The sequence below is a fragment of the Paracoccus onubensis genome (assembly GCF_003591515.1).
In the GTDB taxonomy this organism is placed as follows: domain Bacteria; phylum Pseudomonadota; class Alphaproteobacteria; order Rhodobacterales; family Rhodobacteraceae; genus Paracoccus; species Paracoccus onubensis.
In genome coordinates this window covers 57672-173014 of the sequence record NZ_QZCG01000008.1, presented here as the reverse complement: position 1 = coordinate 173014, position 115343 = coordinate 57672, and the positions used below count along the sequence as shown (strand labels likewise).

Below are 115343 nucleotides of genomic sequence, written 5' to 3'. Positions count from 1 at the left end.
CCAATCTGGATGCTGGCAATATCGGTTATAAAATCGCCCAGAGACTGGGAGGAGCGATCGCCATCGGACCCGTTCTGCAAGGGCTGGCGCAGCCTGCAAACGACTTGTCGCGCGGTTGTTCCGCCGAAGACGTATTTCATATGATCGCGTTGACTGCCCTTCAGGCGGCCAGCCATTCCACGACCCAGCCGCAACCTGTCCGCCAAGGAGCAGCCCTGCCATGACCCAGCCCCAGCTCGACACGTCGCCCAAGGTTTCGGACGAGGTTCGCAAGACGACCTGTTACATGTGCGCCTGCCGCTGCGGCATCAATGTCCACATGAAGGACGGCCGCGTTGCCTATATCGAGGGCAATCGGGACCATCCGGTGAACCGGGGCGTCCTGTGCGCGAAGGGCTCGGCGGGCATCATGCAGGTCAATGCCCCCTCGCGGTTGCGCGCGCCACTGCGCCGGGTCGGGCCGCGCGGATCGGGCGAGTTCGAGGAAATATCATGGGAGGAAGCTCTTGGCATCGCCGGCGACTGGCTAAGCCGGATTCGCGGAACCGATCCTTCGAAACTCGCCTTCTTTACCGGGCGGGATCAATCCCAGTCCTTCACCAGCTTCTGGGCCCAGGCATTCGGGACGCCGAACTATGCCGCGCATGGCGGTTTCTGTTCGGTCAACATGGCGACGGCGGGGATCTATACGATGGGCGGCGCGTTCTGGGAGTTCGGCCAGCCCGACTGGGAGCGAACCCGGCTGTTCATGCTGTTCGGCGTGGCCGAGGACCATGACAGCAATCCGATCAAGATGGGCATCGGCAGGCTGAAGGCGCGCGGCGCGCGGGTGATCGGCGTCAACCCGATCCGGTCGGGCTATAATGCGGTGGCCGACGAATGGCTGGGTATTACGCCGGGCACCGACGGGCTGTTCATCCTGTCGCTGATCCATTGCCTGATGTCGGCGGGCAGGATCGATCTCAACTATCTGGCCCGCTACACCGATGCGCCGCTGCTGGTCGATGACGAAACCGGTCTGTTCCTGCGCGACAGTGATGGCAAGACACTGGTCATCGACCGCGCGACCGGCGAGCTTGCGCCCTTTGACCGCAAGGCCGTGCGCCCCGATCCAAATGCCCGCCATCCCGGTCACCAGACCGTGCTGCAACTGATGGCGAAACGTTATCTGTGCCAGGAATATGCGCCCGAAGCCGTGGCCGATCGCTGCGGCATCCCGGCCCAGCGCATCCGCGCCATCGCGGATGAGATAGCCCGCGTGGCGTTTGAAGAGGAAATCACCCTGGATCGTGCCTGGACCGATTTTCGCGGCGAAAGGCACGAAACCATGACAGGACGCCCCGTCGCTTTCCATGCGATGCGCGGTATCTCGGCGCATTCCAACGGGTTCCAGACTTGCCGGGCGCTGCATGTGCTGCAGATCCTGCTGGGCTCGGTCGAGGTGCCGGGCGGCTTCCGTTTCAAGCCGCCTTACCCCAAGCCCGTCGAGGCGCATCCCGTGCCGCATTGCAAGACGCAGCCCGATTGCCCGCTGGACGGCCCGCATCTGGGTTTCGTAAGAGGTCCCGAGGATTTGGCCCTGACCGAGGACGGCACCCCTGCGCGGATCGATAAGGCGTTCACCTGGGAAAATCCGATGTCGGCGCATGGGCTGATGCATATGGTCATCTCGAACGCCCATGCGGGCGATCCCTATCCGATCGACACGCTGTTCCTGTATATGGCCAACATGTCGTGGAATTCCTCGATGAATACCCGTGGCGTCATCGAGATGCTGACCGATACGGATGAAAACGGCGATTACGTCATCCCGCGGATCATCTATTCCGATGCCTACAGTTCCGAAATGGTTGCCTATGCCGATCTGATCCTGCCGGACACGACCTATCTGGAACGATATGATTGCATCAGCCTGCTGGATCGCCCGATCTGCGAGGCCGAGGCTGCGGCGGATGCGATCCGCTGGCCGGTGGTCGAGCCGGATCGCGATGTGCGCGGCTTCCAGACCGTTCTGATCCAATTGGCGAATCTTATGGAATTGCCGGGATTCGTGGACGAGGGCAAAGCGCCGAAATGGCGCGACTATGCCGATTATATCGTGAATCATGAACGCAAGCCCGGCATCGGTCCGCTGTCCGGCTTTCGCGGCAATGGCGATCAGACCGGACGCGGAGCACCGAACCCGGACCAGTTGCAGCGCTATATCGAGAATGGCGGCTTCTTTGTGAACCATATCCCCGGGGAGGCCGGTTTCTACAAGCCGTGGAACATGGTCTATCAGGATTGGGCGGTGGGCATGGGCTTCTACGACAAGCCGCAGCCCTATCTGTTCAACCTGTATCTTGAAACGATGCGCAAATTCCAGCGTGCCGCCGAGGGACATGGCGAACGGCAGCCGCCGGATCATCTGCGTGGACAATTGCGCCGGATCATGGACCCGCTGCCGATCTGGTATCCGCCATTCGAAGAAGAACATGCCGATCCCGCGGATTATCCCCTGCATGCGTTGACGCAGCGCCCGATGGCGATGTATCACAGCTGGGGCAGCCAGAACGCATGGCTGCGCCAGATTCACGGTCATAACCCGCTTTATGTCCCGCGCGATGTCTGGGACCGGTATGGCTTTCAGGATGGCGACTGGGCGCGGGTCAGTTCGGTCCACGGCAGCATCACCGTGCCGGTCGCGCTGCATGGCGGGCTGAACGCGAAAACGGTCTGGACATGGAACGCGATTGGTAAACGCAAAGGGGCCTGGGCTCTGGACCCCGATGCCCCCGAAGCGACACGAGGCTTTTTGCTGAACCATCTTATCCATGAATTGCTGCCGCCGCGTGGCGATGGCCTTCGCTGGTCGAATTCCGACCCGATCACCGGTCAGGCGGCATGGTTCGATCTGCGCGTCAGCATCGAGAAAGTCGCGCCGCAGACTGAAACCGATCCGGCCTTCGCCGCGATTGGCTCGCCGGTGGGGCGGGGGCCGAAGAACCTGCAATGGAAGGTAAGCGAATGACGTCTTTGCCGCAAAGTACCGAACGCAAGATGGGACTGGTGATCGATCTGGATACCTGTGTCGGCTGCCATGCCTGCGTCGTCAGCTGCAAAGGCTGGAATACCGAGAATTACGGCGCGCCGCTATCCGACATGGATGCCTATGGCGCCGAGCCTTCGGGCAGTTTTCTCAACCGTGTCCACAGCTACGAGATCGAACCGGAGGACAACAGCCCCGCGCAGATCGTGCATTTTCCCAAATCCTGCCTGCATTGCGAAGACGCGCCCTGCGTTACCGTCTGCCCGACAGGCGCCAGCTACAAGCGGGCCGAGGACGGTATCGTACTGGTCAACGAGGATGCCTGTATCGGCTGCGGCCTTTGTGCCTGGGCATGCCCCTATGGCGCGCGTGAGATGGATAGCGCAGCAGGGGTGATGAAGAAATGTACTCTCTGCGTGGACCGTATCTATAACGAGAACCTGCCAGAGGAGGACCGGGTGCCCGCCTGCGTTCGCACCTGTCCTGCCGGCGCCCGTCATTTCGGCGATCTGGGCGACAGGGAAAGCGCCGTCAGTCAACTGGTCGCTGAACGGGGCGGCTTCGACCTGATGCCCGAGATGGGAACCCGCCCGGTAAACAAATATCTGCCGCCACGGCCCAAGGATCGGCTGAACGGCGTGCGCCCGAGAACCGCGACTTCGACATCCGAGCCCCTTGCCAGCCCTTCCGCCGGCGCGACGGATTCGCAAAGCTTCTTTGCCTGGCTTGACCGCGCGCTGGAGAAAATCTGATGCATCCGGCACCTTCCGTCATCATCTTCACCGTCCTTTCCGGAGCGGGCTTCGGCTATCTGGCGTTTCTTGGCCTTGGATTGTCATTGGACACCGGTTTTACGGCCTTCTGGCAATTCACTCTGGCATTCTCGATGACGGTAGGCGGGTTGATTTCATCGACATTTCATCTTGGCAATCCGCAGCGTGCCCTGCTGGCGTTTACCCAGTGGCGGACAAGTTGGCTCAGCCGTGAGGCATGGGCGGCGGTCGCCACCCTGCTGGTCGCAGGGTTTTATGCGATTGGCGTGATTTTCTTCGCTACCCGATTTGTGCTTCTGGGCTGGCTGGTCGCGGCGATGTGTATCGCGACGGTTTTCGTCACCTCGATGATCTATGCGCAGATGGCGACTGTTCCCCGGTGGAACACGGTTTTGACACCGATCTATTTCACCGCCGCCGCACTGACCGCCGGAGCAATTCTGTCAGGACAAGGCGCGGCGGCAATCCTGTTGCTGCTTGTTCTGACACTGATTCAGCTTGCCTGCTGGTTGCGCGGTGATCGCCGCTTCGCGGAGCGCGGTCACAGCATCGCATCGGCGACGGGTCTGGGCACGCCCGGAAGGATCCGGCTTTTCGAAGCCCCGCATAGCGGCAGCAATTATCTGCTGAAAGAGTTCGGCTTTCAGGTTGCCCGCCGCCACGCCATGAAGCTGAAGGTCATCTGTATCGTGGCCCTCGGCGTGATTCCGGTCCTGCTTATCTTCCTGGGAGGCGGTATCGTTTCACTGATCCTGGCCTTCGCATTCCATCTTGTCGGCATATGTGTATCGCGATGGCTGTTCTTCGCCGAAGCGGAACATGTGGTGCAGCTATATTACGGGAACGCTCCGGCGCCACTTGGCACCTGATAAGGCAATGAAAGGATTTGCCTTGTCGCCGCGTTCAGTGGCAGATTGCGCAATTGATGCGGTCAGTATATACTCCTGTTCCATACTTATGTGAGAAGAGGTCTTTCATGGGGCGCGTCAAAGTCAATCTGACGATCGATGAAGAACTCTCGCGGGCTGCGCGCGCATACGGGCTCAACATGTCGCGTTTGGCGGAATCCGCGATCGCCGCAGCCGTCAAAGAGGAACGCAATCGGCGGTGGCGCGAGGAAAATCGCGAAGCAATTCACGCATATAGTCATGAGGTCGAGCAGAATGGCGTGCCGCTGGCGCGTTACCGCAGCTTCTGATCGGGTTTTCAATGGCGCAGTTTGACGTTTTTCGCCTGTCTGATGATCTTCTTGTCGTCGATTTGCAGACCGATCTGATCGGGATCGAAGCCACCCGGATCGTCGCGCCGCTTCGGCAAGAGGGAGCCTATGCCGCCCTTACCGGATTAACGCCCGCTGTGGAGGTCGGCGGACGTAGATGGATCGTGAGGGTTCAGGAAATAGCAGCCGTGCCCGGGTCGGAATTGCGTGATTGCATCGGCAATCTCAATCATGTGCGTGATCCGCTCAACCGAGCTCTGGACATTCTGATTGACGGCGTTTGACATGATTATTCCGTCAGTCCAGCGCGTCACCCGGCACCGGAGAATGATCAACCGACAGCAACTTGTCCCATGGCGGATGGGAAAGATCGAATCGAAGGCGATTCTGTCGTAGAGTAACGCCGGTATTATTTTCACCGCAAAGTGCCATATTGACATGATGAAGGATAACAATCGTCCCCCGGCAGAGATGCCCGATCTCTTTCGCGAATGCTTTCGCATTTCGCGTGCCGAATTATGGGCCGATGGCATCGTGCATGCCGTGGGCATCGTGCTGGCGATTACGGCGGGTTCAGCTTTGCTGGCGCTTTCCGCCATGCGCGCGGCCCCTGCGGAATATGTGGCCGTCGTCTTTTACGTCGCGTCGCTGCTTACGGTGCTCTCGGTCTCTTGCGCCTATAATCTGTGGCCCGTCTCAACAGTCAAAGCTGTGTTGCGCCGCTTCGACCATGCCGCGATCTATCTTCTGATCGCGGGAACCTATACGCCTTTCCTCGCCCAGCTTGACGGTATGTCTGCGGCGGCCATGCTTGTGTTCGTCTGGGTGGCCGCGACGCTTGGCATTGCGGCGAAGCTGTTTCTGCCCGGCCGCTTCGACCGGCTGGCCATCCTCTTTTACCTTGCCATCGGCTGGAGCGGAGTCGTGATCGCCGGCGACCTTGCCGCAATCCTGCCAGCCAGCACCATATGGCTGACGATTGCGGGCGGTGTCGCCTATTCGATCGGGGTTCTTTTCTTCGTCTGGCGCAGCCTGCGATTCCAGTCGGCCATCTGGCACGGTTTCGTCGTCTCGGGTTCCGCGCTGCATCTGGCGGCGATGATGGATCTGCTGGTGATCAACCGGCCGTGACGTCTGATTCTATTCCATGCCGAGCTGGCGATAGACTCTTTTGACGTAGTCGCCGAACGTTGTGCTTGTCTTGATGTCGAGATGGCGGGGATGGGGCAGGTCGATACGGAAGAAATCGGCCATGCGCGCAGGTCCGGCGGTCAGCACGGCACAATGCGAGCCAAGGAAGATCGCTTCCTGGATACCATGCGTCACGAAAACGAATGTCTTGCGGCTTTCTTGCCAGATGCGCAGCATCTCGAGGTTCATTTTCTCGCGCGTGATCGCGTCAAGCGCGCCGAACGGCTCATCCATGAGCACCAGCTTCGGATCGTGAATCAGGGCGCGCGCGATTGCGGCACGCTGCTGCATGCCGCCCGAAAGTTCGAACGGATATTTGTCGCCAGCCTGGCCCAGACCAACCATCTGCAGGAGATCGCGCGCGCGTTCGCGCGCTGCTTTCATCGGCAGGCCGAGAATCTGGGCCGGCAAGATGACGTTATCCGAGATCGTACGCCATTTGAGCAGCAGCGGTTGCTGAAACACCATGCCGACATCGCGCCCCTCCACGAATGAGCCGTGACCGTCACCGATGCTCACCGTGCCGCCATCCGCGTCATGCAGCCCGGCCAGAATTTTCAGCACGGTCGTCTTGCCGCATCCCGATGGCCCGACGACCGAAAGCAAATCGCCCTCGTTGATGTCAAGCGTCACGTCCGAGATGGCAAGCGCCTCGGTTCTTCCGGTGCGGTAGACCTTGCGTACATTCTGCAGCCGGATCAGCGGCGAAGCGTCGGTTCGGGATGCGGTTTGCGCGGCAGTGTTCATGATAGCCATCTTTCACGGTTGGCCACGACGAAATCGTCGTCGGCGAGGTCGGGATGGGCGGCATAGATGCGGTCGATCTCGGCGGCCTGTCCGGGCGAAAGACCTTCTTCCGGATCGAGACACCAGATGCCGTCCAGAAGCCCTTGCCGGCGCAGCACTTCATGGCAGCCGGCGATACAGCCGTCGAAGGAATTGGCGACGTCGAAAAAGGCCGCGTTGCAGTCGGTCACGCGCGCGTCGAGTCCCATAAGCTCCGCCGGTATCGCCTCTCCGGCATCGATTGCCGCATGAATCCTGTCCAGCAATTCGACCGCCTTGCGCGTCCAGACCGACCAATGGCCAAGCAGGCCGCCGCGGAAGCGCAACCGCACCATATCGTTGCCGCGCGGAATATCGAAGGGCGTGGCGAGATCGGCAACGATGTGATCGTCATTGCCGGTATAAAGCGTGATGCGATCTTCCGCGCGGGCTTCCACGACCCCGCGTATCACGTCGAGCGTGCGATAGCGGTTGAACGGCGCCACCTTGATCGCGATCGCGTTGTCGATGGCGGCGAAGCGGGTCCAGAACGCAGCATCAAGATCGATGCCGCCGACCGCCGTCTGCATATAGAAGCCAATGATCGGCATTTCGCGGGCAATGGTTTCGCAATGGGCGATCAGCTCGTCACCCGAAGCGCCACGCATTGCGCCCATGCTGACAAGTACGGCATGATATCCGAGATCGCGGGCGATAACCGCCTCGTTGACGGCCTGCGCCGTCTTGCCCGCGACGCCGGCGATCATCACCAGCGGCCGATCCGTCCAGGCGGCCGCGTCGTTCGCCGCAGCTTTGAGAACCGGTTCGTAAAGTCCTGTTTCCCGAATGGCGAACTGCGTTGTATGCACGCCGACGGCAAGCCCGCCCGAACCCGCATCGACATAATAGCGCGACAATGCCCGCTGACGGACCGGGTCGAATTTGCGCTTCGCGTCGAGCGCCAGAGGATGCGCGGGGATCACCGCGCCCTTGCGCAGGATGGCAAGAATGTCTTGCGGCAGATTGGAATGATGAAGACCCATGTCAAAGACGTCCTATCCGAATTCCGGTCCGGCGATCACGGCGGTGTCGCGCGGGTTTCCGGGAGTTCCATGCGGGCCTTTCCTCATGCGGAGGAAAGGGCGTTGACGGGTGAACCCTCTGGCCTTCAGAAGTTCGGTCAGCTTTCTGCAACGCTCTGCGACATCGAGGAAAACCGGACCTTCGAGTACCGAGAGAACATGATCGACAAGCCCGGCGACGGCCGTGTCATCGGTTCCGACCACCGGGCCGATCTGCGTGGCGATCCGTCCGTCGCGTCCGAATGAGAAAGCGCCTTTCGTGCTTTGGCGCGCGGCAGGGCAACGGGTGGCCAGATCGCGGAGGAATGCGGTTCGATCGGCGCCGAAGGCAGCATTCGCAGCCTCGATCGCGGCAGCGTCGGTTTTGGCCGCATCGGCTGGCCGGAGATCATTTCCACGGTTCCCGGTACCGGCCCCCTGCCAGCGGGCAAAATCGCTGACCGGCTCGAAACCCAATCCCCGATAGATCGGCTCACCGGATGGGGTCGCATCAAGCCATGCGCTGCGGCCCTGACCTTCCAGTTCGGCAATGCAGGTTTTCAGAAGGGATGTCCCGAATCCGCGCCCGCGCCAGGCTTTGCGCGTCAGCACCATCCCGATCCATGCGAAATCGTCCCCGTAAGGCATGATTGCTGCCGTGGCGATCAGCACATCGCCGTCGAACAATCCGAATATCCGGCCCTGTTTCAGGAACAGCAGCCAATCCGCCGGAAGCTGGTTCCAGCCGGCTTCCGCAGACAATTCCATTGCTTGCTCGACGTGACCCTCCGACAGGATGACCGGAGCGAGCTGTTCAGTATGCGCCATCGCGCGCCTCGAAATGCGTCGGCTTGTTGTGGGACGGCATTGCGCGGGAAACCCAGTCGGCCGTCCAGTCCAGCATCCTGTCAAGCGACACCAGCGGGTAGCCGAAGAGGCCGTTGGACAGGCGCGCATTGGATAGCCAAGCCTGCGGTGTTTCCTGACCGGTGATGACGGCATCGCGGCCAAGCTTTTCCGCAAATCTTTCGGCAAGCCAGCGCACCGAGATCACTTCCGGGCCGGTGACGTTGATCGGGCTTGTCGGGACGGTCGCCTGTTTCAGGCAACGCAGCGCGATCGCATTGGCATCGCCCTGCCAGATCACGTTCACATGTCCCATGGAGACGTCGATCGGCAGGCCGTCGCGCACTTTCACCGCCACGTCGTGCAGCACGCCGTAGCGCAGGTCGATCGCGTAGTTCAGCCTGTATAGCCTGCCGGGTGTTCCATGGACGCCCGAGAAATATTCGAACATCCGTTCGCGTCCGATGCAGGATTGGGCATATTCGCCGGGCGGATCCAGTGGCGAGGTCTCGTCCGATCCCATGCTGTCCACCGGTGCGAACGCATAGACGCAGCCGGTCGAGAAGGCGACGATGCGCGACTGACTGAAGGTCTCGGCGACGAGCGCCGACATATGCGTGTTGGTCGCCCATGTCTGCGGCTGGCTGCCGCCGGAGCCGAATTTGCGGCCGGCCATGAAGACGACGTTCTGCACCTTCGGCAGCGCCCCAAGCGCGGTGCGGTCGAGCATGTCACAGGCGATCGTCTCGACTCCATGCCTGTCCAGTTCGGCGCGGGCTGCAGGGTCGCTGTAGCGTGCCACGGCAACGACGCGCTTGCCGGGCGCGGCATTGCGGGCCAGCCGCGCTAATGTCGGACCCATCTTGCCGCTTGCGCCGAGGATCATGACATCGCCGTCCAGAGCGGCCATGTCCTGGACCAGAGCGCGCGAAGGACGCGCCAGGAAATCGTCCAGTTGCTCCGGATCTTCAAAGCGATCGGGCAGGCGCGAGATATCCAGCAATTCGATATCGTTCAGGTTGGGATCAGCGTTCACGACATCCTCGCATCTTTGGGAACGATCAGGTATTCGAGCAGCAGCACCGCGAAATAAAGCGCGATGCCGATAAGCGTGATGAGCATGACAGCCATGAACATCGCCGGTGTATCGAGCGCGGCCTGCACCTGGATCATCAGATATCCAAGGCCGCGATCCGATGCGATGAACTCACCTACGACCGCGCCGGCAACGGCCAGGATCGCGGCGACCTTCATGCCCGAGATGATATAGGGCAACGCGCCGGGAAGCTGGATGTACTGGAACATCTGCCAGCGCGATCCGCGCAGCGATTTCACCAGATCGAGCAGGTCGGGCTCTACCTCGCGCAGACCGCGTACGGTGGTGAGCAGGATCGGGAAATAACAGAGCGAGAATGTGATCAGAATGTTGGTCGAGATGCCATAGCTGAACCACACGATCACCAGCGGCCCAAGCGCCACCTTGGGGATCATGTTAAGCGTCACCAGAAGCGGGAAAAGCACCATCAGCAGGATCCGCGACCACGAAAACAGCAATGCCGTCACGACGCCCAGAACCAGCGCGAGCAGATAGCCGCCGACGATCTCGAGGCCGGTGACCCAGCTATTGCCGATCCAGTCGTACTGGGCCGAGCCGAGCGTGGACAGAATCTCGCTGGGCGCCGGGAGGATGAAGCGCGGCACCTCGAACATCCGCACGACGATTTCCCAGAGCGCGAACGCCGTCAGATGCGCGATGACCGCGACGAGCCGCATCCGGTTGGCGCGACGCCGCTCCAGCCGGGCGATTTCTGCGGCGGGTGAAACCTCGGTTACTGAGACCATTCCAGTTCCCTTTTTTGCGCGGCATGCCAATTCGTAACGGCACATTAATTCGCAAAATCGCCGTAGTCAACCAACCGGTTGATTAATTATCATGGCCGCAACGCGGACACGATCAAAGAGACAACATGTTCGCGCCGGCGCGCGGCCTGAGCAGGGGACGCCATGTCGCGGTCGAAGATCACGGATAAGGTATTGCGATTGGCAAAGTAGAAGAACGAGAGCGCGGCGATTGAAAGATACAGGTTCACCGGTCCGAAACGATCATTGAAGACGCCGGCAGCTATGCCTCGCCCCAGCGTCTCTTCGACAAGTTCGACGATCGGAGAATGCATCTCTGCCACTTTGTCGGAAGCCTTCAGATGCCGGGCTTCCATTCTGTTCTCGTCGTTGACGAGCGCGACGAATTCGGGATGATCGGCAAGATAATCGAAGGAAAAGCCTACCAGAAGCCGCATCGCGTCCTCCGGCGGCAGATCGGACAGATGAAGTTCCTGTTCGCGTTCGCGGATCTGCCGGTACACTTCCTCCAGCGCCGCGCGATAGAGATCATCCTTGCTGCCGAAATAATGATAGACGAGTTGCTTGTTCACACCGGCTTGCTGCGCGATGCGGTCCACGCGCCCGCCTTCGAAGCCATGGCTGCTGAATTCGACAACGGCGGCATCCAGCAGTGCCTTCCATGTCGCGGCAGGGTCTCGGCGCTGTGGCTTCGCCTTCTTTGCGGGCCGTCCTGCAACGGGCGTTTCGTCCATCGCTGTCTCTCCATTATAACCAACCGGTTGATTGTTTGTTGAACAACTGTATCATCGGTGCCTATAGTTTGCCACTCGGCTCATTCCAAGAGAGATGGGATGGCCACCCGACACGCCATCGGAAGAAACGCTTACATTGCTGGAGACCCACATGACGTTTCGCAGAACCTTTTCACTGACGACGACACTTGCAACCTCGCTCTTTTCGTTCGGAGCTCAGGCTGCTGATATCAACATGGTGCTCAACTGGGTCCCCACAGCGGACCATTCGCCCTATTTCTATGCCAAGTCGCAGGGCTGGTATGAGGAGGCCGGCATCAACCTGACCATCGAGGCGGGCCGCGGGTCGGGCGCAGCTGCCCAGCGTGTCGGCGCGGGCATGTCCCAGATCGGCATTGCCGACATGGCGACCGTGCTGCTTTCCAAGGGGCAAGGCGCCGATGCCGTTGCGATCATGGCCGTCTATGCCAACTCTCCGCAGGGCTTCTACTGGCTCAAGAGCAAAGGTATCGAGGGTCCGGAAGATTTCCCCGACCATTCCATCGGCAATCCACCGGCAGACGCTTCCCGCATCATGTGGCCTCTCTTTGCCGAAACGGTGGGCATCGCCGAGGATTCGGTGAAGTTCGTCAATGTCTCGCCTCAGGCCAAGCTTACCTCGCTGAAGAGTGGCGCGATCGACATCACCAGCGATTTCTACAACGAGCATGATCTGAAGCTGCGCGAATTCGGCGATGATCTCGGTTTCGTCGCCTGGCGCGATATCGGCATCAATCCTTATGGTCTCTCGGTTGTCGTCAATGGTGATTTTCTTGAAGAAAACAAGGAAGTCGTCGCCCAGTTTGCCGCGATCACACAGCGGGCCTTCGCTGCTTGCGTGGAAGACATCGACCCTTGCCTCGAGGCCCTGATGGCCGAAGTGTCGGGACTGGATCACGACAATCAGGTCGATCAGTGGAACCGCATCAAGGAGTTGATGGCGGATGAAACCACGACGACCGTCGCACTGGGCGCATTCAATGACGAACGCATGAAAGTCGACTATCAAACGGTCGAAACCTATTTCGAGCTAGAGCAGCCCTTCGATGTCGGGACGGCCTATACGAACGAATTCCTTGACGAGTCGATCAAAATGCCCGCCGATTAAGCGCGTCCTGGAAATACCGCTGGAACCGCCCGGCGCGACTGCTCCGGGGCGGTTTTCTTTCGGGGATCGTGAAGGATCCCGGGGGCCGGCCAGCCACCAGATCAGAATTCAACCTGATCGCCGCCTTTCAAAGCGAGGATCTCGCGCGCTTCGTCCGGCGTTGCGATATCCAGTCCCAGACCCTCGATGATCTGCCGCGCCCGGGTCACCTGCTCGGCATTCGAGCGGGCGAGCTGTCCGGGCCCGTTCCATAGCGAATCCTCCAGCCCCACCCGGACATGCCCGCCCATCGCGGCAGCCATGGCGGCAACGGCCATCTGGTTCCTGCCCGCGCCAAGGACCGACCAGCGGTAATTGTCGCCGAAGAGCCGGTCGGCGGTGCGCTTCATATGCATGACATCGTCGGGATGCGCGCCGATGCCGCCCATCAGTCCAAAGACGGTCTGGATGAACAATGGCCCCTTGACCAGCCCGGCATCGAAGAAATGCTTGAGGTTGTACAGATGTGCGCTGTCATAGCATTCGAATTCGAAACGGGTGCCGTTCGCCCCCAATGTCGTCAGGATATGCTCGATATCGCCGAAGGTGTTGCGGAAGACGATGTCGCGATTGGCCAGGTAGTCGCGTTCCCATTGATGTTTCAGCTTGCCATCGAAGCGCGCCAGCATCGGGAACAGGCCGAAATTCATCGTGCCCATGTTCAGCGAGGCGACCTCGGGCTGCCATGTCGCGGCGGGCCGGATGCGTTCCTTGATGGACATGGTCGGTGCGCCGCCGGTGGTGATGTTGACCACGCAATCCGAGCGTTGCTTGATCACCCGCAGGAAGGGTTCGAAGGCTTCGGGGGTCTGGTCAGGGCGGCCGTCCTGCGGATCGCGGGCATGCAGGTGGATGATGGCCGCGCCCGCTTCGGCGGCGCCGATGGCCGCTTCGGCGATTTCGGCAGGCGTGACCGGAAGATATTCCGACATCGAGGGGGTGTGGATCGCGCCGGTCACGGCGCAGGTGATGATCGTCTTGCGGGGCTTGGCCATCAATTGTTCCTTTCGATACGGCTGCGTAGATGCCTGTCCAGCGCGGCCAGTTCCCGGTCGCGCCAATCCTGCCGGTCGCGGATATGGGTGCCGGGGAAGGCTTCGGCGACGATCCTGCCTGCATCCTCGGTGAATGCTTCGCCGCGCGCCGCGCCATCGGTCAGAGCGGCGAGCATCGGGCCATAGCGGCGCATGTAATCGGGCACGCCGTCCGGCGCGTTCAGTAGGATTGTTTCAAGTGGGCCCATGAATGCCCATCGGCGGCCCAGCCCGTGCCGCACTGTGTCATCCAGCCCTTTGACGCTGATCACGCCTTCAGAGACCAGCCGCAGCGATTCCGCCAGCAGCACGGCCTGTAAACGGTTCAGCACGAAGCCGCCGATCTCGTGGTTCAGCCGGGCGGGAACCTGTCCCACGTCACGAAACAGCGCTTCGGCCCGGTCCATTGCCTCGGGCATGGTTCGGGCAGAGGGGCAAAGTTCCACAACGGGAACCAGATGCGGTGGGTTCACGGGATGGGCGACCAGACAACGCGCGGCGCCTGCCAGCCCTTCGGACCAGGCTGAAGGCATCAAAGCCGAACTGGATGAGGCAAGGATGGCTCCGGGCGCGGCCAACCGGTCGATATCGGCGAAGAGGGCGCGTTTCACCTCCAGTTTTTCCGGACCGTTTTCCTGCACCCATTCGGCCCCGTCCAACGCTTCGGCCAAGGTCGGAACGGGGGTGACCTGATCGGCGACAGCCGGATCGGCCCCGGCATCATCGATCATCGCCGCGATATCGGCGGGCAGGCGTTCCAGCACATCGGGATCGGGGTCCCAGACCCGCACGGACAGCCCCGCGCGGGCGAAGACGATTGCCCATGATCTGCCAATCAGCCCGGCACCAACAATAGCGATTGCGGTCATCTTTTTTCCTTTATAGCCAAAGCACCTTGCGGCGCAGATCGAGATCTTCCGCCAATGCCCGCGAGGGTCCTTCGTGGAAGACCCGCCCCATTTCCAGCGCGACGGTGCGATCCGACAAGGCCAGCGCCAAATCCAGATTGTGGTCGACGATCACGATGGACAGATATTCGCGCAGCCGGTCAAAGCTGTGAAACAATTGCTCGACCACGGCGGGCGCCAGACCTTCGAATGGCTCGTCCAGCAACAATATCCTTGTATCGCCCGACAGCGCGCGGGCTACTGCCGCCATCTGCTGCTCTCCGCCTGAAAGGCGATCGGCCTCGGTCTCCATGCGTTCTCCCAGACGTGGAAAGAACTCCAGGATCTGCTCGTCGCTCCAATGGCTGCCCGCGCCGGTACGCCGCCTGATCCGCCCCAGCTCAAGGTTCTCGCGCACGGTCATTCCGGCGAACAGGCCGCGCCCCTGTGGAACGTAACCGATCCCCGCCCGCGCGATGGTGGCTGAATCCAGCCCGGCCAGCTCGCGTTCTTCCAGCCGGATCGAACCGGAACTGACCGGAGCGATGCCGATCATGGATTTCAGCAGGGTCGATTTCCCGGCACCATTGCGCCCCAGCAAAGCCAGGATCTCTCCCTTGCGGATATCGAAACTGGCATCATGGAGAATATGGCTTTTGCCGTAATGGACATTGACCTTGTCCAGCGTGCAAACCGCCGCGCCGACCTTGCCCGGATTGGCGCTTGCGGCAACGTCGGCGATGCCTGAGCCGATATAGATCTCGCGCACGGCATCCGAGGCGCGGGCTTCGGCGACGGTGCCGTCCAGCAGAACCCTGCCTTCATTCATCACCGTCACATGATCGGCAAGATTGAAGACCCGGTCGATATCATGTTCGACCAGCAACACCGGAATATCGGCCGAGACCTGTTTGATCAGATCACCGACCCGCTCGCGCTCCGCAACCGACAGGCCGGCCAGCGGCTCGTCCGCCAGCAGGACGCGCGGATGGTTGGCCAGCGCCAGCCCCAGATCCAGCAGCCGCTGACCGCCATATGAGAGCGAACTCGCCTTGGCCCGCTCCATCCCGGCGAGACCTACCCAGGTCAGGATCTGCCGGGCCTTGTCGTTGATCCGGTCGATACCCTCGGCGCGTAGCCATGGATTCATGCGCAGGGGATCCTCGGCCTGAATGGCCAGCCGGATATTTTCCTCGACGCTCAGATCGGGGAACAGGCTGGTGATCTGGAAGGACCGGCCCATACCCATTCCGGCAATCCGCCCGGCGGACAGGCCGGCGACCTGTTGTCCGGCCAGCGTGACATTGCCGCTATCGGGCGTCAGCATTCCGGTCATCAGGTTGAAGGCGGTGGTCTTGCCCGCGCCGTTCGGTCCGATAAGCGCGTGCAGGCTGCGGTCCTGCACATTGATACTGACGCCATCGACGGCCTTGAAAGCGCCAAAGGACTTGACGAGATCCTGCGCCTTCAGCACCGATCCGGCGGGATCGCCCTTGGCGCGCAGCATCCCGGGCAGGGGCAGCGCCTCGACCCGGCGTTCGGCCATGGCGGCGCTCAGATCGGGGCCGGGGAACAGCCGGGCCGAGACCTGTCGCCCGATGCCAATCAGACCGTCGCGGGCGAACAGAACAAAGCCCACGAAGACCAGCCCGAACCAGAACAGCCAGTTCTGGGTATAGATCGACAGATACTCGCGGAACATGATGTAGAACAGCGCCCCCAATGCCGGACCCAGAAAGCCCCGCATCCCGCCGATCACGGTCATGGCCAGCAATTCGCCCGAGAAGATGATCGACATCGGTTCAGCCGAGGTCAGCCGGTTCTTGTACAGCAGCAGCCCACCCGCCAGCGCGGTGACGCTGGCCGACAGAACGAAGGCCGCCAGCTTGTAGCGCAGCGTGCTGTAGCCCAAGGCGGTGGCGCGGGTCTCGTTTTCCCGGATCGCCTCCAGCACCCGTCCAAGCGGGGAATTCACAAAGCGCCACATTGCCCCGGCCACAAGCAGCGCGATGATTACGACGACGATATAGAAGTAAAGATTGTCGTTCAGGTCGACGCCCAGCAGAACCGGTCGCTCGACCCCGCCCAACCCGTTCTCGCCGCCGGTTACCGAGGTCCAGCGGAAGGCGACGGTAAAGCCAAGCGCGGACAGCGCCAGCGTCATCAGCGAGAAATAAACCCCCCGCCGCCGCAGCATCAGCCAGCCGAACATCAAGGCGACTACCGCCGTCAGCGTTACCGACAGAATCAATGGCAGGACGAAGGCATTTCCCGGCAAGGCGAGGGCGATCAGGGCCGCCGCATAGGCGCCGAAGCCGAACCAGGCGCCATGACCGAAAGACACGAGCCCGGTATAACCGGCCAGCAGGTTCAGCCCCATGCAGGCCAATGTGAAGATGACGACCTCGGTGGCCGAGGTGATGGTCAGACCGACCGTCTGCATCAACAGCGGCAGGACGACCGTGGCGGTCAGTGCGATTGCCAGGGGGTGAAGAAGCGGATGTCTTGCGGGCATGGGATCACTCGAAGCGCAGGATTCGTTCGCCCATCAGCCCGCGCGGACGCAGAAGGAGAACGAGGAACATCAGCAGGTAAATGGCGGCCAGCGACCATGACGGCAGATCGATACCGATGACAAAGCCCTTGACCACACCGACCAGGATCGCGGCCAGAACGACACCCCAGAACGATCCCAGTCCGCCGATCACCACCACCACGAAGGCCGCGGTCAGCACTTCGGTACCCATCGCGGGATGAACAGGAACGATCGGCGCCATCAGCATGCCCGCCAGCCCGGCCAGTCCAATGCCAATCCCCGCCACCACCGACAGATAGGGCCGCAACGAGATGCCCATGGCGCCAAGGATGTCCGGGTTCTGGATACCCGCCCGCACGATCCGGCCAAAGGCCGTCCGGTTCAGCAGCAACCACAGGGCGGCCACCGCCAGAACCGCCACCGTGATCAGGAAAATGCGGTAGCGCGAATAGATGAAATCTCCAATGAAAACCTGTCCGCGCAAAAGCTCGGGCATGTTGTAGGCAAGGGGCGCCGCTCCGAAACTCCACCGCAGGGCCTGTTCGATGATCATCGCCAGACCGAAAGTCAGCAGCAGCGAATAAAGCGGGTCGGCCCTGTAGAAGCGCGTGAACAGCAGCCTTTCGACGATCATGCCCAACCCGGCAACGATCAGCGGGACCAGAATGACCGCGCCGAAAAAGCCGGTATAGGGCGTTAAAGCGATGGCCAGATAGGCGCCGATGGCGAAAAAGGCCCCATGGGCGAGATTCACGATGCCGCCAAGGGAAAAGATCAGCGACAGACCGATGGCGATCAGAAGATAATAGAAGCCGTCCAGCAACCCGTTCAGAAGCTGGGACAAAAACAGGAACAGACTCATCCCGATGAAACTCCCTTGCGTGAGCCGGGGGCGCGGCGGCCGCACCCCCGCGGGTATCAGGCGGAAAAGCTGCAGCTGCCGCCGACCGCATCGGCGATCAGGGTCTCCAGCGGTTGATCCGGCGCAGGCAGAGGCTCCGATGTGGTGAAGATGTCCCACTCGTTTTCCGCTTCAGAGGCAGGCACGGCGGTGATGGCGTAGATTTCCTGCAGCAGCTGGTGGTTTTCCGGGTTGAAATAGCCTTCGCGCGTTTTCATCATGTCGAATTTCGCCTCCGGATCTTCGAAATATTCGATGATCGCGGCGGCGTCGGTTCCCTTGGTTTCGCGGATGGCCTGGGCCAGGATCTGGATTGCCATATAGTCGCCCCAGGCCTGATTTTCCGGCGGCATGCCAAATTTGTCGGTAAACGCCTTGGTGAAAGCCTGAGAACGTTCGGTGTCGATCTGGTGGTTCCAGACGCAGGGCCAGGTGCCGCGGAAATTCTGCACCCCAGCCGCCCATGCCATTGCCGTGTCGAAGCCGAAGCCGCCGACGGGAAAATCCAGCCCGAATTCGCCGTATTGCTTGAAAAAGCTGGTGATCTGCGTGCCGGCGAGGTTCAGGGCGACCAGATCGGGCTCGGCGGCGCGTATCTTCAGCATGAAAGACGAGAAATCGGTCGCGTCGGTCGGCACCAGATCCTCGCCGGCGATGCTGCCGCCATTGCGCTCCAGAAATGCCCTGGCTCCGGCCAGCAGGTCATGCCCGAATGCGTAATCGGCGGTCAGGACATACCATTTCTTGCCCTCGACCAGCCCGCTTTGCAGCAGATGCTGACCTTCGGCATTCACATACATGGCATTTTGCGTCTCGACATGGAACATGTGCCGCTTGCAATCGGCCCCGCGCAACGCATCGGAATTGGCTCCGGTATTCAGGAACAGCGTCTTGCCGCGTTCGACGGTCTGGGCGATGGTCAGTGCGGAAGCGGACGAGATCTCGCCGATGATGGCGGCGACCTTGTCGCGACCGATCATCCGTTCCGCCTTGGTCGAGGCCGTCTGCGGGTTGACCGAATCCTCCTTGATCAGTTGTAACTGGCGGCCATCGATGCCGCCCGCCGCGTTGATTTCCTCGGTCGCGAGTTCGGCAGCCATCACCGCATATTCGCCAAGCGGACCAAGGAAACCGGTATGTGGGGTCAGGTGGCCAAGGATGATGGGGCCATCCTGCGCCCGCAGGATTGAGGGCGCCGCCAGCGTTCCCAGGGCGGCGGCGCCTGTGGTGCGCAGGAACCCGCGGCGGTCGAAACTGGAACGGAGAGTCATCGAACATTCCTCCTCTGTTCGGTGTCGGATCACGCGGCCTCCCCACCGCTGCGATCTGAGATCACAGTTTTAGTTTATGAAACATTTGTCAACGATTCATTTGGATATCGCTTGCAGAATGAGATCACAGTCGTCAAACTGGTGATATGATCAGGATGAATAAATGATCCCGGATTCTCCCCCCGTTACGCGCCCCGAGCGCCCCGGTTCGCTTGCCCGGCAGGTGCATGACATTCTTTGCGAGATGTTGCTGTCGGGGCAATTGCGGCCCGATGACCGCATGTCGATGCGCGACCTGGCCGACCGGCTGGGCGTGTCGGTCATGCCGGTGCGGGAAGCGGTCAGCCGGCTGGTCGCCAGCGGCGCATTGGAGGTCAGGCCGAACCGTGCCGTGGCGGTGCCAGTGCTGACGCGGGCCGGATTTCAGGACCTGACCGAGGTCCGGATTCATAACGAGACATATGCGGTACGGCTTGCCGCCGAACGTATGCCGGTGCGCGCGATGGATGACATGCGAAACCTTGACCGGCGTTTTCGCGAATCGCTGGTCAATCCCGACGGGCGCGAAGCGGTGCGGGCCAACAAGGCGCTGCATTTCCATATCTACGAAGCCGCCGGGTCTCCGGTGCTGTACGAGGTGATCTCGACCATGTGGCTCAAGGCCGGGCCGGTGATCAATCTCGATCTGGGGAATGCCTCGCGCCGCAATCGCAATGCCGCATCGGTGCGCAATCATGCGGATCTCGTCGCGGCAATCGAGCGGCGGGACGGCGGGGCGGCGGCCACGGCGCTGGCCGCCGATATCCGTTCGGCCGCCGAATTCATCCTGTCGCGCGACGCCTTGCGCGGCTGAAACGGGAGGGGAAAGGATGGACTTGCAGCTGGCAGGACATCGCGTGATCGTCACCGCGGGCGCTAACGGCATAGGACGCGCCATTGTCGAGGCGTTTCTGGCCGAGGGCGCCCGGGTCGCGACCTGCGATATCGATGAGGCCGGGCTGGAAAGCCTGCCATCCGGGGTCATCCGTCATCGCGTCGATGTCGGTGACACGAAGGGGCTGGGCGATTTCATCGATACGGCGATTGCCGGTCTGGGCGGGCTCGATTGTCTGGTGAACAATGCGGGAATTGCCGGGCCGACCGCGCGTATCGAGGATATCGACCTGGCGGCGTGGGAACAATGCATGAATATCTGCCTGACCAGCCAGTTCGCGGCCTGCGCCCGCGCCGTGCCGTATCTGCGGAAAAGCGATAATCCTTCGATCGCGAATCTGTCTTCGGCTGCGGGACGGATGGGGTTTTGCCTGCGCACGCCCTATTCGGCGGCGAAATGGGGGGTGATCGGGCTGACGAAATCGCTGGCCATGGAACTTGGCCCCGACGATATTCGCGTCAACGCCATCCTGCCGGGACTGGTCAGCGGCGACCGGCAGCGCCGGGTGCTGGAGGCCAAGGCGCAGTCCCGGGGGTGCAGCGTCGCCGAGATCGAAGCGGAGGCTTTTTCCTTCGCCTCTATCCGGCATTATGTCACACCGCAGCAGATTGCCGACCAGATCCTGTACCTGGCCAGCGACAGGGGGGGCACGATCTCGGGGCAGGCGATCTCGATCTGCGGTGATCTGAAGATGCTGGCCTAGAGCCTGTCGCACTGAATCGGAAACGCCGGGTATTTGCGTCCCGCGATGGCCGGGGGCGCTGCCCCGTCGCCGGCAGGTCTCTTGAACCAGTGGCGCGACCCGCCGGCAACCCCCGAGGTATTTGGACAAAGAAGAAGCAGAGGGAGGGCGCGCGAATCCGGGGCCCGTGCGGATACCCGGAGAGCTTCGGTGATTCTTTGGTGGCGGCGGTCGATCCGGTGATATGCCCGAACCATCAAGGACGTTCAGGCGCGATAAGGATATCCGGCGCATGGCTGCGGGATCATCCACGCTAAAAAGAAGGGATCGCCGGCAAGATGGCGGCGATCCCTGCATCAGTTCATTTCCGAACTTGGAAACGCTTTTTTACCAGAACAGAAACCTACTCGAGGCCCGGAGCCGGTTCTTCCGTCGCGGGCGCAGCGGCAGGATCAGTGGTCACGGCATCGCCGCCTTCACCTTCTTCCTTGCAGGCGCCAAGTGCCGTGGTGGCAGCAAGTGCGGCGACAACAACAAATGCGCGCAGGGGCTTCGGGTTAATAGACATTCCGCTGTATCTCCATTGCAACTTCGTTTCGCTTCCCACGATGGCGCGTATGCGCTTAGCTGGTGATGCATCGCAGGCTGCCTGTCATGATCTAATCCATTCGCGCCGGAGCGACCAGACCTTCACTGAATTAGCAAGCGAAAACAAGCCATTTACGTGAAGTCCGCTTGGCGAATTCCCGCTGTTGTCATAAGAGGACAAAAAATCCGGCGCGGTTCCGGGCTCGGTCATGCACTGACAGTCAAGTCGGTCCATCCAGACGAGGTTGATCGGCCCGCTATGCTTTTGATGCTGGATTATTGCCTGGAAATTTCGCAGGATTCACCGAGGTGCAAGAATATTCAGGGATAGTTTCTGATGCCGGGTTTTTCCGCTGATCTGCCTGTCTTTGTTGATCCTGACAATCAGGGCAATGCATGGATGGCGATGAGAAGCGCGGACGGCGCGATCCGGTATATGTCGGATCAGTGGGGGGGCCGCGTTTTCGGGTTCGAGAAGAGGGATGGCATCACGCTTGCGCAATCGCCCGATCCCGCGATTGCGATTGTCGCGTTCGGGGGAGGGGGTATCGGCGTTTCACGCCCGCTGAAAGAGGAATACCGCTATCATATCGTCGACGAGAATCTGAAGCGCCCCGGGGATGGCCGTGCGGCAACGGCACAGGCGGCGGCGTTCCTGGCGCTGGCGGACAAATGCCATCTGGCACTTTATACGGTTGTCCCGGTCACCGTTCCGGTTTCGTCGACGGTAGAGCAGGATGCCATGCCGGGCGCGGCGGGGCGGAAACGGATCGTCGAGAAGCTGGCCCGGGCGAAACAGGCCCTGGCTGCCTGGGACAAGGCGCTTTTTGCCGACAGGATCACTTTGTCGCTGCTTGAAGGCGCGCCCCGGACCAGCGAGCGGGCCGCCGATTTCCATTACGCCGCGGTCGCGCGGGAATTGCGCGAAGAGGTGGCGAAGGCGACCGGGCAGACGCCTTATCCGATCGTGATCGTCAGCCAGTCCGCCGGCAGTTTGAGCGATGGCACAAGCGAGGTGATTCTTGCCGAGGGCCGGCTGGACTGGCATCACTGGGGGCTTGGCTTCGTGGTCGCGACCCCGCGCTATCCGTTCCGGCACGGCGTGAACATGCCGGCGACGCTGACGCCGGGCTCGGCCCTCATGGTCAGCGAGCTCGAATCGCTTGCGGCCTCGGAACGTCTGGCCGGCCGTGACTGGTTTTGTCCATCGCTCGAGCAGGCCGAGATCGATGGCGATATTCTGCGCGCCCGTTTCACGACGATGTCGGATCTGGTCATCCGCAATCCGAAAAGCCACGGTTTTGCCGTGGACGGCATTGAAAACGGCGCGAGGATGACAGCGGCCGAGGCTCAGAAGAATCACGTTCTCCTCCATTTCGACAAGGCTCCGCAGGGGGATCTTACGCTCCGCTATGCCTGGGGCGAGACCCGGACGAAGATCGACGGTTTTCCCGCAAATCGCGGCTCGGTCACCGATTCATGGAGTGCGGAGAGCCTGCTTCTGCCGGATACGACACTTTACAGATATGCGCGCTCGGGCCGGGCTGCCGTCCGGCAGGAGCGTTGGCGGGCAGGGGAGACGTGATGCGCCACAATATCCTGATGATCGCGGCGGACGACCTGTGCCATGTCGGGCGGATGCTGTCCGTTCTCATCAAGGATTTCCACCTTCCGAACCTGCGGCGGCTGGCCGGGAGCGGCACCGATTTCGATCGCGCCTATTGCGTGGTACCGCTCTGCGAGCCTGCGCGCGCCGCGGTGATGTCGGGCCTGTCGCCTGCCGAAACAAGTTCCTTCGATCTGACGGTCGGGTGGCGGCAGATCATCCGTCCGGAGAATCTCTGGACCTATCGGTTGCGGCGTTCGGGCTATTACATGGGAACCATCGGCAAGGTGTTCCATGGATACAGGCCGCAACCCGGATTCGTTTACGAGGCGCTTTACGATACGCCGCCATTCCAGATCGGGCGGTGGCAGCCAAGCGGCATGGCAACCGAGCATGGCGGACATTATGGCCGGGGTTGGGATAATGACACCGACTGGTATGATCATGCCGTCGCATCGCAGACCATAGATCATATCCGGAATTTTGATCAGGACCGGCCCTGGTACTGGGAGGCGGGTTTCTTTCGCCCGCATGTGCCGTTCTGGGCGCCGAACCGATGTTTCGACGCGATCGATCTGGACCGGGTGATCCTGCCGCAGGACTGGCATGGGGGCTTCGAGAAGACCCTGTTCGCCAACAGTTTCGTCACCGCAGACCAGTTTTCGTCCGAGGATCCCGCAGACTGGTCCGAGGAAGAGGTTCTGCATACCCGCAGGACGATCCGGAACTATGCCGCCGGCGCCCTGTTCATGGATGAGCAGCTTGGGCGGATTCTGGATGCGCTGGAGGAGTCGCGATTTCGGGACAATACCGTCGTCGCCTTCTATTCGGATCACGGCTATCATCTTGGCGATCATAACGCCTGGCACAAATTCTCGCTTTATGAACAGGCGGCATGTGCGCCTTTCATCATCAGGGTGCCGGACCAGACGCCGCGGGTTGTCGACTCGCCCGTCAGCCATATCGATCTGGGCGCGACGCTTCTGGATGTCGCGGGGATCCCGAAACCTGTCGGCCATCGGGGCGAAAGCCTGATGCCCTGGATCAGGGGGGAAACCCCGGAAGAACGCGCGATCCCGACCTTCTGGTACGGTTCCGTCTCCTGCGCCATCGGCATGAAGCGGGTGACCCTTTATCAGGACGGCTCCGGCGAGATGTTCGATATCGCGGGGGATCCCTGGGCAAAGAAGAATATCGCCGAAGAAAGCCCGGAATTTCCCGAGCTTCGGGACCGGGTTCTGAAAACCTGTGCGGAGTGGCAGTTTCTTCTTGTCGATGATCGCGGCGAAATGGATGGGCAGGGGCAGTTCACCTCCTTCATGGGCAGTTCCCCGACCGTGCCGCGGATCAGCACGTCATTCGCCACCTTGGGCGATGTGGTGCCTGCCAAGGGCCGTTCGCCGGGCTATCAGCGAATGTATGGCGCGCCCGAGGAAAGGGGCGGCACGGTGAAGCTTCCCGCGCATGTGAACGATTTCCATACCATGGGGCGAATGTCGGCGACGATGAAGCTGATCGGTAACGATCTAGGAAACACCATCCGGATCGAAGAGGCGCATCATCATCATTTCGTGGCCGAACTTGGCGATGGCGATAACAGGATCATGCCGCCGGGAAATATCCGGGTGACGGCCCGCGGCGGCACCGGGAATGACACGCTGCGCGCCGGGATGCGCGGCGGCAACAAGCTGTTCGGGGGTGCGGGCGACGATCTGCTGATTGGGGGTGCCGGTTCGTCCTATCTGAATGGCGGCGCCGGGAACGATCTGATTCAGGGCGGCGCGGGCAACGACACCCTGGTCTCGGGGCCGGGAGACGACACGCTGCGGGGCAATGCCGGGGACAATCTGCTGATCCTCGATGCCGGCAAGACCCTGGCAAGCGGCGGGCCCGGACGGAATACCTTCAGGGTGTACCGAACCGGTGAGCGCAACGTGATCACCGATTTCAAGGAGGGCGATATTCTCGACCTTTCGGACTGGGCCGGGATACAGCCGGTGCATTTGGAACAGGTGGCCGAACGTGTCCGTATTACGGCCGGCTGTGAAAAGCTGATTTGCGACAAGACGACGCTTGCGGTCATCAAAGGCGGGTTGAGAGGTGTGGAGCATGCATGAACTCCCCTATCCCCGGACCGGGGAGGCCAGCGACCTGGGCTGCGACTGTTCGTTCCGCGACGGCGAGGATCAGGATAACTTCCTGTTTCCCGAATGGTTGACGGCCGATTGCCCGATCCACAACCCTGTGGCCGTCCAGAAATGGCGGCAGAGAAAGAAGAAGGAATGACGTATCTCTGAAGTTCGAACCGTCCTCGCGCATATCCCTGGGCGTATCCGAGCGCTTAGTTTTTCCTGTTCATAGTTACAGCCATTTCCTGATTTGGAGCCTTCGGAAAACCGTAGCGGTTCATGGGTGGCAGCTGGTCTTCAGAAACGAGGAGGTCAGTATATGCCGAAACCCAGAGACCATGATGCGGACTTCAGGATACGAGATGGTTCGGTAAATCTATATGACAGGAAAACAGGAGAGGGTGAAATGGCTGATGCAAGGAATTTATGGCTGCATATCGGGTCGGAGAAGACAGGTTCTTCATCACTCCAGACCTATCTGCTCAGGAATCGCGCGGTATTTGAGAAGAAGGGGCTGCGATATGTGACCCCTGCACCGAAGATGCAGGAAGCCAATCGCCTCGCCGTCACCCTTGGAAACGGCAGAACAAGAGAGGCAGCCAATATCTGCGCCGAGATTTTCAAAACCGCGCAGTTCGAAGATATGCGCGATGTCGTTGTCTCCAGCGAGATGTTGTTCAGAATTCCGGCGGCGGCGAAATTGTCGTCCATCATAAGGGAGCATATCAACGAAGCCGATATCAGTCTGAAAATCGTCTGTTATATCAGGCGGCAGGACAGGTATCTGGAATCGTTATATGCTCAGCGCGCCAAGACCGGGAGTTTCGTCGGAGGTCTTGAGGACTACGTCGCAATACAAAAAGCTGCGAGAGGCGTGAATTACAATGACATCATCCAAAGCTGGAAAGACGCATTCCCTGAAGCCCGGATGATTGTGCGGCGGTATGAGAAGGATCATCTTGTTTCCGGGGATGTTGCGGCGGATTTCCTGTCCTTGATCGGCCATGAGAACCTTTATTCCGCGGAAGGACGATCATTCGGCAACAAGGCGCCTCATGCGGATGCGCTTGCCGTGATGAGCCAATTGGCCCGTTTCAAGAGTTACAGGGCCAGAGAAATCTATCGCCGGCTTCATAAGCTGGGCATTCCGGATACCGGAGCGACAAGGGTGATGCTGCCATATGATCTGCGCTGTCAGATCATGAATGATTGCGCGGATGGGAACGAGGCAATACGGAAGGAATATTTCGGGGATTCGGCCGATTTGTTCGACATGTCTGATCTGAAGGTGCCGTATGAAACCGAACCAGCCATCACATTTACGGAAGAACAGCTGGAATTGCTGCAAAAGGTTTTCAGGGTGATCCATGAACTGCAGTTGAATGCCCTTCGTAACCGGTGACTCCGGGAAGGTGGTGTCGCCTTTTCACTTTTTCCCGGGGCTTTGTCATTCGGTCCGGGCATTACTGCAGCACGCCTGTCAGGCATGGGTTCATTCGCAGTATCGACATGATCAATATCACTTGCGACATATATGGGATCGTGAGATTTTGACCGCCTGTTCCAGAGGATATTGCCCAGCATGACACAGTCCAACGCATCATTGAAAACGCTGACCCTGATCTTTGCCGGATTGTATCTGCTGATTTCGGTCGCGGTATTTTTGCTGCTCGTGGCTTTGGAGATGTTCTTTCAGTTCAGCTTCGACAGCAGCGCAATGGGTGTTGTCATTCCCACATTATCGGCGATGCAGGTCGGCACGATGTATTTCAACCGGACCGGCCAGCGTCCCCAGCGCGGTTTCGCATGGAAGGCAGGTTTCAGTTTTGCATTGACTTCGACCCTGCTGGGCGTTGCGGTGTTCATCGCGGTTTATCTGTTGGGATTATTCCCCGAATTGGACGAGATGCTGCGCGAACCTGCTTCGGTTGCAATCCTTGCCGGGATTCTGGTCGTCGTTTCCTTGCTTCTTTCGGTTTTATGCAGATTCAGTTTCGGATTCGGTGCCCGGCAGGCGCAGAAAGTGAAAGAAAAAATGCAGGCGCGCGGTTAGCCGGTTCCACCCGCCGCCCATAGCGGTAGCCCGGAAAGTCCGCCGCGCCAATCCGGCGTTATGTCATGGTCCCGAAACCGAACAGGTCGCAGGCGCCGGAATTGGCGTGATGCATGGTGATGCATGGTTTCGGATAACCACAATAGACTCATGCCCCTTTTTTGTCCGAAGGTCCGGCTCTGATGGGAGACGCGACGGAACAATGCGAATATCGGCTCACCGCGGGTGTCGAGGGATTGTGGCTATCATGAAAACCTCGATTGCAGCGGTGCCGCTGGATTCGGGAATTTCGGCCATCCGGAAACGCACAGGGTTTGCCGGTTCGGACCGGGGGCTATGAAGGGCCGAACAAGGGAAGAGGCCAGACCGGCCCGGCTGGATGTCGTGCTCTGATCGGACAGAGTAGATCGTATGAGTAGGGAAAGGCGCAGAAATGAAGCTTGAGGAAGAAATGCACCAGCAGGGTGAATACGACGACGGTGCAGGTAGCGAACGGTCGGCGCGGTTAACCTGGATTCTGCGCCTGATGGGACTGGTTGCGGCGGGAGCTGTGTGGTTGCTGCTGGGTGGTTCGGACGATCTGCCGGCCGATGCCCGCATCGTCGCCGCGATCGGCACGTTGATGGCGATCTGGTGGATGACCGAGGCCATCCCCCTGTCGGCAACTGCGCTGCTGCCCATCGTTCTGATTCCGGCTTTGACCGAGCGCACGGTCGGCGAGGCCACCGCTCCCTATGCAAGCTCCATCGTTTTTCTGTTCCTCGGCGGTTTCCTGATCGCCATCGCAATGGAAAAATGGAACCTGCACCGTCGCGTGGCATTGCTGACCCTGCGCAGAGTGGGGGTGCAGCCGCGGCAGATCGTGCTGGGGATGATGCTGGCGACCGGCTTTCTGTCCATGTGGGTCTCGAACACCGCAACGACATTGATGATGCTGCCCATCGGGATGTCGGTCCTGTCGCTGATGACGGATCGCGGCAAGGCAGATCAGGAAGAAGGTGAATCGGCGCAGACGCCGCCGGCGGGCGCAGAGCTTACCCGCGTCATCGAGGATCGCAATATTGCGTCATTCGGTGTCTGCCTGCTGCTGGCGATCGCCTGGTCTGCTTCCATGGGTGGATTGGGTACGCTGCTTGGCAGCCCGCCTAATGCCATCGTCGCAGGCTATGCCTCGGACGAGCTTGGCCGCCAGATCGGATTTCTGGAATGGATGCTTCTGGGCGTACCGCTGGCTTTCGGGTTCATCTTCATCGCCTGGATATTCATGACACGCTTTCTCTATCGTTTCGATCTGCCCGAGATCCCGGGTGGCCGGAAGATGATCGACGATCAGATCGCCGCGTTGGGCCCACTTAGCCAGGGAGAGCGCATGGTGATGCTTGTCTTCATTTCCGCGGCCTTCCTGTGGGTGGCGCCGGGCCTTCTGAGCAGCATCCCGGCGATCGATGCGGCGCTGCCCTGGCTTGGCAGTCTGGACGATACGGCGATTGCCGTTGCGGCGGGGCTGGTGATGTTCCTTCTGCCCGGCAAGGGAAGGACTCAGATGGTCTTGAACTGGAAAGATGCCGAAAACGGTCTGCCCTGGGGAGTGCTGTTGCTGTTCGGTGGGGGGCTGAGCCTTGCCTCGGCGGTGGCGGCCTCCGGGCTGGATAGCTGGTTCGGTGCCCAGGTGCAGGGGCTTGGTGCGCTTCCCAATCTGCTTCTGGTCGCGGCAGTCGTCACGATTATCCTGTTCCTGACCGAGATTACTTCGAATACCGCGACTGCGGCGACCTTCATCCCGATTCTTGGTGGTGTCGCGCTTGGGATCGGGGCTGATGCGATGAGTTTGCTGATCCCGGCAGCCTTTGCCGCGACATGCGCCTTCATGCTGCCTGTCGGCACCCCGCCCAATGCTATCGTCTTCGGTACCGGCAGAGTGACGATAGCCCAGATGGCCCGAGGCGGAGTGGTGCTGAACATAATCGGCATATTGCTGATTACCGGCACCTGCTACCTTATCGGCGGTTTCGCCATGGGGCTGACGTTCTGATGTAGCTTTCGGGGCATTCGGCCCTGTTGACCGGTAAGAATCCGCGGATCCGCCGAAAGATATCAGCACCTGACCCAGGGATTGCCTGCGATCCGGATTTCCCCTGCCGCGCCCATGAATATTTCAAGGGCGCGGCAAAAATGATTGGAATCCGGTTATAGCACTGACCGGAATGGCCAAAATCGGCCATGTTGCTGTCTTCTTTTCGCTGTTCCGGAAACTTGGGGTTGACAGGATTGCTTTCTGGCATCCATCATTCATAATACCAGGCAATGAACTGCGATGCTCCGGCATGGGCGGCGTGGTTCGATGACGACATGTCCGTCAGGAGGGGGAAACATGCTTGATAAGACCAATGTCCGGAAAACGCTGGAGGCGGTAAAGGCCGAGGGCCGTACGGCTCTGACCGCGCCTGAAGGCAAGCTGTTATGCGATGCCTATGGTATCTCGGTCCCCGATGAGGGGCTGGCGACAAGTGCTGACGACGCCGCCAGACTGGCCTCTGATATGGGGTTCCCGGTGGTGATGAAGATCGTCTCGCAGGACATCCTTCACAAGACAGATGCCGGAGGGGTGATCGTCGGCGTGGAAACGGCCGACGATGCGCGCAAGGCATACGACACGATCATCGCCAATGCGAAGAACTACAAACCCGATGCCGATATCAGTGGCGTTCAGGTTCAGCAGATGGTGCCGGCGGGGCAGGAGGTCATTATCGGCGCCGTGACCGATGGCAGCTTCGGCAAGCTGGTGGCCTTTGGCCTTGGCGGTGTGCTGGTCGAGGTCCTGAAGGATATCACCTTCCGGCTTGCGCCCGTCGATAATGCCGAGGCGCTGTCGATGCTTGACGGCATCCAGGCGTCCGAAATGCTCAAGGGCGTTCGCGGGGGCGACCCGGTCAGTCGCGAGGCGCTGGCCGATATGATCGTACGGGTTTCGCAATTGATCAGCGATCATCCGGAAATCTCGGAGCTTGACCTGAACCCGGTCTTTGCGACCAAAGATGGCGCAATTGCTGCGGATGTGCGCATCGTTCTTGATCATGACCAGCCCGAACCCCGTCACCGGCCCAGCCAGGACGAGATCGTGACCGCGATGAACAAGGTGATGCGCCCGCGTGCGGTGGCGGTCATCGGCGCGTCGAACGAACAGGGCAAGATCGGCAACTCGGTCATGCGCAATCTTATCGATGGGGGATATAACGGCGATATCTATCCGATTCACCCGAAGGCGGACGAGATCCTTGGCTACAAGGCTTATAAAAGCGTCAAGGATGTGCCGGGCGATATCGACACCGCTGTCTTTGCCATCCCGGCCAAATTCGTGGCAGGCGCATTGACCGAATGCGGCGAAAAGGGAATCCCCGGCGCGGTGCTGATCCCGTCAGGATTCGCCGAAGCAGGTGAGCCGGAGTTACAGGAAGAGATCGTCAAGATCGGCCGCAAATACAATATCCGCCTGATGGGGCCGAATATCTATGGGTTCTATTACACCCCGGACAATCTGTGCGCGACCTTCTGTACCGCTTACGATGTGAAGGGATCGGCGGCGCTGTCGTCGCAATCGGGCGGGATCGGTATGGCGATCATCGGCTTCTCTCGCTCGGCGAAGATGGGGGTGTCGGCGATCGTCGGATTGGGCAACAAGTCCGATATCGACGAGGACGACCTGCTGACCTTCTTCGAACAGGATGAGAACACCAAGATCATTGCCCAGCATTGCGAGGATCTGAAGGATGGACGGGCCTTTGCCGAAGTCGCCAAGCGCGTCTCGAAAACCAAGCCGGTGGTGGTGCTGAAGGCCGGGCGGACCTCGGCCGGTGCCAAGGCCGCATCCTCGCATACCGGGGCTTTGGCCGGGAATGACAAAATCTACGAGGATGTCTTCAAGCAATCCGGCGTGATTCGCGCCCGGTCGCTGAAGCAGCTTCTGGAATTCGCGCGGGGCATTCCGGTCATGCCGGTGCCGAAAGGCGAAAACGTGGTGATCATCACCGGCGCGGGCGGCTCCGGGGTGCTTCTGTCGGATGCCTGCGTCGACAATGACCTGAACCTGATGTCGATGCCGGACGATCTGGACGCGGCTTTCCGCAAGTTCATCCCGCCCTTCGGCGCGGCGGGCAATCCGGTGGACATCACCGGGGGCGAGCCGCCGGAAACCTATAAGAACACGGTCCGTCTGGGGCTGGAGGATGACCGCATCCATTCCCTGATCCTGGGTTACTGGCATACCATCGTCACGCCGCCCATGGTCTTCGCCAAGCTCATGGTCGAAGTGAAGGAAGAGATGGCCGCAAAGGGTATCGAAAAGCCGATGGTGGCTTCGCTTGCCGGTGATGTCGAGGTCGAGGAAGCGGCGGAATATCTCTATCAGCACGGCATTCCCGCCTATGCCTATTCCACCGAACTCCCGGTCGAAGTGCTGGGCGCCAAATATAAATGGGCTAGGGGCGCGGGCCTGCTTTGATCCTTTCGGGTGGTCCGGTTCCGGCTTTGCGCCGGAGCCGGGTCGTCCGGGGATTTAGGCTGTCCGAACAAGGAAAATCACAAGATGCATATACATGAATATCAGGCCAAGGATGTCCTGAGATCCTATGGCGTGCCGGTTCCCGACGGGTTCGCCGCGATGGATGCCGATGAGGCGAAGGCCGCGGCAGGGAAGCTGCCCGGGCCGGTTTTCGTCGTCAAGGCGCAGATCCATGCCGGCGGGCGCGGCAAGGGCAGTTTCAAGGAACTGGGTGCGGATGCCGGCGGTGGCGTGCGGTTGGCCCGGTCCGCCGATGAAGTGCGCGAACATGCGGCGCAGATGCTGAACAATACGCTGGTCACGGTGCAGACAGGCCCTGATGGCAAGCAGGTGAACCGGCTTTACGTCGAGGCAGGGTCACAGATCGACAAGGAATTCTACCTGTCCCTGCTGGTCGATCGCGCGACCGGCTTCACCTCATTCGTGGTGTCGACCGAGGGGGGGATGGATATCGAGGCGGTGGCGCATGAAACGCCCGAGAAGATCCTGACGCTTGGCGTCGATCCGGCGACGGGGTTCATGCCGCATCATGGCCGCGCTGTGGCAAAGGCATTGGGGCTGACCGGTGATCTTGCCAAACAGGCGGGAGCATTGGCCGGTAAACTTTACACGGCTTTCATGGCTCGTGATATGGAGATGCTGGAGATCAACCCGCTGGTGCTGACCGGCGACGGCGAGCTGCGCTGTCTGGATGCGAAGATCGGTTTCGATTCCAATGCGCTGCCCCGACATCCGGATATCGCGGAAATGCGTGACGAAACCGAAGAGGACGCCAAGGAAATCGAGGCCTCGCGCCATGACCTGTCCTATATCGCGCTTGATGGGGATATCGGCTGCATGGTCAACGGCGCCGGTCTGGCCATGGGAACGATGGATATCATCAAGTATCACGGCGGAGCGCCCGCCAATTTCCTTGATGTCGGCGGCGGCGCAACTGCGGAAAAGGTGGCGGCGGCGTTCAAGATCATCACTGCGGATCCGAATGTGAAAGGCATCCTTGTCAATATCTTCGGCGGCATCATGCGTTGCGATGTGATCGCCGAGGGGATCATCACGGCCGTGAAAGAGGTCGGGCTTTCCGTTCCGCTGGTGGTGCGCCTTGAAGGCACGAATGTCGCCGAGGGCAAGAAGATCATCGAAGAGTCGGGACTGAACGTCATTTCCGCCGACGATCTCGACGATGCCGCGCAAAAGATAGTCAAGGCGGTCGGAGGCTCCAACTGATGTCCATTCTCATCAACAAGGATACCCGGGTTCTGTGCCAGGGCATGACCGGCAAGACCGCCACGTTCCATACCAAAGCCGCTTTGGAATTCGGCACGAAAATGGTTGGCGGCGTGGCCCCGGGCAAGGGTGGATCGTCGCATCTGGACCTGCCGGTCTTCGACACGGTTCTGGAGGCGCGTCAGGCGACCGATGCCGATGCCTCGGTCATCTATGTCCCGCCGCTTTTCGCCGCCGACGCGATCTGCGAGGCGATTCAGGCGGAAATCCCGCTGATCGTCTGCATCACCGAAGGCATTCCCGTTCTGGACATGCAACGGGTCAACCGGGCGCTTTCCGGTTCGAAATCCCGGTTGATCGGGCCGAATTGTCCGGGGCTGATCACCACGGATGAATGCAAGATCGGCATCATGCCCGCCTCGATCTTCCGCAAGGGCTCGGTCGGGATTGTCTCGCGTTCGGGGACGCTGACCTATGAGGCGGTGTTCCAGACATCGCAGCAGGGGCTGGGCCAGACGACGGCGGTCGGGATCGGCGGGGATCCGATCAAGGGCACGGAATTCATCGACGTGCTTGAGCTGTTCCTGGCGGATCCGGCGACGGAATCCATTGTCATGATCGGTGAGATCGGCGGTCAGGCCGAAGAGGACGCCGCCCAGTTCCTTGCCGATGAGGCGCGACGAGGACGCTCCAAGCCGACAGTCGGTTTCATCGCCGGGCGCACTGCGCCGCCGGGACGGCGGATGGGACATGCCGGGGCGGTCATCTCGGGCGGCAAAGGCGGGGCCGAGGACAAGATCGCGGCCATGCGGGATGCGGGACTCCGGGTCTCGCCCACGCCCGCAAAGATCGGCGAGACATTGGTTGGACTGCTCAAGGGTCAACCGGAAGAGGCGCAGCCAACAGCTGCGGAATAGCGAACCCAATGCGGCTGGTTCCTCGTCCCGGATATTGGTCGCGATTGCAAGCTTGTCCCGGGCAGTCCCTTTGGATTTGCCCGGGGCCCGGACCCTTGCATTATCAAGTGAACTGTTCCAGTTGAGATATGATATTATAAATTCCACCCGTTGACTGCAGGAGATACTCGTGAGTTCCAAATCTCAGACGCGTTGGCCGGTTTCCGACAAGACAGGCCCGGACCTTGTACTGGAGCCTTTCGCTGCAGAGCCGAATTTCAAGACACGTATTTATGCGATGCTGAAACAGGCGATTACGGGGATGGATATCTACAGCGTGTCCGAGGACACCTGGCTTGACGAACGGCAACTGGCGGAGCGCCTGGGGGTCAGCCGAACCCCGATCCGCGAGGCATTGGCCATGCTTGAGCAGCAGGGATTTGTGAAATCCGTCCCGCGGCGGGGGATCATCGTTTTGCGCAAGACCAAGCGCGAAGTGATCGAAATGATCCATATATGGGCGGCTCTTGAAAGCATGGCTGCCCGGCTGATCACCTTGAATGCCAATAAATCCGAGATCGGGCGATTGCGGAAAATCTTCGAGAAATTCCACGACGGTCACGCGCCCGAGGATTATCCGAGCGAATATTCCGAGGCCAATCTGTTATTTCACCAGACATTGATCCAGATGACCGGTGCGCCCATTCTTCAGGAAATGATCGAGGATATCGTCCTGCATGTGCGCGGCATCCGCAAAATGACGATTGGCCGTCACGATCGCGCAAAGCAATCGATCAGTGACCATCTGGCAATCATCGATGCCCTGGAAAAGCGTGACACCGAGCTGGCAGAGAAGCTTTGCCGCGATCATACGCTTGGCCTGGCCGATTATATCGAGAAACATAGCGCAGGCCTGTTCGACTGACATAGCCATTCGCGGCAGGCCCTCCCGGCATATGCCGGTTGGGGATCGGGGTTTTTCGTCGATTTATTGGGTGAACGTATTCGAAAGCGTTCCAATCCCGTCGATCGTGACCGATATCGAGTTGCTCGCTTCCTTGATCGAGCCCACGCCCAGCGAGGTGCCACAGCAAATCAGATCGCCCGGAAGCAGGGTCATGTCCCGCGACAGCGCGCTTATGAGGCTTGCGGGCGGGAAGATCATATCCTCAAGCGGATAGTTCTGCCGTTCCATGCCGTTCAGTTCGGTGCGGACATGCAGGCTCATGGGGTCAAGATCGGTGGCGATCACCGGACCGAACGGGCCGAAACCGTCGAAACTCTTGGCGCGTGCCCATTGGGCAAAGGTCTTGTCGCGGCTGATGATCTCTGCCGCGGTGATGTCGTTGACGCAGGTATAGCCGAAAATTCCGTCTGCAGCCTGGGTCTCGGTTGCGTTTCTGAGGCGGCGGCCGATGACGATACCCCGCTCGCCCTCGTATACGACCTTGCCGTCGTAAGCTTGCGGGCGACAGATGACTGCCCCCGGTGCCGTGATGCTGGATATCGCCTTCAGAAGATAAAGCGGCTCTTCGGGTTCAGGCACGGCGAGCTTGGCGGCAAGTTGCCGGAAATTGTTCCACAGGGCGATCACCTTCGACGGGCGGCAAGGTGGCAGAAGCCGCACCGCATCAAGCGGGCGTCGAATATCTGTCGGCGTCGGATCATCGAACAGATCGCCATTATGGACGATGATCTGCTCATCTTCCAGAATGCCGATCCGTTCCTGCCCATCCTCCTCGAAACATATCCATTTGGTCATCGTCTTCTCCTGTATCTGAAAATACGGCTGGTTATGCGTGCCGGATCGCTTTCGCGATTTCGCGCGACGTTGTTTCTTGCCTGGGCGGGGATGTTGGCGATTGCGGCCTTGATCCGGAGCCGGGACCGGCTTCCCGTTCGGATCAGTTTGCCGGGAAAGTCGGGTAAATCCCCTTTACGCGTCCCATCTGTTGGGCCAGCGCCAATACGCTGTCGATCAGCGGCGTTTCGGCACCGGCAAGGCGTCCCATTTCCTGGACCGAGGTCAGCAGGGCGTCCAGTTCGATGGGCCTGCCACGAGAGACATCCTGCAGCATGGATGTACGATGCGCGCCCACCTTGGCCGCGCCATTGATACGGCGGTCCACATCCACGCGAAAACCGGCACCGAAATGTTCGGCGATGGCCTGCGCCTCCAACATCATTCCGCGCGCGAGCGTGCGGGTGCCCGGCTCGGTCGCGACGATGTCGAGTGTCGCGCCTGTCAGGGCAGAGATGGGATTGAAGCAGAGATTGCCCCACAGCTTAAGCCAGATATCGTCCCGAATATCATCGAAGATACGCGATTTCAGCCCGCCTGCATCCAATGCCGCGGCCAGATTTGCGACGCGTTGGCTTTCGCTGCGATCAGGTTCGCCCAAACCGAACTGATTGCCGTAGATATGTTGAATGACGCCGGGCTCGGTAATCTCGGCCGCGGGATAGACGGTGCAACCGATCACCCGCCTGGGAGTGATCGTATTCCACTGACGGTTGCCCGGATCGACGCTTTGCAGCCGCAGATCCGCATAGGCTGGATCGAGCCCGTGGAAATACCACCACGGCAGCCCATTCTGTGCGGTCACCACTGCTGTCTCGTCGTGCAACAGCGGAGTGATCGCTGTGGCGGTTTCCCATGCCTGATGCGCCTTGAGCGCGACAATCACGTAATCCTGCGGGCCGATTGCGGCAGGATCTTCGCTGGCAGTCATATGTTCGACGATCTCTTCGCCATCAGCCCGTACCGTGAGGCCTCGTTCCTGAATTGCCATGAGATGCGGTCCGCGGGCGATAAGCGAAACATCGGCGCCACCACGCTTCAGCATGACCGCCATGTAACCACCGATGGCACCAGCACCATAAACGCAGATTTTCATGATTTCTCTCCTGACAAGGAATGCGGGGGCAGGGAGTGCTTTGGAATAGTTGTGGTATATGTAATGCCAGAAAATTTACCAAGTCAACCTCTGCTGATTATGCTGAGATGATTCGATAGGGGAATGAAAAAGGACTGGATGTGCAGGAACAATGCGGTCAGAAATGATACATTCCGGAATTTGATGCCGTTGATCCCGCGAATTTTAAAGCTGAACGCGAACCTTGATCAAATTTGTTGCATGTATGACAAATTGGTAATACGTTATACCAGACGTGGTTACCATGAGGCAATTTGCCGCAGAACGACTTGCCTCGGGAAAAGTGCTCAACGAGTCGGCCCTGCAATCGAAGGAGTAACCAGTTGTAGGAAACATCAAACGGGGAGGGATGATGTGAATACTTTATCACAATTGGATACGGATGACCTGACGGATGATTTGGCTTGGGGAGAGCGGGCCGAACCATCCGGAGAGGACAACATCTTTAAGCTGGAAGCGCCAGATACCGGAGCAGGGGAGCCATCACGGAGGGCGATGGGATCTGGTATCGCGGCGAGAATGAACGAAATCGGGACTAGCCAGGTCATGCATGAACTCGGCGTTGATCGCGGTGAACATCAGATCATGAAAATGACGATTGCAAGGAGGAGAATGATGCCGGGGAAGCTGTCACAACATTGCTCGTATCATATAGCGATGCCGTGCAGGTCCTTCAGCATTCCGAAGGCGTTGCCGATGCGATAATGGGCGGCCCTTTGCCAATGCTGAGCATGTCAGCTTGGGATTCGGGCCACCCCCGGTGTGTCCGATCGCTTTCGAGCGGCCGCCTTTTTTTCAGACTTGTTGCGCTGCGCTGTCGCGAATGCGCTGTCGATCATCGGGGTAACGTTATGGATTCCGGGTCATGCCGGTTCCTGAAATATCCTGGCGAATACGCAGGGTCCACAGACCTCAGACGTATCCTGCCATCAGAGCCCATGCCATTTGGTTCAGATGATCCCGCTCAGCAATTTGCAGTCGTTGAATCAGGCGCATTCCCGGACCTTGGGGAAAAGGGCCTCAAGTCGCATCTGACGAGCACGCAGCCAGCAATATCGCGTGTCTCTTTTGCTCATGATCAGGCGAACCACTCAAAGCATCAGCATGCAGAGAAGTTTATAGGGACTCACCCTAGGGAGGAGAATTGTTGTGAATTACGATAACAAAGACTCGTCGTTCCCCGAGGCAGGCACAGCAGCGCCGGGCGCGGACGAACCAAGATACTGGAAAGCCGGGGGGCTTGATCCGCTACGGATCGCCAAACTCCCGGTCGCACCTCAGGCGATCCACATCGTCGGGCCGGCGATGATCCTCGTTGCGGTGGGCGTGGGTCTCGGCGAGACCTATATGTGGCCGCGGCTGGTGCTCATGTTCGGGCCGGAAATCCGATGGCTGTTCCTGCTCGGCGTTGTGGTGCAGACGGTCGTGATGATGGAAATGGCGCGCTGGGCCATGGCCACAGGCGAAAGTATCTTCATGGGTGCCGCCCGGATCTGGAAGCCCCTGATGTGGTTCTTCTTTGCATTGGCCATGGCCACCTATATCTGGCCCGGGCACATCTCGGCGGGTGCGCTGGCGTTCGAGAAGATTACGGGGATCAACTGGTTATGGTTCGCCTGTCTAGGCCTGCTCTCCATCGCCCTGATCTTCAGCTACGCGAAATACGTGTATGACCTGCTCGAAAAACTGATGGCGTTCCTGATCGGTTTTCTGGTCATCGGCTCTGCCATCATCGCGGGGATAATCGGGTCGTGGAACGATCTCTGGCTTACCCTGACCGGCATGGTGGCCTTTGGCTATATTCCCGATGAGATGATGACGGCGGCATGGTTCCCGATCATCGTCGGCTCGATCGCCTTTGCCGGACCATCCGGCATGCAGCAGATGTGGTACACGTTGTGGCTGCGTGACAAAGGAGCCGGTAACGGTGCCCATATCCCGAGAATCCGCGGTCTTGCGCATAGCGAGGAAGAGGAAACCTATCCCGTTGCCGGTTACATGGTCGACACTGATGACGCGGAAGAACTGGAAAAGTGGAACGGCTGGTATCGCTGGGTACGCTATGACGCGATCCTGATGTTCTTCGGCACGACCATGATCGTGACCATCATCTTCACGATTCTTGCCATGGCCGCATCACGGATAAGCCCTGAAGTGGTGGCACAGTTCGAGCAGGGCAACCAGGAGGCTGCGCTGAGCGCGATGGCCAACGCATTCTCGGAAGCGGGCGGCGCGTTCCTTGGCACCCTGTTCTTCATCTTCATCATATTGGTCGGCTACAAGGGGACGATGGGTATCGTCGACGCCTTTGCCCGCGGTCAGGCCGATATGACCTATTTCTTCGTCCCAGGGGCGCAGAAGTTCAAGATGGGCCACCTTTACTTCGGCTTCCTGTGGGGCGCGACGATCTTCGGGATCCTTATCCTGCTGTTCGGACCCGCCGATGGACCGACAGCGATCCTGGGCATGCTGGCATTCCTGTCGGCGTTCTCGATGGGCGGCTATTGTATCGTGCTTCTGCTGGTCAACAACCTGCTGTTGCCGAAAGCAATTCGTCCACATATGGCGTTCAACGTGATTATCGGGTTTGGTGCGCTTCTGTACTTCGGTGCGCTGTTTATCAGTCTGGTCGTCTTTGGCGCGCTGCCGGATTAAGGTGAAATGCAATGACTAATTCCGTCAAGCGAATGACCGAGCTTCTGCTACCCGGCTCTATGCTCGGTGTCATCGCGTCATTCGCAGTCGGCGGGGTAGCCCTCTATGGAGGGCTACCTATCGGCTACGTTGTGGTTTCGGTGCTGGCTCTCGGCATCCCACTGGCGCTGTTCGGGGCGGGCTACAGTTTACTGTTGGCCCAGGCCCGGATCCGGATCGGGGGCATTACCCCGGCCGTTGGTTACTGGCTGATCGGCTACACGGTCTCACGCACCATTTACGAGGTGGTGATCAATCTCTATCTCGGCAGCCCGTCCCTCCTTTCCGATGGCGTGCTTGCGTTCTTCGGGTTTCAGCTTCTTGTCAGCACGGGCTTCGCCGTAGGCTTCATGTGGCTTCATGAAAACATCGCCCCGATGTGGTGGGTGCATATCCGCGACCGCAACCCGATTGCTGCCGCATATGTGGCCGCATATACGCAACAGGCTGCGTACACGAAGCAGAGCAAGGAACAGGCGACGCGCTCCTGAGCAGAACTGAAAGGAAATTTATCCAATTGCAGAAAGGCGACAGAGGATCTAGGCAGTAGACCTGAATACAATCTTTCCGCTTTATGCGGGTTAAAATAACGGTGACCGGGCCCCTCTGGCGAATCAGGCGGCGATTCGTGATGTCGGGAACCACCACACCTCAGCCGCTGTTTTGAGGAGTGCCTATGTTTGGCATCGACCCGAGTTTTATCTCTTCCCTGCTACAAGTGATCATGATCGACCTGGTACTGGCCGGGGATAATGCGATTGTTATCGGCCTGGCTGCTGCCGGCCTCCCGCCCGAATTGCGCAAGCGGGCCATCATGATCGGCATATTAGCCGCGACGCTCATGCGTATCTTCTTTGCGCTTATTACGACCCAGCTTTTGTCACTTGGCGGTGGCCTGCTGATCGCCGGCGGCGTTCTGCTGCTTTGGGTTTGCTGGAAAATGTATCGCGAACTCAGCGTTTCCCACGAGGATGAGCATGGCGCGGCCGAGGCGCTGTCCGACAGTGACATGAACGCGGACGGCACCGTGGCCGGCGGAGCGCCACGCAAGACCCTACGTCAGGCAACCACCCAGATCATTATTGCCGATGTCTCGATGTCGCTCGATAATGTGCTCGCTGTGGCCGGGGCCGCGCAACACCACATTGAAGCACTGATCTTCGGTCTTGCCCTGTCGGTGGTCATGATGGGATTTGCCGCGACTTTCATCGCGCGTCTTCTTCATCGCTTTCGCTGGATCGGATGGGTCGGTCTTGTCCTCATCCTTTATGTCGCGGTCAAGATGCTCTACGAAGGCGCCGACCAGCTGATGGATCATACTCTACCGGCTATACCGCTCATCAAATCGGCAGCTGCCGCTGTTGTCGTTCACTAACAGAAAATCAGGTTGGCCGGTGACCGGCCAACCTGAGCTATTTGTAACATTTTCGGTAGGAAGCCGGACCGCAAGTCAAGGGTCCGGCGGGAAAGGAAACCCGAAGGCTCAGAAAGCCCGGGGAGAGCCGTGGAAGCGAAGAGGCCCGGTAGCGGTCTTGCGACCACTTCTTACCGCGGAACCAGCCCGCAAAGCGTTGAAAATAGCTGCGAAAAAGCCGCGGCGCTCTTGTTTGGCGGGGACGTAGCGTCTGGAATCTGCGTAGGTCATGATGCTCCACACTTTACTGGTCATGATGTTTGTGCCATGCATATAGGGGAGTGCCGCCCGGACGGGTAGGACCATCCGGCGCAACCCGGGTATGCGCACAAAGCAAAGCCAGCAGAACGGGCCTAATCAGTGCGAATACTCAGTATTTGCAGGGGCTAAGCGATCAACCTCAATCCCCGGCGCGCAAAAGGAAAAGGGCCTTGCGGCCCCTTTTTTGTTGCAGTGCGGCATCGGGATCGATGGCATGCGCCTGGATGTTCTTCTTCTACCAGTCTCCGAGAGTGTAGTGCCGCTCGCGCCCGGCATCGATCTTTGTCATATCGGGCGCCTGATCTTGCCCGGATGGGCCTGCCGCCGCCTCATGCGACATTCTTTCCAGCCCGACATGTTTCAGAAAATCCCCGGATTCGAACTGACATTCGCCATCAAGGAATTGCGCAAGAAGATCGCCGTTATCCCTGTCCATGAAGGATACCTTCGGAATTCGTTCTATGAAGGTTGCCAGAATGTCGTGGCTGTCCGCGATGTCCAGATAGACCTCTGCCGGAGATCGGGCATCGATATTGATCTGCTTGTAATCATTCATCCGGCGGATGCAGTCGGGATCGAGGATGGTGATTTCACCGTTCCAACCGAATGCGACTGTGCGGGGACGTTCTCCGAAAGCTACGCTATTGTCGAGAAATTCGAAATGCACCTTGGGGCTTTTCTTGCCGACCCAGGTCAGGAACAGTTCGGGCATGCCTGTATAGGCTTCGATATTGTGAAAAAGCAGATCATCGACGGCCTTGTAGCGGCCGGTTTCCCGACCTCGTTTCCATGCCCGCTCCACCGTTTCCGTCGGAGGCGTGATGATGAAGAATATGAATACGGTATGGCCGAAGCGGCTGAGCAACCGACCGTCGGTCTGCTGATTGGTCGACAGTTTGAAACTGTCGAAACGGAAACGGTCGATCAGCAAATGCGGCATATTCGAATTGGCCGCCTTTTCTTCCATGTAACTGTCAAGCTTCCTGTCGATGATTTCCAGCTCGTGCCCGGTCAGCATGGCGGCATATTTGAAATGCTCGCCCAGACTGTTGTAATCCAGCAGGAACTTGCGCCAGTAATCGGGGCTGACGAGGGCGAAATCCTTCCAATCTATGCCCAGCCGTTCCGCCAGCTGCAACTGTAGCGGCCGGATCGTGCTTTTGCCCGCAGCAGAGGCGCCCTTCACATTCATGACGAACGGGCGCTCCTGATAAGGCAGCAATCTGTATCCTTCCCTGTCCACCGCTTCCAGGAAAATGGGCTCTATCAGCGAACTGATCATGCGGCTGCCATATGAATTGCAGACCAGTCGCGAGGTCAGGGAGATCACAAGATCCTTGTCGGCCATCAGGCGGCCACGCTGGCCGACAATCCCGCCAACGGTAGCCAGCAACGCCCTGAGACATGCCTGTTCCAGCGGTTCATCTGTCGCGTCGACACGGCTTTGCCATTCCGAAAGCGCCGCAAGTTCTGGCAGAACTGAAGCCTTTGCCAAGGGCTGCTTTTTTCCGAAAAGCTTTCCCCAAAGCCCCGGTTTGTCGTTAACCGGGTTCGGGTCGCGCCGCTTGAATATATCCGCGTCAAGGCGATCTGCCAGGCTTTGTTCCACCCGGGTGCGGAGCTTGGTGAATTCGGCTTCGAGTTCCGGTAATCTTGGCTGGATCCAGTTGTCCAGGATCCGGCTTGCCATGCCCCGCAGGTTGATCCCCAATTCTTCGTAATTCGGCCCGTCGGGTACGAAAAGCTCTGTCGTTACCCGGATCAGGATGTCATGCATCGCCAATCGCTCGGCTTTGAATGCGATCATCTCTTCGGGTTTCAGCCCGCAGAAATCAGCGGCCTGTTTGGCATCGTGATATCCCGTTTCAGAATTTTCCGGGCGAAAAAGCGTGATCGCCGGCATAAGTTCCGAGGGAAGCTCCGAGTTTAAACCCGGGTTCCAGGCATCGAATCTGACATCGGGTTTTGACATTCTCTGCCGCCTTTTGTTGCGGGTTGTCGTGAGAAGTGCCTTGCCAAGGATACGGCATTCCTATGACAACAAGACGGGCCGCAACAGATGGCGGCCCGTCTTGAAGAGCAGGGCGATTGCCTATTCCGCTGCAAGCTTGGCAGGATCGCCAAGCGCCCCGCTTTGCTGCAATTCCTTAACCATGCTCTCGTCGAATTGCAGCACTTCGCGCAGGATGACGTCGGTATGCTCTCCCAGCAGAGGGGAACGGGTGACTTCGGTCGGGCTTCCCGACAGCTTGATCGGGTTGCCGACCGACAGGTAAGAGCCCCGCGTCGGGTGATCGACCTCGACGATCGTGCCGGTCGCCCGCAGTGACGCATCGGCCGCCAGTTCCTTCATCGACAGGATCGGCCCGCAAGGGATGTCGCGCGCGTTCAGGATCTCCATCACCTCGAACTTGTCGCGGGTCTGGGTCCAGTCCTCGATCCGGCCGAAGACCTGATTGAGACGCGGCAGACGGGCGTTCGGCGTCGCATAATCGGGATCGGTCTTCCATTCGGGCGCGCCGATCACGTCGCAGATCGCCTCCCAGACCGGGGCCTGGGTGATGAAGTAGATATAGGCGTTCGGATCGTTTTCCCAGCCTTTGCATTTCAGGATGCGGCCGGGCTGGCCGCCGCCGGAATCATTGCCTGCGCGCGGAACGGAATCGCCGAATTCGACCCCTTCGCCGAATTGGCTGTATTCCTTCAGCGGGCCATGCTCCAGACGCTGCTGGTCACGCAGCTTCACGCGGCAAAGGTTCAGAACGCCGTCCTGCATCGCCGCCGAGACCTTCTGGCCCTCGCCGGTGCGGGTCCGCTGGTACAGCGCCGTCACGATGCCAAGGCACAGATGCAGCCCGGTCCCGGAATCGCCGATCTGCGCGCCGGTTACCAGTGGCAGGCCGTCGCGGAAACCGGTGGTCGATGCCGCACCGCCCGTGCATTGCGCGACATTTTCATAGACCTTGCAATCCTGATATGGCCCGGGGCCGAAACCCTTGATCGAAGCCACGATCATGGCGGGATTGATTTCCTGAATCCGCTCCCAGGTGAAGCCCATGCGGTCAAGCGCGCCGGGCGCGAAATTCTCGACCATCACATCGCATTTCCGGATCAGCTCTTCGAGAACCTTCTTGCCGCTCTCGTTCTTGGTGTTGAGCGTGATCGAGCGTTTGTTGTGGTTGAGCATGGTAAAATACAGGCTGTCCGCATCGGGAATATCCCGCAACTGACCGCGGGTGATATCCCCCACGCCGGGACGTTCCACCTTGATCACGTCGGCGCCGAACCATGCAAGCAACTGCGTGCAGGTCGGGCCCGATTGAACATGGGTGAAATCGAGAATACGGACTCCTTCGAGAGCTTTCATTTCGTGCCTCCTGCCTTTTTTCCAACCGTGCTTTGTGGATTGAGATTGCCGATCCGGCCGCTTTCGGTTCCGGCCGCCGGGTCGATAACCGCGTTGATGAGAGTGGGTTTTCCCGAGTCCATTGCCTCTGATACCGCATTGTAAAGCGCGTCGGGTGTCGTCACGTTCACCCCGTTTCCGCCGAACGCTGTCATCATTTGATCATAGCGGGCATTATGGACGAAAACAGTGGTGGCGACATCCGAACCGCCCGTCGGATTGACATCGGTGCCGCGATAGATGCCGTTATTGTTGAAGATCACGACGCAGACCGGCAGATTGTAGCGGCAGATGGTCTCCACCTCCATACCACAGAAACCGAAGGCCGAGTCGCCCTCGATCGCAAGCACCGGCTTGCCGGTTTCGACGGCCGCCGCGATGGCCGATCCCATGCCGATGCCCATCACGCCCCAGGTGCCGACATCCAGCCTTTTGCGGGGCTGATACATGTCGATGATACCGCGGGCAAGGTCGAGCGTATTCGCGCCCTCATTCACAAGAATGGCGTCGGGCCGTTCCTTGATCACCGTGCGCAAGGCGCCAAGCGCACCGTGGAAATCCATCGGCGTGGAGTTCTTTTTCAGCCGCCCGGCCATTTTGGCGACATTTTCTTCCTTTTTGGCGTCGATCATGTCGGTCCAGTCACTGGGCGGCTTCTGCCAGTTCTCGCCCAACCCCTTGAGCAACGCGGATATGCAGGAGCCGATATCGCCCACGATTGGCGCGGCGATCTCGATATTCGAATCCATTTCCTTCGGCTCGATATCGATCTGGATGAATTTCTTCGAGCCCGGCTCGCCCCAGCTCTTGCCCTTGCCATGCGACAGCAGCCAATTGAGGCGTGCGCCGACCAGCATCACCACATCGGCATTCTTCAGCACGGTGGACCGCGCCGCGCCGGCGGATTGCGGGTGGGTATCGGGCAGCAGACCTTTGGCCATACTCATCTGCAGGAAGGGAATACCGCTTTCTTCAACGAAGCTGCGAATATCCTCATCCGCCTGGGCATAGGCTGCCCCCTTGCCGAAAATCACCAGCGGGCGCTTGGCTTGTTTCAGAACCTCCAGAGCACGTTCGACGGATGACGGCGCGGGCAATTGCGCGGGCGCGGCATCAATGACCTTGACCAGAGATTGCCGTCCGGCTTCCTTTTCGATGACCTGCGGGAACAGTTTCGCGGGCAGGTCAAGATAGACCCCGCCCGGACGCCCCGAAACGGCGGCACGGATTGCCCGCGCGATGCCGATGCCGATATCCTCGACATGCAGAACCCGGAAAGCGGCCTTGCACAGCGGTTTGGCGATGGCCAGCTGGTCCATCTCTTCATAATCGCCCTGCTGCAGGTCGACGACCTCGCGTTCTGAGGAACCTGAAATGAGGATCATCGGAAAGCAGTTCGTCGTCGCATTGGCCAGCGCGGTCAGACCGTTCAGGAATCCGGGCGCCGAGACTGTCAGGCAGATCCCGGGCTTTTTCGTCAGAAAGCCCGCCGCCGACGCCGCATAACCGGCGTGCTGTTCGTGCCGGAAAGAGATAACGCGCATGCCTTCCGCCTGCGCCATCCGCCCCAGATCCGTGATCGGAATGCCGGGTACACCATAGATCGTGGTAAGACCGTTAAGCTTGAGTGCATCGATGACAAGATGAAAACCATCCGTCAGTTCCGGCTCTGCATCGGCCCTGGACGGTTCGAGTTTTGTGACGACAGTCATGTGCTATTGCTCCTCCTGTTCAACGTGTCGTTTGTCTCTTGGCCGCAGGGCAGTTGCCGTCGTCAGGTTCTGATTCGACAAAGCCGCGGGGCTCCCCTCGACAAACTCTGGCATAATCAATGCCACCTTTCAACCGAAACCTCGCCTGAATCTCCCCCATTGGTATCAGCTGTTGACAAGAGGCATCGAAGGCAGTCGGCGCCCTTCCGGTAACTGCAGGATGTTCGTGCTGGAAGGATGCGGAAATTGCGTCAAGGCCGGGAGTTATCGCTTTCGGAAACGAAGCTGCATAACCCTGTCCGGTCCGTGGCAGGCATGGGCAATGCAAGGCATCGTCAATCCGAATGACGGCAGGCTTCCCAACCAGGGAAGATGACGGCGCCATCATCACCTAACACAAGGGCCGGGATATTTTGCCGTTATCTGGCCATCAGTGCAGATATGCACAAATGCAATTCAGATTTTATGAATGTGTTAAGTAGCGATACAGGTCAGTCCGTCGGGATGGTTGCCTCTCGGTCGACGCTTGTTAATACCCCGCAGCCATTCCATCCTTGCGGCTGTCGGACGCGCCTGTCAGCACTCCCGTTTCGCGGTCTATCCGGATCGCCTGAGACCCTCCGAGCGGTCCGTCCAGCACTGAAAGACGGTGGCCGCGCTCTTCCAGTTCCCGACAGACACGATCCGGCAATCCGGGCTCGATCTGCAACTCGCCGTCGAAGGCAAAGCTGCGCGGCTCTTCCATCGCAGACTGGATATCCAGCCCGCGATCCAGAACCGCCGACAGGAAACCCGCGTGACCGGCTGCCTGATAATGCCCGCCCATGACTCCGAATGGCATCGTCACCCGGCCGTTTTCCCGCAGCATTCCCGGAATGATCGTATGCATCGGGCGCTTGCCCGGCCCGATGGCATTCGGATGCGACGGGTCGAGACTGAAGGACAAGCCCCGGCTGTGGAACAATATACCGGTCTCAGGGTCGAGCCGTGTCGACCCGAATGCGTGAAAGATAGAATTGATAAAGGAAATCGCGTTGCCTTCCGCATCGACCACGCAAAGATAAATCGTATCCCTGTGCTCGGGCTCGGTCCACAGGGCCGGCTTACCCGCCCGCCTGGGATCTATGCGCGCCCGAAGCGTTTCGATCACCTCGTCCGATAGCAATTGCGCTGCCAGTCCTTCGCAATATGCCGGATCGGCGATCAATGCATCGCGGTGATGATAGGCAAGCTTGGTCGCCTCGGCGAGAAGATGGATGCGATCCGCTTGCGAAACCTGCGGTCCCATGTCGAAGCCTTCGAGGATCCGCAGGATCAGAAGCGCAGCCAGCCCCTGACCATTCGGTCCGCATTCCAGAATCTCGCAGCCGCGATAAGACGCCGAGATTGGGTCTTCCCATCGCGCGACCGACAGTGAATCATGAAAATCCTGATCGCTGTGCAGTCCGCCCAATCCCTGCAGATAGCGGCACATTTTCGCGGCGGTTTCGCCCGTATAGAACGCTGCGGCGCCCTTTGACGCAATCTCGCGCAGTCTTGCGCCAAGCAGAGGCTGGCGCAGTACCGTACCGGCCTGCGGGGCGCGACCATCGGGCAGGAACAGACGCGCGGCGTGATCGCCCGGTTGCAGGCTGTCGCCAACGGCCGCCCAGTCACGCGCCACCCGGGCGGTGATCGGAAATCCTTCCTCCGCATAGCGGATCGCCGGAGCGAACAGCCGGTCAAGCGGCAATGTCCCGTATTCGTCATGCAGCAGACACCATGCCGAGATCGCACCCGGGATGGTAATCGAATGCGGGCTTGTCTGGGTCAGTTCGGTGATCCCTTTTGCCCGCAGCGCCTCCGGAGAGGCCGCGGCTGGGGCCATGCCCGATCCGTTCAACGCCCGAACCCCGCCGCCTGCAGGTGCATACAGCACGAAGCAATCTCCGCCGATCCCGGTCATATGCGTATCCGTGACGCATTGGACCGCGCAGGCGCAAATCGCCGCATCGACCGCATTGCCCCCTTCGGACAGAACGGCAAGCCCTGCTGAGGTGGACAGGGGATGCGAGGTCGCGATCATCGCCCGGCTGGCATAGCTTGGCGGGCGTCGTCCGGAAAGAAAGTCGAAATGGGTCACAGGATTGCCTCGATCAGGAATGGGCCGGGTTCGATAACCGCGTCTGACAGGGTACGGTGCAACTCGGCTGCGCAATCGACCCGGCGGCCCGGTACGCCCATACCCGCAGCGAGTGATATGAAGTCAAGCTCGGGCCGCCGCAGATCCAGCAGGTTCAGGGCGTCGGGGCCGGGATTGGCGCCTACCTTGAACAGCTCGTGTTTCAGAAGGTCATAGCTTTTATTGGCGAAAATGATGGTGGTGACATTCAGGCCCTCGCGCGCCTGTGTCCACAATGCCTGCAGCGTATACATGGCCGAGCCATCGGCCTGCAGCGCGATCACCGGCCGATCGGGACAGGCGACCGCCGCCCCGGCAGAGAGAGGCGGGCCGATCCCGATCGCGCCACCGGTGATCGACAACCAGGAATGCGGAGGCGCCCCGGCCGACATGCTGTCGACCTGATTGGCACTGGTCAGGCTTTCATCGATGATGATCGCCCCTTCGGGCAGCGCCGAGGCAATGGCCGCCGACAGGGCGAGATCCTGTAACGGTCCGGCTTGCGGAATTTCGGCGCGGGGCGGGTCCGTCAGGCGCGCGGATTTTGCGCCGATACTGTCGGCCAATGCCTGTACCGCCGCTCTGCCGTCCTGATCGAATTCGGCAAGCTGGATGACTTCGCATGCCTCGGGCAGCAACAGGCTGGGCCGGTTGGGATAGGCGAAGAAAGCCACCGGGGGCTGCGCCTCGATCAGCACTGCGCGGCGAAACGGAGCAAGCTGTTCGATCGCCATGTCGATGGGATAGGGAATGCGCGGAATATTCGCCCGTCCTGCCCCGCGCTCGATCCGGCGGTTCGATCCCGGCGCCATCAGCTTCGCGCCGGTCTGTCTGGCGATCCCTGCCAGAAGCCGGGTGGAGGCGGGATCCTCCAGCACCGTTCCTCCGCACAGGATAAGTGCATCGGGACCAAGCGCGGACACGGCGCGGGCGATGACCTGCGGATCCAGCGCGCGCGGCCCGTGCGGCTGCATCGGCGGGGCGATCACCCCGCCCTCCTGCCAACCAATATCGGCCGGTGCGATCAGGGTAGCGATGCGGCCCGGATGGCCGGTTGCGACGGCCAGTCCTTCGATCGCGTCCCGTGCGATCGTATCCGCGGTCTGTGCCGTGCGGACCCAGTCGGAAAAGACGGAAGCCGTCGCCGGCACGTCAGCCGTCAGTGGTGCATCATAGCGCAGATGCCGCAAAGTATGGTTACCGACGATATTCAGCATCGGCGAACGCGCCTTTTTGGCGTTGTGCAGATTTGCTCCGGCATTCGCCAGACCCGGCGCCAGATGCAGCAACGTCACCGCCGGTTTGCCCGCCATCCTCGCATAGCCATCGGCCGCACCCGAGACGACCCCTTCGAAAAGCCCCAGCACGCAGCGCATCAGGCGCGTCCGGTCAAGCGCATCGACGAATTGCATCTCGGAGGTTCCGGGATTGGCGAAGCAAACCTCGACCCCTCCTGCGCTAAGGCTGCGCACCAAGCTTTCCGCGCCGTTCATGGCTGTCTGATCCTTCATTTCTGTCCTGCCCTTGCCTGTTCCAGAACCGCCAACCGGCGCATCAATGCCGGGCTGTCCGCCCTGGTGGGGACAACATTGTCACTGATCGCCGTCTCGGCAAAATGACAGGCCACGCGGGATTGACCAACTTGCCGCAATTCAGGCCGTATCGTACGGCAACGGTCGTCGGCAAGCACGCAGCGAGGATGGAAAGCGCAGCCCGAGGGCATGGCCAGGGCGCTTGGTGTGCCGCCCTTGGCGGAAGCCTTGTGCCGCAGCGCCGTCGGATCCGGACGCGGAGCCGAATCGATCAGCATGCGGGTATATGGATGGCGCGGAGACGTGAACAGGGCTTCGGTCGTCGCCTCCTCTACGATCCGCCCAAGATACATGACCGCGACCTTCCGGGCGATATGGCGCACGACGGCCAGATCGTGACTGATGAAAACATAGGCCATCCCAAGTTCGCGCTGCAAATCCTGCAACAGATTGACGATCTGCGCCTGAACCGAGACATCGAGTGCCGAGACCGGCTCGTCGCAGACGATCAGCATCGGGCGGGTGGCGAGTGCGCGTGCGATGCCGACCCGCTGCCGCTGCCCCCCCGAGAATTCATGCGGATAGCGCTCTGCGTGCCAGCGTGCCAGCCCGCACAGATCGATCAGCCGATCCGTCTCGGCGCGGACGGTGGCGGATGTCGCCAGCCCGTGCAGCAACAATGGTTCGGACAGCGTTTCGCGCACCGTCATGCGCGGGTTGAGCGAACCGAACGGATCCTGAAAGATGATCTGCATATGCTTTCGCGCTTCGCGCAGACCCTGATGGTTCAGTGCGGTGATATCCATGTCCTTCAACCAGACCTTGCCGCCACTGGGTTCGTGCAGACGCAGCAGCGCGCGCCCAAGCGTCGATTTTCCGCAGCCGGATTCGCCGACGATGGCCAGCGTCTCATCCGCATCAAGCTGGAAACTCACATCCGTCACCGCCTGCACCGTCCCGGCCTGCCTGCGCAAGGTGCCGCGCCGAACGGGAAAATGCTTGGTCAGCCCCTCGGTCCTCAGCAGTGCCGTCATGATTGTCCTCCTGTCGCAGAGACGCCTTCGATGGGTGCTTTCCAGCAGGCGATCTCATGCCCCGGGGCGATCTCTCGCAGGGCGGGGCGTTCATTGCGGCAGCGGTCGTCCGCCAGCGGGCATCTTGGCGCGAAGCGACACCCGACCACCCGTTCCCATGGCGGCGGAACCGAGCCGGGAATTGCCGTCAGCCGGCCCTGAATCGCATCCATTCGCGGAACCGCCGCCATCAGGCCAACCGTGTAGGGATGCTGCGGATCGGCAAAGATCGAGCTGACATCGCCACGTTCGACGACTGTCCCGGCATACATGACGACCACTGCCTGACAGGTCTCGGCCACGACGCCAAGATCATGGGTGATCAGCAGAACCGCCGTTCCGGTGCGCTCTTGTAGGTCGCGCAGCAGATCGAGGATCTGCGCCTGAATCGTCACGTCCAGCGCGGTCGTCGGCTCGTCGGCGATCAGCACGGTGGGATCATTGGCCAGCGCCAGAGCGATCATCACCCTTTGCCGCTGCCCGCCCGAAAGCTGATGCGGATAATCATCCACCCGCTTCTCGGGCGAGGGAAGGCGAACGGTCTCCAGCAGCTCTATCGCGCGCTCACGCGCCGCCTTGCCGGTAAGCCCGGAATGCCGCCTGAGGCTTTCGATGATCTGGCTGCCACAGGTATAAACGGGGTTCAGGCTCGTCATCGGCTCCTGAAAGATCATGCCCATGCGGCCGCCCCGTAGCTCGCGCATCTCGCGCTTCGAGAGTTTCAGCAGATCGCGGTTCTCGAAGATCACCTCGCCGCCCGCAATCTCTGCCGGCGGACTGGCCAACAACCGCATGATCGCCAGCGAGGTCACGCTTTTCCCGCAGCCCGATTCCCCGACAAGTCCCAGCGTCTGGCCCGCCATCAGATCGAAACCGACGCCGTTCACCACCCGCAGCTGATGCCCGTCCGAGTTGAACCGCACGTCGAGATCACGCAGCGACAGGACCGGGTCAGCCATCGGCAAGCTCGTAGGATAACGGTGATGCGGCCAGATGTGACCTGCCGGCATAGTCTTTTGACGTAAACGCCTTTTCCGCCCGGCGCTGGGCAGCTTCCAGCCGGTCCAGCGCGGCGGGAAGATCGAATGCCGCGACCTGACCATCCGCGACCACCTGACGGCCATCGATAAAGACATCGGTCACCGCCCGTTCCCCTGCCACGTAAATCAACGAGCGCAGTGGATCGCGGACAGGCCGCATGGCCGGGTGAGTCACATCGGCGATCAGCAGATCCGCCTTGGCTCCGGCCTCCAGCCGCCCGATATCCTCAAGCCCGATGATCGCGGCACCGCCGACCGTGGCCGCGTCAAAGACATCCGAGGTGCGCAGATCGAAGACATCGCCGCTCATCAGGCGGGAATTGATCAATGCATGGCGCATCTCTTCCAGCATGTTATGGGGATAGGTATCGGTGCCGATCCCCATCGGGATACCGGCGCGGCGATAGCGGCCAAAGCTGCGCAGGGCGATCCCGCGACGCTGGAAAACCGTGGGGCAATGGGCGACCGACGCGGCCGATCTTGCCAGCCGGTCCAGATCCTGCGCCTGAGGCCAATGCACCCAGGGATGATCGTTCAGAAAGATGCCGTGACCGATGATGGTCGTATCGTCCAGCACGCCGAGATCGTCCAGCCACTCGATCGGAGTCCTGCCGTGGCGTCTGGTGATCTCGTGAAACTCGACAACCGATTGCGCGGCGTGGATCTGCATCTTCAGACCGCGACGGACCGCCTCGGCATGGCTGTCGCGGATCAGTTCGGGCGTGCAGGTGTCGATCTGCGAAGGAGCGATCATGCCTGACAGGCGACCCGAGGGATCTGCCGCCGCCCTGTCGATGACCTCCATCGCCGCCGCCATTGCCGCTTCGCCGCCCGCCTTGTCCCATTCGTATTCGGTGACATGGCCGTCCCTGGTGAACCATCTGGCCGAGCGATACATCGGCGCCGCCACAGCCCGCAGACCCGAGCGCGACAGCAAATCAAGCCAGCCATCATAGGGCACCGACAGATCGACCAGCGTCGTCACCCCCGACAGCATCAGTTCGGACAGCGCGACCTCGGTGCAGGCAAGGCGTCCTTCGTCATCGGCACCGAACAGCGGCATGAATTCGTAAAGCGAGCTTTGATACAGCCCGGGACTTCCCAGCTCATCCAGGAAACCCTTGTTCAGCGGCTCGGAAAGCGGATGCGAATGGATATCCACCAGCCCCGGAGCGACAAGCCGCCCCGCGCCGGGGATTTCGCGCGTAGCCGGACCTTCATAGCGCCCGCCGACCTGCAAGATCCGGTCATCCGCAAAGGCGACATCCTGCCCGCGAAGGAAATTATGGCGGTTCGATTTCCCGTCCCAGCCGATAATCCAGTCCGCCTTCCGGATAACGGTGACTTCTGCACTGTCCATTCAAGCCTCCTGTTGTCAGAGGCGGGGCGCGCAGCAACGCCCCGCCGGATCCGTTATTCCCGGAACTTCAAGTCCAGCCCTTTGTAGAGACCCGCGCCATAGATGTTATGCGGCACGACCGTCTCCAGTTCCGCGGATTGCACGATGGTCATCGGCTCGTGATAAAGCGGCAGCCAGACAGCGGCGTCATGCACCTTGTTAAGCACCTTGGCATAGGCTTCGGCACGGGTATTGTCGTCGGTCGCGTGACGCCCTTCGGCCAGCCATTCATCGGTTTCCGGATCGTTCCAGTTCATCCGGTTCGGTGTCGGGATGTTCCCGGACAGGAAATAAAGGTTCAGGGCGTCCCCCGCCGAAATATAGGGATAGCTCATGCCGAACATGTCGAATTCCTGCGTGGAAATCTTGCCCCAGAAGACGGTGGCGTCGAAGGTCTGGATTTGCATCCCGATCCCGACTTTCAGCAGCTCGGCCTGTACGAATTCGGCAAGGCCCTGCCAGGTTGAACCACCCTGGATATAGGCAACCGGCGCCAGTCTTACGCCATCCTTTTCGCGAACCCCGTCCGATCCAGGCATCCAGCCCGCCTCGTCGAGGATCCTTTTCGCCTCTTCCGGATCATAGCGCAGCAGCTTGTCTTCCAGAGATTTGTCCCAGTCGAGGGCATTCTCGGAAATATAGCTGTAAGCGGGGGTCACCTCGTCGAACATGATATCGCGGGCCAGTGCCTCCTGATCGACGGCAAGATTGATCGCCTTGCGCACTGCCGGATCCTCGACCGACGGCTTGTCGATCTTGAAACCGATGAAATAGGTCCAGAATGCCGCGTCCGAGCGAACCATCTCAAGGGTCGGGGCCTGTTGCACCTGCTTCAGGGCGATGGCGGGAATATATTGCGTGATCTGGCTTTGATTGGTCATCAATGCCACCGTCCGGGTATTGCCTTCGGGCACGATCTGCCAGGTGATCGCGGCCATATGCGGAGCGCCCTTGTTCTCGTAGAATCCGGGGCCCCAGTTGTATTCCTCATGCCGGGTCATGGTCAGCCGGTCGCGTGGCAGCCATTCCTGCCAGCAGAAAGGGCCGGTCCCGTTGAACCCCGTTACCCCGAAATCGTCTCCAAGTTCCTCGACATTGTTCTTGTCGACCACCGTCGCAAAGCTTTGCGTCAGCTGATACAACAATTCGGAGAACGGCGCCTCCAACTCGTATTTGACGGTTTTGGGATCCGGGGCAGTGATGCTCTTGACCTCGCCCGCGCGCCAGGCCACCGGCGAATTCGTTTCCGGATCGATCCAGCGTTCGAACGAATAAACGACATCCTCGGCGGTCATTTCCCGACCGTCGCAGAACTTGATTCCGTCTTTCAGATGGAAAGTATAGGTGAGCCCGTCATCCGATACCTCCCAGTCTTTTGCCAGCCCGTCGGTGAGGGTGCTCATGTCGGGTTCAAGCGACACCAATGTATCGCCCAGCATGAACAGCACTTCCGAGGCGGATCGTGCGGTCGATTTATGCGGATCGTAATTGTTGCTGTCCACTTCGCGCACGATGTTGATCTCCTGCGCAGAGGCCGGCAGCGCCAACGCCAGCGCGATGGCTCCGTAAAGCAATGATTTCTTCATGATGGGCTTCCCTGTTGTTTATGTTTGAAGGCGAGGGTCCAGAACATCGCGCAATGCATCGCCGGTGATATTCGCGCATAGCACGATAACGAAGATCACAACCGAGGGGATCGTGGCGATATGCGGCGCGAACAGCAGCGTGTCGCGCCCCTGCGCCGCCATCATCCCCAGCTCCGAGGCAGGCGCCTGTGCCCCAAGCCCCAGAAAGCTCAGCGCCGCGCCGATCAGGATGATCTGCCCGAAACGCAGGCTGAGAAAGATCATGATCGAAGAGATCGAGTTGCGCAGCAGGTAACGCCGGAAAATCGCCAGATCCGACAGGCCGACGGCGCGTCCGGCCTCGATATATTCCTGTCCCATCACGCCGATGCCGATGGATCTGGCAATCCGCGCGCAATCCGGGATCGATGCGATACCAAGCGCGACGATAACCGGCAGGACCCCGGTCCCCGCCACTGCAACCAGCGCAAGCCCCAGCAGAATCGCGGGAAATGACAGCATCATGTCGTTGAGCCGCATGATCCACGGGTCGATCCGGCGATACATCGCGGACAACAAACCGAGAGCCGAACCGATGATGCCGCCGATCCCGACCGCCACGAGGCCGATCAGCAATGTCAGCCGTGTTCCGTAAAGGACGCGCGACAGGATATCGCGTCCCTGACTGTCGGTCCCCAGCAGATATTCCCATGTTCCGCGTTCTGTCCATGCGGGGGGCTGCATGACCGCCCGCGAATTCGCGCTGGGATCATGGGGTGCGATCCACGGTGCCAGGATCGCCGCCAGCACGATCGCGGCAAGCAACAGCATGGCGGGGGCCGCCGCACGATCGCGCAGCAATGCCCGCCACCACGCGCGGCGCGGGGCTGGCGCTTCGGGCAGGATCGTCTGGTCGCCGCCTTCTGTCCCGGTTGCGGTCATGTTTTCTGCGCCCTCGGATCAAGCTGGGTATAGAGAATGTCGACGATGAGGTTGACGAGGATGAACCCCACTGCCAGGGCAAGGATGGTGCCCTGCGTCAAAGGGAAATCCGATGACAGGATTGCGCCCACGGCAAGCCTGCCGATGCCGGGATAGGAAAAGATCGTTTCGGTCACGACCGCGCCGCCCAGAAGATAACCGATCTGCAAGCCGACCAGCGTGACGACGGGGATCAAGGCGTTGCGAAGCCCGTGGCGCAGGATGACCTGCCTTTCGGGCAGCCCCTTTGCACGGGCGGTGCGAACATGGTCCAGCCGCAGCACCTCGAGCACCGAAGAGCGGGTCATGCGCGACACCGGCCCGATAAAGATCAACCCAAGCGACAATGCGGGCAATGCGATATGGCGCAGCCCTTCCATCGTCCAAAGCGGCCCGCCCCGCCCGATAAACGGAAAGAGTGGAAATTTGACACCCAGGAACTGGATCAGGATCAGGCAGATGAAGAAGATCGGCAGAGATACGCCCGCAACCGAAATCGCCATGATGAAACGGTCGAAAAGCGAGCCGCGCCAGACCGCCGCCAGCGTTCCCATCGCGATACCAAGCGGGATCGACCAGAACAGACTGGCCACCATCAGCTCGATCGTCGGAACGATTGCCGCGGCAAGCTCGCTTGTGACGGATTTGTTCGAGATCAGCGAACGGCCCAGATCACCATGCGCGAGCCGCTCCATATATTTGCCGAATTGCACGATCACCGGTTGATCGAGCCCCATTTCCGCCCTGATCTGTTCGACCACCTCGGGTGGCGCGGTTGGCCCGGCCTGCACCCGCGCGGGATCGCCGGGGGCAAGCTGAACGAGGGCGAAACCAAGGAACAGCACGCCGAACAGAACCGGGATGGATACCAGTATCCGGTTGAGGATCGTTTCGATCATTGTCCTTCCCGCTCGTGAACGACCCGCCCGCCAAGGATCGTCATATCGCAGCGCGTTGCGGTGATCTGATCGGGATCGATCGTGAAGAGATCGCGCTCCCACACCGCGATATCGCCAAGCTGACCGGGTTCCAGCCGCCCCTTTATCGTCTCTTCATGCGAGGCATAGGCAGAGGCACCGGTATAGGCATGCAGCGCCTCTTCCATGCTCAGCCGGTGTTCGGGGCCCAGAACCGTGCCGTTCGAGGTCTTGCGCGTGACCATGTTGTAGATCACCGGCATCGGGTCGACCTCGGTCACCGGGCAATCGGTCGAAGCCGATGGGTTCAGCCCCGCCTCGATCCAGGTCCGCATCGGATGCGACGCCTCGACCCGCTCCTGTTCCGCCACGGTGCAGTAGAGATCGCCAAACCAATAGAGGAATGACGGCTGAGGCACCGGGATGATATGCATGTCGATCATCCGCTGCATCTGATCGGGGCGCAGCCATCCGCAATGTTCGATCCGATGACGGCGGTCGGCAACCGGCATATCGGCCAGAGCCGCCTCATAGGCCTCCAGCACCTGATCGATCGCGGCATCGCCGATGGCATGAATGGCCATCTGGTAGCCCGCCCGATGGGCCGCCACGACCATGCCGGTCAGCTCTGCCTGATCCGGGATGCAAAGCAGCCCCTTGTCCTCGGGATCGCCGCCAAGATAGGGCCAGGTCATCGCCGCGGTGCGCCCGCCCGCGCTGCCATCGGTAAAGATCTTGACCGGTCCGTGGCGGAACATCTCGTCACCCGTACCGGTGATCATGCCCGCTTCGGTCGCCTTTTCCAGAATCGAGCGCGTCTTGTCGCCCATGATGCAGCCATAGACGCGCAACGGCAGCCGTTCCTGCTGTTTCGCGGCCAGATAGGCCTCCATCTCGGGCCAGCCCTCACGGATGCCGATAGCGGCCTCCATGCAAGAGGTGATGCCGTAAGACAGCAGGTCCCTGCCGCCGCGTTCGATGGCGTCGATCAGCATCTCGACGGTAAGTTCGGGCAGCACGGCGGTGACCGCCCCGCGTCCGGTTTCAGCCAGCAGACCGGTCAGCCGGCCATTCTGCCGTTCGATCAGCCCGCCTTCCGGAGACGGCGTGTCGTCGGTAATGCCCGCCAGCTCAAGCGCCGCGCTGTTGGCGACGGCCAGATGCCCGCAGGTGCGCACGATATAGACCGGGTGATCGGGACAAGCCTCGTCCAGCTCTTCGCGGTAAGGATGGCGGCCGGTCTCCAGCTTGAAATGATCGTAACCGCGGCCGGTGATCCATTCCCCTTTCGGCGTGTCGGCCGCTTTGGTCCGCAGCGCATCAAGCAGGGCCGTCAGCGTAGGCGCGGATTTGGGACGCAAATCGACCTCGGCCATGGCCAGCCCATACATGTGCAGATGCAGATGCGCGTCGTTCAGCCCCGGAGTCGCCAATCGCCCGTTCAGATCGATAACGCGCGTATCCGGCCCGCCAAGCGCCATGATTTCGGCATCCGTGCCCGTCGCAAGAACCTTTCCTTGCCTGCAGGCCAGCGCCTCTGCGAATCCAAGTCCCAAGCCCTTCCAGATCCTGCCATTCATGAGCAGAAAATCAGCGTGATCACTCATGAGACGCACCGCTGGATCACCGTGGTTGCCGGGTTCATTCCGCCCTCCGATCCGATCATGTTATTTGTATGGGTCCATGATACGCGGGGGCGCCGCTGATCCGTCAACGAAAACCAGAGCCTTGCTGCGACGCAGCTAAAATATTAAGCAATAAACTTTTAATTTATTGAAATATATTATGTTATCCTGCAGCGATCCGATCGCTGTCTCATCCTTGTGCATGAGCTTATGAATTATTATTAAGATTTGATAATTTTTAAGAAGATTTCATGATGTCTTCAGCCCCAGCCGACCGGCTCCATTTCGGCGACGGTCGCGGCAAGATGTTCAAGCAGCAGGCTCATCATCTCATTCGGTTCGGCGGCTTCGGGTAACATGGCAATCGCGGCGACCCGCGTGACCGGCGCGAATTTGCGGGTGACGATGCCAAGGCCGGCGGACAGGGTTGCCGTATATGGATCGACCACCGCAACGCCCAGTCCAGCATTGACCATCGCACAGGCGGTCTGCGCCTGAGCCGTTTCAAGCCGCGGCTCATAGCGGATGCCCTGTTGGGCGAAAGCGCCGACGACCAGAGTGGACAGAACCGGCCCGATACCGATCACCGGATATTTAGCCAGATCCGAAGGCCCCAGCACGGCCCGCATGGTCAGCAGGTGGTCCCGTGGCAGGATGGCGACAAGTTCGGCTTCGCCCAATCGTCTGGTTTGGACACCCGGATTCTCCAGCTGACCCATCGCCAGCCCCAGATCCGCGAGGCCGAGTTCGACCGAATGCCTGACCCTTTCGGGCTCCTGAACGGTGACTTCGACATCCAGACCCTCGCAACCGGCGACGGCACGCAGCAATGCCGGCGGCAGCACGGCATGCCCCATCGGCGGACTCGCGAAGATCCGAATTCGCCCGCGTTTCCTGTGCTTGAGCGCATGCAGACGTTTCGAAAGATCATCAAGAACTCCGATCAGTGGCCGAAGATCATCATAGATCAGCCTTCCCTCGTCCGTTGGCTCCAACCGCCGCCCCCGGCGCTGGAAAAGCGTGACGCCAAGCTGGGCTTCAAAGCTTCGGATCGCATTCCAGACCGCGGATTGCGACAGTCCCAGATATTCGGCGGCCGCCGGCGTCGTCCCCCGCTCCATAACCGCAACGAATGACTCTACAAGACGCAGGTCCAGGTCGTTTCGTCGATCGATGCGCATGGTGCTTTTCCTGGCAAGGGCTGGGAGGCGGTGAAGCCTGCGCCGACTTCCTGTCTCGTCGGATCAGGATGCAGGGGCGGTCGGAACTGTCCGTCATCAGAGTTTTCCGGAACGCATAGGCTGTCTGGGAACGGGGGTTCTGTTTCGGATTCTGTTCGAGTTTAGGCTGCCGCCGATTGGTTCTGCAAGCGGTGTTTCCGGACGGTTCGGACGCGCATTTTCGAGATGACGTTTCAAGCCCTTGCCTGCTTAGAGCGTGTCGGTCCTGATCGGATTCGGGATTTCCATGGCGTTCTATCTGTGATTCCCTGCCGTCGAGGCAGATATGGGGGTCAGAGATGGGCAGACCGCATCCTATTGAGCTCCGGGACCGCGCCGTTGCACTCGTCGAGCAGGGAAACACGCATACCGAAACGGCCCGGCGGCTTTGCGTTTCGATCAAGTTCGTCAACGACATGGTGCGGCTCAAGCGCGAGACCGGGGCGCTTGCGCCGAAGCCGCAGGGCAATCCCGGGCGCGGCAAGCTGAGCGACGTCAAGGATTGGGTGCGCGACCGGATTGCGGCGCAGCCCGATCTGACGATCGACGAGTTGACGGCAGAGCTGGGCGCGGAACATGGGCTGACAGTGCATCGCTCCTCGGTCGGCCGGCTGCTGCTCAGGCTTGGGCTGTCACACAAAAAAAGACCTTCAGGCGCTTGAACAGAAGCGCCAGGATGTGGCCGACCTGCGCCGCATCTGGATCGCCAGGCGCCAGCCCTTCATGGCCAGGCATCTGGAAAGACTGGCCTTCATCGACGAAACCTCGGTGAAGACCAACATGGCCAAGACCACCGGTTGGGCGCCGCGCGGACAGCGCCTGGTCGATCACGCCCCATTCGGGCACTGGCGAACCCAGACCTTTATCGGTGCCCTGCGGCATGACCGGCTGGACGCGCCGTGGGTGATCTCCGGGGCGATGAACAGCGAGATGTTCCACCTCTATGTAGAAACCCAACTGGTGCCGACGCTGCGCGAGGGCGACGTCGTAATCCTCGACAACCTGTCCAGTCACAAAAGTCCCGGTGCTGCCCGCGCCATGCAGGACATCGGTGCGTGGTTCCTGTTCCTGCCGCCCTACAGCCCCGATCTGAACCCCATTGAAATGGCGTTCTCAAAACTCAAGGCGCTGATCAGGAAAGCGGCCGCTCGGACATATGATGAGCTTTGGCAGGCTGTCGGCCATGTGTGTGACCTCTTCACCGACGAAGAATGCTACAACTTCTTCAACGCCGCAGGATACAGAACCGATTAAACGCGACACGCTCTAAGCCCTTGTCTGCCCGATCTTTGCTCTGCCATAGGCATCGCCACGGCACCGGCGTCTGCGGGGCCGGTCATGGCAGGTTGGTCGGAAAGACGAATTGAAGCGGCAGAAATGTGGGTGCCGCGACCTTGTGCAGTTGATCAACCATGACTTCAAGCAAAGTCTGGCTTCGTTGTGTCAGTACGGCGCTCATGGTGCCCTCCGAAAGCATCCTTCTGGTTCCCGGGCTCAGGCCGTGGCCAATCAGCTGGACACGTCCCGTATTCGTGCGACGACGCAGTTCCGCCCCGATCCCCTCGGATGATCCTCCGACATTGTAGATACCGATCAGATCGGGCGATCTTTCCAGCAATTCGGCGGTAAGCCGGGCGTTGATCTGCGGATCGTCCTGCCCTTCGACCGTGCCGGCGAATTGCAGATGCGGCCAATCACGCTGGATCAGTTCCTGAAAGCCAAGCTCCCGCTCGACATGGGCGCGATAATGGCGGGTGGCGGCGACCACTGCCACCTTGCCGCCCCCGGGCGGCGCGGCGCGGGCCATCAGAAAGGCTGCTGTCCGTCCCGCGGCCAGATTGTCGATGCCGATATATGCCTGTCGCCGGCAGCCGGTGACGTCGCTGATCAGTGTCATCACCGTCTTGCCGGCATCGACCAGCGCATCGGCCTCATCGCGCACTACCGGATGGTCGACACCAAAGAACGCAATCGCATCAGCCTTGCGCCCCAGCCGGCGCAAACAACGGGCCATCTCGCCCGGCTCCATCGAATCCACCAGAAAACTCTGGATCCGGGCGCCACGATCCCGCGTCTGTGCCCAGATCCGCAATTCGGCATTGAGACCGCGAATATATGAGTTCGCACTGCCGGGAAGCACCACGATCAGGCGCTTCCTGTCCCTGCGGGCCAGTTTCGCCAGATCGGCCTCGGGCAGATAACGGCTTTCGGCGGCAGCCTTCAAAACGCGCTCAGCTGTAGCCGGGCGGACATTCGGCCGGCCGTGCAGAACACGATCAACCGTCGCTTCCGAAACACCCGCTGCGCGGGCAATATCGCGGATACCCGCTCGGGCTGGCTGTGAATAATCCATCAAAACCCATCAAAAAACTTCCGTTGTGGCGCATATGGCCATCGCCTAACTTGCGGGTCAATGCGCGGGACCAAGTTTTTCGGCGCAAACGGAACAGGGGGAGGATATAAAATGACCAATACGATCCGCATCTCACGGCGTGGCCTGATCATCGCCGGTGGCGCCGCCTTGGCTATGCCCATGCTGGGCAAGGGTGCCAATGCCGCGACAACCTTGCGTTACGGCCATATGCACACGCCCAACTCGATTGCCGGAGCTCAGGCGGAATGGTTCGCCGAGGCCGTGGCCGAAAAGACCGGCGGCGAGATCACCATCCAGATCTTTCCGAACTCGCAGCTTGGCAAATTGCAGGAACTGGCCGAAGCCGTCTCGACCGGCTCTATCGCCTTCTCGCACAATACCGCAGGTGCCATCGGTTCTCTCTACGCGCCGTTTGCCGCATTCGATACACCCTATCTCTATCGCGATGTGGATCACCTTCTGAAGGTGACCGATACTTCCGGCCCGCTCATGCAGGAACTCAATGAGGGGCTGGTGGCGGCTTCGGGGACCCGGGTTGTCTACGGGTTCTATTTCGGCACCCGGCAACTGACAACGAACCAGATGGTGCAGAACCCCGAGGATCTGGCAGGCCAGCGGGTGCGGGCGATCCCCTTCCCGATCTATATGGCGACGGTCGAGGGTCTGGGCGCCGTTCCGGTCCCCGTTGACTGGTCCGAGGTGCCGACCGCGCTGGCAACCGGTGTCGTCAACGGTCAGGAAAATCCGCTGAACGTCATCCTCACGGCAAATCTGGCCGATGTGCAGACGCATCTGGTGATGACCGGGCATACCTCTGCGGCGCAGATGGTGATGATGAATGATGGGGTCTGGCAAGGACTGCCCGATGCCCACAAACAGGCCATCACCGAGGCGGCAGCCGAGACGCGCGCTCGTGCCTCTGACGAGATGCAGGCTTCGGAAACATCCGACCTCGAAGCGCTGCAAGAAAAGGGAATGACTGTCGTGGACGAGGCCGCCGGGCTGGATCTTTCTGCTTTCCGCGACAAGGTGACCGCGCGGATTTCCCAGGAATTCGACAGTCAGTATGGCGAATTCTATACTCAGGTCGAGGCGATCTCCTGAGATGACCGATCCCGTTGCCCTTCCTGAACCGGTGCCCGCGCCGCGGGCTCTGGTGCGGATTTCCGATGCGCTTCTGGCGGTCGCGACCGGCCTGATGCTGCTGATCGTCGGACTGATCGTTTCCCAGATCGTGGCCCGCAACATCTGGAACATGGGTCTGCCCCGGGCCGAGGAAATCTCGCGGCTGGCGGGCGTGCTCTGCGTCTATCTGGCGGCGCCGGTTCTGGCACTGAGGGGTCAGCATGTCGCCGTCGACGTCTTTGTCGATCTGATGCCGCCCATGCCGCAAAGACTGTGTCTGATCCTGGCGGAGCTTTCGGTGATCGCCTTCTCCGCATTAAGTATCCTGGGCGGATATCTCTATCTGTTCCGTGCCTGGAAATTCCGGACGCCTGCGCTTGGGGTGCAGAATATCTGGTTCTATTCTCCGATCCTGCTCTGCCTCGGGCTTGTGATCGTAATGGCGGCCTGGCGGATCTGGTCGATCCTGACCAATGAAAGGGCCTTGGCGTGACCCTTACACTTCTGGTTATCTTCGCGATCCTTCTTGTGATCCGCGCGCCGATCTCGGTTGCGCTCGGCCTGTCTTCGGGCATTACCATCTTCTGGTATTCGCTGCCGCTTTCGGTGCTTCTGCAACGCGCCGTCAATTCAATCGACAGTTCGCCCCTGCTTGCCGTGCCGATGTTCATCCTTGCCGCCGGGCTGCTGACCGCCACCGGCGTCACGCGCTATATGTTTGATCTGGTGCGGATGGTGGTGGGACGGGTTCGCGGCGGCATGGCGCATGTGAATGTGCTGCTTTCGCTGGTTTTTGCCGGCATGTCGGGCGCTGCGCTGGCCGATATCGGGGCGATGGGCGCGATGCAGGTCCGTGAAATGCAGGCGCAGGGCTACAACCGCCGCTTTGCCGCGGGCATTTCGATCGCCGCGGCCACCATCGGTCCGATCTTTCCACCCTCGATCCCGCTCATCATTTTCGCCACCGCTGCCGAGGTGTCGGGCGTCAAACTGCTGCTGGCCGGGATCGTGCCCGCATTGCTGATTACCGCGATGCTGATGGGCTATATCGCATTGATCGCCAAGCGTCAGAACCTGCCGCGCGATGATGTCTCTCCGACGCTTCCCGCCTTCCTGAAACTGTCGCTGATTTCGCTTCCCGCGCTGCTGACACCGGTTCTGTTGATCGGCGGGCTCTTATCAGGGATGTTCGGCCCGACCGAAGCGGCCGGCATCACTGTCGCCTATGCGATCCTGATCGGCGTTCTGATCTATCGCACACTGACCTTGCGCGCGTTGATCGACACCACCCGCGAGACGGTTCTTGCCACAGCGAATATCCTGTTCGTGGTGGCTGCGGCGGCAGTCTTTGCCTGGGTGCTGACGATGGATCAGATCCCCGCCAAAGCCGGTGCATGGATGCTGGGGATTTCGGATAATCCGCTGGTGTTGCTGCTGATCCTGAATCTGGTCCTGCTGGTCGCCGGCATGTTCCTTGAAAGCATTGCCGCGATCCTGATCATTGCGCCCATCGTCACGCCCGCGCTTCTGCAAGCCGGGGCCCCGCCCGAGCAGATCGGCGTGGTCATGGTGCTGAACCTGATGATCGGTCTGCTGACGCCACCGGTCGGAATGAGCCTCTACATGATGTCCATCGCCGCCAAGATGCCCTTCGGCGAGGTCGTGCGCGGCGTGGCGCCGTTCTTCCTGCCGCTTTTCGTGGCCCTCGCGCTTGTCACCCTGTTTCCGGGCCTTAGCGCCTGGTTGCCCAATTACCTGATGGAGTAATTCATGAGCCGACTTATTGGCCCGATCCGCCAACTTGGCTTCGTCGTCCCGGATATCGAAGCGGCGATGAAGCATTGGTCCGAGGTAATGGGCATCGGCCCCTTCTTCTATAATCCGCGGGTGCCGATCGAGGATTACGTTTTCGAAGGCACAAGCTACGAGCCGCATAATTCGGTCGCGCTGGCAAATTCCGGCTACATTCAGGTTGAGCTGATCCAGTGCCGCAACGCGGTCCCGTCATGCTACAAGGAATTCACAGACGCGGGGAATTGGGGTCTGCAACACACCGCGTATTGGACGGAAAACTACGACCGCGATCTGGCATCGATGGAGACCGAGGGCTTCCGCGTGAAGATGTCCGGCAAGGTTGGCGAAAACGGACGTTTCGCCTATTTCGACCGCGAGACGCATCCCGGCACTTGTGTGGAACTGTCAGAGGTCAAAGGCCCCAAGGGGCGCATGTTCGATCTGATCCGCGCCGCCTCTGAAGGCTGGGACGGGCAAGACCGCATCCGTCCTTTCCCCGACCTTTCGAAGATCTGACCAGATGATCCGTGCGACCTATCACGTCGAAACGCCCTGTCCGATTGCCGAAGTCGCGGCGATGATGGCGGGGGAACAAAGCGCGGGCACCTTTGTCCGCGTTGAAGGCGAAACCGACGATCTGCGCGCCCGCTTTGGTGCAACCGTGGTTACCACCGAAGAAATCGGGCAGTCGGAAGTGCCTACGTTGCGCTCGGCCTGGGCAGAGCGCAAGGGGCTGACCGGGCCGCGTGGCATCTTCCGCGTGGTGATCGACTATCCCGAGGACAATGTGGGAGTAAATCTTCCCACGCTGGCCTCGGTCGTGGCCGGTAATCTCTATGATCTGGGCGAGGTGACCGGGCTGAAGCTGATGGATGTCGAGGTGACGCCCGAATATCGCGCGCGCTACGATCAGCCCTCGATGGGAATCGCTGGCACCCGGGCCTCGGTGGGCGTCAGGGACCGCCCGATATTCGGCACGATCATCAAGCCGAATATAGGTCTTTCGGCAGAGGAAATCGCGGGTCTGGTCGGCAGGCTCTGCGAGGCGGGAGCCGATTTCATCAAGGATGACGAGATCGCCGGAACCCATCCTCATGCGCCGGTCGATGCGAGGATACGGGCGGTGATGGCCGAAATCCGTCGATATCGGGACAGGACCGGCAAACTGGTCATGATGGCCTTCAATATCACCGACGAAACCGATGCGATGCGACGCCATGCCGATCTTCTGGCGGCGGAGGAAGGCTCTTGCGCCATGGTCTCGCTGAACTGGGCCGGCATGGCCGCGGTGCAGTCGCTGCGGCGCCACAGCCCCCTTGCCATCCATGGCCATCGCAACGGCTATGGCGGCATGGGGCGGCATCCGCTGCTGGGCATGGGGGTACGCGCCTATCAGATGCTTTACCGTCTGGCCGGGATAGACCACATGCATGTGCATGGGATGGGCGGAAAATTCTCGGATCTCGACGAAGATGTGACCGACGCCGCGCGGCATTGCCTGACCCCGTTTTTGGCAGGCGATGACCGGGTGATGCCGATCTTCTCATCGGGTCAATGGGCGGGCACGCTGCCCCACACGCTGGCTCAGGTCGGATCGGATGATCTGATGTTCCTGTCCGGCGGCGGGATCATGGCGCATCCGGGCGGCCCGGCGGCGGGGCTTGTCTCGCTGCGGCAGGCGCATGAGGCGGTGGTGGCAGGCGTCCCGCTTGCGGATCATGCCCGATCCCATCGGGAACTGGCTCAGGCAATCGCCACTTTCGGCCTGAAGGGCTGAAAACCGTGGCCTATGTCTTTATCGCCGACGATTTCACCGGCGCGTCTGATACGCTGGCGACGCTGGCGCGGGCGGGGCTGAAAGCACGGCTGTTCCGGGACCTGCCCGCCCCGGCCGATCTGGTCGGGCTCGATGCCTGGGGAATTGCCACCCAGGCGCGCGCGCTTGACCGTACGCCGATGATTGCCCTCGCGCAGCGGCTTGGTAAAGGAATCGCGGCCTTTTCACCCGATTTCCTGCATCTCAAGATCTGCTCGACCTTCGACAGCAGCCCCGGAACCGGAAATTTCGTCCTGATGGCAGAGATCCTCTCGGACGCGCTCGGGATCGCTGATATCGCGGTGATCGGCGGGCAGCCCTCGCTTGGGCGTCACGCGATTTTCGGCACGCTGTTCGCGCGCGGACCTGATGGGCGGGTGCATCGCATCGACCGGCATCCGGTGATGTCGATCCACCCGGTGACACCGATGCACGAAGCCGACATGCTGCATCATCTGGAGGCGCTTGGCCTGCATGGCCTGAACCTCGTATCGCGCGGCATGACCGGAAACGCCTTTCCCCGCTATTACGACGCGCTGGATCAAAGCGACGTCGAGGCCGCCGGGCATGACCTGCAACCCAGCACCAACCGCTGTCTGGTGATCGGTGCCTCTTCGGTTGCCGAGGCGTGGCTGGCATCCCGCGGATATACCGCGACCGTCTTGCCGCCTGACCTCCCGGTCAATAACGGCCCGATCCTTGCCTTCGCAGGCAGCCGTTCCTCGCTGACGACCGCGCAGATCGCCGCGGCTGAAAGCTATGGCCGGCTTCCAATCAATCCCGCGGATATGATCGCCGGGGGGAGCCGGCTCGCCGACGCCCATGATTGGGCCGCCGAACGACTTGCCCGGCGCGAGAATTGCATCATCTTCCTGACCGCCGATCACGCTGGTCCGATCACACCGGCGGATCTGGCCGAGGCTTCGGCAGAATTCGTGGTGCGGCTGGTCGCAAAGGCACGTCCCGGCGCATTGGTCGTGGCGGGTGGTGACACATCCAGTGCCATCGTCGACCGGCTTGCTCCGGCATGGCTCGATTTTGCGGGGATGCTTTGCCCCGGCGTGCCGATACTCGGAAGCGATGGTCCTGCAGGAGAACTGCCACTGGCGCTAAAAGGCGGGCAGATGGGCGCGCTCGACTTCTTTGACCGCGCCCGCGCGATCCTGCAGGGTGGGAAACCCAAGACCCGGAACGGTGTGCGATGACGACATGATCCCGGCATCGCCGGGCGGCCGTTCAGCTGGCCGTAACCGCCCCGGCGATTTCCTCCACGATGGCGACGGTCGCCGCTTTCGTGCCGGCACTTCCCCGGATGTCCTTTGTTCGCTTTGCCGGATCCGCCAGCATGCGCGTGATCGCGTTCGAGATCAGGCCCGAGGCGGCGATGGCTTCGGGGATCTGGCGGTTATGTCCCAGCCAATCCACCAACATGCGCCCCGATTCGATCATCGCGAATGGATTCGCCATATCCTTGCCTGCAATATCGGGCGCCGAACCGTGGGTCGCCTGCGCCATGGCGATATTTCCTTCGCCGATGCAGAGCCCCGGCGCCATGCCCAGCCCGCCGACAAGGCCCGCCGCTTCGTCCGACAGGATGTCGCCGAACATGTTCGTCGTCACGATCACGTCGAAATTCTGGGGTTCACGGATCAGGCGCATGGCCATCGTATCCACGATGACCTCATTGACTTCCACATCCGGGAAATCCTTTGCCGCATTGTAACATTCCTCGACGAACATGCCGCAGCCAAGCTTGAACACGGTGTCCTTGTGAACCAGCGTCAGCTTGCGGCGGCGTTGTCGGGCAAGGCTCAGGGCCGCCCGGGCAACCCGTGCCGAGCCGGCCCGGGTGATGACGCGCACCGAAACGGTGACATCCTCTGTGGGCCGGAATTCACCCGATCCGGCCACGACATTGCGATCGGGCTGAAAGCCTTCGTTGTTCTCGCGCACGATGATCAGGTCGATATCGTCGCGCAATGCGCCAAGTCCCGGATAGGATCGCGTCGGACGGATGTTGGCAAAGAGGTCGAACTGCTTGCGCAGGATCGGATGCGGATTGATGGCGCCGGGCACCTTCGGATAGGCCTGATGCCCGATCGGGCCAAGAATGAAACCATCCATTCCGCGCAGCGCCTCGATCGTGCCTTCGGGAAAGGTCGAGCCGTGGCTGTCCAGCGCGATGCGACCGATGGGCAGGGGCCGCCAGTCGATATTCAGCCCGGTTCTGGCGCAGGCCGCCTTGATGACCTCGACGGTGGCGGGGACGATCTCATGGCCGATATCGTCGCCGTTCAGGACCCCCAAAGTAAGGTGGGAAGACATTGCAACTCTCCTTGGGTCAGGCGGGCGCAGAAAGGCGGGTGATCGCGGCGATGTCGTCGTGATCTTCCAGTTGCCACGCCGTCCGGATGAGTTCGTCGGCCGCCGCTTCGCCCAGAATGCCTATCGACTGATTGCGGAACTTGGTCACGATCTGTTCGTCCGACAGCGGTCGCGAGATGCTGCCAATGGCATGTTCGACATGCAGCTCGGTTGTGCTTCCATCCTCGAAACGCACCGAGATATATACCTCATCCTCGTGGACGGCATTGTCGGACTGGGCAGACACCCGGTCCCGCAAAGCGGTCACGCGCGGATCGCGCACCATCTCGTCGGTGAATGCCGTGGGCGAGCCGTCACCGTAAAGAAGTGCCGTTGCCGCCGCATGATAGACGCTGAACTTTCCTTCCAGGCCGGTCGCCGGAGCCTTCTTGCCCGTCAGTTCCAGCACCAGCGGATGGGTGCGAAGGCCGACCGAGGCGATGGAAGCAATACGGTCGCCCAGTTTCGCGCGCAATTGCTGGCATCCGTCGATGGTCGGATGGATCACGATTCCGCAGGCATAGGGTTTGTAGCTGTTCAGCCCCGCTTCCCATGTCTTGCCCAGATCGCCCAGAATTTCGTCGTAATCCTGCTTGGTCGACGCCACATTGGCCCAGCCGCGCGGCGCCTCGATTCCCTGTTCCGAACTGTCGTAATTCGCCTTGGCGAGAAAGGCGGACATTGCGCCGTTCTGAGCAGCCCGGCCCGGATGAAAACTTTTGGTCATGGTTCCGAACATCTCGCGCAGGCCCGAAGATTGGGTGGCGGCGAGGCTATATGCCCAGGTCATCTGCCGGGCATCAAGATCCAGCAGCCGGCCGACTGCCGCCGCTGCTCCGAAGACGCCGGCGGTGCCGGTAATATGCCAGCCGCGGTCATAGTGATCCGGATAGACCGAATTTCCGATACGGCATTCAACCTCCATTCCCACAACCAGCGCGGTCAGGACATCCTGGCCGCTGATCCCGCGCGGTTCGGCCACGGCGAGGACGGCAGAGGCAATCGGGCCGGCCGGGTGGATGATGGTTTTCAGATGCGTGTCATCGTAATCGAGAACATGAGAGGAAATCCCGTTGATCAATGCGGCATGCAACTCGTCCAGCCGCTCGTTGCGCCCGATGACCTGCGCGCGGGCAGTGCCGGTGAAGGGACGCACCGCGTCCAATCCGCGGTCTATGGTCTCATGTGCGCTGCCGCCCACCGCGCAACCAAGCCAGTTCACGAAGCTGCGCACACCTTCCGCGCGGACCGGTTCAGGAATGTCGTCTCCCCGCAGCGAGACGGTCCATTCCGCGAGTTCCCTGGTGACGGGTCTTGTCATATACAGGCCTTTCCAAGTGATTTGCCCGGATGGGGCAGGATTTCAGAGAATCAAATCCAATGCGCTCCGGCGGCCATTCGAACCGCCGGAAGCTGAGGGGCAGGAAGACCATCGCGATCTTCCTTCGGCATCAGCGGATCGAGATCAGCAATTCCGAAAGCCGGTCAAGCGAGGAAAGGTTTTCCAATTCGCGCACCAGATCGACGATCTCATCGGCCCGGTCGCGCGACATTCCGGCGAATTCGCAATTCTCGCGGAACTTTTCGGCCACCTCATCATAGGACATCGGGAAAGCGGGCGAACCTTTTCCGAAATCGGCGCGACCCGAGATTTTGCGGCCATCGGTCAGCTCGATATCGATGATCGTGGTCATCAGGTGGTAGCCTGCGGCTTCGGCCTCGTCATCCACCACGAAATCGATCTTCTCGATCATCGCCTTCACATCCGGGCGCAGCACCACCTCGTCGGTGAACTCGGCCAGCCCGGCACGGCGTTCCAGCAGCAGGATCGCCATGCAGAACTCCATCGAGAACTTGGCCTGCAATTCGTCCTTGGGCCGATGATGGATCAGGGCGTTGGGCATGTTGGAATTGGTGCCCACCCGGACATGCTTCACCAGCTCAGGCGTGATGTCATGCTCGGTGATCAGACGCAGCATTTCAGTCATGCCGGGATGGGTCAGCGACCCTGATGGATGCGGTTTGATCGAAACGCCGGGATCGGCGAAGGTCCAGGGCGCGCCAAGCTTTCCGTGAATGGCGTTCATGTCGAAACCGCCGCCCGCGGCCGAGAAGAAACCGCGAGGCGCTTCCAGGATGCGGCTTGTGGCGGTCCAGCCGTAAGAGGCGAATTGCGCGGCCGCAACCCCGCTTTCGGAAGAGCGGCCGGCATGGAAAGGCTTGGTCATGGTGCCGAAATTTTCGCGCAGTCCTGCGGATTGGCTTCCGGCGATCGAAAGGGCGCGAAGCGTCGTGTCGATATCGAAGCCCAGCAGTTTCGAGGCCGCGGCGGCGGCGGCATAGGTGCCGCAGGTGGCGGTTGCGTGGAAACCGGTCTGGTAATGGCGCGGATTTATCGCCTCGGCGATCTTGCATTCCAGTTCCACGCCCAGATGATAGGCATGCATCATCGCCAGACCGTTGGATTTCTTCGATTCCGCGACGGCAAAGGCGGCGGGAAGGGCAGGGGCGGTCGGATGGGTCAGAAGGCCGTAAACCCGGTCCTTGGCCACCGCAAGCTGGGTATCGTCGTAATCATCGGCATGGATTCCAACCCCGTTGGCAAAGGCTGCGAAGCGTGGCGCGACCTTGCGGCCCGCGCCGATCACCGTCGCAGCTCCGTCGGCGAGTCCAAGATCGGACAGGTGCTGCCGCACCAATTCACCGCTTTTTGCGACCGAACCCGATACGGCGAGCCCGAAACCGTCCAGGATCGATTTGCGTCCGTTTTCCACGACCTCGGAAGGCAGATCTTCCGGTTTGGATTTTAGTATGAAATCAGCAGCATATCTGGTCAGCTCGATATCGATCCGGGCGTCCTTGTTCATTGAATCCTCTCCGATCCGTGATGGTTTTGTGGGTTCTTGTGCAAAGCTTTCCAATAATTGTCAACAGTAGTCTAATGACAGTCATCAAGGTAAATGAAAAGCCGTCATCGCGATTCATATTGACAATTGTCAACAATTGACCGCCAACTGAACCCGAAGTCAAGATCGGGAGAACGGAATGAAAGACAGGGAATTCACGGATCGGGTCGTGCTGCTGACCGGAGCTTCGCGCAATATCGGACGCGCGATTGCGACGAATTTTGGCGCTGGCGGAGCGTCGGTGATGATTCACGCCAATAGCGATCATGCGGCGGCGGAAACGACCGCCGAAGCGGTCCGTGGGGCAGGTGGTCAGGCCGAAGTGATTCTGGGCGATCTGGCGGATCCTGACGTTCCTGCCCGCTTGATCGAAGCGACGATACAGCGATTCGGAAGGCTTGATTCCGTCGTCGCAAATGCGGCGATTCGGCCCCATAGCCCGCTTCAGGACACCAGCTATGGCGAATGGCGGCTTGTGATGAGCATCGCACTTGATAGCGTGTTCCTGCTGGCCAAGGCCGCGGAAGCACCGCTGCGCGGAAGTGACCGGGCCGCGTTCATTACCATTGGCGGAATGACGGCACAAACCGGTGCATCGGACCGCGTCCATGTCATCGCCGCCAAGGCCGGATTAGGCGGTCTGACCCGCGCGCTGGCCCATGAATGGGGCCGTGCGGGTATCACGGTGAACTGCGTGGCGCCGGGCCTTATCGACACCAGGCGCACCGGCGGGACACCCGCGCACCACGCCACGATGCAGAATGTTCTGGACCGGCACGGCACGGCGGACGAGATCGCCGGGGTCGTCCTCGCATTGGCCGGATCAGGGATGCGCTATGTCACCGGCCAGACGCTGCACGCCAATGGCGGCGCGTGGATGGGCTGAGTATCAGCTTATAATTGACGACAGTAAAATGTTGACAATTTAAAAGACCTTGTTACGGTTCCGCGAAATATCACGAATGAGGAGGGGTGATGTCGTTTCTCGAATTGGCAGCTGTCGAGAAGAAATACGGGGCACTGACCGTTGTCAAAGGCGTAGATCTGTCCGTCGAAAGAGGCCAGCTGGTTTGCCTGCTTGGGCCGTCCGGATGCGGCAAGACGACCACGCTTCGCCTCGTTGCCGGCTTCGTGGATGCCAGCAGTGGCGAGGTGCGCGTGGAAGGCAGGGTCGTCTCCAGCGCGGGGACTACCGTGCCGCCCGAAGGGCGCAACATGTCGATGATCTTCCAGAGCTATGCTCTTTGGCCGCATATGACCGTTTTCCAGAATGTCGCTTACGGGCTTAATCTGCGCAAGCTTCCGGCCGACGAGGTCAAACGGCGGGTGCATGAGATCCTGACAGTCACGCAGCTTCTGCCATTGGAACATCGCTATCCCGGCGAACTTTCCGGCGGTCAGCAGCAGCGCGTATCGCTTGCACGCGCGCTGGTCGTCAAACCCGAGATCCTGCTTCTGGACGAGCCGCTTTCCAACCTCGACGCGAATCTGCGCGAAGAGATGCGCTTCGAAATCCGCCGTCTGCATGACGAATTCAAATATACGACCGTCTATGTCACGCATGATCAATCCGAGGCGATGACCACGGCCGATGTGATCGTGGTGATGAATGACGGTTATATCGAACAGGCGGGATCGCCAGAGGATATCTATGCAAGGCCCGAATCCGAATTCGTGGCCCGGTTCATCGGCGGAACGAATATCCTGTCCGGAGCCAGATTGTCGGATACCGCTTTGCGCTGTAACGGCGATTTCGTGCTTGACTGCGGCAGCGGAAAGCTTGCCGCCGATGGCAAAGCTATCGCTTCCGTCCGGCATCACGACATTCATGTCGGCGAAACGCGCCAGGCAGAGGTCAATTGCGTGCAAGGCACTGTAGCGCGTCAGATCTATATGGGCTCTCATCGCGATTATCTCGTCACCATTCCCGGCGGCGAAACGATCCGCGCCATCGCGCCGGTCGAGGTCAAGTTGCCGGTTGGCGACAGTGCCTGGCTGCATTTCCCGAAAGAGAAATGCCGGGCGCTGTCTCGGTAAGAAAAGACAATTTCTCGATATGTAGAAGGGAGGATCTACACGTGTTGACGAAACTGATTCGAACGACGGCCCTTACCTGCGGCCTTGCAATCACCGGCAGCGCCTTTGCCGAGGCGCCGGCCCCTTATGACATCACGCCCGAACTGATCGAAGCCGCCACCAGCGAAGGCAGCGTTGTCTTCTATACCGCAACGGATGTCGCGGTGGCCGAGCAGTTGGCCGAACTTTTCAAATCCACCTATCCGGGGATCGAGGTCCAGGTGGAACGTGCCGGTTCCGAGCGCGTGTTCCAACGCATCGGGCAAGAGACGTCCAGCGGCATCCAGAATGCCGATGTGATCGAAACCTCGGACGCGGTGCATTTCGAATATTTCAAGCGCCACGAGTGGCTCGAGGCGATGGTGCCACAGGAAGTCGCCGACAAATGGCCAGAGGATGAAAAGGATCCGGATGGTTACTTTGCCGCCTATCGCGCCCATCTTTCGGTGCTGGCCTATCGCAGCGACATGCTTGACGAGGCCGATGCCCCCAAAACCTGGAACGATCTGCTGAAGCCGGAATATAGCGGCAAGATGGTCAAGGCGCATCCGGGCTATTCAGGTACGGTGATGTCAGCCACCTATAGTCTGGTCGAATTGCTCGGCTGGGATTATTTCGAACAGCTTGGCGCCCAGGATGTGATGCAGGTGCAATCCTCGACCGAGCCGCCGAAGAAACTTGCGCAGGGCGAGCGGATCATCCAGGCCGACGGGAACGAATACAACATCTTCCGCCTTCAGGATGAAGGCGTACCGATCACCATCGTCTATCCCGAAGAAGGCACGCCGATCGCGGTCGGAAATGCCGGGGTGCTGGCCGGGGCGCCGCATCCGAACGCCGCCAAGCTTTTCTATGCTTTCCTGTTCTCGCACGAGGCCCAGCAACTTAACAGCGATTCCGGGGGGCTGCGCTCGTTCCATCCGGACGTGGTCGAAAAGGACTCGCGGACACCGCTGAGTGAAATCCCGCTGCTCCATGTCGATGCAGAGAAACTTGAAGCGATGATCCTTGAGATCAAGTCGAATTACGAAAAATTCTTCGGTACCTGAGCGAGGCCAATAATGACTGCAACCCAGGCTGCAAACGGAATCGTAGGGGAGGGTCGGCGCAAACGCGTCGACCTTTCCATCCCGACTTTCGTCCTTTTGGGAGGATTGCTGACGATTCTGGTGGTCCTGCCTCTGTTCTGGATCATCTTCTATAGCTTTCGCAATGATGTGGACGGAAGCTTTACCCTTCAGAACTTCGCGTCACTGGTCACCGACTCGACCCTGCTGCGCGCGTATTTACTGGCGATCGGCATGGCCTTCGGGGTGGGGATCCTGTCCTGCCTTGTCGCGACGCCGATGGCCTGGCTGGTTTCGCGGACTGATCTGCCGGGCAGGAAACTGATCCGCATCCTTGTGACCGCTTCCTTTGTGACGCCGCCCTTTCTCGGCGCCATCGCATATGAAATCCTGGCGGCACCAAACAGCGGCGTGCTGAACGTTCTGGCCCGCAAGCTGCTTAGGCAGGATTCGTCCTTCGTCATGTTCGATATCTACACGTTTTCCGGACTGGTCTTCGCCATCGCCTGTTTCACCTTTCCGTATGTATTCACACTGGTTTCCAACGCGCTGGACCGGGTTCCGTCCGATCTTGAAGACGCTTCTGCGATCCTTGGCGGCAAGGCGTTAACAACCGTACGCAAGGTGACATTGCCGCTGGTATTGCCGGCGATGCTGGCGGGGACATTGATCGCCATTCTTCAGGCACTGACGATGTTCGGATCGCCTGCGATCCTGGCGCTGCCGGCAGGATTTCACGTTATTACCACCAAGATCTGGAGCCTGTTCCAGTTTCCGCCACGGCTCGGCGTCGCCGCCGCTGCGGCAATTCCTCTGCTGGTCATCACAGTGATGCTGCTTCGCACTCAAAAGACAATTCTGGGGCGCAAGGGCTATACGGTTATGGGCGGCAAAAGCGGCACGCCACGCATTACGGAACTGGGGCGGTGGAAATGGCCGTCGATGGCCTTCGTTCTCTTCATCCTGTCACTGACGATCTTTCTGCCCTATGGCGCGATCCTGAAGACGGCCTTCATGCAGACACCCGGCGCCGGGCTGACCTGGGAGAATTTCACCCTGCGGCACTGGAATTTCGTATTGTTCGAATTTTCGGCGACGCAGCTTGCGCTGAAGAATACGCTCTTCCTTGGCATCGTGACCGCGACCGCAGTGACTGCCATCGCCGTGGTGACCGCCTATCTGGTGACCCGCCGATCGATCCGCGGCGCTGGTTATCTGGGCATATTGGCCACTGCACCGGTCGCCGTGCCCGGGATCGTGCTGGGGGTGGGGCTGTTCCTAAGTTACGCCAACCCGACCTTTCAGCTTTACGGCACACTCTGGATCCTGCTGATCGCATTCATGACAATCGAGCTTCCTGCGGGATATCAGCAGATGTCCTCCTCTTTCGCCGGGATACATCCGGAACTCGAGGACGCCGGGCGGATCATGGGCGCGTCACGGCTGCGGACACTTTGGGACATCACCGCGCCGCTTTTGCGCACCAGCATCATTGCTGCATGGTGTTTCGTCTTCGTCGGCACGATCCGCGAACTATCCGCGACGATCCTGCTGACGACAGCCAACACCAAACTCGTTTCGGTCATCATCTACGATCTGAACGAAAGCGGCGATCTGGGTGCGATCTGTGTGCTGGGCATCATCCTGCTGGCGGTATCCTTCACGGTAGTCTGCATTGCCAACAATATCCCGGTATTGGGCAGGGCCAGAAACGTCATGCCGCGCGGGTAAGCAACTCGTGCCAAAGCATTGACCACCCCGATAACGGGTGGTCAAACTGACTGTCTACGGTTAATCCTCTACAGATGCCCTTTGTGGGTCTATCGTTTACCAATGGAATGGTCGCGCATGTCAAAACCCCCGGAAGAGACTCAAGGCCTTGCCGCCATCGATTTCCTGCGAACACGATCGCTGACGAATGTCGTACAGGCGGAAATCGAACGCATGATCATCGATGGCGAATTGAAGCCGAATGAACGGATCAACGAGAACGGGCTTTCACAACGGCTGGGCGTCAGCCGTGGTCCGATCCGCGAGGCTTGCAGCGGATTGGCCGCGATCGGACTGATCGAGATCGTTCCCAATCGCGGCTTCTTCATCAAGGCATTGACCAATGACGAGGCTCTTGACCTTTCCATCGCCCGCGCCAGCGTTTTCGCCTGCATGGCCTCGATGCTGGCCGAACATGTTACCGACAAGCAGATTTCCATGCTGGAGGCTTTGCTGGACAAGATGGACGATATCGTCGCCACCACAGGCGATGTGCATGACTATTATCCGGTGAATCTGGAATTCCACCGCCAGATCGGACAGATGGCGGGCAACAACCGGCTGGAAGCGACCTATCAAAGCTTTGTGCGCGAATTGCATATTCAGCGATATCGCGCTTTGTCCAGCCCGGATACGCTGGCAGTCTCGAATCTCGAACATCGTGCGATCGTCACAGCGCTTAAGGATCGTGATCCGGTCGCCGCTTTCCTTGCCGGGCGCGATCACATCCGCAATGGGATCGAGCGCACCCGCAAGGCCGGAGAGCCATGACCGCTTGACAGGGACGTAAAACCGGCCCGGACCCGCTACGGATCCGGCCGGTTTCCATTCAGACGGATATTGCGGCCTGCGCCGGTTTGCTGACGACGAGTTGCGCGGCCAGGCGGATTGCCGTCTCGAATGCCTCTGGCGAAGCCGTGCCGGTCCCCACGATATCATAGGCCGTGCCATGCGCCGGTGTAGTGAATACGACGTCAAGCCCCGCCGTCACCGTCACGCCCTGATTGAACCCGCGCAGCTTGGTCGCGATCTGGCCCTGATCGTGATACATGGCAACCACGCTGTCATAATCTCCGGCGAAGGCTTTCAGATAGATGGTGTCGGCAGGGAAGGGACCTTTGCAGTCGTAACCTGCGGCGGCCATCTTCTGAACAACAGGGCCGATCAGGTCGATTTCCTCGCGGCCGAACAACCCGTTCTCGCCCGCATGGGGATTAAGAGCGGCGACGGCAATGCGCGGGCTTCCGATACCTGCCCTCTGCATGGTTTCATGCGCAAGCGTGATCGCATCCGCAATCGAGGTCTCGTTGATCTGCTCAAGCGCCTCGCGCAATGAGACATGGCTGGTGACGCGCGACATCCATTGACCGTGCAGCACGTTCATCTCGCTGAAATAGCCTCTGTGGCCAAGCAGCTTGGCGAACATCTTGTGCTCATCGGGAAATTTCCAACCGCCATCGAACATCGCGCGCTTGTTGAGCGGGGCGAAACTGATCGCATCCACCTGCCCGGTCTTCGCGAATTCGATTGCCCTGGCCAGCGTCTCGCCGGTACGGAAACCGGATTCGGCACTGATCGCGCCAATCGGAAGCTTCCCCGGATCGGTATTGCCAAGATCGATCATCTGCACGGCGTCGCTTGTCCAGTCCGCATCGGCGGGTGTCGCGCAGAACGCGACCGGGAAAGATGTTCCGGCCTGTTTCATGCCCTGTTCGATCACCCGGCGATCTCCGATCACCAGAAAGCGGGCAACCTCCCGCAACGCTGGATTGGCAAGAAGCTTCGCGGTGATCTCGGGGCCGATACCCGTGCAATCACCTGATGTCAGGGCAATGATCGGACGGTTTTGGTCAATGTTATGATTCATGGCGATCATCCCTTCGCGTATAACTTCCTTACCGATCCCATCACCGGGAATGACGGCAATTTTCCGATTGTTCCCGGCCGGATGCTTTGCTGGTGATGACTGAACCGATCTTTATTGTCAACGAGATACTGTTGACAATAATCCAAATACGAGAATTACTGCCTGCACATGATGAGGAGGGAAAAATGCAAGCAGATATCGTTTCAGAACAGGATTCTGCGCCGCTGCTGCCGGGTTTCAGCTATCGGCGGATCAAGACAACGGGCGCCGAGATAAGCGTTGCGATTGGCGGCACGGGTGCGCCTTTGCTTCTGCTGCACGGCAATCCGCTTACCCATGTCAGCTGGCATCGCATTGCCCCGATGCTCGCAAAGGATTTCACGGTGATCTTGCCGGATCTGCGCGGCTATGGCGACAGTTCCAAGCCGGATGGAGGCGAGGATCACGCGGGCTACAGTTTCCGCGCCATGGCACAGGACAATCTGGAAGTGATGAGTGTTCTGGATTTCAAGGAGTTTCAGGTGGCGGGACATGATCGTGGTGCGCGCGTCGCGTTCCGTATGGCGCTGGACGCGCCACAGCGGGTCAGGCGGCTGGCCGCGCTTGACATCGTGCCGACCTATCACGCCCTGACCAATGTAAGCCTTGGCTGGGGGCTTGAAGCCTATCACTGGTTCTTCATGGCCCAGAAAGCGCCTTTCCCGGAAAAGCTGCTTTGCGCCGATCTTGATTATTACATTGACTATAAACTGAACAAGAAGGGTGTTGGCCTGTCGATTTTCGATGCACGCGCGATGGCCGAATACAAGCGCTGCACCACTCCTGAACAGATCCATGCGGTCTGCGAAGATTACCGCGCGACGGTCTCGCTGGATTTCGCAATGGATCAAGCCGATTTCGGACATCGTCATATAGAATGCCCGGTGCTGGTTCTGTGGGGCTCGAACAGTCATTGCGGCCGCCATTATCATCCGCTGGACGGCTGGGCGCCTTGGGCGCCCGACCTGAGGGGCTGGGCGATTCCGACCGGGCATTACCCCGCCGAGGAATGTCCCGAAGTGGTGTCGGCGCCGTTTCACAGCTTCTTTTCCGGCATGGAACCACAACCGGCACATGCCGCCTGACAACAGCCGCGATCAGGAAATGCAGTTGCGCTTCCGATGAATGGAACGTCAGGGGCTTCCGATATTGTGATACATAATCGCGGTTCTCCGCAAGCTGAGGTCTCGTCACCAGCGCCACCATGACTAAGCTTGCCACGACTGTATCGAGCAGGCTTTCTGTCGATGATGGGGGACGCGCATGAATGACGCTATTTACAACCTGTCGCTGAAACAGCTTCGCGCTGTTCAGGCGGTCGCGCGCTATTCAAGCTTTCTTGCGGCGGCGGTCGAGCTGCATATGTCGCAACCCGGTGTTTCGCGGCTTGTGCGGGGCGTCGAGGAAAGTCTTGGCGTCCGGTTGTTCCATCGCAGTACGCGCCATGTCATGCCGACGCAGGAAGGGCTTATCTTCCTGCCGACCATCCACCGCATCTTAGCCGAGATGGATTTGTCGGTGGCTCATCTTGCGTCGATGCAGTCGGATCAGTCCGGGCATGTCATCATGGCCTGCCCGCTTGCTGTGGCCAATCGCATGCTTTCCGGCATTATAAAACAGTTCCGGCAAAGCCACCCGCGAGTCACGATAGAAATACGCGAAGCCTTGCGCAGTGCGGTCATCCAGCAGGTAAGGCACGGCACCGTTGATTTTGCCCTTGGCTCTTTCATGGAAGGCAACGAGGACATGCTGATCGAAGATCTGTATGACGTGCATTATCATGTCGTTTTCCACCATCGTCACCGTTTTGCCAGGATGACCAATGTCAGCCTGTCGGAATTGCAGGGCGAGTCGATGATCTCCTTGCCTCCCACCTCGATCGTGCGCAGCATTTTCGACGCCGCGGCCGCGCGAAAGGGGTTTCGGCTGAATCATGCGGTCACGGTCAATACCATCGGCACCATCTTCGATTTGGTTCAAAGCGGGCAGGGTATCGCGATCCAAAGCAGCCTGTCGGTCGATTCGCATCTTGGCCCGATGATCGAAACCCGGCCCCTTGTCGAACCATGCATGAGCTCGAAACTGTCGATGATGCGGCATCGCGACCGTACGCTTACGCCAGCCGCTCAGGAACTTAAGAATTGCGTGGAGCAGGGGCTTAAAATCGGCCAGTTTGAAAGCCGCGGAACTGCCACGGACGCGGGCCCGGGCGATCTGTGAAATCAGAAGATGAATGGCCGCGAAAATGTATGGGCCGCTGCGTCCGGTGCGGCTGTCGAAATGCCCATATATGCGAATTGGTAATAAATTTCCGTGATTAGAAACAATTTGACATAGCGCATCGCTCTGTCTTCTCATCCAGACAATGTTATTGTGAATTGTCGGCAGTTCGCGATGACGAGTAGCCGGACGCATCAAGCTCCGGACGCAGCTTTCAAAAGAGGGACGAGAGATGAACGCTTATCTTGACCGTGAGGACGTGCGCGATCGCAATATCAAGGAACTGATCGAATTTCTTCGCATGCCCACCGTCTCGGCCCGGGGCGAGATGAAGCCGATGCAGGATGCCGCGCATTGGCTGATGAAGCGGCTTCAAGGATTGGGCGCCGAGACGCAGCTGCTGGACAGCACCGGCTTCCCGATCGTTTACGGTGAAATCAAGGGAGACAGCGACAAATCCGTTCTGTTCTACAATCATTATGACGTACAGCCGGTCGAACCTCTGGAGGCATGGAGCTCGGACCCGTTCGAACCTCAAATCCGCGATGGTATTCTTTTCGGCCGGGGCGCCGACGACAACAAGGGTTCGCTCATTTCGCGAATTCATGCGGTCGAGGCAATATTGAAAGAACGGGGCTCGTTGCCGGTGACGGTGAAATTCCTGTTCGAGGGCGAAGAGGAATCCGGTTCCGCCAGCCTGCCGGCAACGGTTGAGAAATATCGCGATCTGTTGCGCGCCGACGCCTGTATCTGGGAGAATGCGCGGCGCGACGACGCCGGGAATCCCACCACCACGCTGGGCAACAAGGGCATGTTCTCGTTCGAACTCAGGGTCCGCACGGCAAGCGCCGATTCCCATTCCGGCAAAGCGAATATTTACCCCAACGCGATCTGGCGACTGGTGACGGCCCTGTCCAGCATGAAAGCCGCCGATGGCAGCATCGCCATAGATGGCCTGATGGATGCGGTGGGCGATCTGACGGAGGCCGAGGCGGAAATCTGCCGCAACACCCCCGCCAACGGTCCGCAGCAGGCCCGCAAACTGGGACTGGAAACATTACTGCCCGGCAATGACGATTTCGCGGTCAACAAGGCGCTGTTCTATACGCCTTCGCTGAACATTCAGGGGATCGAAGGCGGCTATACGGGGCCGGGCCACAAGACGGTCAATCCGTCAACAGCACTGGCACGCCTGGAATGCCGGCTGGTCAAGAACCAGGATCCAGATGAGGTAGAGCGCATGATCCAAAAACATCTTGCCTCTCGTGGCTATGACGATATCGAGGTTGTCAGCCAAAAGGCAGGCGCATGGCCAAGCTATACCGCGCCAGACGATCCCTTCGTCAAAACGGTCGCCGGTGCCGCAGCCAAGGTATATGACAAGGATATCGTGATCCTGCCCAGTTCGCCGGGTACAGGTCCCCGCTTCATCTTCAGATACCAGCCGCAGATGCCGATCGCCGCATTGGGCGTGGGTCACGCCAATAGCCGCGCCCATGCGCCTGACGAAAACGTCGCAGTCGAGGATCAGCACCTGACCACCAAACATGTCGCGCAAATCCTGCGCGACTGGGCCGAAGCCGGGGCGTAAGTCCCCGGAAAGCCTTCATTCCAACAAGGAGGACATCATGTCGAGACTGAACCCAAAGCGGATGCTGCTCGGCGCTGTCTTTGCCGCACTGATGACCGGCGGTGCGCTTGCGCAGGACCGGGAACTGGTCATCGCTCAGGGCATCGACACGCCGGGCTTTGACATCCACAATCATTCGACCTCTGCCGTCGAGGCGATCCATGTCAACATCTTCGACTATCTGGTGATGCGCGATCAGGCCGGAGAGCTTCAGCCCGCGCTCGCGACCGACTGGGAGCAGGTGAGCGATAGCGCGATGCGTTTTCATCTGCGCGAGGGGGTGCTGTTCCATGACGGAACCACGATGACCGCCGAGGATGTGAAATTCTCGCTGGAACGGCCGGCGCTTGATCCTGCCGTGCTGCAGCACTCTTTCTACGACACCATCACCGAGGTCGAAGTCGTGAACGATCACGAGATCATCATCCATACCGATGGCCCCGATCCCATTCTTCTGAACCGGATCAGCCGCATCGGATCGGGCATTGTGCCCAAGGCCTATGTGGATGAGGTGGGCTGGGAAGGTTTTTCCCAGAAGCCGATCGGCACCGGCCCTTTCAAAGTGGTCGAATGGCTGCGCGATGACCGGATCATCATGGAAGGCTTTGACGAGCATTGGCGTGGTGCTCCGGCCTGGGACCGTCTGATCCACCGCACGATCCCGGAAGCATCCACCCGGGTGGGCGAACTGATCAGCGGCGGCGTCGATATCGCGACCAACATCCCCAGCCAGGACCGTGACCGGGTAGAGGGCTCGGGCATCGCCCATGCGGTGCCGTGGCCGTCCTTCCGCGTCATGCAGTTGTTCCTGAACACCAAGGACGACTCGCCGCTGGCCGATCCGAAGGTGCGCGAGGCGATCGATCTGGCGATCGACAATCAGATGCTGATCGATACCGTGACGAACGGCCTTGGAACCCCGGTGCGCGCCGCGGTCACCCCCGGTCTCAGCGCTGTTCCGATGGCGTATTACGACACCTATAATTTCGATCCCGAACGTGCCGTGCAGCTTCTGGAAGAAGCGGGTTATGGTCCCAATGAACTGCAACTCAAGCTGCAAGGCCCTGCCGGACGGTATCCTCTGGATGTCGAGACACTGGAGATCGTGGCTGTGATGCTGAATGCGGTCGGCATCCAGACCGAGATCGAAACCCTGGAATGGAGCGCGTATGAAAGTCGTGTCTGGACCCCGAACACGATTGACGGGATTGCGTTGATCGGTCACGCAAATTCATTGCAAGATGGCTATCACGCGGTCCAGCGCGCGCGTTGCGGGTTTGAATTCAGCCTGAAAACCGGATGGTGCAACGAGGAATTCGACAAGCTGATCGAGCAATCCGCCGCCACGGTGGACCCCGAGGAACGCGCGCAGCAAATATCCGATGCTTTCGACCTGTTCGTCGCATCGAATACCGTGCTGCATCTGTTCCAGGTCGAGAATCTGATCGGCGTCAGCACCTCCGTCGATTGGTCACCTTCTCCGGATGAGCAGCTCTGGATGTATGACGCGCAGCCGCAATAAGCACCTGCAAGCGTCTGGCCCGCGTCGTGTCAGAGAAAGGCATATTGCCCCATGACAAACTATATCATCCGGCGAATCCTGCAGATGATCCCGGTGCTGTTCGGGGTCACGCTGCTGGTATTTCTCTTGCTGCGCGTGTCAGGCGATCCCGTCCAACTGATGCTGGGCGAGGATGCGACGGCGGAACAGGTTGCCCAGTTGCGCGCCGCGATGGGCCTCGATCGGCCGCTTCACGTTCAGTACATCTCTTATATGTCGGACCTGCTGCGCGGGGATTTCGGCACCTCGATCCGTTACAATAACCAGCCGGCCCTGCAGGTCGTGCTGGAGCGGCTTCCGGCCACGGCACAATTGGCGGGAATGGCGCTTTTGGTCGCGATTGTCATCTCGCTGCCGGCTGCAATCATCGCGGCCTATTGGCGCGGGCGTATCCCGGATTACATTGCATCGTTCCTGTCGGTTCTGGGGCAGGCAATGCCCAGTTTCTGGTTCGGGATCATGCTGATCCTTGTCTTCGGCATCACCTTGTCATGGCTGCCGGTTTCCGGACAGGATCAGCCCGGCGCGGTGATCCTGCCCGGCCTTGCCCTGGGGGCCAGCCTTGCGGGTGTATTGACGCGGCTGCTGCGCTCTTCTCTGCTTGAGGTGATGAATCAGGATTTCATCCGAACCGCCCGCGCCAAGGGTCTGCATCCCCGAACGATCATCTTTCGCCACGTCCTGCGGAATTCGATCCTGTCCTATCTGACCGTGATCGGGCTGGAGACCGCGGCACTGATGGCCGGGGCCGTGGTAACCGAGCAGGTCTTCGCCTGGCCGGGCATCGGTCTGCTGGTGATTCAGGCGATCAATTTTCGCGACATGGCCGTCGTGCAGGCGGTGATCATCCTGTCGGCGATCATCGTGATGATGACCAGCCTGATCGTGGACATCCTGTATTCGCTTATCGATCCGAGGATCCAGCATGGCTGACATTCACATCCTTGCCACCGGGCGCGCATCAAGCCGGCTGGCGGATCTGCGCCTCTCCGGAGTAGCGATCGTCTGCATCGGCATTCTCACCATCTTCATATTGATGGCGATCTTCGCCGCGTTCATTGCGCCCTATGAACCTTCGCTGCCTGATCTTCGCGCGCGTCTCGCACCACCCATGTGGAACGAGGGCGGGACCACGGCCCATATCCTCGGCACCGATCATCTGGGGCGGGACATGCTCTCGCGTCTGGTCTACGGTTCCAGGATCGCACTGCTTGTCGGCTTCTTTGGCGTAATCGTCGCGTCCCTGATCGGAACGGCAATCGGTCTCATCGCGGGCTTTGTCGGCGGTGCGGTGGACTCGGTCCTGATGGCGGTGGTCAACACGCTTCTCGCTGTGCCGAATACCCTGCTTTACATCACCGTTCTTGCGGTTTTCGGACAAAGTCTCACGCTCCTGATCATTGTCATCGGCTGCATCAACTGGACCACCTTCGCCCGCGTCGTCCGGGGCGAGGTTCTCAGCATCAAGCAGCGCGAATTCATCGAGGCAAGCCGCGCCATCGGGCAACGTCCCATCGTCACCATCATCCGCCATATCCTGCCGAATGTGCTGGGTCCGATCATCGTGATCGCAACGATGAATGTCGCAATGCTGATCATTCTCGAGGCGACGCTCAGCTTTCTGGGCCTTGGCGTCCAGCCGCCCACCGTCACCTGGGGGCGCATGCTCGCGGATGGCCGCGATTATGTCGCAACAGCATGGTGGCTGGCGGCGCTGCCCGGGGTGATGATTACGCTACTGACACTTTCCCTGATCTTCCTGGGTGACTGGCTGCGCGACAGGCTGGACACAAGGAGCGATCAGTGAGCGTAAATGATACACCGGACCGCGCGCTTGCCGAGCTGATCGAATGGGTCCGCATCCCAAGCCATGCGGGTAACGCTGATGCCAAGGCCGAGGCCGCCCGATATTGCGGCGCATTGTTGGAAGCCGCGGGATTCACCGTGAAATTCGACGGCCCGGCGAACGCGCCCGCAGTGATTGCCGTGCTCAATTCCGAGGCGCCGAACCGGCTTTTGCTCTATAGCCATTATGACGTTGTTGCCCCGGGCGACCCTGCCGCGTGGGATCATCTGCCCTTCTCGGGCAAGGTCGTGGACGGGACATTGCACGGGCGTGGCACATCGGATCACAAGGCAACCTTCATCGCGCGGCTAGAAGCGATCCGCCGCCTGCAATCGGAAAATGCCATGCCTCTGGGCATCAGCTTTCTCGTCGAGGGAGAAGAAGAGCAGGGCAGCGCCTCGCTGGAGGGGATCATTACCCGAAATCGCGACATGCTGCGGGCCGGGGGCGGGTTGTATTCCGGCGGCGCCCGCACCGAATCCGGCCGACCGGTGATCCGGGCCGGTTGCAAGGGCAGGATCGGCCTGAAGCTGACGGTGACACTGTCGCTGCATGACAATCATTCCAAATGGGCGGGGCTTGTGCAGAATGCCGCCTGGCGGCTCATTGCGGCGCTTGCCACGCTTTATGACGGCAAGCGCGGGCAGGTTCTTGTCGAAGGCTATCGGGACGCCTGCGACGGCCCGAATGCGGTGGACGAGGCCGCGCTGGGCAAATTGGATTTCGACGCGGACGCCTTTCTGGATTCGTCGGGATATGAAGGTTTGCGTGGCGATATCGTGGCCGATCCCTTGCGAACCCTGATGTTCGAGCCGACCTTCAATCTCGCCTGGCTGCGCAGCGGACCGGGTGGGGAAACCGTCCTGCCCGGCAATGCGTCGGCGATGCTGGATTTGCGTCTGGTGCCGGGTCAGAACCCGGCACAGGTCGAGCAGATGATCCGCACGCATCTTGCCAATGCGGGTTTTGCCGATGTCGAGATCGAAGCAAGCGGCGGCTGTGAACCCGATAAATGCGAACTTGGCGATCCGGTTGTTCAATCCCTGCACGACGCCGCGTTGCGGGTGCATGGTGAATGCTTTCTGCATCCCATCGGAGCGGGCTCGGGTCCGCGATACCTTTTCCGGCGGCATCTGGGGTTCAATCTGGTGCAGGATCCCGGTTGCAGTTGGGCAGGCTCCAACGATCATGCCGCCAACGAGAATATCAGGATCGCGCATTTCCAGCAGAATATCTCCCTGATGCAAGAGTTTCTGCGCGTCCATGCCAGCCGTGCCGGATTGTCGTGATGACGATGGCAAGCGGTCAAGAATTTCCCAAGGACAACGAGATGCCCGAAACCCACAGCCCCGCGTCAACCCGACCCGTCTTGTCGGTCTCGAATCTCACAACTGCCCTGCGTCAGCGGGATGGGGGTTTCCAGACCATCATCGACGATATCACTTTCGACATCGCTCCGAAGGAAACGCTTGCGATCGTTGGTGAATCCGGCTCGGGAAAAAGTGTCACCGCGCTTTCGATCATGCGGCTTCTCGGTGGGAAGAGCAGCCGCATCAGCGGGCGCGTGGAGCTGGCCGGGCGCAATCTTCTGGACCTGACCGAACCGCAAATGCGCGCGATCCGGGGCAATGACATCGCGATGATCTTTCAGGAACCGATGACCAGCCTTAACCCGCTGATGACCGTGGGCGCCCAAATCACCGAGGTTCTGATACGCCACCGGGGCATGACGCAAACCGAAGCGCGCAGGGAAAGCCTGCATATGCTTGAGCGGGTGCGCATACCCGAGGCGCGCGCCCGGCTCGACGAATATCCGCACCGGCTTTCAGGGGGGATGCGGCAAAGGGTCATGATCGCCATGGCGCTGGTCTGCAAGCCGCGTCTTCTGATCGCCGATGAACCGACCACCGCGCTGGATGTGACCATTCAGGCCCAGACGCTGGCCCTGATGAAGATACTTCAGGAAGAAGAGGGAATGGGGATCCTTTTCATCACCCACGACATGGGGGTCGTGTCCGAAGTGGCGGACCGGACCCTGGTGATGCTGCGCGGAAAGGCGGTAGAGCGGGGCAGCACCGCAGAGCTTTTTGCCAGCCCGCGCCATTCCTATGCGCGGGCGCTGCTGGCGGCGGTTCCAACGCTTGGAACGATGGAAGGCGTGGCCTTGCCGCAACGCTTTCCCGCCATCGATCAGGTCACGGGCAAGGCCGCGCTGCCACCACCTCCGGTCGATACGGTAAGTGCGGATGAGCCGCCAGTGCTTCGTGTGCGCAATCTGACCACGCGCTATGCCGTCGGCCGCCGCCTGATCGGCGGGCCGAAATTCGCCATTCATGCGGTTGAAAACGTATCCTTCGATCTGCGCAAGGGCGAGACCCTGGCGCTGGTCGGTGAATCCGGCTGCGGAAAATCCACCCTTGGCCGTTCGGTCCTGCGGCTGGTAGAGCCGAAATCGGGCGAGATTCAGCTGCAAGGCACCGATATCCGCAAGCTGGATACCACCGGGCTAAGACGGATGCGCAGAAGCGCCCAGCTGATCTTTCAGGACCCTTATGCAAGCCTCGATCCGCGCTACAGGGTGGGAACCACGATTGCGGAACCGATATTGGCCCATGGATTGGCAAGCCGCGCCGAGGCGCAGGAACGTGTCGCCCGCCTGCTTGAGCGCGTGGGCCTTAGCGCCGATGCCGCCAACCGTTATCCGCATGAATTTTCCGGTGGCCAGCGACAAAGGATCAGCATTGCGCGCGCCCTTTCGCTGGAACCCGCGATGATCGTCGCGGATGAGGCGGTTTCGGCGCTGGATGTCTCGATCAAGGCGCAGGTTCTGAACCTGATGCTGGATTTGCAGGAAAGCCTGCGGCTGGCCTATCTTTTCATCTCACATGACATGGCGGTCGTCGAGCGGATCAGTCATCGCGTGGCGGTGATGTATCTGGGCGAAGTGGTCGAGATCGGCCCGCGAAATGCGGTTTTCGGCAATCCGCAGCATCCCTATACGCGCAAGCTTCTGGCCGCGGTGCCAAAGCTCGAACCCTCGCGACGCGATCGCAAGCCAATGCTTTCCAATGATGAAATTCCAAGCCCCATCCGCGCCGCCGGATACGAGCCGCCCAAACGCAGCTATCGCATGGCTGGAACAGATCATTTCGTTTGCGAAAACTGACCGCCCACCTCCCGCGCGCGGTTCATGCTGAGACGGGCCTTCTGCGCATTGCGGATATGTTTGCGCGCTGCGGCCTCGGCGGCGGCGCTGTCCCGGGCAGAGATGGCGTCGACGATGCCCTCATGCTCTTCCCGGGCGGTGGCGGAACGGAAACCCAGTCCCAGCGTTGTCGGCCCCAGCAGCAGCATCGCGGTCGAAAGCGATTCAAGCGTCTTGACCAGAAAGCGGTTATGCGCGGCCTGATAGAGGGCGGAATGGAATGTGCGATTGATTTGTGCGGCCGCCGCCGGCGTGTCGCCATGCTTGCGCTCGTATTCAAGGATCTCGCGCAAATCCTCGATCTCGACACTGGAAGCATGGATGGCGGCATCGCGCGCGGCCGTGCCTTCCAGCACCTCGCGCATGCTGTACAGCTCGATGATCGATTGCTGGTCCAGCTTGGTGATGACGGCGCCGACATGCGGCTGGTGCGTTATGAGACCGTCCGCCTCCAGCCTGCGCAGCGCATCACGCACCGGGGTACGGCTGGTGTTAAGACGCTCTGCCAAATCGGTTTCGCGTACCCGGCTGCCCGGCAGCAGATGTCCGGCGATGATTTCTTCCTTGATACGCTGATAGGCGGTTTCACCTCGCATCTTCGTCTCGATGGGTTTCTTGCTCATGACAGGCTCCGAAATCATTCGCCGTTGCTTAATTTATTTTCGGCAGCCAGAGCCAGCCTGAATGTCCGGAAACCCGCCATCACGTCTGGCCCGGCGGGATCTGCCGGAATTCGTTCCCGTACCAGGATCGTAAAGCGCAGCGTCCGGGTCAAGCCTTGCCGGGCGGGGCTGATCGTTAGCCTGTAGCGCCCGCCCCGTCTCTTTCCGTCTCCCCCTCTGCTTCTTCTTTGTCCAAATACCTCGGGGGTCCGGGGGCAGCGCCCCCGGCCATCGCGGGACGCAAATAATCGGTATTTCCGCTTCAATGCAACAGGCCCTAGCCCCGGAAACCTGCCAATGCGGACAGATCCGGCGCCTCGAACAGCCCGCTTGCATAATCGCGCAACTGACGGCCGAGTTCGGGTGACCAGCCGCCATAGCTGCAATTGGCATCGAATTTGGCGTGGATCTCCTCCAGCGACAGGCGCTCGCGCATACCGCCGCGCAGATGCGGCTGGCTGGCCTCGACGATCCGGCCATCGTCCAGTGTGACGATGACGGTTCCGGTGTAATTGCGGGGATATTCGTCTTTCGGGTCGATCTCGTAGCCGATCTTCGCCGCCAGCGCCAAAAGCGACGGGTCGGTGATCCGTGTATCGGTGAACTGGTTCAGACCCGCCGCCTGATCCATAAGCCCGACCGCGACGCCATAGGGAACGCTGAATTTGGCGGAATAGGGGGTCGAGGGTTTACGCTTCTCGGCCAGCGGTTCCCACAGACGATGCACGGTACCCTCGCCCACGCGGCAGGTGATATCGGTGATCCGCTCGATCGGCACGCCCTCGCGCGCAAGACGGATGGCGCAGTCGATGAAGGGTTGCACCATGGTGCCGCAGGCATAGGGCTTGAAGGCGATATTGCCGATATTCCAGAAACTGCCCAATTCCCTTGTCAGTTGCGAAAAATCCGGCGGGACGGATTTGGCACTGAAGGCGAAATAGAATCCGTGCTCGCCCTCGAATACGGTCCGTGGTCCCATGAAGCCGCTCCGCGCTAGCAGAGCCGCGCGGATGCCGCTTTGCGCCGCCCAGCCGGGATGGACCCGCTTGGTCCAGGTACCTTCCGCCAGATATTCGATAATGCCCGAGGCAAAGCTGCCCGCCACGCCCAGCGCATTGGTGATCTGCTGGCGATTCATTCCCAGCGTGGCGGCGACCCCTGCCGCAGCACCCATCGCGCCGGCCACCGCCGTAGGATGGAACCCGGCGCGGTGCTGGGCGGTGGGGGCGACGATCGCCATGCGGCACATCAGTTCTCCACCGACCAGAATGCCGCGCAGCACATCCTTGCCCGAGGCCCCGAACTGCTCGGCCGCGGCAAGAACCGCCGGTATCACCACCGCACTGGTGTGCATGGGTGAGCCTTCGAACGTATCGTCGTAATCCTCGCCATGAGATGCAGTGCCATTGATCAGTGCAGCACCTGCCATATCGAAACCGCCGGTCTGGCCGAAGGCGGTGCAATTCCCGCGTCCATCCCAGCTATCGATAATGGCCCGGACGTAATCCTGATGCCGGGCTGCGACGCAAAGACCCACATGGTCGATCAGTGCCTCGATGGCCCGGGCCTTCGCCCCGGCGGGCACCTGATCCAGACTAAGCCCTGCGGCCCAACTGGCGAATATCTCGGCGATGGCGCCATCGCTGTCTGGCGTAGGTATATGTTGTTCCATGATATTTCTCGTATGATCAAAGAGCGTCGGTCATTTCAGCCGTGCATGTCCTGCGGTTTGCGGGCCCGGCGGATCTCGGCATAGGCGGCAAGACCGATGATAAGCGCGGCACAGCAAAGCAGGCCGAGACTCAGCGGGTTCTGCAGGAAGACGATATGATCGCCATTGGTCAGCAGCAGCGACCGGCGATAGCTCGACTCGATCATATATCCCAGCACGATACCCAGGATCAGCGGCAGGACCGGGAATTCCAGTCGGCGCATCACATAGCCCACGACCCCGGCCGCCAGCACGATCCAGAAATCGAACAGGCTCTGATTGATCGAATAAATGCCGGACAGGACCACCATCATGATACAGGCGGTCAGATAGGGTTTCGGACGGTTCACCAGCCAGATGCAGGGCGTCAGCACCAGCATGCCAAGGATCAGCATGAAGATATTCGCCATGAACAAACCGCCGAACAGCCCATAGACCAGATCCGGCCGATTGCTCAGAAGCATCGGCCCGGGCTGAATGCCGTGGATCAGCAGCCCGCCCAGCAGGATCGCCATCGAGTTCGATCCGGGGATGCCAAAGCTCAGCGTCGGGATCAGTGCCGAAGAGGTCACGGCGTTATTTGCGGCCTCGGGCGCCACCACGCCTTCTTCGGAACCGTGGCCGAATTTCTCGGGTGTTTTGGACCAGCGCTTGGCCTCGTTATAGGACAGGAAGGCCGCAACCGTGCCGCCGGCACCGGGGATCGGACCCTCGATGATGCCAAGGCCGGTGCCGATGGTCTGTGCGCGGCGCAGTTCCCACATCTTGCGCAGGCCGGGCAAGCGCATCCTGGTGATGGTGTTCTTGATGACGCTCCCTTCGCCGTCATCGGGAGTAGAGACCTTGTTCATCAATTCGGCCACGGCAAAAACACCAAGCATCACGAAGATATAGTCGATTCCGCCCAGCAGATCCGGCTCGCCAAAGGTAAAGCGCGGGGCGCCGGACAGCGGATCGGTACCGACCATGGCCAGCATCAACCCGATAACCCCCATGATCAGCCCCTTGATCAGCGATCCTTCGGAAAGCGCTGCAATGATGCTGAGCCCCAGGAAGGCCAGCGCAAAATACGCAGGCGGGGTGAAGTAAAGCGCCACCATCGCCAAAGGTTTGGTCAGAAAAACCAGACAGATAAGACCAACAAGCCCCGCGATCGTGCCCGCGACCAGCGACAGGCCCAGAGCCTCGCCGCCCCGGCCTTGCTGGTGGAGGGTATAGCCGTCGATAACGGTGGCGGCGGCGGCATTGGTTCCGGGCGTACGGATCAGGATCGCGGGGATCGACCCGCCATATTCCGCACCGATATAAACCGATGTGAGCATGATGATGGCCGCCAGCGGCGACATATCGAAAGTGAAGGGCAATACGAGCGCCATTGCAATCGAGGGCGAAAGCCCCGGCAGAGCGCCGCCCAGAATGCCCCAGAGGACACCGCCGGCCGCCGACAGAACGATTGTCGGCGTGGTTAGCGCCGTGAGTGCGTAGCTCAGTCCATCCATGGTGATTATCCGGTAATTCAGGGGTTACTTCATGTCTCGGGCGCCGGATCTTCCTCAGAAGAGCGGATCTTCCTCAGAAGAGTCGGGGCCAGAAACCGGAGGGCAGCGGGATACCGAGGATGCGCGTGAATATGAGATAGTAGACCACGCCACCAATCACCGCGAAAGCCAGCATCCGCAATGATGGTTTCAGACCGGCATAAAACGACACCCCGCCCAACATCAGCATGGAGCTGAGCATGTAGCCCAGATGTGGCAGCAGCAGGATATAAAACCCGCCAAGGACGATCAGACCCATCGCGCGGGCATGCTGATGCCAATTGGCCGGTTCGTCGCTTTCCTTGACGGGATCGGCTGGAGCCGCAAGCTTCTTTGCCCTCATCTGGAAGAAGGTCTGGGTGGCAAAGGCAAGCGACAACACACCAAGCGCTACCGCAAGAAGCTTGGGCATACCATCCGCGCCGACACCCCCTGCAAGGCGGCTGACCGAAATTTGGTCAGCCCCCAGCCAATAGGCTACCGCAAGCAGGAAAAGCAGGCAGGAGACAATGAATGTAGCTCGCATCGATCCGCTGGCCTCCGGTTTCAGTTGATGTCGAATTTTTCGAAGAATTCAGTCTGCGAAGCTACGAATTCTTCCCGGGCTGCATTAGCGTCGTCATGACCGAGATAGCCGTATTGAACACCCTCCTGTTCGTACCATTCCTTGAACTCGGGATCCGTCATCATCTCCTGCACACCCTCTTCCCAGGCGGTGATTACTTCCGGCGGCAGATCCTTGGGGCCGACGATGCCACGGAACTTGGCGACCACCAGATCAACGCCCTGTTCCTGAGCGGTGGGTACATCGTCGAAACCCGGCACGCGCTCTTCGGTATAAGTGGCGATCACACGCATCGCATCGGCATCAAGCTGGCCTCGCATTTCTGCAATCTCGCCAATGCCCACCGCGGCCGTACCGTTCAGAACCGACATCAGCACATCTCCGCCGCCATCATGGGTCAGGGTAACAAGCTGCGTGTCGGTAATGGCCTGAAATTCTTCCATAACCTGACGATCAAGCGAACTGGGCGTCGATACGGCAGCCACGACCTCGCCCGGACGGGCCTGCGCATCCTCGATGATATCCTGCAGGTTCTGATAGGGGCTGTCGGATTTTACGAAGACAGTCTGCGGATCATAAAACATGTTCACGATCGGATCGAGCTGGTCATAACCCACCTCGGGTTTGCTGAGCAGCGAGGTGATGATGTAACTGGGCGTCGAACCATAGAAGACGCTGCCATCCTTGGGCGCCGCTGCCAACTCGGCCATAGCTTTCGCACCACCGCCACCGGTCACGTTCTCGACGACGAAATTCACATCCATGATCGGCCCCAACGTGGTCGCGATCTTGCGCAGGAACACATCGGTCCCGCCGCCCGGGCTGGAATGGGTGATCAGCCTGACGGTTGAGACCGGATATTCCGCAATGGCCGGTATCGCGCCGATGCCCAAAGCGGCGATGGCTCCGACGATTGCGCCTATGGATTTGCTTTTCATTTTGTCCTCCTTGTTGATGCCCTCCGGGTCTCCTCCCCCGGGCATGATTCTATTCTGCGGCTCTCCGCAGCCGGCCTGTCAGGTCAGAAACAGGCCGCCATTCACATGAATTGTCTGTCCGGTCACAAAATCACCGGCAGGGCCGCAAAGTGTCAGGATCATCGCGGCGACGTCCTCGGGGGCGCCTTCGCGCGGAACGATCGGTTTGGCACCGCCGGGCAGGCTGACGGTATTGCCCGAGGTGCCGGATCGCTTGCCACCGATCTTGCCCGGCGCCACGCAATTGACGGTAATGCCGTGGCCGGCGAACTCGACAGCAGCGGCGCGGGTCAGCCCCTCCAGCCCGGCCTTGGCCGCCGCGACATGGGCGCGTTCGATCGCACCCGTATGGGCACTGACCCCGCCGATATTGATGATGCGGCCATGACCGCGCCTGACCATGCCGGGCAGCGCCGCGCGGCTGCAGAGAAAGGCGCCTTCAAGGATCACCGATTGAATCTCGCGCCATTCCGCAAGCGTCATGTCGATCAATGCGGCCTCGCGCCGGATTGCGGCATTATTCACGAGTATGTCGAGATGGCCCATTCTGGCCTCGATCTCGGCGAGCATACCGGCAACTGCGGTCTCGTCCGTCACATCCGCCAGATGGGTCATTGCCCGCACGCCAAGCGCTTCGACCGCATGACAGGTATCCTCGGCTTCCTGCTTCGAGTTGCGCGCGTTGATGACGATATCCGCGCCGGCACCGGCCAATGCCAGCGCCGTGGCCCGTCCGATCCGGCGCACGCCGCCGGTAACAAGAGCAACCTGACCCAAGAGCGGCCGGGAACCGGCTGCAGTGACTGCGCTCATACTGATTTTCTCCCCTTCCGGCAGAGGTCAACGAGGACCCTTCGCACGGATTGCATACTCATGTATCCAATTTATACCCGGTTTGGCTAGCCTTTTTTTCGTGGCAATCCGATGCGATCGCAGATTTTCTCGGTCAATTTGAAGAGGCCCAAGCGCCGGAATAGCCGAAAAAACTGTAAACAGTAAGCATTTACAATGAAAGAGCGCACGAAGTGAAAAGCGGTCACAAGAACCACATTCAGTTGCAAAATTTTTGCTGTCAGGGCCATTTCGGCCATGCCGCCGGGTGAAGCGGCGAGAATCGCCGTGGCGACAGGAAGGCCCGTAAGCTGGTGCATGCCCAGCGCATAACAGGCAAGCAGCCCGCTCATCAGCAGAATGAACAGCGGCGCGATGATCAGCATTCGCCCGGCTCCGATCAGGTTCCTGCGCTTGAACCGGGCGCCGATGGTGATGCCGATCATATATTGACCCGCGATGAAGGGCAGATGGGGTGCCCGTCCCTGCACCAGATCGAAGCCCGCCAGCAGACCGGCGCCCAACAGCCCGCCAATCATCCAGGGGTTATTCGCCCGCATCAGCTTGACCAGAAACACCGCCAGACCCGAGACCGCCAGCACACACAGGAATGCCGAAGCGGGCAGCACCGGCGGTTCGATCCCCGTGACGCTTTTTCCGACCGCCGCAAAATGCAGAAGCAGCACCGGCAATAACGAGACCAGTATCGCCACGCGCAATGCCTGCGCCACGGTCACGAATTCGGATATCGCGCCTTCTTGTTCGCCCATGCGGGCCATCTCGGACAGGCCGCCGGGGGTCAGGGCGAAGAACCCGGTCGCCAGATTGACCCGCGCAAGCCGCGCAAAAGGCGACGCCAGCAACCCGGTCAGCATTATCGCGACCAGCGCACCAAGGATCATGACCGAAAACCACTCGATCAGCATGCGGATCGCGGCGGGCGTCATGGTCAGACCGATGGCCGAACCCACGATCAGCTGGCCGATCTTGCGGCCGGGCTGCATCTCGAGAATGCCGACGCCCGAAAAGGCCGCGGCGGCCGTCACCGCCATCGGGGCCAGAACCCAGGCCAGCGGCAGGCCCAGCAGCGCAGCTGCCCAGCCCCCAAGCGCCGCGACAAGGCAGACGGCTATCCCGCTTGCCGGATTTCCCGACGCCATGGCGTCAGACTCCGCCCCCTCCGCCGGGGCCAGGCGCTGCCAGCAGCGCGAACAGTTCTGCCGCATCGTCGAGCCGGTCGATTTCCCGGCCCAGTTCAAGGATGCGTGCCGCTGCCGCATCCCCCAATACCGGCGCGGCATTGGCAATGAATTTGGCGTCCAGAGCCGTGTCGGTCATGGGATTTCCGACCGTGCCGGTCGCATGGGCGACGACATGGCTGACCCTGTTGCCATCGACCAGAACCGCCTCGGCCCTTGCCTGATCCCGGGCCAGCGCCTCATCGGTTTCGACCCGGATCTTGGCAACAAATTCCCGCACATCTGCCGCCGTGACCCGGTCATTGGCGAATTGCGCAATGCCGCCCGCCTGATCGAGAAAGGAAACCGCCGCCGCATGGCTGATGCTGAATTTGGATTTCAGACCGGTCTCGGGCGAGACAACTCCGGTGATGCGCAGGGCTGCCGGGTTGACGGTCAACAGCACCTCCCGCACTTGCGTCGGGTCGGCGACCTTGTCGCGCAGGCCGATCATCGCATCCATGGCCGGATGCAGCACTACCCCGCAGGCATAGGGCTTGAACCCATTGGCGGTGATCTCCCATCGCTTGCCCAGCCCGTCAACCAAGGCTTCGGGCGCGGATTGCGTGCTGTAGATACGAATAAAACCGCGCTTGCCTTCAAGGCTTTCGGTCGAGCCGTCAAAGCCATTCGCGGCAAGCTGCGCGGCAAGCAGGCCATTTGCCGCAGCTTTTCCGGCATGGAAGGATTTCGCCATCGTTCCCCGGTTCTGTTGCATGCCCGAGGCCTGCGTCGCGGCCAACGCAATGGCATGGGTGGTCATGAGACCATCCAGCCCCAACACCCGCGCCACCGCTACGGCGGCGCCGATCGTGCCAAGCGTGCCGGTCAGATGCCAGCCGCCATCGTGATGCCGCATCGCCGCCTGCCCGGTTCGCACCGCGGCATCGAAAGCCAGAACATAGCTTAGCACCAGATCCGCCCCGCTGAATCGCGCAGTCGCCCGCGTCGCCAGCAGCGCGGACAAGACAGGCGAGCTGCAATGCAGGATCACCCCGCCCATATGCGTATCGTCGAAATCAAGCATATGGCCCGCCGTTCCGTTGAACAGCGCCGCATCGCGTGGCGCAAGACCCTGCGAGCGGCCGATCGCCACGGCCTCGCCCGGTGTCTCCGCGCTCAAGGTGCGGTAGACAATCCCCGGACCCGGCTGCCCGCTGCCTGCGATGGCGCAGCCCAGCCAGTCGATGATTCCGCGCCGCGCCGCCGCAACGGTATTGGCGGGCAGGTCCGAAAAGCGCGTGGAGGCCACATGATCCGCGAGTTGCCGGGTCAGCCCCAATCCCAGCGAGGCCGCGCCATAGCTGGTCCCGGCAGCCTCTTTGGATATTCCCTGTTCCGCTGTGGTCTGTCCCGTCATGCTCCCCTCCTCCTGAAGATGCCCGGCCTCGGGGCCTCCACGCTGCAGGCCGAAAACCTGTAAGTTGAAGCTGGACAATTGTATACGTGTGGATACAATAATGACATTACTCAGGAAGCCACTCATGATGCAAGATCAGATTTCACCCATGACCAAGGTCCTCGCGGATTATATCGCCGAGGCTGCCAGCCGCGATCTACCGCAGGATGTGATGGCGAAAGCGGTGGATCATGTGATGGATTCCGTCGCGGCAATCCTGTCCGGCTCGCGATTGCGGGCGGGCGAGCTTGCGATTGCCTATGCCGCCGCGCAGGGGGCTGGCGAAAGCGGCGCAGCGGCGGTGCTAGGCACCGGGCTGCGCGCGCCGGTCGCACTGGCCGCGCTGGTCAATGGCTTCAGTGCCCATGCCGACGAGACCGACGATTCGCATCTGGGCGGGCGGTTTCATCCCGGCTGCGCCATCGTGCCCGCCGCGCTGGCGGCGGCCGAGGCCAATGGGTCCAGCGGGGCCGAATTCCTCAGGGCTGTGGTGCTGGGCTATGACATCGGCGCGCGGGCGGTGATGGCTTTGGATCACGCGCGCCCCGATACGGCGAAACATTCCAGCCACAGCATCGGTCCGTTATTCGGCTCTGCCGCCGCCGCTGCCAGCCTTTATCGCCTTTCGCCCCGGCAGGTGCGCCATGCATTGTCCTATACCGTGCAGCAATGTTCCGGTGTGCCGTTCTGGCAGCGCGACCCCGATCATATCGAGAAAGCCTTCGATTTTGCAGGCATGGGCGCGCGCAATGGCGTAACGGCGGCAAGTCTTGCGGCGGCGGGATTCACCGGCATCGATGATCCCTTCAGCGGACGGCATAACTACTTTTCGGCCTTTGCCGAGCATGCGGCCCCGGCAAGGCTGATCGAGGGTCTGGGTGATCGTTTCGAGATCATGAATGCCACGACCAAGAAATGGTGCGTGGGCTCGCCCATCCAGGCGATGCTGGACGCTGTTGAGATCCTGATCGCCTCTGATGATCCGCAGGTGGCGGCGATAGAATCCGTGACGATCACCATGCCCGATGACCGGATCCATATCGTCGACAACCGCCAGATGCCCGCCACTTGCGCGCAGCATCTGGTGGCCATCGCATTGATTGACCGGTTCGTGACCTTCGCCTCCAGCCATGACGTGGACCGGATGGCCGACCCAAAGGTGCTGGCCTTGCGGCAGAAGATCACGCTTTTGCCCAGCGCCGGATTGACCGCTGCGAAACCCGCACGGCAGGCGATTGTGGAAATCGTCATGGCAGATGGCCGCCACCTGCGTCACCACGCCTCTGCCGTCCGCGGCACGCCGGACAATCCCATGAGCGCCGCCGAACTGCGCGGCAAGGCCGGTGAGCTGATCACGCCGGTAATCGGGGCGCGAACCGACGCCCTGCTTGATGCGCTGGCTGGTCTGGCCAGGGCGCGCTCGATCGCGCCGATCATCGAACTCGCCACCCAATCCTGACACCCGGACCCTAAAACCGGTCAGAGAGTGGGTTTTGCTGTTGCTCATTATTGTATACACAAGTATCCAATATTAATCGCCGGATCCGGCAACCCTGCGGGAAGCCGCCCTCGACAGGATGAAACAGAAAGAAAGACCAGATGTTTTGCTGCAAGCGACGTGCCCGCCAGTCAGATCCGCCGGACAGCATCCTTTGGGATGTTGTGATCGCGGGCGGTGGCAATGCCGCGCTATGCGCCGCCATCACGGCGGCAGAGGCGGGGGCGCGGGTCATCATCCTCGAAGGCGCGCCAAAGCCCTATCGCGGCGGCAACAGCCGACATACCCGCAATTTCCGCTGCATGCATGAAGGCCCGTTATCGGTGCTGACCGACGCCTATCTGGAAGAAGAATATTACAACGACCTCCTGCTGGTCACCAAAGGCAAGACCGACGAGCATCTGGCGCGTCTGGCCATCCGGGGCTCGCAGGAATGTCTGCCCTGGATGGAGGCGCATGGGGTGCGGTTCCAGCCCTCGCTTTCGGGGACGCTGTCGCTGTCGCGGACCAATGCCTTCTTTCTGGGCGGCGGCAAGGCCCTGGTGAATGCCTATTACAACACTGCCGAAGATCTGGGGGTGACGGTGGTTTACGACGCTCAGGTGCAACATGTGCATCTGGAGGGCGACCGGTTCACCCATATGGAGGTTTCGGTCGCGGGCGGCCCCGTGCAGCGCTTCCGGGGCAAAGCTGCGGTGCTGGCCTCGGGCGGGTTCCAGTCGGATATCGACTGGCTGATCCGGGCATGGGGACCGGCGGCGGCGAATTTCCTGATCCGCGGCACACCCTATAATCGCGGCGTGGTGCTGCGCGACATGCTGGAGCAGGGCTGCCAGTCGGTCGGCGATCCCACCCAATGCCACGCCGTGGCCATAGATGGGCGGGCCCCGAAATTTGATGGCGGAATCTGCACCCGGCTCGACTGCGTACCCTTCTCCATCGTGGTGAACCGCGACTGCGCGAGGTTCTACGACGAAGGCGAGGATACCTGGCCCAAACGCTATGCGATCTGGGGCCGCCTTGTGGCGGCGCAGCCCGATCAGGTGGGCTATGCGATCATCGATGCGAAATCCATCGATCTGTTCATGCCCTCGGTTTTCCCCGCCATGCGCGCCGATACGATAGAGGAACTGGGCGCGAAGCTGGGTCTTGACGGGCAGCGCCTGAGCCGGACGGTCGCGGAATTCAACGCCGCCTGCCGCCCCGGCAGCTTCCATCCGACCGAGTTGGACGGACTTGCGACCGAGGGGCTCGATCCGCCCAAAACAAACTGGGCACGCCCGATCGAGAAACCTCCTTTCTACGGATATCAGCTGCGTACCGGGGTGACGTTCACCTATCTGGGGCTGAAGGTCTCGGATCGCGCGCGGGTGCAGATGCCCGACGGCTCGCTGACCAATGTCTGGTCGGCCGGAGAGATGATCGCGGGGTCCATCCTTGGCCAGGGCTATCTGGCCGGTTTCGGCATGACGATCGGAACCGTGTTCGGCCGCATCGCCGGTCAGGAGGCCGCCGCCCATGTCGCATGACACGAACGCCCTGCTCCAGGAGGCCCGCCGTCAGCTGGAGATCTGTAATGCCTGCCGCTATTGCGAGGGGTTCTGTTCCGTCTTCCCAGAGATGACCCGACATAAGCTATTCGCCGATGGCGATATCAGCCATATGGCGAATCTCTGTCACAATTGCCGGGGCTGCTATTATTCCTGCCAATACAGCCCGCCCCACGAATTCCAGCTTAACCTGCCCGCCGCGCTGGCCGAGGTGCGGCAGGACAGTTGGGAAACGCTGGTCTGGCCGCAGCCGCTGGCCCGCGCCTTCCACGAGCGCGGCGTGAAGATCATGGCGTTGCTGGTGGCCGCGACGATGGCAATGCTTTGGCTGGTGATCAACCTGCGCTCCGAGGGGGGGACGGGCTTCTATGCCTATATGGCGCATAACCTGATGGTGGCGATCTTCCTGCCCGCCTTCCTTCTGCCGCTGGTATCCGTGGCGGTGGGACTGCGGCGATACTGGCGACTGACCGGTGGCAAGGCAGTGGTGCTGGCAGATCTGAAGGGCGCTTTCGCTTCGGCCGCCAGAATGAAGAATCTGGCGGGCGGCCATGGCGAGGGCTGCAATTTCGAACGCGAGGACCGCTATTCCAATGCCCGGCGCTTCGCCCATCAGGCGGTCATGTACGGTTTCCTGCTGTGCTTCGCCTCGACCTCGGTCGCCACGCTGATGCATTACCTGCTGGCCATGCCCGCCCCCTATCCATTGTTCAGCCCGCCAAAGCTTCTGGGCCTGTCGGGCGGGGTATTGATGGTGCTGGGCACGGGCGAGATGATACGGTTGAAACTGAAAAGCGATCCGGATTTGGGTTCACGGCGGGTCTGGGGTGGCGAAATGGCCTTTATCCTGCTGCTGGGCCTGACGGCGGCCACCGGGCTTGTACTTTATGCCGCCAGCGGCACGGCGGCAGTGGGTCTGCTGCTGCCTCTGCATCTGGGCACCGTGCTGACCCTGTTCCTGCTGATGCCGTTTTCCAAGATGGTCCACGGGTTCTTCCGCCTCTCGGCCTTGATCATCGACGAACAGAAGAAGCGCGCCTGAAAGCAAAGCGAATTCCATGGCCTCATGGAAGGCTTTACCCGGCTTTCATGAGGCCTTGGGCACCTGTGATACAGGCGCCCGTCACCCGTCAGAACCGGACATCGAGCTTGAACGCGACCGTATGATCCTGACTGTCGCCATCCGTGCCGAAAGCCGTACGGTAATCGAGGCCAAGGGTCCATAATTCGCCGATCTGGGCATCGAACCCAATGCCGATGGCCAGCTGATCGCGCGAGAATCCGTCGGCATCGATGATATAGGGCAATGTGCCAAGATCGGCATAACCCAGTCGGGCCTGGCTCGAATTCTCGAACTCATGGGTATATTCGAACCTGGCACGTGAAGTCAGCTGGCCCCAGCCGGTAGGTCTGGACTGCTCGAAGCGCAGGCCAAGCGTACCGGAAAGCGTTTTGACGATCTGCTTGTCATAGGTCAGGTTATAGACCCCGTCTCCCTTCTCGGTGAACATGTCCAGCGTCGAGCGTGAACCCGACAGCCGCCCGTAAGGCGAGATCAGCACCCCGTCCCGACGATGCTCATAACCTGCCGTCAGGGCGGCGAAATACTGCTCGCCGCGTCGCGTTCCGGTCGCCATGTCGCCGGTCCAGGTCACATAACGCTTGCTGTCGAAATTCAGGGAGCTGTAGCCGGCAAGCCCGTCGATGAAAAAGCCCGGCTTGGGGCGATAGCTGCCATAGGCGGCCAGCGAAAAAGCCTCGGCGCGGCTTTCGGTGCCATTCGAGCCGATATCGGTGACATCGCGCCCATAGCCCAGACCAAGGCCGGCCGTGAATTTCGGCGTGAAACGATAATCCGCGCCGGCGCTTACTCCGATCAGCGTGTGGTCAAGATCGATCGCGCCATCGTCGCTGGAGCCGAAATTGACATAGCCGCTGCTCCAGAAGGCAAGTTCGTCACGCTGGTTTCCGAAAGCCTCGGGGCCGCGCAGGGACAGCGCGTCGCTATCCCCACGTGAGCTTTGGGCGGTAAGGTTGAGCGCAAGAGAGTTCCGCCGCCGCGTGCCTTCATCGTGAAGCTGCTCAAGCCGCTGACTGAAATTCCTGATCTGGGCCTTTGCGAAACGCTTGGCGGTTTCCGTCTGCGCCCGGACCAGCCCGATGACCTCGGGGTCCAGCGAAGGATCGGGCCGGGCAACCACGGTGATCATGACATTCGCCGGTTCAGAGGCGCCCCCGGCATTGGAAAGCGTATAGCGCAAGCTGGTCGTACCGGCATATCCCCCCGAGGCCGAGAAATGCAGGATATGCCTGCCGCTCTGGCTGGCGATCCGCGCGGTCCCCGCGTCATGCGCCGGATTTGCCACGATCGCGGCCTTGGCGAACGGGCCGCCCATCGCGCCCAGGGTCAGATCGATCGTGCCATCGGTTCCCGCCATCACCGTCAACTCGTGATTCTGCGGCTGCGGCACGGCGATATCCTCGATGGTGATCATGTAATTGTGGCTGCCGGTAAATCCGAACCTGTCGGTAACGGTCATGGTGACGGAAAAGCCGCCGGGCTCGGATGGTGTGCCGGACAATGTGCCGTCTTCTGCAAGGGCAAGCCCCTCGGGCAAGCTGCCCTGTGTCACCGCAAACCCATAAGGCGCTGTACCGCCTTCCGCCGCAAGGGAAGCGGTATAGGCGGCGTTCACCCGGCCTGCCGGCAAACTGCCCGGAATCAGGACGAGATCCGGGGCCGCGATGGTGAGCCGGTATTCCCGTTCACCTGAAAATTCACCCGGATCCGTCGCCGATACGGTAAAGGCAAATTCGCCGGCCACGGTCGGAGTTCCTGACAGCGTGCCATCCCGGAAGATCAGCCCTTCGGGTAAATCCCCGTCCAGCGTGAAACTGTAGGGCGCGTCGCCGCCTTCTGCGGTGAAATCTACCGGTCCGAATGCCGCGCCCGCCGTGCCGTCCGGCAGGCTTTTCGGGGAAAGGGCGATTTCGGGCGCCTCGACAATCAGCGTGTATTCCCGCGTCCCGGCGAAGTCATTGTCATCCGTAGCCGTGACGGTAAAGGCGAATTCACCGGATTCGCCCGGCTGTCCGGACAGCGTTCCATCTGCCGCAAGCTCGATCCCGCCGGGCAAATCGCCGCCTGTCATCTCGTAGCGGTAGGAGCCCATGCCACCTTCGGCGGTGAAACTTTCCGAGTAATCCGCATAGACCGCTGCGTTCGGAAGACTGTCCGGGCCGATCGTGATTTCCGGCGCCCGGATCCGCAACGTGTATTCCTGTACGCCTGCAAACGCGCCCGCATCGGTTGCGGTGACGGTGAATGTGAATGCGCCGTCATTGGCCGGTACCCCTGAAAGCGTGTCGCCCTTGAAGCTCAGGCCTTCGGGAAGCTTGCCGGACAATGTGAAATCATAGGGCGCGTCACCGCCTTCCGCGGTGAATTTCACCCGCTCGTATTTCGTTCCGGCGATGCCATCCGGCAGGTTCTGTGGCGCAAGGGCGATGCTGGGGGCGGCAATGGCAAGCGTGTATTCCTGCGTCCCGGTAAAGCCTTTGCCATCCGTGACCGTAACGGTGAACGGGAAATCACCGCTTTCTGCAGGGGTGCCGGTAAGATTGCCCTCAACCGCCAATTCCAGCCCTTCGGGCAAGCTGCCGCCTGTCACCTTGTAGCTATAGGTACCATCGCCGCCTTTTGCCGAGAAATTCTCGGAGTAATCCGCATAGACCGCTCCTTCCGGCAGACTGTCGGGTGCCAGCACGATCCTGGGCGCGGTCACGGAAAGCGTGTAATTTCCGGTGGTGGTAAACCCGTTATCATCGGCGACGGATACGGTGATCGGGAAACTCCCCGCCTCGGTTGGCGTTCCCGACAGGGTTCCGTTCTCGAAGCTCATCTCCTGCGGCAAATCACCCTTGATGATCTCATAGCTGTAGGGCGCTTTGCCGCCTTGAGCCGAGAATGTCACCGAATAATCCGCATAAACCGCCGCCTCCGGCAGATTCCCGGGAAGCAGTGTAATTCCGGGGGCGCCGATGCGCAGCGTGTAGCTGCGCTGGCCCGTGAAATTATCCGCGTCGGTCGCCGTCACGGTCAATGCGAAATCCCCGTTCTCGGTTGGCGTACCGGTGAGGATGCCATCCCCGAAGCTCATCCCATCGGGAAGCTGCCCTTCAAGGGTAAAGCCGTAGGGCGCGCGGCCGCCGGTGGCGGCAAAGGACAGTTCGTCATAGGCCATGCCCGCGACACCATCCGGAAGACCGTCGGGGCCAAGGGTGATTTCGGGCGCGTCGGCAGACAGTGTGAAGTCGCGCTGCCCGGAAAATCCCCTTTCATCGGTTGCCGTCACGGTGAAGGTAAAGCTGCCATCCTCGCCGGGAATCCCGGAAAGCGCGCCGTCCGGTGCAAGCATCAGTCCGACAGGCAGGGTCGCGGCCGTAGCGGTGAATTCATAGGCGCCGTCGCCGCCCTTGGCGGTCAGGCGCACTGGCCCGTATTCCGTTCCGCCGGTTCCCTTCGGAAGGCTTTCCGGACCAAGGGTAATTACGGGCGGGGCGATGGCGAGACTGTAATCCCGCGTGCCGGTGAAGCCGTTGTTATCCGTTGCGGTGATGGTGATCGGGAATGCGCCATCCTCGGTCGGCGCGCCTGTCAGGGCTCCGTCCGGTGCAAGCGTCAGCCCGTCGGGCAGATCGCCGGCCGTCACCTTGAAGCTGTAAGGGCCGGTGCCGCCATCCGCCGTGAAATCCTGTGAATAATCCGCATAGACCACCCCGTCGGGGACGTTGTCCGGGTTCAGGGAAATCGGCGGTGCATCGACGGAAATCGTATAGTCGCGTTCGGCCGCGAAATCGTAAGCGTCGGTGGCCGTCACGGTGAAAGAGAAGCTGCCCGCCTCGACCGGTGTGCCGGATAAAGTGCCATCTTCGAATTTCAGCCCCTCTGGAAGCTCGCCGGTCAGGGCAAGGCTGTAAGGCTCCGTGCCGCCATCCGCGACGAAACTCACCGGACCGTAAGCCGTGCCCGCTTTGCCCCCGGGCAGATTGTCCGGACCAAGAGTGATCCCGGGTGCGTCGATGATCAGCCTGTAATCGCGCGTGCCGGTGAAATTGCTGGTGTCGGTCGCCATGACGGTGATGTCGAAACTGCCGGCTTCCCGGGGAATGCCGGACAACTGACCGCCCGGACCAAGAGCAAGCCCGTCAGGCAGCGCGCCTTCCGCGAGGGCGAAAATATAGGGTGCTGTACCGCCCCCGGCGGCGAGGGACAGCGGACCATAGTCGGAACCGGCCACGCCTTGCGGCAAACTGTCGGGATCGAGCGTGATCACCGGCGCTTCACGCGTCGCGGTAACCGTATAGACCCGCATTGCCGCCCCGTCCTCTGCCGTCACGACAATCTCGATGGGCGTATCGCCAACCATAAGCGGAATCGCTGATGATGCCGATCCCGACATGACGGACTGCCCCGCAACGGTGATTGCTGCCCCGGCATCCGCGGCGGTCGGCGTAAGGGTCAGCGAGGCGACGGCATAGGGAACCGAGACCGCGTAAGCGACGGTTTCCGATGTGAAACCCGGAGCGAGCGTGCCCGAGCTTACCGCAAGATCCGAAAGGCTGGCATCGGCCGAGGCGGGCTCTTCATAAGTGAATGCGCGGGTGGCTGTGGCGATGCCGCCCGGAGTGGTCGCTGCCACATCCACCGCGCCTGCTGATCCGGCCGGTGTGGTCGCGGTGATCTTCGTAGCGCTTTCGACCGTGAAATCGGTTGCTGCCGTGCCGCCAAAGGTGACGGCTGTTGCGCCCGTCAGACCAGTGCCGCTGATCGTTACAACCGTGCCGCCCGCTGCCGGGCCGGTATCCGGCGCAATACCGGTGATCGTCGGAGCGGCAGGGGCCACGATCATACGGTAGTTGTCCCAACTGTAATGCCCTGCGCCATTGCGGGTCTGGATACCGAAACTGAACTCTCCTGCTTCCTCTGGTGTTCCCGAGACAAGACCTGTCGCCGCATCGAGTTCCAAACCGGCTGGAAGCGCGCCTCTGGCAAACGACCACGACCAGTCGTTAAAGGGGCCATAGCTGTTTCCGATGGCGAATTGCAGGCTATAGAACTGGCCATGCGTGGCAATCAGGCGTTCCGTGTTAGGGGGCGACAGCTCGATCCACTGAACCGTGAACGATACCGCGCAATCCGTTGTCACCGGCCCGGTCCGCCAAAGATCGCCAGCGTCGCTGCTGCTGATATACTGAATCCCGCAGCCTGTCGGCGCCTCGGTATAGGTTCCCCCATTCGACGGTTTCAGCAGAAACTCGACGACGGAACCTGAAGGCACGGAATCGCCGGATGACAGCGAAACGCCACCTACCGTCGCAGTCGCCTCGGTTGACGTTCCTCCCGGCACCGACCACGAGACGACAGGCGCGTCGGCAACGGCATCGTCATTGGTGATCGTTCCGATTCCCTGAGCGTCGGCCACCGTCGCGCCGTTGATATTGGTCACATTGACGAAGAAATTCTCGTCCGGTTCGGGATCCGTATCGCCGGTTATCTGCACTGCGAAACTTCCGGCGACAGAGGCCGGACCGATGCTGCCAGAGTCGCTGGTCGCGATGTAATCCTCGCCGGCGATCGCGGTGCCGTCCGCCGTGGCGATATCATAGGTAACCGTTGTGAACTGCGGTACCGGCCGGTCAAGCGATATGGTGAAAAGTGCGACTGTAACGCCGGAATCGCCTTCGGTAATGGCAATATCGTCGATCGACAGCACAGGCATCACGGGCGCGGCATAGGTGAATGCCCCGGTCGCGACGGCAGTCCCGCCGGGCGTGGTCACCGTCACATCCACCGGCCCCACCGCGCCAGCCGGCGTGGTTGCGGTAATCTGCATGGCACTGTCGACCGTGAAGCTGGTCGCCGGCCAGGTGCCGAACGATACCGCCGTCGCGCCCGTCAGATCCGTGCCGGTGATGGTGACAATTGTTCCGCCAATGGCCGGCCCGCTATCCGGCGAAACACCGACGATCTCCGGGGCGGCAGGCTCGCCCGTGGAACCTTTATAGGCCACCCTCTCCCCGCCGAAGATGGCCCCGCCTCGCGGAGCGCTAATGGTCTCCAGCACATAAGTCCCGCCAAGCTGCACGAGATCCGAAATATCGCTTTCCGTTGTGATATAGGTTGCGGTGCAAATGGCCGTGCCATTCACCTCAAGTGGAAAATCCGGCGTGCATGTCGGGTCCGAGACGGGCAGGTTCGAACCGCTCAGCGTCATTCCATTGACGACAATATTCTCTCTCTCCAGCCGATACTGAAATGTGATCGTCTCGCCCGGTCCGGAAAACGTCGTCGGCGTGACGCCGGTCAGCATGACACCTGCGCCGGCCGGTAGAACCAGCAAGAACAGAACCAGCAGAAACCGAAGGGCCCCGCCCAGAAATCGTACCGGATATCCCATTGTCCATTCCCTCGTCATCGCCTGGCCGCTTCGGGTGGCGAATTCCGGGACTGGCCCCTGGTCGTGACCTCATCCCGGTGATTTTTCCATTTTTGACACTCGGGACGAATGAACAGCTCGATGCGGGAACAATTCCAAGCGCCGGATTGGCTTATCATCACGATAACGTTAACTAAACTGATGAGTCCAGAATCCAATTCTTTGGAATTCTTACGAAATCTGACGGTGACCGCAGGTTTTCCCGGGTGACGATTGTTCGAAAAAGCAGAGAGGAACCGCGTACCGGGATTAACGACAATTCTGCGCCGCATCTTCGGTGAAGGGTTCAAAATCCTTGATGGGCGACCTTCAGGTTATCTCGTTTGATTGCCGCGGCTTGTCGACGTTACGCTGCAATCAGGACCTGAGATGCGATTTCGCCATCATGTTATTGCCGATCGGCGGCGATATGATCGATCGCCGCGCGCCTTGGGCAGCAAACAGGATAACCAAAGGGGATTTCGATGACGACCGCGACGATTGAAGCGCCGATCCCGGCACTCGAGGAAGCCAAGAAAAACGCGCTCCTGCTTGGGCTGTTCCTGCCCCTGCAATCCGGTGCCTGGAGCCCGTCGCTGGCGCCGCGCGACACAGATCCCGGGTTTGAATACAATGCCCGCTGCACGGTCATGGCCGAGGAAATGGGCTTCGATCTGGTTTTCGGGCTGGCCCAGTGGATGGGCAAGGGCGGCTATGGCGGGAAAATGCGTTTTCGCGAGGATGCCAATGATCCGCTGTTGATTACGGCGGGACTCGCGGCCTTGACCAAGCGCATCATGCTGGTCTCGACGGTGCATATCCTTTACGGCTGGCATCCGCTGCATCTGGCCAAATTCGGCGCCACGATCGACCGGATGAGCAATGGGCGCTGGGGCCTGAACATGGTTACCGGCTACAAGAAATCCGAAGTCGAGATGTTCGGACTGGGTCTGGTCGAACATGACCAGCGCTATGTCATGGCCGAGGAATTCGTATCGCTGATGCGCAGGCTGTGGTCCGACCCGGAAGAGGTGACGTTCAACGGCAAGTTCTGGCAGGCCAAAAACGCCTTTGTGTCTCCAAAGCCGGTGAACGGTCGCTGCCTGCTGGTCAATGCCTCATCTTCAAAGGCCGGGCTGGATTACGCGGTTCGCAACTCTGACCTGATCTTCATCACCAGCCCGGCGGGCGCCGATCTGGACGCGGCAGCCGCAGTGCTTCCGGATCACAACCGCCGGATCAAGGATCTGGCGCAACAGGCCGGGCGCGATATCCGCACGGTCATCAATCCCCATGTCATCTGCCGTGAAACGGAAAAAGAGGCCCGGGCGCAATATGACCGCATCCTTGAACAGCAGGACAGCGTTGCCGCCGATAATTTCTACGCGACATTCATGGGCGGCGATCAGTCATCCTGGAAAGCGGCCAGCCGGGATCAATGGGTCATCGGCGGCAACGTTCATATTGTTGGCACGCCCGAACAGGTCGTGGCCGGTTTCCAGAAGCTGAAGGATGCGGGCTGCGACGGCGTGCAGGTGAATTTCTACGACTATATCAACGATCTGCAGTTTTTCGGCGACCGGGTCATTCCGCTGATGAAACAGGCCGGGCTGCGCATCTGACAATCTCTCGGCCATTCGCGCCACAATCTTATTCATGAAGGAGCATTGATCCTATGCAGGACGATGTAAGTCACCAACCCGGCCCGTTGGCGGGGCTTCGGGTGCTGGAGTTCGCCCAGATCGCCGCCGGACCGTTCACCGGCAGCCTGTTCGCGGATCTGGGTGCCGATGTGGTCAAGATCGAGCGGCCCGACGGGGGTGACGGCATGAGAAGCTGGCCGCCTCTGCATGAGGCTCCGGATGGCGTCTTCAGCGGCAATTTCACCTCGCTTAATCGCAACAAGCGGTCCGTCACCATCGATATCAAGAACGCCGGTGACGCCGCCAGATTTCGCCGGTTGATCGGGAAAGCGGATCTGCTGATCGAAAATTTTCGTCCCGGAGTTCTTGCCCGCAGCGGCTTCGGTTATGACGATTGCCGCGCCATCAATCCGCAACTGGTTTACTGCTCGATCACCGGCTATGGCCAGTTGGGTCCCTATGCGCAAAAGGGCGCTTTCGACGTCACGGTGCAGGCCATGAGCGGCCTGATGAGCGTCACCGGCGAGGCCGATGGGCCGCCGGTCAAATGCGGCGTGCCGGTCGGCGATTTCGCGGCGGGCCTCTATGCGGCCTTTGTCAGCCTTGCCGCCGTGAACCGGGCGAAGGCATCGGGGATTGGCGCGCATGTCGATTGTTCATTGCTGGGCGCGCTGCTGGGGATCTCGGCCTTGCAGACGAGTCAGTATTTCGGCACCGGCAAGGCCCCCGAACGATTGGGATCGCAACATCCGCGCAATGCGCCCTATCAGGGCTTCGAATCGGCGGACAGGCCCTTTACCGTCGCGGCGGGAAACGACAAGCTTTGGCGCGATACCTGCATCGTCATCGGCAAACCCGAACTTGCGGATGATCCGCGTTTCCGGACCCAGCCGTTACGCGCGCAAAATCAGGATGAGTTGGCCGCTATTCTGCAGCCGATCTTTCTGGAACAATCCGCCGGGCATTGGCTTCGGCAGTTCGACGCCAAGGGTATTCCCTGTGCGCCGATCAATGATTTCAGCGAAATCCTGAATGACGCCCATGTAAAGGACAAGGACTGGATCACCCGGACCACGATGCCCAACGGCGCGACGGTTGCCACTGTCGGCTTTCCGGTTGGCCTGACGGATTTCGATTTTTCGATCCGTCGCGCTCCGCCCGGCCTGGGGCAGCATGACGACGATGTTTTCCAGGAGTGGTTGTCATGACCACGGCCCGCGAGAGCCTTCTTGATATTCGCCATGATGAAAGGGCGATGATCCGGACCCTGACCATGCAGCGGCTGGAAAAGGCCAATGCGCTTGACGCTACAATGGTGCAGGCGCTGGATGCCGAACTGGCGGGCCTGACAGCCGCAACGGATCAAGGGGCGACGGTTATTCTTCGGTCGGCGCATCGGGCCTTTTCAGCAGGCTTCGATCTGTCAGGCGTCGAGGATCAGACCGAAGGCGACATCCTCCTGCGCTTTGTGCACATCGAGGGATTGCTGCAACGCCTGCGCAGGGGGCCTCTGGCCTCGATCGCGGTCATTGAAGGCGCGGCCTATGGTGCCGGGGCCGATCTGGCAATCGCCTGCACATGGCGCATCGGCACGCCGCGCGCGCGGTTCCGTTTTCCGGGATTCCGGTTCGGGGTGGCTCTTGGCACCCGGCATCTGGCGGCGATTGCCGGTCAGGACCGGGCGCGGCAGATCCTGCTTGAAAACCGCATGATTCCTGCGGAAGAGGCGCTGGAATGGGGCTTGCTGACCCATCTGGTCGAACCCGCAGAGATCGAAACCACCATCGCTACCCTGGCCGGGGCCCCGGCGGATCTGCCCGGTGCCGCCGCCGCCAGAATCATCGGGATGACCCGAACCGATACCGATGATGCCGATCTGGCTGATATGGTGCGGTCATTGGCCGAACCGGGGCTGAAGAACCGCATCGCAGCCTATCTTCGGGCAGGTGCGGCATGAACGCGGTCACCACGGCGATATCAGCCATCCGCGCGGGCCGGATGATCATCGTCACCGACGATGCCGACCGCGAGGCTGAAGGCGATCTGGTCATGGCTGCCAGCCATTGCACGGCCGGGAACATGGCATTCATCATCCGGAATTCCTGCGGGATTGTTTGTGCCCCCTTATCCTCGGAGCTGGCGGCCCGTCTTGATCTCGCGCCGATGGTCGCCCGGAACGACGCGCCATTGGGCACTGCATTCACGGTGACGGTGGATTGCGTTCATGGATTGACGACCGGCATCTCGGCCGGGCAGCGCAGCAATACAGTCCGCGCATTGGCGGATCCCGATATGGGCCCGCGGGATTTCGTGCGGCCGGGACATGTGTTCCCGCTGATCGCCCGGGATGGCGGGGTGCTTGTCCGCGCAGGCCATACCGAAGCCGCGGTGGATCTGTGTCAGCTGGCGGGGCTGCCGCCGGTCGGGGTCATCTGCGAATTGGCCAATGACGACGGCACGGTCATGAAGGGCGCGCAGATCCGTGCTTTCGCGGCGCGTGAAGCCCTTCCGGTCGTTTCGGTCGACGAACTGATCTGCTGGCGGCGCGAAAACGAGCTTCTGGTCACCCGGTCAGAGCCGTTTTCCTGCAACAGCATGATCGGGCCGGTTACCGGATATGCGTTTTCGACTCCGTTCGATCCGGTCCGTCAATTCGCCTTCGTGCATGGCGATATCTCTGGCGGGCAAGAGGTTCCGGTTCGGATACACAGATCCTCTGTCGTGACCGACGTGATCCTTGGCGACACCGGGCTTCACCAAAGCCTGCGCGAGATCCGGCAACTGGGCCGCGGAGTGCTGATCTATCTGCGCGATGAGACAGGCGGCATCCGGCTGGCGTCGCAGGATCGCCAGCTATCCGTATCAGAGTGCAGGCGCGAGCGCCATTGGTCCCAGACCGGGTTGGCGACACAGATCCTGACCAGCCTGGGGATCAGCAGCCCCCGGCTCCACGCGGATCACAAGCCCAGCCATAACGGATCGGGTAGGATTGGCGCGGGTTTCGCGCCCGTAGAAGGAAACTGCGGCGCTTAGCGTCACCACGCCAACAATCCGCCATTTCCAAAGGGGAAACCATGTCCGATCACACCTCCAACATCACCTCTGGCCTGTTTCGCGAGGTGCTTGGGCAATATCCAACCGGTGTCGTGGCGGTGACCGGCCTTGGCGGCGACGGCCAGCCTGCCGGGATGATCCTTGGCAGTTTCGGTTCGGTATCGCTGGAACCGCCGCTGGTTTCCTTCATGCCGGGCAAGACGTCGTCATCCTGGTCGCGGCTGGCGCCGTTGCAGCACTATTGCATCAACATTCTGGGCGCGGATCAGAAGGATATCTGCCGCATCCTGACCTCGAAAAGCCCCGACCGGTTCAAAAAGCTGCCCTGGGCATCCTCTGCCCGGGGCAATCCGATGATCGCCGACTCGCTGGCCTATATCGAGTGCCGGCGCGAAGCTGTCCTTGATGCCGGCGACCACCGGATCGTCCTGTGCCGGGTCGAAACGCTGTCGGCGGGCGCTCCGGGAACGCCGTTGCTGTTCTATCGCGGCGGCTATGGCACCTTCACGGATCACCCCCCGGCAACTCATGAAACCGGCCCGGTGGACATGGTCGATTAGCTTTTCCCGGGCGCGTTGCGCGGGCCGATCACCAGAAGTCCGAAAGCTGCAGCGGACAGCAGCAGGCCCGCGATGACCACCGGGAAATGCGACTGACTGATGTCGAACAGGAATGCGAGCGCAAAGGATCCCACGGCCTGACAGATCGCGAATGCGGCGGTTGCGGCCTTCCAGATTATTCCAGAGATCGCGGGGTTCAGTTCATGCGCATAGCCCAGAACCACGCCGGTTAACCCGATCCCGCCAAAGCCGCCCAGAAAACCAGCCGCCAGCGCGGCCTGTTTTCCCCATATCAACAGCAGTGCAATTCCCGCAATCTGCACCGCCAGCCACATAAGCGTCGCCCTGTAGCCGCCGAGCCGGTCAACAGCTTTCCCGCCAAGCAATGAGCCCAGAATTGCACCGACACCGAATAACAACCAGGCGGTCGAGGCAAGGCCGAAGGAGTAGCCCCGGCCGCGGATGAACAGATCGGACAGATAGACCATATGCGGCACCATTCCGGCACCTGCCAGCCCGTAAGCCACAACCATCAACCGGGCGTTGCGGGCCGTCACGGCCATTCCGGAACCGGCGCTTATGCTGACCGCGGGCCACAGATGGCAGGTCAGGCCCCAGATCGCCAGCGTGATCAGTGCCAGCCCAGCCCATGCGCCGACAATGCCAAAGCCCAGAAGCAAGGGCATGATCGCCGCTCCGAATATGATCCCGGTTCCAACTCCCGAAATCACGATGCCGCCCGCGATGCCTCGCCGGCCCGCCGAGACGCAGGATTGAACTACCGGACCGGCCAGAACCATCAGGACGCCCCCGGAAAATCCCGCAAGAAATCGTGCACCGCACAGCCATGCCAATCCCAGATTCACGGCAGAGGCAAGAAAGGAAAGGGCCATCAATCCCATGGCCGCATTGATCGTGAAGGGCACGCCGGCACGCGCCGCCACGCTACGGCCCATCATCACCCCTGACAGATAACCGGCCAGATTGAATGCCCCGACATAGCCGCCGCCGGCAGGTAAAAGCCAGCCGGCGGACACCATTTCGGGAAATAGCGGATTATAGGCGAAACGCCCAAGCCCCA

Annotated in this window: 96 protein-coding genes (2 of these 96 cut by a window edge); 54 read left to right on the top strand and 42 right to left on the bottom strand. The window is 60.6% G+C overall.

Features of this window, described 5'->3' with window-relative positions; genetic code table 11:
• From pta to trhA, 7 genes are all read left to right on the top strand, one after another.
• Nucleotides 1-224 carry the 3' portion of a phosphate acetyltransferase gene (gene pta, locus D3P04_RS12885; protein ID WP_119749505.1) on the top strand. The gene continues 823 nt to the left of window position 1, outside the view, so only the last 224 of its 1047 coding nucleotides appear in the window; its start codon lies beyond the left edge, outside the window; its stop codon occupies nt 222-224.
• On the top strand, nt 221-3010 hold the full coding sequence (locus tag D3P04_RS12880) for a molybdopterin oxidoreductase family protein (protein WP_119749503.1): 2790 nt from the start codon (nt 221-223) through the stop codon (nt 3008-3010). The genes pta and D3P04_RS12880 overlap by 4 nt, the downstream gene beginning before the upstream one ends.
• Entirely contained in the window at nt 3007-3780 is a 774-nt protein-coding gene (locus D3P04_RS12875) for a 4Fe-4S dicluster domain-containing protein (RefSeq protein ID WP_119749501.1), read from the top strand. Before D3P04_RS12880 ends, D3P04_RS12875 begins: the two co-directional genes overlap by 4 nt.
• Nucleotides 3780-4670, top strand: a complete 891-nt coding sequence (locus tag D3P04_RS12870; protein ID WP_119749499.1) for a dimethyl sulfoxide reductase anchor subunit family protein — start codon at nt 3780-3782, stop codon at nt 4668-4670. Before D3P04_RS12875 ends, D3P04_RS12870 begins: the two co-directional genes overlap by 1 nt.
• A gap of 107 nt (nt 4671-4777) precedes the next feature.
• Nucleotides 4778-4999 carry a type II toxin-antitoxin system CcdA family antitoxin gene (locus D3P04_RS12865; protein ID WP_119749497.1) on the top strand — a complete coding sequence of 74 codons (222 nt, stop codon included), beginning with the start codon at nt 4778-4780 and terminating at the stop codon, nt 4997-4999.
• An 11-nt stretch (nt 5000-5010) separates the two neighbouring features.
• A complete protein-coding gene (locus D3P04_RS12860) occupies nt 5011-5304 on the top strand; it encodes a CcdB family protein (protein ID WP_119749495.1) in 294 nt (97 codons plus the stop codon).
• 154 nt (nt 5305-5458) lie between these two features.
• The gene (gene trhA / locus D3P04_RS12855; RefSeq protein ID WP_220475326.1) at nt 5459-6151 is read left to right on the top strand and encodes a PAQR family membrane homeostasis protein TrhA; all 693 of its coding nucleotides are present in this window, start codon (nt 5459-5461) and stop codon (nt 6149-6151) included.
• A gap of 9 nt (nt 6152-6160) precedes the next feature.
• Here trhA and D3P04_RS12850 read toward each other — a convergent pair whose 3' ends face one another.
• The 6 genes from D3P04_RS12850 to D3P04_RS12825 all read right to left on the bottom strand — a co-directional run bounded on the left by D3P04_RS12850 (nt 6161) and on the right by D3P04_RS12825 (nt 11477).
• Nucleotides 6161-6958 carry an ABC transporter ATP-binding protein gene (locus tag D3P04_RS12850; protein WP_119749493.1) on the bottom strand — a complete coding sequence of 266 codons (798 nt, stop codon included), beginning with the start codon at nt 6956-6958 and terminating at the stop codon, nt 6161-6163.
• The gene (locus D3P04_RS12845; protein ID WP_119749491.1) at nt 6955-8019 is read right to left on the bottom strand and encodes a dihydrodipicolinate synthase family protein; all 1065 of its coding nucleotides are present in this window, start codon (nt 8017-8019) and stop codon (nt 6955-6957) included. The genes D3P04_RS12850 and D3P04_RS12845 overlap by 4 nt, the downstream gene beginning before the upstream one ends.
• A 12-nt stretch (nt 8020-8031) precedes the next feature.
• A complete protein-coding gene (locus D3P04_RS12840) occupies nt 8032-8865 on the bottom strand; it encodes a GNAT family N-acetyltransferase (RefSeq protein ID WP_119749489.1) in 834 nt (277 codons plus the stop codon).
• Complete coding sequence (locus D3P04_RS12835) at nt 8852-9919, bottom strand: NAD-dependent epimerase/dehydratase family protein (RefSeq protein WP_119749487.1); 1068 nt, start codon at nt 9917-9919, stop codon at nt 8852-8854. The genes D3P04_RS12840 and D3P04_RS12835 overlap by 14 nt, the downstream gene beginning before the upstream one ends.
• Nucleotides 9916-10725 carry an ABC transporter permease gene (locus D3P04_RS12830; protein WP_119749485.1) on the bottom strand — a complete coding sequence of 270 codons (810 nt, stop codon included), beginning with the start codon at nt 10723-10725 and terminating at the stop codon, nt 9916-9918. Before D3P04_RS12830 ends, D3P04_RS12835 begins: the two co-directional genes overlap by 4 nt.
• A gap of 89 nt (nt 10726-10814) precedes the next feature.
• Entirely contained in the window at nt 10815-11477 is a 663-nt protein-coding gene (locus D3P04_RS12825; RefSeq protein WP_119749483.1) for a TetR/AcrR family transcriptional regulator, read from the bottom strand.
• Nucleotides 11478-11628: 151 nt separating this feature from the next.
• Here D3P04_RS12825 and D3P04_RS12820 point away from each other — a divergent pair, with 151 nt between their 5' ends.
• Nucleotides 11629-12624: an ABC transporter substrate-binding protein gene (locus D3P04_RS12820; RefSeq protein WP_119749481.1), complete on the top strand. Its 996-nt coding sequence runs from the start codon at nt 11629-11631 to the stop codon at nt 12622-12624.
• A 101-nt stretch (nt 12625-12725) separates the two neighbouring features.
• Here the strand turns inward: D3P04_RS12820 and D3P04_RS12815 are convergent, their stop codons facing one another.
• The 5 genes from D3P04_RS12815 to D3P04_RS12795 are packed head-to-tail and all read right to left on the bottom strand — an operon-like array spanning nt 12726 to nt 19292.
• The gene (locus tag D3P04_RS12815) at nt 12726-13658 is read right to left on the bottom strand and encodes a BKACE family enzyme (RefSeq protein WP_119749479.1); all 933 of its coding nucleotides are present in this window, start codon (nt 13656-13658) and stop codon (nt 12726-12728) included.
• Nucleotides 13658-14566: a 3-hydroxyacyl-CoA dehydrogenase gene (locus D3P04_RS12810; RefSeq protein ID WP_119749477.1), complete on the bottom strand. Its 909-nt coding sequence runs from the start codon at nt 14564-14566 to the stop codon at nt 13658-13660. Before D3P04_RS12810 ends, D3P04_RS12815 begins: the two co-directional genes overlap by 1 nt.
• A gap of 10 nt (nt 14567-14576) precedes the next feature.
• Nucleotides 14577-17099, bottom strand: coding sequence for a branched-chain amino acid ABC transporter ATP-binding protein/permease (locus D3P04_RS12805; protein ID WP_119749475.1), 2523 nt, complete (start codon nt 17097-17099; stop codon nt 14577-14579).
• Between the two features lie 4 nt (nt 17100-17103).
• Nucleotides 17104-17982 (bottom strand): branched-chain amino acid ABC transporter permease, encoded by an 879-nt coding sequence (locus D3P04_RS12800; RefSeq protein ID WP_119749473.1) that lies wholly within the window; start codon nt 17980-17982, stop codon nt 17104-17106.
• Between the two features lie 56 nt (nt 17983-18038).
• The gene (locus D3P04_RS12795; protein WP_119749471.1) at nt 18039-19292 is read right to left on the bottom strand and encodes an ABC transporter substrate-binding protein; all 1254 of its coding nucleotides are present in this window, start codon (nt 19290-19292) and stop codon (nt 18039-18041) included.
• 163 nt (nt 19293-19455) lie between these two features.
• Between D3P04_RS12795 and D3P04_RS12790 the strand changes: the two genes are divergently transcribed.
• Together D3P04_RS12790 and D3P04_RS12785 are read left to right on the top strand one after the other, a co-directional pair.
• Complete coding sequence (locus D3P04_RS12790) at nt 19456-20145, top strand: GntR family transcriptional regulator (RefSeq protein ID WP_119749470.1); 690 nt, start codon at nt 19456-19458, stop codon at nt 20143-20145.
• Between the two features lie 16 nt (nt 20146-20161).
• Nucleotides 20162-20929 carry an SDR family oxidoreductase gene (locus tag D3P04_RS12785; protein ID WP_119749468.1) on the top strand — a complete coding sequence of 256 codons (768 nt, stop codon included), beginning with the start codon at nt 20162-20164 and terminating at the stop codon, nt 20927-20929.
• A 382-nt stretch (nt 20930-21311) separates the two neighbouring features.
• Here D3P04_RS12785 and D3P04_RS23360 read toward each other — a convergent pair whose 3' ends face one another.
• Nucleotides 21312-21476: a hypothetical protein gene (locus D3P04_RS23360; RefSeq protein ID WP_182912842.1), complete on the bottom strand. Its 165-nt coding sequence runs from the start codon at nt 21474-21476 to the stop codon at nt 21312-21314.
• Nucleotides 21477-21833: 357 nt separating this feature from the next.
• Between D3P04_RS23360 and D3P04_RS12780 the strand changes: the two genes are divergently transcribed.
• The 10 genes from D3P04_RS12780 to D3P04_RS12740 all read left to right on the top strand — a co-directional run bounded on the left by D3P04_RS12780 (nt 21834) and on the right by D3P04_RS12740 (nt 34887).
• Entirely contained in the window at nt 21834-23081 is a 1248-nt protein-coding gene (locus D3P04_RS12780; RefSeq protein WP_119749466.1) for a hypothetical protein, read from the top strand.
• Nucleotides 23081-25219: a sulfatase-like hydrolase/transferase gene (locus D3P04_RS12775; RefSeq protein ID WP_182912841.1), complete on the top strand. Its 2139-nt coding sequence runs from the start codon at nt 23081-23083 to the stop codon at nt 25217-25219. The genes D3P04_RS12780 and D3P04_RS12775 overlap by 1 nt, the downstream gene beginning before the upstream one ends.
• Nucleotides 25212-25388, top strand: a complete 177-nt coding sequence (locus D3P04_RS23355) for a hypothetical protein (protein WP_182912840.1) — start codon at nt 25212-25214, stop codon at nt 25386-25388. Before D3P04_RS12775 ends, D3P04_RS23355 begins: the two co-directional genes overlap by 8 nt.
• 249 nt (nt 25389-25637) lie before the next feature.
• A complete protein-coding gene (locus tag D3P04_RS12770; RefSeq protein WP_119749462.1) occupies nt 25638-26633 on the top strand; it encodes a hypothetical protein in 996 nt (331 codons plus the stop codon).
• A gap of 180 nt (nt 26634-26813) precedes the next feature.
• Nucleotides 26814-27284 carry an ABZJ_00895 family protein gene (locus tag D3P04_RS12765; RefSeq protein ID WP_119749460.1) on the top strand — a complete coding sequence of 157 codons (471 nt, stop codon included), beginning with the start codon at nt 26814-26816 and terminating at the stop codon, nt 27282-27284.
• Between the two features lie 433 nt (nt 27285-27717).
• Nucleotides 27718-29316: an SLC13 family permease gene (locus tag D3P04_RS12760; protein WP_119749458.1), complete on the top strand. Its 1599-nt coding sequence runs from the start codon at nt 27718-27720 to the stop codon at nt 29314-29316.
• Nucleotides 29317-29655: 339 nt separating this feature from the next.
• On the top strand, nt 29656-31782 hold the full coding sequence (locus tag D3P04_RS12755) for an acetate--CoA ligase family protein (protein ID WP_119749456.1): 2127 nt from the start codon (nt 29656-29658) through the stop codon (nt 31780-31782).
• A gap of 84 nt (nt 31783-31866) precedes the next feature.
• Entirely contained in the window at nt 31867-33066 is a 1200-nt protein-coding gene (gene sucC, locus D3P04_RS12750) for an ADP-forming succinate--CoA ligase subunit beta (protein ID WP_119749454.1), read from the top strand.
• Nucleotides 33066-33983 carry a succinate--CoA ligase subunit alpha gene (gene sucD / locus D3P04_RS12745; RefSeq protein ID WP_119749452.1) on the top strand — a complete coding sequence of 306 codons (918 nt, stop codon included), beginning with the start codon at nt 33066-33068 and terminating at the stop codon, nt 33981-33983. Before sucC ends, sucD begins: the two co-directional genes overlap by 1 nt.
• A 169-nt stretch (nt 33984-34152) precedes the next feature.
• On the top strand, nt 34153-34887 hold the full coding sequence (locus tag D3P04_RS12740; protein WP_119749450.1) for a GntR family transcriptional regulator: 735 nt from the start codon (nt 34153-34155) through the stop codon (nt 34885-34887).
• A gap of 63 nt (nt 34888-34950) precedes the next feature.
• Here the strand turns inward: D3P04_RS12740 and D3P04_RS12735 are convergent, their stop codons facing one another.
• Both D3P04_RS12735 and D3P04_RS12730 read right to left on the bottom strand, forming a co-directional pair.
• Nucleotides 34951-35724, bottom strand: a complete 774-nt coding sequence (locus D3P04_RS12735) for a fumarylacetoacetate hydrolase family protein (RefSeq protein ID WP_119749448.1) — start codon at nt 35722-35724, stop codon at nt 34951-34953.
• A 142-nt stretch (nt 35725-35866) separates the two neighbouring features.
• A complete protein-coding gene (locus D3P04_RS12730; protein ID WP_119749446.1) occupies nt 35867-36859 on the bottom strand; it encodes a 2-dehydropantoate 2-reductase in 993 nt (330 codons plus the stop codon).
• 393 nt (nt 36860-37252) lie between these two features.
• Here D3P04_RS12730 and D3P04_RS23120 point away from each other — a divergent pair, with 393 nt between their 5' ends.
• The 4 genes from D3P04_RS23120 to D3P04_RS12710 all read left to right on the top strand — a co-directional run bounded on the left by D3P04_RS23120 (nt 37253) and on the right by D3P04_RS12710 (nt 40967).
• Nucleotides 37253-37603, top strand: a complete 351-nt coding sequence (locus D3P04_RS23120; protein ID WP_147391929.1) for a hypothetical protein — start codon at nt 37253-37255, stop codon at nt 37601-37603.
• 444 nt (nt 37604-38047) lie between these two features.
• The gene (locus tag D3P04_RS12720) at nt 38048-39553 is read left to right on the top strand and encodes an Nramp family divalent metal transporter (protein ID WP_182912839.1); all 1506 of its coding nucleotides are present in this window, start codon (nt 38048-38050) and stop codon (nt 39551-39553) included.
• Between the two features lie 11 nt (nt 39554-39564).
• Nucleotides 39565-40083, top strand: coding sequence for a hypothetical protein (locus D3P04_RS12715; protein ID WP_119749442.1), 519 nt, complete (start codon nt 39565-39567; stop codon nt 40081-40083).
• Nucleotides 40084-40268: 185 nt separating this feature from the next.
• The gene (locus D3P04_RS12710) at nt 40269-40967 is read left to right on the top strand and encodes a TerC family protein (protein ID WP_119749440.1); all 699 of its coding nucleotides are present in this window, start codon (nt 40269-40271) and stop codon (nt 40965-40967) included.
• 535 nt (nt 40968-41502) lie between these two features.
• Here D3P04_RS12710 and D3P04_RS12705 read toward each other — a convergent pair.
• The 13 genes from D3P04_RS12705 to D3P04_RS12645 all read right to left on the bottom strand — a co-directional run bounded on the left by D3P04_RS12705 (nt 41503) and on the right by D3P04_RS12645 (nt 59859).
• On the bottom strand, nt 41503-43239 hold the full coding sequence (locus tag D3P04_RS12705) for a DEAD/DEAH box helicase family protein (RefSeq protein WP_119749438.1): 1737 nt from the start codon (nt 43237-43239) through the stop codon (nt 41503-41505).
• 120 nt (nt 43240-43359) lie between these two features.
• Nucleotides 43360-44634 carry a formyl-CoA transferase gene (frc, locus tag D3P04_RS12700; protein WP_119749436.1) on the bottom strand — a complete coding sequence of 425 codons (1275 nt, stop codon included), beginning with the start codon at nt 44632-44634 and terminating at the stop codon, nt 43360-43362.
• Nucleotides 44631-46385 (bottom strand): oxalyl-CoA decarboxylase, encoded by a 1755-nt coding sequence (gene oxc, locus D3P04_RS12695; RefSeq protein WP_119749434.1) that lies wholly within the window; start codon nt 46383-46385, stop codon nt 44631-44633. The genes frc and oxc overlap by 4 nt, the downstream gene beginning before the upstream one ends.
• A gap of 529 nt (nt 46386-46914) precedes the next feature.
• On the bottom strand, nt 46915-48507 hold the full coding sequence (locus tag D3P04_RS12690) for a gamma-glutamyltransferase family protein (protein ID WP_333473098.1): 1593 nt from the start codon (nt 48505-48507) through the stop codon (nt 46915-46917).
• Nucleotides 48504-50057, bottom strand: a complete 1554-nt coding sequence (locus tag D3P04_RS12685; RefSeq protein WP_220475325.1) for an acetolactate synthase large subunit — start codon at nt 50055-50057, stop codon at nt 48504-48506. The genes D3P04_RS12690 and D3P04_RS12685 overlap by 4 nt, the downstream gene beginning before the upstream one ends.
• A complete protein-coding gene (locus D3P04_RS12680; RefSeq protein WP_220475324.1) occupies nt 50054-51112 on the bottom strand; it encodes an ABC transporter ATP-binding protein in 1059 nt (352 codons plus the stop codon). The genes D3P04_RS12685 and D3P04_RS12680 overlap by 4 nt, the downstream gene beginning before the upstream one ends.
• Nucleotides 51109-52110, bottom strand: a complete 1002-nt coding sequence (locus D3P04_RS12675) for an ABC transporter ATP-binding protein (RefSeq protein WP_220475323.1) — start codon at nt 52108-52110, stop codon at nt 51109-51111. The genes D3P04_RS12680 and D3P04_RS12675 overlap by 4 nt, the downstream gene beginning before the upstream one ends.
• Nucleotides 52103-53551 (bottom strand): amidohydrolase family protein, encoded by a 1449-nt coding sequence (locus D3P04_RS12670; RefSeq protein WP_119749429.1) that lies wholly within the window; start codon nt 53549-53551, stop codon nt 52103-52105. Before D3P04_RS12670 ends, D3P04_RS12675 begins: the two co-directional genes overlap by 8 nt.
• Before the next feature lie 53 nt (nt 53552-53604).
• Nucleotides 53605-55176, bottom strand: a complete 1572-nt coding sequence (locus D3P04_RS12665) for an ABC transporter substrate-binding protein (protein ID WP_119749427.1) — start codon at nt 55174-55176, stop codon at nt 53605-53607.
• 18 nt (nt 55177-55194) lie between these two features.
• Nucleotides 55195-56097 (bottom strand): ABC transporter permease, encoded by a 903-nt coding sequence (locus D3P04_RS12660; RefSeq protein ID WP_119749425.1) that lies wholly within the window; start codon nt 56095-56097, stop codon nt 55195-55197.
• A complete protein-coding gene (locus tag D3P04_RS12655; RefSeq protein WP_119749423.1) occupies nt 56094-57035 on the bottom strand; it encodes an ABC transporter permease in 942 nt (313 codons plus the stop codon). The genes D3P04_RS12660 and D3P04_RS12655 overlap by 4 nt, the downstream gene beginning before the upstream one ends.
• Nucleotides 57032-58660: an amidohydrolase gene (locus D3P04_RS12650; RefSeq protein WP_119749421.1), complete on the bottom strand. Its 1629-nt coding sequence runs from the start codon at nt 58658-58660 to the stop codon at nt 57032-57034. Before D3P04_RS12650 ends, D3P04_RS12655 begins: the two co-directional genes overlap by 4 nt.
• 278 nt (nt 58661-58938) lie before the next feature.
• Nucleotides 58939-59859, bottom strand: coding sequence for a LysR family transcriptional regulator (locus tag D3P04_RS12645; RefSeq protein ID WP_119749419.1), 921 nt, complete (start codon nt 59857-59859; stop codon nt 58939-58941).
• A gap of 338 nt (nt 59860-60197) precedes the next feature.
• Here D3P04_RS12645 and D3P04_RS23570 point away from each other — a divergent pair, with 338 nt between their 5' ends.
• Nucleotides 60198-60560, top strand: a complete 363-nt coding sequence (locus D3P04_RS23570) for a helix-turn-helix domain-containing protein (protein WP_220475322.1) — start codon at nt 60198-60200, stop codon at nt 60558-60560.
• Between the two features lie 16 nt (nt 60561-60576).
• Nucleotides 60577-61152 carry an IS630 family transposase gene (locus D3P04_RS23565; protein ID WP_220475321.1) on the top strand — a complete coding sequence of 192 codons (576 nt, stop codon included), beginning with the start codon at nt 60577-60579 and terminating at the stop codon, nt 61150-61152.
• An 82-nt stretch (nt 61153-61234) separates the two neighbouring features.
• On the opposite strand, the gene D3P04_RS12635 is transcribed toward D3P04_RS23565, so the two are convergent.
• Complete coding sequence (locus D3P04_RS12635; RefSeq protein WP_119749417.1) at nt 61235-62251, bottom strand: LacI family DNA-binding transcriptional regulator; 1017 nt, start codon at nt 62249-62251, stop codon at nt 61235-61237.
• A gap of 111 nt (nt 62252-62362) precedes the next feature.
• On the opposite strand from D3P04_RS12635, the gene D3P04_RS12630 reads away from it, so the two are divergent.
• Genes D3P04_RS12630 through D3P04_RS12605 form a run of 6 tightly spaced genes read left to right on the top strand, consistent with a single transcriptional unit; the run spans nt 62363 to nt 68212 of the window.
• Nucleotides 62363-63376: a TRAP transporter substrate-binding protein gene (locus D3P04_RS12630; RefSeq protein WP_119749415.1), complete on the top strand. Its 1014-nt coding sequence runs from the start codon at nt 62363-62365 to the stop codon at nt 63374-63376.
• A gap of 1 nt (nt 63377) precedes the next feature.
• On the top strand, nt 63378-63890 hold the full coding sequence (locus D3P04_RS12625; protein WP_119749413.1) for a TRAP transporter small permease: 513 nt from the start codon (nt 63378-63380) through the stop codon (nt 63888-63890).
• A complete protein-coding gene (locus D3P04_RS12620) occupies nt 63887-65164 on the top strand; it encodes a TRAP transporter large permease (protein ID WP_119749412.1) in 1278 nt (425 codons plus the stop codon). Before D3P04_RS12625 ends, D3P04_RS12620 begins: the two co-directional genes overlap by 4 nt.
• 3 nt (nt 65165-65167) lie before the next feature.
• Nucleotides 65168-65707: a VOC family protein gene (locus tag D3P04_RS12615; RefSeq protein WP_119749410.1), complete on the top strand. Its 540-nt coding sequence runs from the start codon at nt 65168-65170 to the stop codon at nt 65705-65707.
• A gap of 4 nt (nt 65708-65711) precedes the next feature.
• Complete coding sequence (locus D3P04_RS12610) at nt 65712-66968, top strand: RuBisCO large subunit C-terminal-like domain-containing protein (protein WP_119749408.1); 1257 nt, start codon at nt 65712-65714, stop codon at nt 66966-66968.
• Between the two features lie 5 nt (nt 66969-66973).
• A complete protein-coding gene (locus D3P04_RS12605; RefSeq protein WP_119749406.1) occupies nt 66974-68212 on the top strand; it encodes a four-carbon acid sugar kinase family protein in 1239 nt (412 codons plus the stop codon).
• 31 nt (nt 68213-68243) lie between these two features.
• Here D3P04_RS12605 and D3P04_RS12600 read toward each other — a convergent pair whose 3' ends face one another.
• The 3 genes from D3P04_RS12600 to D3P04_RS12590 form a co-directional block, all read right to left on the bottom strand.
• Nucleotides 68244-69332, bottom strand: coding sequence for an isocitrate/isopropylmalate dehydrogenase family protein (locus D3P04_RS12600; protein WP_119749404.1), 1089 nt, complete (start codon nt 69330-69332; stop codon nt 68244-68246).
• Between the two features lie 16 nt (nt 69333-69348).
• Complete coding sequence (locus tag D3P04_RS12595) at nt 69349-70692, bottom strand: MmgE/PrpD family protein (RefSeq protein ID WP_119749402.1); 1344 nt, start codon at nt 70690-70692, stop codon at nt 69349-69351.
• 130 nt (nt 70693-70822) lie between these two features.
• Nucleotides 70823-72238 carry an MmgE/PrpD family protein gene (locus D3P04_RS12590; protein ID WP_119749400.1) on the bottom strand — a complete coding sequence of 472 codons (1416 nt, stop codon included), beginning with the start codon at nt 72236-72238 and terminating at the stop codon, nt 70823-70825.
• Nucleotides 72239-72416: 178 nt separating this feature from the next.
• Between D3P04_RS12590 and D3P04_RS12585 the strand changes: the two genes are divergently transcribed.
• The 5 genes from D3P04_RS12585 (at nt 72417) to D3P04_RS12565 (ending at nt 77961) form a co-directional block, all read left to right on the top strand.
• Nucleotides 72417-73163: an SDR family NAD(P)-dependent oxidoreductase gene (locus D3P04_RS12585; protein ID WP_119749398.1), complete on the top strand. Its 747-nt coding sequence runs from the start codon at nt 72417-72419 to the stop codon at nt 73161-73163.
• Between the two features lie 89 nt (nt 73164-73252).
• Nucleotides 73253-74314 (top strand): ABC transporter ATP-binding protein, encoded by a 1062-nt coding sequence (locus D3P04_RS12580; RefSeq protein WP_119749397.1) that lies wholly within the window; start codon nt 73253-73255, stop codon nt 74312-74314.
• Between the two features lie 44 nt (nt 74315-74358).
• A complete protein-coding gene (locus D3P04_RS12575) occupies nt 74359-75402 on the top strand; it encodes an extracellular solute-binding protein (RefSeq protein WP_220475320.1) in 1044 nt (347 codons plus the stop codon).
• A 12-nt stretch (nt 75403-75414) separates the two neighbouring features.
• Entirely contained in the window at nt 75415-77151 is a 1737-nt protein-coding gene (locus D3P04_RS12570) for an ABC transporter permease (protein ID WP_119749393.1), read from the top strand.
• 117 nt (nt 77152-77268) lie between these two features.
• On the top strand, nt 77269-77961 hold the full coding sequence (locus D3P04_RS12565; protein WP_182912838.1) for an FCD domain-containing protein: 693 nt from the start codon (nt 77269-77271) through the stop codon (nt 77959-77961).
• A gap of 58 nt (nt 77962-78019) precedes the next feature.
• Here D3P04_RS12565 and D3P04_RS12560 read toward each other — a convergent pair whose 3' ends face one another.
• Nucleotides 78020-79057: a PdxA family dehydrogenase gene (locus D3P04_RS12560; protein WP_119749658.1), complete on the bottom strand. Its 1038-nt coding sequence runs from the start codon at nt 79055-79057 to the stop codon at nt 78020-78022.
• Nucleotides 79058-79242: 185 nt separating this feature from the next.
• Here D3P04_RS12560 and D3P04_RS12555 point away from each other — a divergent pair, with 185 nt between their 5' ends.
• From D3P04_RS12555 to D3P04_RS12520, 8 genes are all read left to right on the top strand, one after another.
• On the top strand, nt 79243-80181 hold the full coding sequence (locus D3P04_RS12555) for an alpha/beta fold hydrolase (RefSeq protein WP_119749389.1): 939 nt from the start codon (nt 79243-79245) through the stop codon (nt 80179-80181).
• Between the two features lie 178 nt (nt 80182-80359).
• On the top strand, nt 80360-81316 hold the full coding sequence (locus D3P04_RS12550; RefSeq protein WP_119749387.1) for a LysR family transcriptional regulator: 957 nt from the start codon (nt 80360-80362) through the stop codon (nt 81314-81316).
• 232 nt (nt 81317-81548) lie between these two features.
• Nucleotides 81549-82907: a M20/M25/M40 family metallo-hydrolase gene (locus D3P04_RS12545; RefSeq protein ID WP_119749385.1), complete on the top strand. Its 1359-nt coding sequence runs from the start codon at nt 81549-81551 to the stop codon at nt 82905-82907.
• 37 nt (nt 82908-82944) lie between these two features.
• Nucleotides 82945-84468 (top strand): ABC transporter substrate-binding protein, encoded by a 1524-nt coding sequence (locus D3P04_RS12540; RefSeq protein WP_182912837.1) that lies wholly within the window; start codon nt 82945-82947, stop codon nt 84466-84468.
• Nucleotides 84469-84519: 51 nt separating this feature from the next.
• Nucleotides 84520-85440, top strand: coding sequence for an ABC transporter permease (locus D3P04_RS12535; protein ID WP_119749381.1), 921 nt, complete (start codon nt 84520-84522; stop codon nt 85438-85440).
• On the top strand, nt 85433-86314 hold the full coding sequence (locus D3P04_RS12530) for an ABC transporter permease (RefSeq protein ID WP_119749379.1): 882 nt from the start codon (nt 85433-85435) through the stop codon (nt 86312-86314). Before D3P04_RS12535 ends, D3P04_RS12530 begins: the two co-directional genes overlap by 8 nt.
• A complete protein-coding gene (locus D3P04_RS12525) occupies nt 86311-87642 on the top strand; it encodes a M20/M25/M40 family metallo-hydrolase (protein ID WP_182912836.1) in 1332 nt (443 codons plus the stop codon). The genes D3P04_RS12530 and D3P04_RS12525 overlap by 4 nt, the downstream gene beginning before the upstream one ends.
• Nucleotides 87643-87683: 41 nt before the next feature.
• Nucleotides 87684-89519 carry an ABC transporter ATP-binding protein gene (locus D3P04_RS12520; protein WP_119749656.1) on the top strand — a complete coding sequence of 612 codons (1836 nt, stop codon included), beginning with the start codon at nt 87684-87686 and terminating at the stop codon, nt 89517-89519.
• Here the strand turns inward: D3P04_RS12520 and D3P04_RS12515 are convergent.
• The 8 genes from D3P04_RS12515 to D3P04_RS12480 all read right to left on the bottom strand — a co-directional run bounded on the left by D3P04_RS12515 (nt 89498) and on the right by D3P04_RS12480 (nt 98440).
• Entirely contained in the window at nt 89498-90181 is a 684-nt protein-coding gene (locus tag D3P04_RS12515) for a GntR family transcriptional regulator (RefSeq protein WP_119749654.1), read from the bottom strand. The genes D3P04_RS12520 and D3P04_RS12515 overlap by 22 nt on opposite strands.
• A gap of 316 nt (nt 90182-90497) precedes the next feature.
• Nucleotides 90498-91892 carry an MmgE/PrpD family protein gene (locus D3P04_RS12510; protein WP_119749375.1) on the bottom strand — a complete coding sequence of 465 codons (1395 nt, stop codon included), beginning with the start codon at nt 91890-91892 and terminating at the stop codon, nt 90498-90500.
• Nucleotides 91893-91927: 35 nt separating this feature from the next.
• A complete protein-coding gene (locus D3P04_RS12505) occupies nt 91928-93430 on the bottom strand; it encodes a tripartite tricarboxylate transporter permease (protein ID WP_119749374.1) in 1503 nt (500 codons plus the stop codon).
• A gap of 73 nt (nt 93431-93503) precedes the next feature.
• Nucleotides 93504-93995 (bottom strand): tripartite tricarboxylate transporter TctB family protein, encoded by a 492-nt coding sequence (locus D3P04_RS12500; protein ID WP_119749372.1) that lies wholly within the window; start codon nt 93993-93995, stop codon nt 93504-93506.
• A 20-nt stretch (nt 93996-94015) separates the two neighbouring features.
• Nucleotides 94016-94972: a tripartite tricarboxylate transporter substrate binding protein gene (locus tag D3P04_RS12495; protein WP_119749652.1), complete on the bottom strand. Its 957-nt coding sequence runs from the start codon at nt 94970-94972 to the stop codon at nt 94016-94018.
• Nucleotides 94973-95050: 78 nt separating this feature from the next.
• Nucleotides 95051-95824: an SDR family NAD(P)-dependent oxidoreductase gene (locus D3P04_RS12490; protein ID WP_119749370.1), complete on the bottom strand. Its 774-nt coding sequence runs from the start codon at nt 95822-95824 to the stop codon at nt 95051-95053.
• A gap of 86 nt (nt 95825-95910) precedes the next feature.
• The gene (locus tag D3P04_RS12485; RefSeq protein ID WP_182912835.1) at nt 95911-97002 is read right to left on the bottom strand and encodes an AbrB family transcriptional regulator; all 1092 of its coding nucleotides are present in this window, start codon (nt 97000-97002) and stop codon (nt 95911-95913) included.
• Nucleotides 97003-97006: 4 nt separating this feature from the next.
• Nucleotides 97007-98440 carry an MmgE/PrpD family protein gene (locus D3P04_RS12480; RefSeq protein WP_182912834.1) on the bottom strand — a complete coding sequence of 478 codons (1434 nt, stop codon included), beginning with the start codon at nt 98438-98440 and terminating at the stop codon, nt 97007-97009.
• Nucleotides 98441-98564: 124 nt separating this feature from the next.
• Between D3P04_RS12480 and D3P04_RS12475 the strand changes: the two genes are divergently transcribed.
• From D3P04_RS12475 to tcuB, 3 genes are all read left to right on the top strand, one after another.
• On the top strand, nt 98565-99938 hold the full coding sequence (locus tag D3P04_RS12475) for an MmgE/PrpD family protein (RefSeq protein WP_182912833.1): 1374 nt from the start codon (nt 98565-98567) through the stop codon (nt 99936-99938).
• A 140-nt stretch (nt 99939-100078) separates the two neighbouring features.
• Nucleotides 100079-101506, top strand: a complete 1428-nt coding sequence (tcuA, locus tag D3P04_RS12470; RefSeq protein ID WP_119749363.1) for an FAD-dependent tricarballylate dehydrogenase TcuA — start codon at nt 100079-100081, stop codon at nt 101504-101506.
• The gene (gene tcuB, locus D3P04_RS12465; protein ID WP_119749361.1) at nt 101496-102569 is read left to right on the top strand and encodes a tricarballylate utilization 4Fe-4S protein TcuB; all 1074 of its coding nucleotides are present in this window, start codon (nt 101496-101498) and stop codon (nt 102567-102569) included. The genes tcuA and tcuB overlap by 11 nt, the downstream gene beginning before the upstream one ends.
• A gap of 88 nt (nt 102570-102657) precedes the next feature.
• Here the strand turns inward: tcuB and D3P04_RS12460 are convergent, their stop codons facing one another.
• Nucleotides 102658-108987, bottom strand: coding sequence for a putative Ig domain-containing protein (locus tag D3P04_RS12460; RefSeq protein WP_182912832.1), 6330 nt, complete (start codon nt 108985-108987; stop codon nt 102658-102660).
• A gap of 337 nt (nt 108988-109324) precedes the next feature.
• On the opposite strand from D3P04_RS12460, the gene D3P04_RS12455 reads away from it, so the two are divergent.
• Genes D3P04_RS12455 through D3P04_RS12430 form a run of 6 tightly spaced genes read left to right on the top strand, consistent with a single transcriptional unit; the run spans nt 109325 to nt 114262 of the window.
• A complete protein-coding gene (locus D3P04_RS12455; protein ID WP_119749357.1) occupies nt 109325-109510 on the top strand; it encodes a hypothetical protein in 186 nt (61 codons plus the stop codon).
• Complete coding sequence (locus D3P04_RS12450) at nt 109491-110627, top strand: LLM class flavin-dependent oxidoreductase (RefSeq protein WP_119749355.1); 1137 nt, start codon at nt 109491-109493, stop codon at nt 110625-110627. The genes D3P04_RS12455 and D3P04_RS12450 overlap by 20 nt, the downstream gene beginning before the upstream one ends.
• Nucleotides 110628-110680: 53 nt before the next feature.
• On the top strand, nt 110681-111856 hold the full coding sequence (locus D3P04_RS12445) for a CaiB/BaiF CoA transferase family protein (RefSeq protein ID WP_119749353.1): 1176 nt from the start codon (nt 110681-110683) through the stop codon (nt 111854-111856).
• Nucleotides 111853-112605: an enoyl-CoA hydratase/isomerase family protein gene (locus tag D3P04_RS12440; RefSeq protein WP_220475319.1), complete on the top strand. Its 753-nt coding sequence runs from the start codon at nt 111853-111855 to the stop codon at nt 112603-112605. Before D3P04_RS12445 ends, D3P04_RS12440 begins: the two co-directional genes overlap by 4 nt.
• On the top strand, nt 112602-113681 hold the full coding sequence (ribB, locus tag D3P04_RS12435; protein ID WP_119749351.1) for a 3,4-dihydroxy-2-butanone-4-phosphate synthase: 1080 nt from the start codon (nt 112602-112604) through the stop codon (nt 113679-113681). Before D3P04_RS12440 ends, ribB begins: the two co-directional genes overlap by 4 nt.
• A gap of 41 nt (nt 113682-113722) precedes the next feature.
• The gene (locus D3P04_RS12430; protein WP_119749349.1) at nt 113723-114262 is read left to right on the top strand and encodes a flavin reductase family protein; all 540 of its coding nucleotides are present in this window, start codon (nt 113723-113725) and stop codon (nt 114260-114262) included.
• On the opposite strand, the gene D3P04_RS12425 is transcribed toward D3P04_RS12430, so the two are convergent.
• Nucleotides 114259-115343, bottom strand: the 3' portion of a protein-coding gene (locus D3P04_RS12425) for a YbfB/YjiJ family MFS transporter (RefSeq protein WP_182912831.1). It continues 64 nt past the right edge of the window; only the last 1085 of its 1149 coding nucleotides appear in the window; the start codon falls outside the window, past its right edge; the stop codon is at nt 114259-114261. The two genes, D3P04_RS12430 and D3P04_RS12425, sit on opposite strands and share 4 nt — an antisense overlap.

Coding starts and splice junctions, on each gene's coding strand:
- D3P04_RS12510 (WP_119749375.1), bottom strand. CDS start 91,892: ATGGAACAACATATACCTACGCCAGACAGCGATGGCGCCATCGCCGAG.
- D3P04_RS12665 (WP_119749427.1), bottom strand. CDS start 55,176: ATGAAGAAATCATTGCTTTACGGAGCCATCGCGCTGGCGTTGGCGCTG.
- D3P04_RS12580 (WP_119749397.1), top strand. CDS start 73,253: ATGTCGTTTCTCGAATTGGCAGCTGTCGAGAAGAAATACGGGGCACTG.
- D3P04_RS12550 (WP_119749387.1), top strand. CDS start 80,360: ATGAATGACGCTATTTACAACCTGTCGCTGAAACAGCTTCGCGCTGTT.
- D3P04_RS12460 (WP_182912832.1), bottom strand. CDS start 108,987: ATGGGATATCCGGTACGATTTCTGGGCGGGGCCCTTCGGTTTCTGCTG.
- D3P04_RS12480 (WP_182912834.1), bottom strand. CDS start 98,440: ATGACGGGACAGACCACAGCGGAACAGGGAATATCCAAAGAGGCTGCC.
- D3P04_RS12765 (WP_119749460.1), top strand. CDS start 26,814: ATGACACAGTCCAACGCATCATTGAAAACGCTGACCCTGATCTTTGCC.
- D3P04_RS12670 (WP_119749429.1), bottom strand. CDS start 53,551: ATGGACAGTGCAGAAGTCACCGTTATCCGGAAGGCGGACTGGATTATC.
- D3P04_RS12705 (WP_119749438.1), bottom strand. CDS start 43,239: ATGTCAAAACCCGATGTCAGATTCGATGCCTGGAACCCGGGTTTAAAC.
- D3P04_RS12485 (WP_182912835.1), bottom strand. CDS start 97,002: ATGGCGTCGGGAAATCCGGCAAGCGGGATAGCCGTCTGCCTTGTCGCG.
- tcuB (WP_119749361.1), top strand. CDS start 101,496: ATGTCGCATGACACGAACGCCCTGCTCCAGGAGGCCCGCCGTCAGCTG.
- D3P04_RS12615 (WP_119749410.1), top strand. CDS start 65,168: ATGAGCCGACTTATTGGCCCGATCCGCCAACTTGGCTTCGTCGTCCCG.
- D3P04_RS12475 (WP_182912833.1), top strand. CDS start 98,565: ATGATGCAAGATCAGATTTCACCCATGACCAAGGTCCTCGCGGATTAT.
- D3P04_RS12495 (WP_119749652.1), bottom strand. CDS start 94,972: ATGAAAAGCAAATCCATAGGCGCAATCGTCGGAGCCATCGCCGCTTTG.
- D3P04_RS12805 (WP_119749475.1), bottom strand. CDS start 17,099: ATGCCCGCAAGACATCCGCTTCTTCACCCCCTGGCAATCGCACTGACC.
- sucC (WP_119749454.1), top strand. CDS start 31,867: ATGCATATACATGAATATCAGGCCAAGGATGTCCTGAGATCCTATGGC.
- D3P04_RS12445 (WP_119749353.1), top strand. CDS start 110,681: ATGCAGGACGATGTAAGTCACCAACCCGGCCCGTTGGCGGGGCTTCGG.
- D3P04_RS12860 (WP_119749495.1), top strand. CDS start 5,011: ATGGCGCAGTTTGACGTTTTTCGCCTGTCTGATGATCTTCTTGTCGTC.
- D3P04_RS12520 (WP_119749656.1), top strand. CDS start 87,684: ATGCCCGAAACCCACAGCCCCGCGTCAACCCGACCCGTCTTGTCGGTC.
- D3P04_RS12590 (WP_119749400.1), bottom strand. CDS start 72,238: ATGAACAAGGACGCCCGGATCGATATCGAGCTGACCAGATATGCTGCT.
- D3P04_RS12845 (WP_119749491.1), bottom strand. CDS start 8,019: ATGGGTCTTCATCATTCCAATCTGCCGCAAGACATTCTTGCCATCCTG.
- sucD (WP_119749452.1), top strand. CDS start 33,066: ATGTCCATTCTCATCAACAAGGATACCCGGGTTCTGTGCCAGGGCATG.
- D3P04_RS12570 (WP_119749393.1), top strand. CDS start 75,415: ATGACTGCAACCCAGGCTGCAAACGGAATCGTAGGGGAGGGTCGGCGC.
- frc (WP_119749436.1), bottom strand. CDS start 44,634: ATGAAAGCTCTCGAAGGAGTCCGTATTCTCGATTTCACCCATGTTCAA.
- D3P04_RS12785 (WP_119749468.1), top strand. CDS start 20,162: ATGGACTTGCAGCTGGCAGGACATCGCGTGATCGTCACCGCGGGCGCT.
- tcuA (WP_119749363.1), top strand. CDS start 100,079: ATGTTTTGCTGCAAGCGACGTGCCCGCCAGTCAGATCCGCCGGACAGC.
- D3P04_RS12500 (WP_119749372.1), bottom strand. CDS start 93,995: ATGCGAGCTACATTCATTGTCTCCTGCCTGCTTTTCCTGCTTGCGGTA.
- ribB (WP_119749351.1), top strand. CDS start 112,602: ATGAACGCGGTCACCACGGCGATATCAGCCATCCGCGCGGGCCGGATG.
- D3P04_RS23570 (WP_220475322.1), top strand. CDS start 60,198: ATGGGCAGACCGCATCCTATTGAGCTCCGGGACCGCGCCGTTGCACTC.
- D3P04_RS12560 (WP_119749658.1), bottom strand. CDS start 79,057: ATGAATCATAACATTGACCAAAACCGTCCGATCATTGCCCTGACATCA.
- oxc (WP_119749434.1), bottom strand. CDS start 46,385: ATGACTGTCGTCACAAAACTCGAACCGTCCAGGGCCGATGCAGAGCCG.
- D3P04_RS12760 (WP_119749458.1), top strand. CDS start 27,718: ATGAAGCTTGAGGAAGAAATGCACCAGCAGGGTGAATACGACGACGGT.
- D3P04_RS12715 (WP_119749442.1), top strand. CDS start 39,565: ATGACTAATTCCGTCAAGCGAATGACCGAGCTTCTGCTACCCGGCTCT.
- D3P04_RS12595 (WP_119749402.1), bottom strand. CDS start 70,692: ATGACAAGACCCGTCACCAGGGAACTCGCGGAATGGACCGTCTCGCTG.
- D3P04_RS12825 (WP_119749483.1), bottom strand. CDS start 11,477: ATGGACGAAACGCCCGTTGCAGGACGGCCCGCAAAGAAGGCGAAGCCA.
- D3P04_RS12540 (WP_182912837.1), top strand. CDS start 82,945: ATGTCGAGACTGAACCCAAAGCGGATGCTGCTCGGCGCTGTCTTTGCC.
- D3P04_RS12870 (WP_119749499.1), top strand. CDS start 3,780: ATGCATCCGGCACCTTCCGTCATCATCTTCACCGTCCTTTCCGGAGCG.
- D3P04_RS12755 (WP_119749456.1), top strand. CDS start 29,656: ATGCTTGATAAGACCAATGTCCGGAAAACGCTGGAGGCGGTAAAGGCC.
- D3P04_RS12880 (WP_119749503.1), top strand. CDS start 221: ATGACCCAGCCCCAGCTCGACACGTCGCCCAAGGTTTCGGACGAGGTT.
- D3P04_RS12535 (WP_119749381.1), top strand. CDS start 84,520: ATGACAAACTATATCATCCGGCGAATCCTGCAGATGATCCCGGTGCTG.
- D3P04_RS12530 (WP_119749379.1), top strand. CDS start 85,433: ATGGCTGACATTCACATCCTTGCCACCGGGCGCGCATCAAGCCGGCTG.
- D3P04_RS12685 (WP_220475325.1), bottom strand. CDS start 50,057: ATGAAGGATCAGACAGCCATGAACGGCGCGGAAAGCTTGGTGCGCAGC.
- D3P04_RS12625 (WP_119749413.1), top strand. CDS start 63,378: ATGACCGATCCCGTTGCCCTTCCTGAACCGGTGCCCGCGCCGCGGGCT.
- D3P04_RS12820 (WP_119749481.1), top strand. CDS start 11,629: ATGACGTTTCGCAGAACCTTTTCACTGACGACGACACTTGCAACCTCG.
- D3P04_RS12630 (WP_119749415.1), top strand. CDS start 62,363: ATGACCAATACGATCCGCATCTCACGGCGTGGCCTGATCATCGCCGGT.
- D3P04_RS12505 (WP_119749374.1), bottom strand. CDS start 93,430: ATGGATGGACTGAGCTACGCACTCACGGCGCTAACCACGCCGACAATC.
- D3P04_RS12730 (WP_119749446.1), bottom strand. CDS start 36,859: ATGAAAATCTGCGTTTATGGTGCTGGTGCCATCGGTGGTTACATGGCG.
- D3P04_RS12455 (WP_119749357.1), top strand. CDS start 109,325: ATGGGCGACCTTCAGGTTATCTCGTTTGATTGCCGCGGCTTGTCGACG.
- D3P04_RS12795 (WP_119749471.1), bottom strand. CDS start 19,292: ATGACTCTCCGTTCCAGTTTCGACCGCCGCGGGTTCCTGCGCACCACA.
- D3P04_RS12490 (WP_119749370.1), bottom strand. CDS start 95,824: ATGAGCGCAGTCACTGCAGCCGGTTCCCGGCCGCTCTTGGGTCAGGTT.
- D3P04_RS12800 (WP_119749473.1), bottom strand. CDS start 17,982: ATGAGTCTGTTCCTGTTTTTGTCCCAGCTTCTGAACGGGTTGCTGGAC.
- D3P04_RS12650 (WP_119749421.1), bottom strand. CDS start 58,660: ATGAGTGATCACGCTGATTTTCTGCTCATGAATGGCAGGATCTGGAAG.
- D3P04_RS12555 (WP_119749389.1), top strand. CDS start 79,243: ATGCAAGCAGATATCGTTTCAGAACAGGATTCTGCGCCGCTGCTGCCG.
- D3P04_RS12775 (WP_182912841.1), top strand. CDS start 23,081: ATGCGCCACAATATCCTGATGATCGCGGCGGACGACCTGTGCCATGTC.
- D3P04_RS12430 (WP_119749349.1), top strand. CDS start 113,723: ATGTCCGATCACACCTCCAACATCACCTCTGGCCTGTTTCGCGAGGTG.
- D3P04_RS12865 (WP_119749497.1), top strand. CDS start 4,778: ATGGGGCGCGTCAAAGTCAATCTGACGATCGATGAAGAACTCTCGCGG.
- D3P04_RS12780 (WP_119749466.1), top strand. CDS start 21,834: ATGCCGGGTTTTTCCGCTGATCTGCCTGTCTTTGTTGATCCTGACAAT.
- D3P04_RS12645 (WP_119749419.1), bottom strand. CDS start 59,859: ATGCGCATCGATCGACGAAACGACCTGGACCTGCGTCTTGTAGAGTCA.
- D3P04_RS12585 (WP_119749398.1), top strand. CDS start 72,417: ATGAAAGACAGGGAATTCACGGATCGGGTCGTGCTGCTGACCGGAGCT.
- trhA (WP_220475326.1), top strand. CDS start 5,459: ATGATGAAGGATAACAATCGTCCCCCGGCAGAGATGCCCGATCTCTTT.
- D3P04_RS12710 (WP_119749440.1), top strand. CDS start 40,269: ATGTTTGGCATCGACCCGAGTTTTATCTCTTCCCTGCTACAAGTGATC.
- D3P04_RS12515 (WP_119749654.1), bottom strand. CDS start 90,181: ATGAGCAAGAAACCCATCGAGACGAAGATGCGAGGTGAAACCGCCTAT.
- D3P04_RS12680 (WP_220475324.1), bottom strand. CDS start 51,112: ATGACGGCACTGCTGAGGACCGAGGGGCTGACCAAGCATTTTCCCGTT.
- D3P04_RS12600 (WP_119749404.1), bottom strand. CDS start 69,332: ATGTCTTCCCACCTTACTTTGGGGGTCCTGAACGGCGACGATATCGGC.
- D3P04_RS12610 (WP_119749408.1), top strand. CDS start 65,712: ATGATCCGTGCGACCTATCACGTCGAAACGCCCTGTCCGATTGCCGAA.
- D3P04_RS23360 (WP_182912842.1), bottom strand. CDS start 21,476: ATGTCTATTAACCCGAAGCCCCTGCGCGCATTTGTTGTTGTCGCCGCA.
- D3P04_RS12440 (WP_220475319.1), top strand. CDS start 111,853: ATGACCACGGCCCGCGAGAGCCTTCTTGATATTCGCCATGATGAAAGG.
- D3P04_RS12840 (WP_119749489.1), bottom strand. CDS start 8,865: ATGGCGCATACTGAACAGCTCGCTCCGGTCATCCTGTCGGAGGGTCAC.
- D3P04_RS12770 (WP_119749462.1), top strand. CDS start 25,638: ATGGCTGATGCAAGGAATTTATGGCTGCATATCGGGTCGGAGAAGACA.
- D3P04_RS12655 (WP_119749423.1), bottom strand. CDS start 57,035: ATGATCGAAACGATCCTCAACCGGATACTGGTATCCATCCCGGTTCTG.
- D3P04_RS12850 (WP_119749493.1), bottom strand. CDS start 6,958: ATGAACACTGCCGCGCAAACCGCATCCCGAACCGACGCTTCGCCGCTG.
- D3P04_RS12545 (WP_119749385.1), top strand. CDS start 81,549: ATGAACGCTTATCTTGACCGTGAGGACGTGCGCGATCGCAATATCAAG.
- D3P04_RS12815 (WP_119749479.1), bottom strand. CDS start 13,658: ATGGCCAAGCCCCGCAAGACGATCATCACCTGCGCCGTGACCGGCGCG.
- D3P04_RS12790 (WP_119749470.1), top strand. CDS start 19,456: ATGATCCCGGATTCTCCCCCCGTTACGCGCCCCGAGCGCCCCGGTTCG.
- D3P04_RS12635 (WP_119749417.1), bottom strand. CDS start 62,251: ATGGATTATTCACAGCCAGCCCGAGCGGGTATCCGCGATATTGCCCGC.
- D3P04_RS12675 (WP_220475323.1), bottom strand. CDS start 52,110: ATGGCTGACCCGGTCCTGTCGCTGCGTGATCTCGACGTGCGGTTCAAC.
- D3P04_RS12660 (WP_119749425.1), bottom strand. CDS start 56,097: ATGACCGCAACCGGGACAGAAGGCGGCGACCAGACGATCCTGCCCGAA.
- D3P04_RS23355 (WP_182912840.1), top strand. CDS start 25,212: ATGCATGAACTCCCCTATCCCCGGACCGGGGAGGCCAGCGACCTGGGC.
- D3P04_RS12830 (WP_119749485.1), bottom strand. CDS start 10,725: ATGGTCTCAGTAACCGAGGTTTCACCCGCCGCAGAAATCGCCCGGCTG.
- D3P04_RS12875 (WP_119749501.1), top strand. CDS start 3,007: ATGACGTCTTTGCCGCAAAGTACCGAACGCAAGATGGGACTGGTGATC.
- D3P04_RS12810 (WP_119749477.1), bottom strand. CDS start 14,566: ATGACCGCAATCGCTATTGTTGGTGCCGGGCTGATTGGCAGATCATGG.
- D3P04_RS12565 (WP_182912838.1), top strand. CDS start 77,269: ATGTCAAAACCCCCGGAAGAGACTCAAGGCCTTGCCGCCATCGATTTC.
- D3P04_RS12450 (WP_119749355.1), top strand. CDS start 109,491: ATGACGACCGCGACGATTGAAGCGCCGATCCCGGCACTCGAGGAAGCC.
- D3P04_RS12735 (WP_119749448.1), bottom strand. CDS start 35,724: ATGACCAAATGGATATGTTTCGAGGAGGATGGGCAGGAACGGATCGGC.